The sequence below is a fragment of the Brevibacillus brevis genome (assembly GCF_022026395.1).
Taxonomy (GTDB): domain Bacteria; phylum Bacillota; class Bacilli; order Brevibacillales; family Brevibacillaceae; genus Brevibacillus.
Map to the genome: position 1 here is coordinate 3,643,240 of NZ_CP041767.1, position 115,343 is coordinate 3,758,582.

Here is a 115,343-nt window from a genome sequence, read left to right on the forward strand (position 1 = left end):
CGTCTGCGGATGCTCATTTTGGATAAAGTTTAGGATTTGACCTGGGTCAGCCTTTCTAGCAAAGTCAAACGGTCGAACTTGAAGGTTTGCCGTCAAGCGATTGATAATATCCATCGCTTTGGTCTCACCCAAAGCTTTTTGCAAGATTTCTTTGGCGTATGTAATCCCGCCTTGTGCAATTACCTCTTTGGCAACTGCTATCTGGTGAAATTCAGATAAAATTTTATCTTTTTCATCCGTATCCACTTTTCGCACATTGGCGATTTCTAATGTCAGTTGCTCGATCTCATCCTCACGCAAATGCTTGAACACTTGGGCAGAAACTTCCGGCCCGAGTGAGATGAGGAGGATAGCTGCTTTTTGTCGTCCTGACAACTCTTTAGCGCCGCGAGCCATACCATTCACTCCTTAATCTTCTGCTAACCATGTACGAAGCAGAACAACAAACTCATCTGGTTTGCTTCGCGCCAATTTTTCAAGTTGCTTTCTAACCACTACCTGGTCTCCATCTTCTTGGTAAATCAAGTCTGGTATTTCGGCCGCGTTTAACGGTGTCAGCAAGTCTGGCAATTCCTCTTCTTCTTGTTGTTGCTTCGCTTGACTGCGTCTGCGATAAACGAGGAAGGCAACAGCAGCAAGTGCCAAGACTGCAATACCACCAACTGTCCAAAGAACAGCAGGACTTAGTGCACTGGAATCCTCAATCTCAGCTTTTCCTGAGAACTGACGAGGGAGTACAGAAATATGCTTGTCCAACTCAGTATCCGTCAAATCAGAAGCCTGCTCACTTAATGTGACACGAACAACATTGCGCAACACTTGTTTAATGCTCTCGAGTGTAGCAGCATCCAGTGTTCCACCAGCTGGCGGTTCTACCCCAACGTTGATTGTGATGTCTTCGATCTTGTACGGGCTTGATGTAACATTTCGTGTGATGCGATTTACTTCACGGTTAATCGTATCATTCAACTCTTCGTATTGACTGTTACTTCCTTGTGGGTTAGCTCCCGGGTAGTTCGGAACTGCATTGTTATTGGTTCCTGCAATTCCCCCTGGAGGTTGACCTTGTCCAGAAAAGGCTTTTGATAATTTTTGAGAAGAAATGATAAGTCCTTCGTTATTCTCTTTGTCAGGTGCCTCGACGATGTTCTCTACGCGATTTTCTTTGTCAAAGTTCATTTTGATGAACGTATGTACGATGACTTTATCGCGTCCCATGATTGTACCCAACAAGTTGTACAGGTTTTGTTGAATTTTCTTTTCAACATCTGCTTTGATTGTTTCCTGTTGCTTAAAGCTACTCAATGTTCCTTCGTTTTCATTGCCTTCGGAACGTTCCAGTGGATTGGAATACTGGTCTGTAATCGCAATCGCTTCCATCGGCAATTTGGGAACGCTTCGGGAAACAAGCAGATAAAGCGAGTTAATTTGCTTTTGATCAAGCGTTGTTCCAGGTTCTACATCGACGATAACGGAAGCCGTCGCTGTATCCGGAGTCTCCGTTACCCAAACGCTTTCCTGCGGCAACGTAATCATCACTTGTGCGGAGCGTACACCTTTTACACGTTCCAGCATCTTGCGTAGCTCTTGTTGTAAAGCCTCTTTCTTCATGACATCAAATTGGCGATCTGTAACTCCTAGAGTACTGGAGAATATTTCCGCATTAATTCCTGCTTGGCTCGGAATACCTTGTGCAGCCAAATCGACAATGACATCTTGTGCCATTTTTTCTGGAACCTCGATACTTGTACCATTCCCCGTGATACGGTATGGGATTTGTGAAGCTTCCAACTCTTGCTTGATAGTCCCGATTTCCTGTTCACTTAATCTTTGGTTGTAAAGTGGTTTGTACACCGGCTGAGAAGCGATGTATATGTATAGACCTAGAGAAATCAAGAGGAAGAGCGAAATACCGAGAATCATCCATTTTTGTTTCTTGGAAAATTGGTTCCATTTTGACGTAATCTGGTCTTTGTATACTGCTAAACGTTCGTTCATGTTTCACCTCTCAAAGGATACCAACAACGATCAAATCGACATGCGCATGATTTCTTGATAAGACTCAATCATCTTGTTCCTGACCTGCATGGTCATTTGTAGCATCACGGAAGCTTTTTGACCTGCAACAGTCAATTGGTGCAAGTCGGTAATTTCTCCCGCTGCAAACCTGTCGGCAAGATTCGACGATTCTACTTGCGCCTGATTCACTTTATTCATGGCATCCGATAGAAACGATGAGAATTCTTGGGAAACTTCAGCTGGGGTTGGCTTGTTCACACTCGGTGTACGAATTGGCGTTAGTTGGGAGATTGCACTCATTTCCATTCCTTACTGTCACCCGCCTTACTTGATTTCCAATGCTTTTAGCATCATCGATTTGGAAGCATTCAATGCTGTCACGTTGGCTTCGTATGATCTTGATGCGGAGATCATGTCCACCATCTCTTTCATCGGGTCGACATTCGGCATCAAGAGATACCCGTCTTGATCTGCATCTGGATGAGATGGATCAAATACTCGCTTAAACGGAGTATTGTCTTCTTGAATCGCTGTGACCTTCACACCTTGTCCACCCCGACTTCCTGAGACCGTCCCTACCGCAGCTTGCAGGAAGTTATCAAATGTTCCATTTGTTTGAGGTGACAACTCCACCATTTTCCTCCTATATGGCTGCCAGGCGCCATCTACGAAGTTCGCTCGAGTGGTTTCCGCATTCGCAATATTGGAAGCAATCGTATCCAATCGCAAGCGGTTAGCTGTTAAGGCAGAAGCACTTGTGTTAATTCCCTGAAACAAGCTCATCTTTATTTACCTCCACCCTCAATTACACTGCGTAGTTTTTGAAAATGTCCTGCTGTCAATTGCGTTAAACCGCTGTACCAAATTTGGTTTTTGGCCAATTCTGTTGTTTCTGATTCCAAGTCAACATCATTGCCACTGTTCTGAATGAAGTTATTCGGATTGGACACAACCTGTGGGACTGCAACACCTGCATTTCCAAACGGGAGGTGTCTTTGATTGGTCCGATACGCTTCTAACTTGCCATTTCCCGCTCTTGCGTTCAACTCATCTTGCAAAAAGCTCTCGAAGATGACTTGTTGACTTTTGAATTGAGGGGTGTCTATGTTGGCAAGGTTGTTTGCGATCGTTCTATGTCGCAATGTTGCAGCGTCCAGTGATCTCTCCAAGACCTGCAGATGGTAACTATCCAGCATTTTTCCTTCTCCCCCAATATGAGTCAATTCTTTTCCCTAAAACCACCTATATTTCCTGTATTTTCGACACCCTAATACGATTCAATCATAGCAAAATCAATTTGGACAAAAAAGCCCCTTTTCATGACGTTTTTCAAAATGATTCAATGGGACTAAATCCCTTATCTTTCCTGTTTTTTTACTGCATTTTACAAGGAAACCATATTCAAACCATTGCAAATGTCGAGGCATGCATAAAAAATCAATATATATTTTATGGTAATAATGTGTCGTTTTTTACTACAACTAGGACCAAAGTCCCATGAGAAAAGGTGCAGCAACTTGAGTTGCTACACCTTTTTGTTTACTTTCTTGTAACTTTTGACAAGGTAAATTACGAAGTTTTGAGCTTCTCAAGCTCAGGCAACAGCTTTTCATTCAGCACTTTAATGAAGGTACCTTTCATCCCCAGGGAACGGGATTCGATAACACCCGCACTCTCCAGCTTACGGAGCGCGTTTACAATAACAGAGCGAGTAATTCCTACGCGATCCGCGATTTTGGAGGCTACGAGCAAGCCTTCTTTGCCTTCGAGTTCTTCAAAAATATGTTCAACTGCTTCCAACTCACTATAGGAGAGGGAACCAATTGCCATTTGTACAACCGCTTTGCTGCGTGCTTCTTCTTCGATTGCTTCAGAACGCTCACGCAAGATTTCCATGCCTACTACCGTTGCCCCTACTTCTGCAAGAATCAGGTCGTCATCGACAAATTGATCGTTAATACGACCCAAAATCAACGTACCGAGACGATCTCCTCCACCCATAATTGGAACAAGCGTCGTCCAACCTGTGCGGAATACTTCTTTCATTTCAACAGGGAAAATCGTGTATGGGCTATCTACATCCAGGTTCGCAGATGTTTCGTCTACTTTTAGCAACCCCATGCTGTATTCTTCTGGAAAACGGCGCTCTTCCAGCATTTTGCGCATACGGCTGTTATCCATTTCTTGATGAATCGCAAAGCCGAGAAGTTTTCCTTTGCGGCTTACCACATAAGTGTTTGCTTCAATCACGTCACTCAAAACTTGGGACATTTCATTGAAGTTCACGGCATGACCCGCGGATTTTTGCAACATGCGGTTAATTCTTCTTGTTTTTGACAGTAGATCCATCTGTATTTCCTCCTAATTATATGTGCTGCCTATCCAATGTTTATAAAATATATTGACTCAAGTCTTTGTTCCCCGCGATTGTACCTAATTTCTGATTAACGTAATCGGGGGTAATCTGTACAACTTCTAGGTGAATTTCTGGGGCTTCAAAAGAGAGATCCTCCAGTAGCTTCTCCAATATGGTGTGCAATCGTCTAGCACCAATGTTATCTGTGCTCTGATTGACCTCAGCAGCGAGGCGAGCGAGTTCCTGAATGGCTTCCGGGGTAAAGTCAACACGCACACCTTCTGTTTCCAATAGGGCCACGTACTGCTTAAGCAACGCATTTTTAGGCTCTGTCAGAATTCGGACAAAATCTTCAACGCGCAAGCTAGTCAACTCCACCCGAATCGGAAAACGACCTTGCAATTCAGGAATTAAATCTGATGGTTTTGCCATGTGAAAAGCACCAGCTGCAATAAACAGAACATAATCTGTTTTGACAGGACCATACTTGGTCATGACGGTTGAGCCTTCCACAATCGGTAAAATATCACGCTGGACCCCTTCACGGGATACATCCGGGCCACGCCCATCCTTACCCGCAATCTTATCAATTTCGTCAATGAAGATAATCCCGTGTTGTTCAGCTCGACGAATTGACTCCTGCGTGACTTCGTCCATATCCACCAGTTTTTGCGCTTCCTGCTGAATTAATACCTTTCGCGCATCTTTTATTCGCAATTTTCGTTTCTTCATCCGCTTAGGCATCAGGCTACCGAGCATATCTTGCATTTGCATCCCCATTTGTTCTGTACCCGGAACCTGGAACATGTCAAACATCGAAGGTGATTGATCTTCGACTTCAATCTCAATCATTTGCTCTTCCAACTGGCCATTCGTCAATTGCCACATAACTTGCCGGCGTTGCTGCTGAATCGACACTTCTTCTTGATCAGAGGTATCCTGCTGCTGTTGCTGCTGTCCACCGAAGAACATCTCCAACGGATTTTTGAATGAGTTCGCCTGCTTGCGAGATGGAACAAGTACGTTCACAATCGCTTCATTCGCAAGCTTCTCGGCTTTCTCTTTCACCGACTCTACTTTTTCTTGTTTGACCGTACGGATAGAAGCTTCCACTAGATCACGGACCATCGATTCTACGTCTCGTCCTACATAACCGACTTCCGTAAACTTCGTTGCTTCTACTTTAATAAAAGGAGCACCAGTCAGTTTTGCAATCCGACGTGCAATTTCCGTTTTTCCAACACCAGTAGGTCCGATCATCAAGATGTTTTTTGGAACAACCTCTTCAATCATTTGCTCTGGCAAACGACTGCGACGATAGCGGTTGCGAAGCGCCACAGCAATGGCTTTCTTGGCTTGTGCCTGCCCGACAATGTATTTATCCAAATGCTCTACGATCTTACGCGGGGTTAATTGCTCAAGATTCAGCACAGTAGGTTCCTCCCTTTCGCTCAATTCAACTCATCCACAACAAGATTGTTGTTTGTGAACACGCAAATTTCAGCAGCGGTACGAAGCGATGCTTCCGCAATTTCACGTGCGCCGAGGTGAGGCGCATATGTTTTCAATGCACGACCTGCTGCAAGGGCAAAGCTACCGCCAGAACCAATTGCAAGAATCCCGTCATCAGGCTCAATGATTTCACCATTTCCGGAAATAAGCAGCAAATGCTCCTTATTGGCAACAATCATCATTGCTTCCAAACGACGCAAAATTTTATCCATGCGCCACTCTTTCGCCAGCTCTACAGCAGCTCGCTGCAGATTGCCGTGGTACTCCTCCAGCTTTCCTTCAAACTTCTCAAAAAGCGTAATGGCATCAGCAACAGAGCCAGCGAATCCTGCTAAAACTTCGCCGCGATATAGACGTCTTACTTTTTTGGCACCGTGCTTCATTACCATGCTGTTGCCAAAAGTAACCTGACCATCTCCGGCCATCGCTACAGACCCATTGTGCTGTACAGCAAATATGGTTGTTGCGTGAAACTGTTCCATCACTGATTCCTCCCGTTATGTCCGATTGGCGGAACCTGTATTGCCCGGGTTTGCTCGTGGGTGAGCGGTGTCATATACATGCCGAAGTCGCTCTTTGGTCACATGCGTGTACACCTGTGTCGTCGATACATTAACGTGTCCCAATAATTCTTGCACGGTACGCAGATCAGCACCGCCATTCAACATATGGGTCGCAAACGTATGACGAAAGGTATGTGGTGAAACCCGCAATTGAAGAGCGTACGTTTCTACGTATTTGTCTACAATCCGCCGAACACTGCGGTCGGATAACGGTTCTCCCCGATAGTTAACCAGCAAATTGCCGTGTTCTACTTTTCCAGCCAACAGTTTTTCTCTTCCATATTCTAGGTATTGCCGAAGAACGTCGCAGGCATAACTTCCAACCGGCACATATCGTTCTTTCGCTCCTTTTCCATAAACCAAGGCGACTCCCATGCTCGGATTCACATCACTCACAGATAAAGTGGTGAGCTCCGTAACGCGCATGCCGCTAGCATACAACAGTTCAAAAATCAGCCGATCACGAATTCCCAATGGAGTGGTTGTATCAGGCAGATCGAAAAAAGCTTGAACTTCTTGCGGATATAAAAAGGAAGGAAGTTTCTTCTCCATTTTGGGAGTGGAGACTAGTTGAAATGGGTTCTGTTCCAGTTGACCTTCACGCAACAGAAATCGGTACAAGCTACGCAAGCTGGATAGCTTGCGGGCAATACTTCGCCGGGAAAGCCCCCTGCCAGCCAATTGCGCGAGAAAGGAGCGACCATGCAAATAAGAAACAGCAGCAAATACGGTGATTTGGTGCTGTTCCATAAAGGAGACAAATTCGCTGATATCTGCCACATACTGCTTCACCGTATGAGGAGAGGCGTTTTTTTCAACTCGCAAATAGCGGGTAAACATCTCAATATCCGCAGAATTTTGTTGCGAAATGTCCATACGGGATGCACCCTCCTCGAAGCACCTATATAGTAACACAGACGAAAATCGGATATCAATGTTAATTGTGTCGTTCTTGTGTAAAATTCTGAATTGTATCTAGCGCCCGCTCAGCGAGCTTTTCATTTTTCAACCGCTTGTCTCGGATTCGTTCTGGCCATTCCGGTACAAGCCCGAAGTTTGCGTTCATCGGTTGGAAATGCTTTGGATCTGCCGTTGTAATATAACGAGCCATACTACCCATAATTGTTTCTGGTGGGAGCTCGATTAATTCTTCCCCTTTTGCGAGTCGTGCTGCATTTATCCCCGCAAGCAAACCAGATGCTGCTGACTCTACATATCCTTCGACACCAGTCATTTGACCAGCAAAGAAAAGTGTTTCCCGGTCTTTATACTGATACGTAGGCTTCAACAGTTTTGGCGAGTTGATAAAGGTGTTGCGATGCATCACACCATAACGAACGATTTCGCAGTTTTCCAACCCAGGAATGAGTGAAAAGACTCTTTTTTGATCCGGCCATTTCAGATGGGTCTGGAAACCTACGATGTTATACAATGTGGCAGCACTATTGTCCTGACGAAGCTGTACAACAGCATAAGACTTTTTGCCCGTCCGCGGATCAACCAAACCTACTGGCTTCATGGGACCAAATGTCATGGTCTTGTGACCACGTTTTGCCAATACTTCAATCGGCATGCAGCCTTCAAAGAAGATTTCCTTTTCAAATTCCTTCAATGGAACTGTTTCCGCAGAGATCAGCGCATCATAGAAACGATTGAACTCCTCTTCAGTCATCGGGCAGTTCAGATAAGCTGCTTCACCCTTATCATATCTGGAGGCAACGAATACCTTGTTCATATCAATCGAGTCTTTTTCTATAATGGGCGCTGCTGCATCATAGAAGTACAGATACTCTTCACCCGTCAGCTCTTTTAACTTTGTAGACAAAGCTGGAGAAGTAAGTGGCCCCGTCGCAATTACGACAATCCCATCCGGAATTTCGGTAATTTCATCCGAAATGACCTCAACCAATGGATGATTTCGAACGGCATCTGTAACATGAGCCGCGAACTCGTGTCTGTCTACGGCAAGCGCGCCTCCAGCTGGAACCGCGCAACGATCTGCCGCATCGATAATGACAGAGTTCAGTCGACGCATTTCTTCTTTTAATACACCCACTGCATTCGTTAACGTGTTAGCACGCAATGAATTACTGCATACCAACTCTGCAAATTTATCGGTATGGTGTGCAGGCGTTTGTGTCTTCGGTCTCATCTCATACAGCTTTACTTTTACACCCGCCTGCGCGATTTGCCATGCTGCCTCACTACCAGCGAGACCAGCGCCCACTACTGTAATTGTTGGTTGTGACATGCTGTTAATCCTCCAAACTACAAAATCGAATCAGGCTGTCTAGGAGTCTGCTTCTTCTTGATAATCACACTTGGTGCAAACAATGCTAACTCCTTGCTTTTTGCGCTTTTTCTCCACGAGCATGCTGGAGCATTTTGGACAAGGTCTGGCAATCGGTTTGTCCCACGATACAAAATCGCATTCCGGATATTGATTGCAGCCGTAAAAAATACGACTCTTCTTAGATTTACGTTCAATAATCTCTCCGGTTTCACACTGCGGACATTTTACGCCGATTTCTTTTACAATCGGCTTCGTATTACGGCAATCCGGGAATCCGGAACAAGCTAAAAACTTGCCAAATCGACCAAGCTTATAAACCATCACACGGCCGCAAAGCTCACATGATTCATCCGATTCTTCGACTTTCAGCTCTACTTCTTTCATTTCTTCTTCTGCAACAACTACGCGCTTTGCAAAGTCTTGATAAAAATTGTCCAGCACTTGCACCCAATTGGTGGTTCCTGCTTCGATGTTATCCAAGCCCGATTCCATATGGGCAGTGAATTCTACGTTGAGAATTTCCGGGAAGAACTCTTCGACAAGCGTGATCACAATCTCGCCCAACTCGGTCGGGACAAACCTTTTCTCCTCTAATGACACGTAGCCACGCTTTTGAATGGTTTCTAATGTAGGCGCATAGGTAGACGGGCGTCCAATCCCCATCTCTTCCATCGTTTTAAGCATGCGTGCTTCGGAGAATCGAGGTGGTGGCTGTGTAAAGTGCTGACTCGGCTCGATTTCTTTTTGTTCCAGGATTTGTCCTTCTTCAATAGGTGGAAGAAAGCTCTCTTCTTCTGCACCATCATCGTTTCCTTCAATATATACCTTCATAAATCCAGGGAACTTCACTTTTGATCCTGTTGCTCTGAAGGTAACTCCACCTGCGTCAATATCTACGCTCATCGTATCAAGAACAGCAGATGACATTTGACTGGCAAGGAAACGCTCCCAGATTAATCGATACAAGCGCAACTGATCTCTCGACAAGTATTCCTTGATTTCATCCGGTGTACGCATCACACCTGTTGGACGAATCGCTTCGTGAGCATCTTGAGCATTCTCGTTTTTCACTTGATTGCGTGGCTCAGTTAACACATAGTCTGGACCATATTTCTCAAGTATGTATTCCCTTGCTTCGTTCTGCGCCGTTACAGATAGGCGAGTAGAGTCTGTACGCATATAGGTGATCAAACCAACTGCGCCTTCTTTATTGCCAACGTCGATCCCCTCATAGAGCTCTTGAGCAATCCGCATGGTCTTAGACGTGCGGAAGTTCAGCTTACGCGCTGCCTCTTGCTGTAAAGAGCTCGTGATAAAAGGAGGTGCAGGGTTGCGCTTACGCTCACGTTTCGTTACCTTTTGTACCACGTATGGTTTGTTCTTCATTCGTTTTAATACCGCTGCTACATCATCTTCCGAATGAAGTTCCACCTTTTCATCGCCATAACCATAGAATTTCGCGTTAATTACTTTACCGTCGCTAATCAATGTACTTGCAATCGTCCAATACTCTTCCGGGATAAACTCTTGGATCTCACGCTCACGATCCATGATAAGCTTTACCGCAACAGATTGTACACGTCCGGCACTCAAGCCTTTTCGAACCTTTTTCCATAAAATTGGACTGATATTGTACCCCACGAGTCTGTCGAGAATGCGACGTGCCTGTTGAGCATTTACCAAGTCCATATTTATGTGTCGTGGATGCTTGAACGCTTCTTTGATAGCATCTTTGGTAATCTCATTAAACACCACACGAAGTGGCTGATTCAAATCGAGCCCCAAGTATTGTGCCAAATGCCAAGCAATTGCCTCCCCTTCGCGATCCGGGTCGGCTGCGAGATATACTTTTTTTACTTTTTTAGCGGCATCTTTTAAGCCCTTCAATACATCGCCTTTGCCGCGAATGGTTATGTATTTGGGTTCAAAATTATGTGCAACGTCTACACCCATTTGACTTTTCGGCAAATCGCGCACATGCCCGATAGACGCTTTCACGATATATTTACTACCCAGGTATTTTCCAATGGTTTTGGCCTTCGTAGGGGATTCTACGATTACTAGCGTATCAGCCATTTTTTTCCTCCCCTTTTAGTAAGGAATCTTCCCTATTATTAAATACCCTCATCCGGTTTGTCAAACACTTGTGCCTCTAGGCATTGCCAAAAAGCTAGCGGATATGCTATCGCCGTGCAAAATAACCGCCAGGAAGTGCCACGATGGCTCCTTTTGCTTCCAAACGAATGACCAGCTGATGGAGCATCCTGCGTTGGTCTTTTTCTAAGCTGCTCATTAACTCATCCAGATGAATCCCATCATAGGTTACGGCTTCCACAATCGCTTTTTCTTCATTAGATAAGGGAACATCATCGGTTGCCTTGCTTTTTTCCACCTGCTGCATCTGCTCTGCTTCGGGAAGATGATGCTTGATTTCCTCCCATATATCGCTACTGCACGTTACTAACTTTGCTCCTTGTTTGATCAAGTTATGCGGCCCCGCACTCATCAATGAAAAAATCGGTCCAGGAATTGCAAAAACTTCCTTGCCCTGCTCAAGTGCACAGTCTGCCGTAATCAACGATCCGCTTTTTTCTGCTGCTTCCACCACTAATACACCGATAGAAAGTCCACTTATGATGCGATTTCTCTCTGGAAATAATCCAGAAACAGGGGGAATATGTGGAGGATATTCGCTGAGGAGTAGGCCAAAAGATTCAATTTCACGATAAAGCTCTCGATGTCGAGAAGGATAAACATGATTCATTCCGCAACCGAGTACGCCTATAGTCTTACCACCTGCTTTCAAGGTAGCTTGGTGAGCCTCTGCATCAATTCCATATGCTACCCCAGAGACAATGACAAGACCTGCTTGTACCAGCTCTCGGACAAAAAAGCTACAGCTCGCTCTTCCATATGGTGTCGGATTGCGCGAACCAACAACGCCAATCGACAATTTATCCAATAATGTGTGATCGCCACGATAAAACAACATCAACGGAGAATCGGGAATATTGCGGAGCGAAACAGGATAAGCATCGTCCAAAGGACATAAAAAGCGCGTTCCCTCTTCCTCACGCTTTTCCAATAATGCCATAGCTGAAGCTTCATTGCTTTGCTTGTCAACCTGCCCAGTGATCAAAGGAGTCAATCTGAGCTCACGAGCCAGTTCCTGCCAATTTTCGATGGCAATCTGAAAAGAACCTGTGATTTCAAACATCTCTCGGATTTTCTTTCTTCCCAAACCCGAGATCATCGTTAACACATACAACCAGTCTCTCTCGTCGAGCTTCGCCTTTTCCACACCAAAATCCTCCTTCATCCCGACCACAATTGTCACAGCGGATAGCATTTGAAAGTTATTCTATCGAAAGAAAGAGGCTGCTTCAAAAATAAAAAAGTGGACAAGCCTAAGCCTGTCCACTTCTGTCTTATCTGATTACTTGCCCATTACTTTCTCGAGCATACCGCGCTCTTTCAGCAATTCAACAAGTGTTTCACCGATAACAGCAGGTGTTTTCGCTACGCGAATACCGCATTCTTCGAGCTTCGCGATTTTCTCAGCAGCTGTACCTTTACCGCCAGAGATGATCGCACCAGCGTGGCCCATACGTTTTCCTTCAGGAGCAGTTTGTCCGCCGATGAAGCCTACAACTGGTTTTTTCATGTTAGCAGCGATCCACTCTGCTGCTTCCTCTTCCGCAGTACCACCGATTTCTCCCAGCATGATAACTGCTTCAGTGTCTGGATCTTCGTTGAACATTTTCAGTACATCGATGAACTCCATACCTTTTACTGGGTCTCCACCGATACCTACAGCTGTGGATTGACCAAGGCCGCGAGTAGAAGTTTGGTGAACTGCTTCATAAGTCAAGGTACCGGAGCGAGAAACAATACCCACTTTACCTGGAACGTGGATGTAACCAGGCATGATACCGATTTTGCACTCACCTGGAGTGATTACGCCAGGGCAGTTAGGACCTACGAGAAGGGTTTTCTTGCCTTCCATGTAACGCTTAACTTTCACCATGTCCAGAACTGGGATACCTTCTGTAATGCAGATTACCAGATCCAGTTCAGCGTCAACTGCTTCCATGATCGCGTCAGCAGCGAAAGGAGGAGCAACGTAGATAACGGATGCAGTTGCACCAGTTGCTTCAACCGCTTCTTTAACTGTGTTGAAAATTGGAATACCGTCAACTTCGGTTCCACCTTTACCAGGTGTTACACCGCCCACCATTTGTGTACCGTATTCAACGGCTCCGCGAGTGTGGAACAGACCAGTTGCACCCGTAATCCCTTGCGTAATTACTTTTGTATTTTTATTAACGAGAATACTCATCGCGTAATTTTCCCACCTTTTTTTACGTATCTACTCGAAATATCTTACTTCACCAAGGATACGATTTTCTCAGCGCCATCCGCCATAGATTCTGCAGCTACGATGTTCAAACCGGACTCATTGAGGATTTTCTTACCCAAATCTACGTTTGTACCTTCGAGACGTACAACGAGAGGTTTGTCCAATTTGATTTGTTTTGCTGCATTCACTACGCCGTTTGCGATAACGTCGCATTTCATAATGCCGCCGAAAATGTTGACGAAAATACCTTTTACTTTTTCGTCACGGAGAATAATTTTAAACGCTTCCGTTACTTTCTCTTCAGTAGCTCCGCCACCAACGTCAAGGAAGTTAGCTGGGTCTCCACCGTAGAATTTCACGATGTCCATTGTTGCCATCGCCAGACCTGCACCGTTTACCATGCAACCGATGTTACCATCAAGTGCGATGTAGGACAGATCGAACTTGGAAGCTTCGATTTCTTTCTCATCTTCTTCATCCAGATCGCGCAGAGCTACGATGTCAGGGTGACGATAGAGAGCGTTGCTGTCGAAGTTCAGTTTCGCATCCAGTGCCATTACTTCACCGTCGCCAGTAACAACCAGTGGGTTGATTTCAGCGATAGAAGCATCTTTATCAACAAAAGCTTGGTACAAGCTCATCATGAACTTGGCAGCTTTGTTAATCAATTCTTTTGGAATGTTGATTGCGTAAGCCAGGCGACGAGCTTGGAAGCCATTCAGACCTGTTACTGGATCAACTACTTCTTTGAAGATTTTTTCTGGAGTGTTTGCTGCTACTTCCTCGATGTCCATACCGCCCTCTTCGGAAGCCATCATTACAACACTTCCAGTAGCACGGTCAACAACTACACCAACGTAGTATTCTTTCTTGATGTCGCAGCCTTGCTCGATCAGAAGGCGCTTAACTTCTTTACCTTCTGGACCTGTTTGATGAGTAACCAGTACTTTGCCAAGAATTTCGCTGGCATATGTACGAACTTCATCAAGATTTTTTGCAACCTTTACACCGCCAGCCTTACCACGGCCACCAGCGTGAATTTGCGCTTTTACTACGTTTACTTGGGTGCCCAGTTCTTTTGCTGCTTCTACAGCTTCTTCCACTGTGAAAGCTACGCGTCCTTCAGGAACTTTTACACCGTACTGCTTAAGTATCTCTTTACCTTGATACTCATGAATGTTCATTCTCCATCCTCCTATGGCAGATAAAGATCGGCAGGCTTTTAGACCGGTTCAAAGACGTCTGTCTTTTTCCGGTCATAACCTCCACTATCAGTGCAACGTAACTATTCTACGACAAAAACTGCAAAAGTGGTAGTAATATGTTCTTTTTATCGTGACCAGAAATGCGAAACTTCATGAGGAAATCCCTCATTTTCGTAGAGATTGAAACAATTTCCACACGTTTTCAGCGAGTTCATCCTGAATATACCAAGTTTGGTCATACTTAAAGTAACGTGGATATACTTCCATTCTCTGATCGATATCATTCACCAAAAAATGAAGTTCGTATTGTTTTTGTCCCGGATTTTTGGGTGGAACATTTAGTGGATCGGCATTTTTTAGCAATCGGACAGATTGATGGGCAATTCCTTGCTCGATTGTCGTTTGGGTGACATCCAACTTTGTGTCTTGGACATTCATTTCGCCATTTGCTGTGACGCGAATCCGTGTAGATTTAAATAACGGGTCAATCTTGTCGTCCTTACGATTGCTTGGCGGCATCCATTCCGTTAACCGCGAAAAGAGACTACCTTCCACGTGAAAGAAAAACGTTTCTCTCCCAAAAGGAACCGCAATCAGCGTCGGCGTTAAAATGGCCACTTCAACTGGCCTGTCAGCAGAATTCATTCTCATCTGATAGTTCGGGTAGAGTGGATACTGCTTGCTGCGCGTGTCCACCTCCGGGACTGCCGATCCCATTACTTTCCTGATGTATTCTGCTTCTGATTCGTTCAACACGCGCGCCTGCCCAAGGTCCTCTGCCGATAAACGCACGCTCTGAATTTTTTGTGAGAGCACTCCTTTTCCAGTTAACTTGTTTACCCACTGATAAAAATAGCTGGCCCCCGCTCCACGATACGTGTGTCCCCCAAACTCACTTGCCGACTCACCCACTGTCACGACGAGTGGCGCCTGCTGTGTTCGATAAAGGACGAGCGTGAAACGTACATCTTCTTGCTTTAAAGCCTCCGATGATACTTGTAAATCTTGTCCTTGTCCGGACAGTTCTTGCAAAAACAAGCGCAAGTCCAATAATACTTCCTGTCCATCCGTTGACATCACCGTTACTTTTTCAACCGCACCAAGCTCTTTCTCGATATGATCTTTCATGTCGTCAGAAACCTTGCCTGACTGTGCACAGCCAGTGACGAACAAACTACTCACCATCATAACCAGTAGACACGTACGTAAAGACGCTATCACGCAGTAACCCTCCTCGTGTATTCCTGTAAGATAACGCTACAGAAGTCCCAATCGACGGCTGATCTCACTGCCTAGCTTTCGTTTCACGTAAATTTCACCAATTTGGTGCGGATCTTTCACGACAACGGAGCGATTGTTCGTACGAATCACCACATACTTTTCATTGTTTTTGTCCAAACCACAGATCAAATCAGACGAGGCTTCGACAAAGATAGCTACCACTGTTTTCCCATCTATTTTTTTCAACGAAATTTTTGGAAATGGGGTTACAAACGGTGACGTCTTATCTTGGATGTATTGCGTAATGGCCAGGATGTATTTGTCCGGGTCTCCGTACTGCTCGATCTCATGATCAATCCCGCACACTGTCCCCTCATCTGTAATGCCTAAAAATAAATTTCCGTTGTTTGAATTCGCAAACGCCACAATAGACTTAATAATCCCCGTCTTTGAATAAAGAAAGTCGCGTTTGAATTCAATCATGTCGTTCTCACCAAGTTTTGTTGCTGTTACAGGATCGTCAATTCGGCCTAAATAGCGAAAACGACTGATGGCGCCTAAGCGATAGACATATTCTTCAAATATATCAGCAGGTAGGGAAAGGTCTTCTATGCTTGCATCTGTGTTTTGCCACAATTTATATGTTTGCGGAGCAAAGCACATGTCAAACAATACGTTTCCACCGAGCGAGCGTATGTTCATACCAATGGAAGCAGGCATAGTCTTCCCCGGCTGATATGGGGCATCTGTTTCCACTTCCAATACTCCTGAATGAATTAAATAATCGAAATAATGACGCGGTAATTGTACATGATGCTTTAATAACTGACGTTCTGGCTTGGGTCGTCTGATTTCTTGATAAAAATCAAAACGCACAGATTGTTCTTCCAGTTGGCTTACCATCGCAATCAATGAACAAATATGGCGCATGTTTCCCCTCGTTTTGTGTTAGAGTAGGTGTCATTGTTTGGTCATATTTTAACGCAACCTTTTAAGAATTGACTAGTTTTTTCGTTATTTTCGTGATTGATAGTGATGCAAGATTGTTTGCAATTTAAACGAAAGTCCCATTTCTCCGCTAATTTTTAGCTTACCCGTTACAAAAGCAACGGTGGGATTCAAGCGTCCCTCTACGAGCTTAACAAAATCTTGGTCAGACAACTCCAGTTTGCAGCCCGCTTCCCTTGTCACACCCATTGAATAGTCCGCTTGATTATCGGATAAAACCACCTCGTAGGTGCCACCCTCTTCTCCACTTAGGACAAAATGGTACACAGCATGTAATCCAGTGATCCCTTGTGGTTGGGTGTTTATTCTATTCGATAAATCCTGAAGAGTTTTTTGTACCTGCATGCTCACTGCTCCTTGCTTGCTATGTATGTGGACCGCTTTTCCGTAAAAAAAGAAAGCCGGGTGTTTACCGGCTTACTTTGCACGGACAGCTGTGCCTGTGGCAATAACCATCATCATACCTTCCCGCAATGTTTCGAAGTCGAGATCAACCCCAATCACTGCGTTTGCACCCAATGCCCGTGCTTTTTCTTTCATTTCACGCAAGGCCAGTTCACGCCCTTCTGAGAGCTTGCTCTCATACGAGCCACTTCTGCCTCCGATGATGTCCGTAATTCCTGCAAGAAAGTCACGGACTACGTTTGCGCCCATGATTACCTCTCCGCTGACGATATCCAAATACTCCACCACTTCTTTTCCTTGGATCATGCTGGTAGTAGTTACGATCATGTCATTTCCTCCTCATATCGATCTTTTCACAATATATATTACGTACCATAAAATAATCGGTTGCAAAGAAGGATCTAAACCTGTCCAAAAGTGTATGCGCATTGCTAACAAACTATACTTTTCCTATCCTACTGTGGAAGTAATTGTTTTGGATAATTTGGCAGCTGAGGAGCCTAAACTTGCTTCAGCGATTAATTCCCGCCAAGATTTATCGAAAAAGTCTGGGGTTTGAAACCCGTTTACATGCCCAACAGCTGCAGATACAAAGATCTCAAGAACGTTTGTTGGACGTGTAATAAGCGAAATGTATTCCTGAATCTGTTCATCGGAAATCGTAGAGATCAAAACAAACTCGTCCCCTGCATAACGACATAAGTAATCCCCCTGTTCTTCAGCCAGAGAAGAAAGAACCGATGAATAGGTGCGGATGACATCATCCCCGAATGGATGGCCATGCAGCTTATTAATTCGGCCAAAGTCGTTCAAATCGATAAAAAGCAAATGGAACGGTTTACGCTCCTTTAAAAAATTTTCCCCAATAAACTGAATGTAGGGAGCGCGATACAAACCCGATAATGGGTCTCGATATTCTGCTATTTTCATCTCTACGATTTCTTTTGTGATGAATCCGATTAGTTGATCCTCTTCCTTGATCAAAGCCAGACCACTTTGTTCTTGATGAAGCGCGTGATAAGCCTCCCAAACATTGTGGTTGGCAGACAGGTAGAACGGGTGACTGCTCATGGCATCGGCAACGATTCGGTTAGGATGAGCGGACAGCACGTCTCTTGTCGTAACCATTCCCAGCACCTCTCCGTGATCCATGACAACTAACGAATCAACATGAGATTCGTTCATTCGCTCCGCCGCATAAGAGACACTTTTGTCAGAGGTGATGGTACAAATCGTCGTCGTCATGATGTCGGAGATGTTCATAATAGATCCACCTCTCGTTGGACAGACAGTGCTATTTTCAATTCAGATCGCAGAACCATAGAGTCGCTAATCATACGCTCTGCCTCTTCCAGAATAATTTTCATCAATAATTTTTCATCAATCATTTGCAAAAGAGTATTTCTTAACAAGACTGCCTCAATCTTCGGATGATTCATCTTTAGTAATGTAAATTGCTCTGGAGAAAGTGCATCCGCCATTCTCCTTACAGCCTCAGGACCAATTGGTGCTTTCCGTCCGATGATCAACAAATCCTGCATCGGAGGGACTTCAAACTCGGATATTTTTAAGGAAAGCGTTGCTTTCCGAGAATATACGTTGTTATCACTAGCCATAAAAATTCCTCCAATTCTGCATTGCCTTCTTATTCGTCCGGCAAACTGCCTGGTTTACCAAACAAGTATCCCTGGCCGATTGCAACGCCCAATAAAGAAGCACAAGCAAAATCCTCTTCTTCTTCAACTCCTTCGAGAATGAGTTGAGGTGCATCTTTGCAAAAATCGACAAACAGTTTTACAGTCTTTTGCTTTTCTAATGAACTCGAGAGCTTTTGCGAAAAAAAACGATCAATCTTGATGTAATCTGGCGAGATATCTTCAATTTTACTGAATATGTTTGCGCCATCTCCGACATCATCCAACGCAATTAAGAAACCCAGCTTTTTCAATTCAGCTATGCGTCGCGTAAAAATGGGTTCGCTCCAGCATTCCCCTTCCATAATCGATTCGTTGATCTCCAATACGATTTGGGTTAAATAGGGACGGAAGGTACGAGCGATCTTTTGAATGAACCCAGGAAATGTGTCTTCTATTATGGTAGAAGGAAAAATATTCACAAATAAAAGCTCGTTTTTGTGTTCAGTCGACGAATGAAAAAAAGTCAAGAGCGCATAATGCAGGGAATGGGAGTCGAGTTCTGGCAGCATTTTGTTTTCCTTCGCCAAAGAAAACAATGCCTCTGGATGGATCCCCGCTTTACTGCGAAGTAATACTTCATACCCTATCCTACTTTTCTCAGGAAGTTGACATATTGGCTGAAATGCGTGGTAGTATTCTTTTTTCTTAAATAATTCTGCAATGCTCTCCATCAATTTTCCTTTCCCTTTCCTAGCAAGTATGAACACAAAGAAAAAGCTTCTTCCATGCGAGATATTCTGAACCATGGAAGTGCCGGGAAATGTACCTACATGCACGAGCAAAAGAAATTCTACTCTCTGTGGATATTTCTAGTCATAACAATAACTAGGTAATAAAGATTACAAATATCAGCAGACATTTCGACAATTTATGTCTTTGTCCCTACTTATTCGCCAGCATCTTGCATATTCCTTTCCAGATCATACTAATTGTTTCAAATTAATTAGGAACATTGTATGTACAATGCCTATTTTCTATCGTTATATTTCCGTAAAATGATAGATGTATCAAGTAATTCCACAACTTGTAAACTGTTCTGAATCGCGTTACGCGTTATATAAATAAAAAATTAAAATTTTACTGCTTGTTCCGTCGTTAGCAGCTATAGAGCTTTTTTCATATCGTATGAAAAATGGGTATCGTCCTCATCCAAAGGGAGGAAGGTAGGCAGTGGTCAAGATTTCAACGTTTACACTGCAAGTGCAGGAAGGCCACTTGTTCACGATTACGCTAGCGGCAAATCCCTCAACCGGTTACCAGTGGGACTTGTCTAATCCAGTGGATGCTCGCTTTTTATCGTTGCATGCGAATCATTTTGTTCCCCCATCTTCGCCTGCTCGTATTGGGCAAGAGGGGCATCAGGTGATATCTTTTCAAGCTTTGCGGCGTGGAATGACGTCGATATCAGTGAAGTATTGTCGGCCTTGGGATAGTGGTGAATGCGGGGAGTTTGCGTTTTATGTAGTTACGATTGTGTAGGGTTATGTTTCAAAATTACTTACTGTTACTGAATTGAAAGTGAAGCGGTTAGTCTGTATGTGTTAGGTTTTCATTTATGAGGCACATACAGACTAAACGATTCTGTTCTAAAACTTGACTATTTACATTTGGACAGGCGTTGACATCTTTGCAGACGTGACCATGCAGCAAAGCAAACTGTGTGCATCAAAGGCAAAATAGTCGAGGAACAAAGAAGGAGCATGATCTGGATACTGATTTAAACTGCATATATTGATAATCATCCAGCGGGATATGGTATAATTTGGATGAGGTGAATAATATGGGATTCATTGTTTTAACTGCTTTGTACCTTAACCCTATTCTGGCTATTTTGTTCTTTGTTAACTTTACATTTATTATGAAGAAAATTGTCAATAACAAGGATTATAGGCGAAATGCCGTTATTGGATCATTGCTGATCGTATGGATCTTTTTTTCTTATGGATTGCTCGCTATCGCAAGGTAGTTACTGCTAAAGGAATTGGATTTTCCATTCTATCTAGCATTTTAAAATCCCTCACGTTTAAAAAAGTAGCCCTCGATCCAAGGCTCTGTAGCCAATTGCTTCTGCTACATGTGCAGCATCTCTTGTCCTTCCTTATCTAGTAGGGCAAATTGACGGAGCTCTTCACCATTCATCACACTTATAAAAGGACATCCCGGAGGATAGTGGTATCTTTCGCATTGGACAGCCCTCGCTTGTCCTACTCGCTGCTGAATGTCTTTTGAGGACTCCTCTGCTTTTCTTTGTGAAGAAGTTGAACGGGTACTTTCGGCACCTCGATGTGCAGATCGATGCGGTCTAGCAAAGGACCTGAGAGTTTTGAGCGGTATTTGTAGATTTGTTGAGGAAAGCATGGGCAGGTTTGCTTCTCTCGAGTACCGAAGAATCCAGAAGGACAAGGTTGAAGATAACACCCTTGAAATATCACTCAAAAAGGAAAACTATTCTCCCCTTTTATGGACATGAAAGATGATAGTCCTGGTGGCCGTCTTAGAGCAGCACGTACAGCAAAACAGATGTACTTGGTCGATCTTGAATCAACTTTAAGGGAACGTATTATTAAAGCGCGCTTGTACAATGGGTACACAAAGAGAGAATTTGCTGCGCTTTTAGGAATAAGTGAGCGCACTCTATACGAATGGGAACATGGGCGCAGGATCCCACCCGAAGAACAAAGAGTCATTATCGAGAGATACTTAGATACATTAATGTAGAGATTTTTTAGAGTACACTTACAAAAGGGAAATTTTGATTTCGAATTTTCAGCCTGAATAATTGTTACTTCTATAAAATCGTTTGAAGTTTAAAAAGAAAATATCCCTTACTTTTGAAGGGACATTTTACTATTTGTTATAAAACCATAAATTATTCCAATATTTTAAAGGAGTTTGTCACTTTATCGATTGTCGAAGCGTATTTGGCAAGATCTCCATCCTGGCATGCAAATCCTATTGCAAAGCCCGTTTTACTTTTCACCAAAAAAGTTAGTCTATAGGCTATATTTACATTATCTCGTTTTCCTTTAAATAGGATCTCAAGAGCTGAAAGTTCATTAATAGTTAGATTAGAAGTATTTTGAACTTCAAACCCAGGAGACTGTTTCTTCATCTTCTCAATAATTCCATTTTTATAGTTTTCCATAGGCGACCGAGCTTCAACAGGCAATGTGGTCGACATCACCATAATATTTTCTGTATGTAAATCTTCATTGCTCTCCTTTGGGGATTTAAACGCAACACTGCCGTCCTTTGGATTCTCAACAACCGCCCAATCTACTGGGTAAGATATCGAAAACTTATTATTTTTATATTCTTTGAATTCAGTTGCCTCAACTGATTCGTTAGTTTGGGAGCAACCTAACAGAAAACTCACCACAAAAAAACATTGAATCATGATTCTTAGATGATGTGGCATTTTCATTTAATATCCTCCAGAAAGTCAGTATTCGTTTACTATGATAATTATATTAACAACTTCACTTGAAATGAAAGCTGGCAATTACCATTCATTTATTTTAAAGTACCACCTTGGGTTCTATATGCGTTAGCTCGTTCATGCGCTTCGTCTTGAGTCTTTTCTCGTTTTGCTTTGTCTTTGATTTTTTCTGCCTCTCTATATTTTTCTTTTTCTTTTTGTATTTTTTCATTCAATTCTTTAATACGATCTATACTTGTCTCTCTACTTAACATACCGCCTTTTTCTCGTGCATCTTTAGCAACTGCTTTTGCTTTTTCCTTTCCATCTTTATCACCTATTCGGTTAGCGGCTTCCCAATCTACCTTTGCTTTTAGTATACGATCATTTTGATACGTTACATTATTCATATACTTATCAATCGCTTGTTTTTCCTTATATGTAAAGTCACGATAAGTTTTTTTATTACTTTGAGTTATATATTCATTAATTTTTTTACCTGACTCTTTAACTCGGCCTTTCTCTCTCTCAACAAACTCGGCTACTCCTGGTGATACTCCAATCTTTGAATCTGCAAGCGAAAGTACATGTATGCCGGATTATTTTGTATAATGGGGATGATATGGCTCGATCGCACTATCCATACTTATCGTAAAGCGAGGATTTTCACCATGAAGAAAAAACTTGTACTGGTTCTAGATGTTGAAATAGCAGACAAAGCTGATATGCAGCAACTGGCCGATTCGATGTCCACAGCAATTCAATCCGTGGAAGGGATTGCCTTGCAGGATCTGGTTATGTTTGATAACGATGAAAACAACGCTGACAAGCTAATTGCGAACATAAAAAAAGAAATGGCCTAAAAAGGAGAACAGTCTGGTGTTTCTCGTTTATGTTCTGGCTTACTTGATCGTTGCTCTCCTTTATGGATTTTGGACGATGAAAAGCCAACAGCTCTGGATTCGACTAACAGGAAATTTCATCGTTCACCTATTTATTGCTTCAATCGTGAGTCTTGGTTACTTTTTTGTGTAAAGAAGTGGCTATGACCTGTAATGGGAGATGAGTGTATGGATTATCAAAAATTGAGTAAAGAACTGTCCTATGCGCTTCGTCATGCCCCACATGAATATGAACTTGAATTAGACGAACAAGGATGGGTACCTATCAAGCAATTGCTTATGGCCCTTCATGAACAGCGCAAGTGGCGAGCGGTTACCGAAGAAGATCTACATACGATGATTGCGTTATCAGAAAAAAAGCGCCATGAGATCAATCAAGGTAAAATTCGCGCACTCTATGGGCATTCAGTGCCGCAAAAGGTTCAAAAGGAAGAAAAAGAACCGCCTGAATATCTTTTTCACGGCACGCCACAAAGATTCCTTGATTCTATTTTGGCAAGCGGACTTGTTCCCAAAGGAAGACAGTATGTGCATCTGTCTGAAGACGTCCAAACAGCACAGCAGGTTGGGAAAAGACGAGACGATCATCCCGTACTTTTACGAATCGATGCGAGGCAAGCTTGGCAAGATGGTGTGAGGTTTTACCATGGAAATGAGCTCGTTTGGTTAGCAGATCATGTGCAAAAAGAGTATATCTCTGTCTATCAGAAGTAGCTCGACTTGCTCGAGAGGAAGCACACAGCATGGGAAAGACTCGCAGTCGAACGCGGGTCTTTTTTGTACCAATGAGCATAGTAAGGAGGTGAAAGTGGTATGGATTTGTTGTTTGCTTTTCTACTGTTGACAGGACTTTTTGCAATCTACGACGCGATTCGGAGGCTGAACCAGAACATCGTAACGCAAGTGGATCAAAACCAACGGATCATTGAACTCCTGAATGAATTGAAGAGAAAGCAGTGAGGTAAAGGGTGAATGAGAGTGAGTGCGTAGTTGTCACGATGGAGGTATCCATGGTAAGGCGGCTAGATATTTTGGAATCAGGACGGAGATAACAAAAACCGTATTGTATTTGTCTTGTTCGTAGTCAATATGTGGTCTTGATCATAAGTTATCGTTTTCCCCATCGTATTCAAAGGGTTTCAGCAATCATACCCGTTCTAAATCGTTGGATAAAGTGATAAGGTCCAGGTCGCTGTAAAAGGAAATGCGTTCAAAAATTTTCAATCCAGTTCACCTTCGATTTTACGCTTTTTCATAAAGATAAAGAATACCGTCGTCGATCGACCAACTACATAATGAATGCCTCCAATCGCTTGTTTGCGAAGGTAAGTATTTTTCGAGGTCATTTACGATTTTTTCCCAATTTTTATCACTATCATTAATCTCGATGAACTCGCCGAATACCAAGTCAAAAACGAGATAACCCATTTCATACTCAATGCAATCGATTTTATAGTAAGAGACACTGTACACTTCGTCCCAGTCGATATGAACAGGCTCAGCATGTTCGTAGTGGATGGAAATTTGATGGGGATCAACCTTGAAATTCAAATAGAATCAACTCCTTAGCTGTTTAATTGAAGTATAACTGCTGGAGTGAAAGTTTTCCAGAAAGGTGTGGGGAGCTGGTGGAACTAAGTTATTAAGTGGTGAGTGTCTAGTGGGCTTTTTAATAATGTTCAATAAAATCGGCAGTTCATTAGAAAAGGGGAAGTGTTGATGAGTACGTTAGAAAAAGCGATTGTAATTGCAACCAATGCACATACTGGACAACTTGATAAAGGTGGAAATCCTTACATACTTCATCCATTAAGGATAATGATGAAGATGCCAAGCAAGGAATCGATGATCGTTGCTGTCCTCCATGATGTACTGGAAGACACAGAGGTAACGAAAGAAGATTTATTTCAAGCGGGGTTTTCAAATGAGATTGTCGAGGCTGTATTAGCTGTTACCAGAGATGAAGACGAAACTTATATGGAATTTGTCAAAAGAGCAAAACGTAACCCGATAGCAAGGCTTGTTAAATTGGCAGATCTGGAAGATAATTGTGACTTGAGCCGTATTCCAGATCCAAAACCAAAAGACCATGAGCGGTTGTTGCTTTACAAAGAAGCCATTAAAGAATTGCTCTCGACATAAACGTTTAGGCAAAAGCTCCAAATTACTTGCCCACCCCCTCTATCTTTTCCTACCCTATAACCAGAGGGGGAGAGAACATGTACGCATGCAGTTATTCAGGCACGGTGCTCGGCATAGACGGAATGGTCGTCACTGTAGAAACAGACATAGCAAATGGTTTGCCTCAATTCGATTTGGTCGGACTGGGCGGTTCAGCAGTAAAAGAAGCGAGAGATCGTGTTCGTGCTGCCTTGCGCAACGCAGGCTACGACTACCCAATGCAGCGGATCACCGTCAACCTGGCACCAGCAGACCAGCGCAAGGAAGGTTCAGGCTTTGACCTTGCTATTGCCTTTGGAATTTTACTAGCCTCGAAGCAAATGCTCCCTAGACCAGAGAGAATCCTTGTTCTAGGAGAGTTGGCATTAGATGGTTCTCTTCGCCCTGTAACGGGTGTACTCCCCATCCTGCTAGAAGCTAAAAATGCAGGATTTACTCACGTGATTCTCCCCAAACAAAATGCAGCTGAAGCACGGCTCGTCGACATTACCGTATTGGCTGCGAGTAATCTGGAAGAGGCCGTGAACTATTGGAAAAAAGGACTTCATAGTAAAAACTCAAACTTGATTTTTCTCGAATCAGAGATAGGCAAGACAACGGCAAACCAGCTGCCTCCGGACTTTGCCAATGTTTACGGACAGCAATTTGTAAAACGTGGCTTGGAGATTGCAGCAGCTGGGTTTCATAATGTGATATTGGTGGGGCCCCCAGGTTCAGGGAAAACTCTTTTAGCCACTTGCCTACCTGGTATCATGCCGAACATGACTATTCATGAATCATACGAAGTGACGAAAATATACAGTATTGCTGGTCAATTAAAGCGGGAGAGTGGGCTTGTCGAGGAGAGACCTTTTCGTTCCCCGCACCATACGATTACAGCTACTGCCCTAATTGGCGGCGGTGCGCAAATCCCGCGTCCCGGAGAGTGTAGCTTGTCTCACGGTGGGATTCTCTTTCTGGATGAGATGCCAGAGTTTTCTCGGCATGTATTAGAGGTACTGCGTCAGCCGCTTGAATCAGGAGTTGTTACAATTGGACGATCTAAGCAGGTTTTTACCTTTCCTGCTCGGTTTCTGTTAATCGGTTCGTGCAATCCTTGTCCTTGTGGATTCTTCGGTACTCGAGAGAAGCAAACCTGCTCATGCTCCCCCCAGCAAATCTACAAATACCGCTCAAAGCTCTCAGGTCCCTTGCTAGACCGCATCGATCTGCACATCGAGGTGCCGAGAGTACCCGTTCAACTTCTTCACAACAGAACAGCAGAGGAGTCCTCAAAAGACATTCAGCAGCGAGTAGAACAAGCGAGGGCTGTCCAATGTGAAAGATACCACTATCGTCCGGGATGTCCTTTTAATAGTGTGATGAATGGTGAAGAGCTCCGTCAATTTGCTCAACTAGATAAGGAAGGACAGGAGATGCTGCAGTTAGCTTTCGAGACTCTCGGTTTAAGTGCCCGAGCTTACGACAGGATAGTCAAAGTAGCAAGAACTATCGCTGATTTAGATGGAGCTTCCAACGTAGAGGTAGCACATGTAGCTGAAGCGATTCGTTACCGAGCATTGGATCGTGGATTACTTTTTTGACGCTAAATAAATTATGAATGTTGAACACAATGTTCATCTAGGCGTGGACGCTACAGTAAGAGACTCTCTAATTGACAAAATAGTTAAAGAAAATCCCTTTATATTTTCTAGCCTTAGAATTTAACTAACCCGTCTCTTTTAAAGAGACTGGTATTCAACTATTATCTGCTTAAGTAACGATAGCATATCTGGTCTCTTTACTAAAAAAACAAGATGAAAAATTCACGAAAATAGTATATCTGTCACATAGTTTTCGTAATTTGAAATACCATTTTACATGTTTTGTCGAATCGTGCGAGTGAGTAAATGTCAAATGAAATAGTAATACTAGGAAACGCATTGTCAAAAAAGTGAAAAAATGTCGAAACATTAAACTTTATCAAGATATAAGGTTGATAGTAATATATTGAAGCTAAATTGTAAGTATTTGGAGTAGTATTTATGGGGTTATCTCGAAGCGAACGTAATGAGGACAGAAGAGATGCAAGATTAGAACGCCGTCAAGCTTTAGAGGCAAAAGCCCAAGCAGAAGCAAAAAAATCGTCTATAGCTTCTAGCCGCGCTCAACAAAGCAATACAAACTTATCGAAATCATCCGTCCAAAAAGCTAGTGTAGATAGAGTTGACATTAGCGAAGCGGCAAGAAATTTAGCAGCTACGGTGCCTAAACAAGCTCAAACATCAAATAACACAGGAGTAATGCACGGTCCACCGATCCCACCGAAAACTAGTAGTACCCAAACATCAAATAACACGGGAGCAATGCATGGTCCACCAATTCCTGCTAAAACGGAAAAGACATGGGGTGAGGCAAGTAGTGAAGCCTCAGTTAGTGCTTCGCTTTCAACACTTACAAATAATGCAGCTGAAAAAATGTTAAGCAGCATTATTTGTGATTCAACTCTTCCAGGAACAGCGGGGAAAATCGTTGCAGTAGGTACGTCAACTGCAGATGTTTATTACGATGCCGCAGCTAATCTCTCTAAAGGTGATACCAAGTTTGAGAGTAATAAATCGATTTCGCAATCTTTTACAGAGGCTGTTACAGGGGCTATAATCTCTGAACTAGGTTCATCGGCATTGGTGAATGCAATCGCAGTATCACCAGCTTATATGAAACTAACACCACAGAAAGATAAAACTATTGCATTAATGGCTTCATTAGGTACCGGTTAAGTACCTGCTGATCTAACTTCATATTCATTGATCCCGTGAAAAATCTTTTCTGCCGTCAAGCTCCATTTATTTCTGCTACAAATAAACAATAGCTTCATTCTTCCTCCTCATCGAAATCTTCAAACTGCCATTCCTCTGGTACCGGAAAATAAGCGTCATACTCATTCCTAGCATCCACACTCATTTCCTCTAGCCACGGCCAATAATGCATGACATAGTCCTCACCAAATCCCATCCGCCAAAACAAACTATATGGATGCTCTTCTGGAAACTCAATCCATGGCGGCAAATAGAAATGCGGTTGATACCCATCTAAGCTTTCACGTACTTCCATCCACAATTTTCCGAGTAAGTTTGGATCGTTACTCGAACGATCGATTAAGGCTGCATCCCCGGTAGAGAGCAGAATTTCACGAATGACAGGATACTGTTCCACTTTTGCTTGTAATGCCTTGCGCATGATTTCTTTTTCTAGGGCAGTCCCTAAAACTTTTTTGGCTTGCAGATAGTGTTCCAAGGTTGTCCATATTTCCCCTTCCAACTCTATTGGATGATAGGAGAAGTTGGAGAAGCAGCCGTAAGGTTTGTCTGGCTGGTCAAAATGAATTTCGAGAGGTTGCTGTATATGTTTTCGGATATGATCCTGCATGAAAATTTGTACCTCCCTATATATCGTAACGTTTCCATCATGACTAACTGATAATCCACGCCTTCTGTAAATAATTCCGAAATATCTCATCCAGCTTGTCAGTTGGGTCCTCCAAATCATTTGTATATTGGCTCGCCAGTGCAGTCAGACGCCCTATTTGTTCCTCAATAAAACGGTGAAGCTCTTCGATTCTTGGCTCCAAATTCAACTCATTCCCAGCCATTTTTCTTTGGAGCAGCTCAGAAATTTTACTTTTTAGTATAGAATCTGTTACTAGCTCTCCAACTAGCTGATCAAATCCAATGGGAGGATTCGTATGATACGTTTCGATCCAGATGCATGCGAGGATCGGGCGTAACACATAAAAGTATTTTTTGATTTTGACTTGCTCACCTTGCAGATAGTCCCGAAAATTCCCTTTGGCCATACTGAGGTAATGATGCAAGGAAGCCTTTGGCGAGAATACTTCCCCTTGCAACCTTAGCAGCTCATTCCGAAAGCCAAGTGTATCGAGATAAACAATGTCTGATACAAGCCATTCTTGTAGGGGCGGATTCGATTTTCGAAATAGCTTGAGTGCTTTTCGAATATCCCAGCCGTTTATATCTAATAGGTCGTTGATCGGTACTTCCACAACATCCCGTTTGTCGTCAATGGACAAATACCATTCCGGCTTCTTCACATAGACAAAACGTACATCATAATCGCTATCTTTGGACGGAAATCCCCATGCCCGGCTTCCTGATTCAACAGCGAACAATATTTTCAACTCGTGCGCTTGCTCGATTTCTTTTAACTTTTCCAAGATGATCTCTCTCAAGATTCATTCCTCCTCCTACAACAAATAACAAGGTACCCCTTCTCTGGGAAAAAAACTCGCTGAACCAATAACGATTCAGCGAGTTTCTTGTCAACTATTATTTTACCGTTACTTCGATTTCCACTTCATAGCCTTTATATTCAGCAGTAATAGTGGCCTTACCTTTCTTTTTACCTTTTACCGAACCGCTGCTGGATACTGATGCTACGGACGACTTGGAGGACTTCCATTTTGCTTTAGAGCTGCTGATGTCATCGCCATCATAGGTGAGTTTGATTTTTTCGGAGTCACCCTTTTTAATGGTAATGCTTGTGTCATCTGCTTCCAGCTTGCCTGAGCTTTTGCTGTCTACTTTTACTTCAATTTCTACTTTTTCGCCTTTATACGTAGCTGTAATGGTTGCTGTACCTTTACCTTTTGCTGTAATCGTACCACTGCTGGTAACGGTTGCTACAGAAGATTTAGAGGTTTTCCATGATGCTTTTGAATTGCTAATTGTGTCGCCATCATATCTCAGTTTTACAGTTTCTCTCTCGCCTTTTTTCAAGGTGATGCTCGTATCGTCTGCTTCCAGGCTTCCTGAGGAGGAGCCATCAACAGTCACTTCAATTTCTACTTTTTCGCCTTTGTATTGAGCAGTAATGGTCGCTGTACCTTTACCTGTTGCTGTAATCGTACCAGAGCTGCTTACTGTTGCAACTGAGGATCGGGATGTGGACCAAGATGCATTCGAGTTGCTAATGGTGGAACCATCATATTTCAATGTTAATGTTTCTCTTTCCCCTTTTTTCAAGGAGATAGTGCTGTCGTTTACTTCCAGTTTACCAGAGTTGTTGTAATCGACCTTTACACGAATTTCAACCTTATCGCCTTTATATGATGCTGTAATAGTAGCTGTTCCTTGGCCTTTTGCCGTAACGACACCATCGTCAACTGTTGCCACGCTGGAGTTGGATGTTTTCCAGGTTGCTTTTGATCCAGACAATTTTTCATCATCATATCTTAGCTGAATCGTGTCTCTGTCGCCTTTTTTCAGGGAGATGCTGGTTTCATCTGCTTCCAGTTTACCGGAACTGTCAGTATCTACATAAACATCAACTTCTACTTCGTAGCCTTTGTATTTTGCAGTGATCGTTGCTGTACCTTTGCCTTTTGCCGTAACGACACCATCATCATTTACAGTTGCTACAGAGGACTTCGAAGTTTTCCAGGTTGCTTTTGATCCAGAAAGTTTATCGTCGTCATACGTCAACTTAATTGTTTCTTTATCGCCTTTTTCCATTTTCAGTTTGGTAACATCTGCTTCTAGCTTACCGTCTGAATTTCCGCCGCCTTCAACATCAACGCGGATTTCTACCTCTTGGTCTTTGTAGCTCGCAGTAATGACTGTGCTTCCTTCGCCTACACCTTTAATTTCACCATCATCAACAGTTGCGACATATTTATCTGCGGTTTTCCAAGTTGCTCTTGATCCAGGGAGACTGCTGCCCGCAAATTTCAAACTAACGTTTGTTTTTTTACCTTTTTTAACAGAAACCTCTGTTTTCGTAGCTTCGAGAGTCTGTGCTCTATCAACAGTCACTCTAACGGTAGCACGATAACCGTTGTATCTAGCAGTAACAACAGTCGTTCCTACTTTCTTACCGTAAACAACCCCATTGCTGACAGAAGCGATGCTGGAGCTGCCAATTTCCCAATCAACCAATGCGTTATCGATAGGGCTGCCATTATAAGTAAGGCGAATGGTTTCTGTATCCCCAATCGTAACATTCACTGAGCCTACGTTTGCTTTCAGGCCTGTAGTGCTTGCTACCATACTATAAGCAATAGGTTGTGGTGTCGTGACTTGGGCAGAAGCAATGCCTGCAACTGAAAACTGAACAGTACAAATAGTTGCTACCGCTAAGGAGACGTTTTTCATTAAACTGTTCTTAATCTTTTTCATGTTTTTTACCTCCAAATTATTTCCTATACTTCTATTGACGAATGAGATGGAAAAATGTCACACCAAATTGGATATTTTTTTGAAAAACATTTGTTTTTCTTTTAAATAATTGTTGGTATCCCGGGATTCAAAAGCAACAGTGATACTAGTGATGGGCTTGTCCGTGCGAATCAATCCGTTTCATCAAAAAAAATGCTTCCCAGCTTTTGAGCCGGAAAGCGGATATTGATGCTTGGAGGAGTTTCATCGCGTCGAGTACAGTACATAGTACGCTGGCTCTGCGACTGATGCTGTAGACGTATCCCCAATATATCCGCGGTCAAGAGCCCGTTTTTCTTAGAAAGCACTCTCATAATGCTCAATGACTGGGTTCGTGAAGTCTCCACCTTGCGTTGATGTACCGGTGTAAATCGCAATGACATCAAAACGAAAGACCGGGATTGGCTGTGAGGCTTTTTGCAAGTATTCGATGGCAAGCTCACGCAGCTTCTGTTTCTTCTTCCACGTAATGGACTCGCCCGCTGTTCCAAAAAATTGGCTGCTTCTCGTTCGAACCTCAATGAAAACCAAGCAATTACCGTCTCGAGCAATCAAATCCATTTCCCCACGTTTTGTTCGAACATTTCGATCAACAATGAGGAAACCCTTGTTCACTAAATATCCTTCAGCAAGCTGTTCTCCTCTTTGACCAAGAAGACGGCGGCGATCACTCATGATTTGGTTCCTCCGCCTTTATCGATGCGATAGACAAAAGCAAGGATTTCTGCCACAACTTGATACAGCTCCGGGGGTATTTGTTGATCCAAATCCAGCTTGCCCAAAACCTCTACAAGTGATGGATCCTCCTGTACCGGTATATCATGCTCCTTCGCTGTCTTCAGGATATTATCAGCCACGTACCCCTTGCCTTTTGCCACAACCTTTGGCGCTTCCATGGTACCCGCCTGATATTTTAGTGCAACTGCCTGTTTTCGTTTTTGCTCTGATGAGGATGGCGGCTTCATACGCGAAGGTCCACCCCTTTATAGTCAGCCAGAATGGGGCCTTTGGTTTGGATCGGACTTGTCGACTTCCCGCGATCGGCCGGGACTGGCTGCACACGCATAGCCGATAGATGGTAACCAACATCCTGTAATTGATCAGCAAAACGATCCTTGGACCCTTGAATGAGTGCTTCCACCCATGGCGTATCGTTAAATATTTGCAAGTTAACGATTCGATTCACGATACTTACATCAATCATGGTTGTCCCCATACTTTGGAGTTCCAAATGAAAGAAAAGACGGCAGTTCTCCGGATCAAGCTGTCCAGAGCCTTTCTTTTTCGATTCAATTTGGACGAAAGCGGTCTCATCCCCCTCATCTTTGCGAATCGGAATTTGCATAACGATTTGAGACAAAGCCAGGTTAGAGGGTTGTACCATCATCAACTGTTGTCCGGTCACTTGTTGCAGCAGTTGATCTGCTGCTTCACGCAAGGCGGTTGGGATTGCCTGAGCTGGCGCTTGACTGATTTGCAGCAAGAGGGATTTGACTGTATCCATCTGCTTTAATGAATGCGAATCGTTTGCCCCTTGTGAAAATGCCTGTCCCATCAATTCTCTCTCGTGGGTTACGCCTAAATGACGAAACAATTCAGCAATCGGGTTAGCAGCTGTGGCGCCATTCACTGCACCAGATGCTTGCGACACCATTTGTGGCATGACTTTTTGCCCCGCGTCGTTCACTACTGCCCTTTGCTCCGCCATCTGCTTGTTTTGGACCGGCTCCTGATTCATCTGTATTGACTGAGGAGTAGGCAATGGCTCGTTTCGAGCAATCTTTGAATCGATGCTTGGACTACTGGTCTGGTTAGACATCAATTGATTACTCTTTCCGGTCATAGCGTTTTGCAACGAGTCTACCTGTTTACCGGCGGTGTTTGGTGCAGGTACTGTCCCTGTAGCAGTAGAAGCATTAGGCGAAACAGGTTGTGATGGCGTTGGCGTGTTACTGGAAACCACCGTTGATGGTTGGGGAGATGTCTGCATTTGCGATGAAGGCTGACCGCTCTGCGCAAGCAGGGGCTGTGTCTGGTTTCCTCCAGTCGCATTCTGCGAAGCACCTTGATTGGGCTGATTTCCTTGTGGCATTTGTTTGACCGCCAGTCCCTCGTCTGCACCATCGTTGCCCGCGATAAGTATAGAGAGTCCCGTCAACTTATCTTTTAACTGACTAACAAGCTGTTTGACATCTCCCGTTGCCGCATTAGCTTGTCCGGGGACTTGCTGTGATTGGCTTTGAGGAACTTGACCCGTCATCTGCGAAGGCTGGCCCTCTCCTTCTAAAAAGAGCGAGGCTTGCTGCAGCAGGTTCTGAATGAGTTGACCCATTGGCTTGTCCGATAAAAAAGCTTTGAGCCCTGCGATTGTATCGGGAGACAGTGGCAAATTTCGTTTCATGGCAGTCATGAATGCCTCAATAGTGGCATTGTCTACACCTAATCGCTGCGCAACAGCTGAAAAAGCTTGTATTGTCTCCTTATTCACAGGCAGATTGGCACCAAGCAGCGCTTGCACGATCGCTTTGTTCTCTTTTGTATCGGCAATCCCCAGTGAGCGCATTAGCCCTTCTAGAGATGCTTCTTTGCCTGCTCCTTCCCCGACGCTTTCCAAAACCTTCAGCGTGACGACACCTGTTGATGGCTGGACTTGCAGCCAAGCTTTTTGGCCCGCTTCCAAACTTGCTTCCATTTTAGCCTGAACCTGCATTCCCCCGACTTGTACGAGCGCCATATTGTCCGGGTAATGCTTGATTACCGTGCCTTTAAACACTTGTCCGGGAGTAAGCTCAACCGGCTTCGGAGCGGATATGGGTGCTTTTTGCACGAATGATTGAATAAGTTGCGACGGGGAAAACATGCAGATCCTCCTCCTGTGGGCGGTATGTTACTAGCCCTTTTTATGCGTGTTCTTTTACACCAGTAAATGTCTTGCGATGAATCGGCGTAGGTCCAAATCGGGCGATTGCTGCCAGATGCTCAGGAGTGCCGTAGCCTGCGTGTTTGTCAAAGCCATAGGCTGGATATTGTTCGGCATACTGGGCCATCAATCGATCACGGGTGACCTTCGCTACAATCGATGCGGCCGCAATCGAGACACTCTTGGCATCTCCACCGATAATCGGAACCTGCTCGCAATCCATTCCGGTTAGCTGTACGGCGTCAATCAGTAATGCATCTGGAGATTTCCCTGCCTGCTGGATTGCCAGCTTCATCGCCTCTTTTGTAGCAGCTAATATATTGATCGCATCGATTCTTGCTGCATCGACAATTCCGATACCCACAGCAAGTGCATCTCTTTGAATGATTTCGCAAAAAGCCTCTCGAGTGGATACAGGTATCTTCTTCGAGTCATTCAGGCCTGGCAAGTAAAAATCCTTGGGCAGGCACACGGCACACGCGACAACTGGTCCAGCCAATGGTCCTCGTCCGACCTCATCTACCCCGAATATGTATTGATGGCCTTTATCAAACATCGCTTTTTCATAGACGGTCATGTCAGCCCACATCTGCGCGAGCTTTTCTTGGCGTGCAAGCGCTGCTTCTGCCTGCTTCGCCAGAGCCTGTACACCCGCTCTTTTATCTTCTTTCAGCAATTGTAAAAAATCTTTGGGTACCTCGTCCAACTTTTCCATCGTCACTCGTATTTCTTTTATCGACATATCCGCTAGATTCATTGACTCATTTCTCCTTATCGATCCTCATAGTAAAAAACCTGCCTACCGTATATGTCGATAGACAGGTTTTTGATGGCTGGGAAGCTTATTCTGGAAAAGACACTGGCTTACCAATCGGTTCGTCCATTTCCCAGTCAATCGGGCGCTCGACAGAGATCGTTCCCAGCTTACCGGAACGCAGCTCACGCAGGAAAATTTCCGCTGCCTTGTCGTAATCGATATTTCCGCCAGAAACGAGACATCCGCGCTTCTTCCCGATTTCTTCGAGCATCTCTACTCGATCCTCAGGCAATTCTTTTAGCTTGAAGCGTTCGATCAGGCGTTCCGGATAGTAATGCATCATGTAGCTGATGACAAATAATGCTACCTCCGTAAAATCGATGAGCTCATCTTTAATTGCCCCACTTGCCGCCAATCGCAGGCCTACCATCTGATCTTCAAATTTCGGCCAAAGAATACCAGGCGTATCGAGAAGCTCCAGTGTATCGCCCATTTTTACCCATTGTTGCGCCTTGGTTACCGCTGGTCGATCACCAGTGGCTGCTACCGAGCGCTTGGACAAGCGGTTAATGAGGGAAGACTTGCCGACATTCGGGATACCCAAGATCATGATACGGATGGCACGACCTTGCATCCCACGCTCACTGCGCTTTGCCAGCATGTCAGCTGCTAGCTCCTTACACATTTCTGGCAGCTTGCTGACACCTTTTCCACTCAGGGCATCAATCGGCAACGTACGAATGCCTTGCTTGCGAAAATAAGCAATCCACTCATCTGTTGCCCGTTCATCTGCCAAATCTGCTTTGTTTAGTAATATCAAACGTGGTTTATCACTGACAATCTCGTCAATCATCGGATTTCGGCTGGAAAGCGGCAGACGTGCATCGAGAAGCTCGATGACTACATCGATTAATTTCAGCTTTTCCGTTACTTGACGACGTGCTTTAGCCATATGGCCAGGAAACCATTGGATCGTCATGATGTCTCACCTACCTTGAAGCTTTGCGTTATCTTGTCAAGCGAATTCCCGCAACCGGCCAAAAAGTAAATTCAGCTCTGCCAACAACCGTACTGACGGCAACAGGACCGATCGCTCTGCTGTCATGACTGTTCAACCTGTTGTCGCCCATCACAAAGATATGGTCTGCTGGTATTTGGACCGGGGGAAAATCGTGGGTAAAGAACGGCTCTCCCTGCTGCTTCGCTTGTTCTTTCGATTGTGCAAGATACGGTTCCTCTACCACTTTGCCATTGACAAGCAGCTGATCGTTTTTGACCTCTACTGTATCACCCTCAACAGCAATGACTCTTTTGATGTAATCTCGCTCCTTTTCAGCATGGAACACGATGATTTCACCAGGTTTCGGATCTTGCAAAAAGTAAAGCGCCTTGTTCACCACTAATTTTTCGCTGTTATGTAATGTACTTTCCATGGATTCGCCTTCTACAATAAACGGGGCGAACAAAAAGGTACGAATGAGAAACGCCAAGATTAAGGCGATCCCAAGTGCCTTTATCCATTCCCATAGTTCATTTTTCTTCTTATGACTGGAGGTAATTTCTTCGCTCATGACTTACGATCCTCCCATGAAAGCTCGTCCAACCTTAGCTGTAACATATGTCAAGATGAACTATTTTATTTCAAGATCGCTAAATGGAAAAAAGAGGCCTGGCAAGCAGGCCAGTCCTCTTTCTAAGCGTTACGCTTATCGACGAATTTCTTTAATACGAGCTGCTTTACCTACGCGATCGCGCAGATAGTACAGTTTCGCACGACGTACTTTACCATGACGCACGATTTCGATCTTGTCGATCTTAGGCGTGTGTACTGGGAATGTACGCTCAACACCTACGCCGTAAGAAATCTTACGAGCTGTAAATGTTTCGCTGATACCTGTACCGCGACGGCGAATGCATACGCCTTCGAACAGCTGGATACGCTCACGCTGACCCTCGATAACCTTAACGTGTACACGAACAGTGTCACCAGGTCGGAACGCAGGAATGTCCTGTTTCAATTGCGCTTTTTCCAGTTCACGGATAATTTGGTTCATTTGAATTTCCTCCTTCCGATAGACGTTCTTACTCGTCTAACCCATAGGTCCAGCCGCTTGGGCTGCGTTACGAGTAGCGGACCGCCTTAGTCAGCGGGCAAAATTGCCACAAGAAGTATATTAACATAGCGGGCACAAAACTACAAGACTCTTCCCCTATTTGTTCCCTACTTTTTTTCCTGCTCTAATTCAGCCAATAGCTTTTTCATTTCATCTGTCAGCGCGAGCTTCTCCAACAAATCTGGACGCCGTGCTTTTGTTCGACGCAGCGATTCTTTTAACCGCCAGCTTTCAATATTGGCGTGATGGCCTGACAACAGTACGTCTGGCACTTTCCAGCCGCGAAACTCAGCCGGTCGTGTGTAATGTGGGTATTCGAGCAGTCCCGTTGAAAAGGAGTCCTCAACGGCTGACGTTTGGTTTCCCAACGCTCCTGGTTGCAGACGAACGACACTGTCAATGACCACCATCGCCGCAAGCTCTCCCCCGGTCAGAACGTAATCGCCAATCGAGATTTCATCCGTGACGAGATGCTCCCGAATTCGCTCGTCGTACCCTTCATAATGACCGCAGATGAAGACAAGATGCTCTTCTTGCGCTAACTCTTCTGCCAGCTTCTGATGATAAGGCACACCCTGTGGACACATCAGAATCACTCGTGGTTTTTTCTCTCCAGTCAAGGCTTCTACAGCCCGGAACAACGGCTCGGGCTTCAGGACCATTCCTCCGCCACCGCCATAAGGGGTGTCATCTACCGTACCGTGCTTGCTCTCAGAGAAATCGCGAAAATTGGTGACGTGAAAATCAACCAGTTCTTTTTCGCTTGCCTTGCCCAAAATGCTGCTGGATAAAACACCTGTAAACATTTCGGGAAAGAGCGTAAAAATATCGATCCGCATCTGAAGTTCCTCCTACAGCAAGCCTTCCATTAGATGGCAGACCACACGTTTGTTCGCGATATCCACTTCCTTGATGCATTCGTCGATATACGGCAACAGGATTTCTCCGCGTTTTCCCTTCACTACCCACACATCGTTTGCTCCTGGCTGCATAACATCCACGATTTTGCCCAGTTCTTCGCCCTCGTCGGTTACTACAACGCAGCCGACGAGCTGATGAATGTAGAACTCGTCCTCTTCTAATTCCATCAGGGCTTCCTCTGGAATTTTCAATTCTCCGCCCTTGTACTTTTCGATATCGTTAATATGCTCATAGCCTTGAAAGCTCACAATCTCAAAATTTTTATGCGGGCGACGAGAAGCGATTTTCAATTTTAGCGGCTCACTAAGTGTCGGGTGGAACAAGTACAGCTCATTTCCTTTGCGAAAACGCTGATCTGGAAAGTCAGTCGTTGGTGTTACGCGCACTTCACCACGCAGGCCATGCGTATTAACCAGTTTGCCTACTCCGTAAAAACTATTTTGGCTCAACGTGTTCATTCCTCCTTTTCCTTGTTCCCATTTTTTGTTTGTAGCCGAATCTCATGTACCAGGCCATCTTTTATCATGATTTCCGTTCCGGACATCATTTCATCCCAGACATCGCCCTCTTGAATCGAGACAGGGCTTTGAACTGTCTGGTAATCGACCTCGCTTCCCTCTGGAAGATTTTCTACCTGCTGGAGGGTATATGTCAGGTGATCTATCTTTTCCTTGCGTCGACGCTCTTCCTGCGCGATTTTTTCTTGGGCCAACGCATATGTATCCGCAGACTTTTTCTTCGCCTCGGTTAATAACTTTTTGGATTGAAACTGCCACTGCTCCCATTCTTTACGCTGCAAACGAAGTCGCTGGCTATACTGATCAATGAGAGCAGCCCGTGATGCTTCCGTAATGATCAGTTTAACCTGTACCGTCCGAAATATAGTAAGCACCTTCGCCACTCCTTTCGGAAAAATCATCATGGTCTATGAGCATCTTGGATACTAGAAAAAAGACTGGGAAAGCTCCCAGTCTTTTTTCATACAATTTCAACCGTGACACGCTTGTCCGTTTCCACGGATGCGGCGATCACGACCGTGCGCAGGGCTTTCGCGATTCGACCTTGCTTGCCAATAATCTTCCCCATATCATCAGGGTGTACCGACAATTCAAAGACGAGAGTTCGCTCTTTGTCCACTGCGTTAACACGAACCTCATTCGGATGATCGACGAGAGCTTTAGCGATCGTTTCGACCAGCGCTTTCATCATCAAACCTCCAGAAGACCGACTTATTTGCCGTATTTGGTTTCGTGTACTTTTGCGAGTACGCCTTCTTTGGAGAGAAGGTTACGAACGGTGTCAGTTGGAGCTGCACCATTCAGGATCCATTGTACCGCTTTGTCGGTATCAATTTTCACCACTGCCGGTTGTGCAACCGGATTGTAGTAACCGATTTCTTCAATGAAACGGCCATCGCGTGGGGAACGGGAGTCAGCTACTACTACACGGTAGAAAGGAGCTTTCTTGGAACCCATACGCTTCAGACGGATTTTTACTGCCATGTTGTGTCACCTCCTGTATTAATCAACGCTAGAAGAGCATCTGCGTTGGTGCTACTATATCTGAACCATCGCGGCCAGCTGACAAGTCAGTGTCGCGAAGAGATCATGCCTACTTACTTGAACGGCGGCTTGAAGTTAAAGGGGAAGTTCATCCCGCCCTGGTTGTTGCCTCCGCCTTTTCCCATGAAAGGTAATCCGAAGCCTTTTTTCTTCGACTTCTTGACCATTTTGTCAGCAGCGCCTGAGAATTGCTTCATCATCTTTTTCATTTCCTCGAACTGCTTGAGGAAACGATTGACTTCTTGAATACTCGTTCCGCTTCCGCTTGCGATGCGCTTGCGACGGCTGGCATTCAATAAATCAGGATTCGCGCGCTCTTGTTTGGTCATGGATTTGGCGATCGCTTCAACGCGGGCAATCTGCTTTTCATCCACGTTCATCTTGCCCTTCATCTTGTTCATTCCTGGCAGCATGCCGAGAATGTCTTCAAAAGGACCCAGGTTGCGAAGCTGCTGCATGGAATCCAGGAACATGTCGAAGGTAAACTCACCTTGGCGCATTTGGCGTTCCATATCGCGTGCTTTGTCTTCATCCACGGATGCCTGTGCTTTTTCAATCAGGCTGAGTACGTCCCCCATACCCAAAATACGAGAAGCCATACGATCCGGATGGAACGGTTCGAGCGCATCTAGCTTTTCACCCATCGCCGCGAATTTGATCGGCTTGCCAGTGACAGCCTTGACGGACAGTGCCGCACCGCCTCGAGTATCACCATCGAGCTTCGTGAGAACCACACCAGTCAGTTCGAGCTGGCTATTGAAGCTCTCTGCTACATTGACGGCATCTTGACCTGTCATCGCGTCCACGACGAGTAAAATCTCATCGGGCTTGGTTACCTCGCGAATCTGCTTCAACTCGTCCATCAGCGCTTCGTCAATATGCAGGCGACCTGCAGTATCGATGAGGACTACGTCGAGATGATTCGTCTTCGCGTGTTCAATCGCTTGGCGAGCGATATCGACAGGACTGACTTGATCACCGAGAGTGAAGACGGGAACATTGAGTTGGTCCCCTAAAACCTGAAGCTGCTTGATCGCAGCAGGACGGTAAATGTCGCCCGCTACCAGAAGCGGCTTGCGGTTTTGCTTTTGCAAATACTTGGCCAGCTTACCGGTTGTGGTTGTTTTACCTGCCCCTTGCAGACCTGCCATCATAATGACGGTCGGCGGGCGGTGAGCCATCGTGAGCTGAGCGACGTTGCCACCCATCAGAGCGACCAGTTCTTCATTCACGATCTTTATCACCATTTGACCAGGCGTCAAGCTTTTCATGACTTCCTGACCGACTGCGCGCTCCTTGACACGAGCAACGAAGTCTTTTACTACTTTAAAGTTAACGTCTGCTTCCAGCAAGGCCAGACGAACTTCACGCATCGCTTCATTCACGATGGTCTCGTCTATTTTCCCTCTGCCGCGCAGTTTGTCAAACGCGTTTTGCAGCCGATTGGCTAAGCTCTCAAACGCCATGCGAGCCCTCCTAATCCATCTCTGACAGTTGGTGGAGCAAAGTGTTCAGCTCGTCTCTTGTCTCGCTCTCCGAAAGCTCATTTACAAGTTCATTCATGCGATTCAACACGTCCATGCGTTTTTCATGACGCTCAGCGAGGCGAAGCTTCTGATCGTATTCAAACAGTTGCTTCTCTGCTCGCTTGATATGATCATAAACAGCTTGGCGGCTGACCTCATGCATCTCGGCAATTTCTCCGAGCGATAAATCGTCCAGATAATACAGCTCAAGATATTCTCGCTGCTTGCCCTTGAGTAGCGGCGCGTAAAAGTCAAACAAGAGATTGACTTGATTGGTCTTTTCTAACATGAAACCAATCCTTTGCTATGAGGTACTCGTTTCAAACTGTAAAGACTTTTTCTTTACAGCACGTAGATTATAGTACCTAATTCCACACCTAGTGTCAAGGTTTTTTATTGACATCATTTTTTTATCTTTGAAACACTATGTTTTTACGCATTTTCCTGCTCTTCTGTTTCATCTTTTTGGATCAATCCAGCAAATAGCGCATGAACAAATTGCTCAGGATCAAACTGCTGCAAGTCATCCATTCTTTCACCCAACCCGACGTATTTCACCGGAATGTTCAGCTCGTTGCGAATCGCAATGACGATACCACCCTTTGCTGTACCATCCAGCTTGGTCAGGACTAAACCTGTTACTCCAGCAGACTGTCCAAACGTTTTCGCCTGTGAAAGCGCATTTTGCCCAGTCGTAGCGTCCAAAACAAGCAAAACCTCGTGCGGAGCTCCTGGCAATTCGCGCTGCAATACGCGGTGTACCTTCGCCAGCTCTTCCATCAGATTGACTTTGTTTTGCAAGCGGCCTGCGGTATCGCACAACAGCACATCAACCTGTCGGGATTTCGCTGCCTGAATCGCATCGTAAATCACTGCAGCCGGATCAGAGCCTTGTTGCTGCTTGATTACATCAACTCCTACACGCTCTCCCCAAACCTCCAGCTGTTCAATCGCTGCTGCGCGGAACGTGTCACCTGCTGCCAGCAGCACTTTTTTGTTTTGCTGCTTGAACATATGCGCCATTTTACCGATCGTAGTCGTTTTCCCTACTCCATTTACCCCTACGAACAAAATGACGTTCAGACGACCGTCCTCTACATTCAGAGACGTATCCGCCGCATCATCATTTTTCAAAAGGGCAACCAGTTTTTCTGAGAGAATGGGCTGCAGGTCGATCGCATTCTCGATTTTTTGCTTGCGCACTTCTGTCCGCAGGTCGTCAATGAGCTCCATGACGGTATTGACGCCCACATCGGACGTAATCAAAATTTCTTCTAATTCATCGAAAAAGTCATCGTCGATCTTTTTGTAGCGACGTACCAGATCCTCGACTTTTTCTACTAGCAGGTCTCTCGTCTTAGCCAAACCATCCGTAAACTTCTGGGTGACCTCTTCGGACTTTTGGACAATAGCATCACGAAGGCGCTTGAAAAAACTCATGTTCATCTTCCTTTGCGGGTAATATCGATTGAATAGCAGATCCCTTTAAGAGGCAGATTCAACAAACTTGTCACTGTCCTCTAGCTTGACGGAGACGAGTTTGGACACGCCGCCCTCCTGCATCGTGATACCGTATAGCACGTCTGCGCTCTCCATGGTGCCTTTTCTGTGTGTGACGCAAATAAACTGCGTCTGGTTGCTGAAATGGTGCATGTACTCGGCGAAACGGTTAACGTTCGCCTCATCCAAAGCGGCTTCTACCTCATCCAATACACAGAATGGCACTGGCTTCACACGCAGGATGGCAAATAGCAAGGCCATCGCAGTCAAAGCACGTTCGCCCCCGGACAAGAGCGCAAGATTTTGCAGCTTCTTGCCAGGTGGCTGCGCCACGATATCGATGCCCGTCTCAAGCAGGTTATCTGGGTTGGAGAGTACAAGATCTGCGCGTCCTCCTCCAAACAGTTGGACAAACACGTCGCGGAACTGCTCCGAGATCGCATCAAATGTTTCTTTGAAACGGCGCGACATCTCTGCGTCCATTTCTTGGATCACTTGATAGAGCATATCTTTTGCTTCATTCAAATCAGCTTCCTGCGAGCTTAAGAACTGCTGACGCTCGGCCAAGCGCTCATATTCCTCAATCGCACCAAGGTTCACAGTGCCAAGTGCCCCAATTTGCTTTTTGAGACGATTGACCACTTGTGTCTCTTCCTGAATCTCGCCACGTGCCGGGTATTTTTGCTTCGCAAGGTCGTAGCTCATTTCGTATTCTTCGGAGAGTTTATTCAACAGATGGTCGAGCTCTACCTCGTTGCGGTTGACTTTTACTTCTTCCTGATGAAGCTTTTCCTCGAGCGATTTAACCTCGCGGCGGATTTCTTTCACCTGCTGTTCTACTTGCTCCTGTTTGTAAAAGAGAGTCGCCCGCTCACTTCTCCGCTCTTGAATCAAACCAGCTACACGGTCTTTATCCTGGCGCAATTCGCTAATGCGCTGATCCAGCTCTAGCCCGGACGATTCGTTCGTACGCTCCAGCTCATCAAGAGATGCCAAATTCGCGTTTTGTTCTTCCCATTCTCGCTGCAATTGGCTTTTTTGCTCCAGCAATCGTTCTGTTTGCTCCAAGCGTGATTGATACTCTTGCTTGACCTGCGCATTCAATACTTTGAGACTTGTTATTTTTTGATTCATTTCTTCTTTGGATTCGAGCTGCTCTTGACGTTTCGCCTCTGCTTCTGCGATCTGTGCACTGAGCTCTTTTTCCTCTTGCTCCATGGCAGTCAAAGAGGCTTGCAGCTGCTCTTGCTTGCGTTTGGCTTCTTCCATCTCGCGGCGATAGCTCTCAATATCTTGTTCAACAAGCTTTGCTCGCTCGCCTAAGGATCTGCCTTCCGATTCCTTTTGCTGCAAGAGTCCTTTTACTTCCTGTTCTTTCAGTCGCAGACTTTCGCCCTCTGTCCGCAGAGCTTCTTGCTCCTGCTGCATTTGCGCCAGTTCTTTCGTCAGCTGCTCCATAAGGGTAGTATGCCCAGAAATTGCCTGGTCGATTTCTACCAGCTGCGCTTCCAGCTCTTCTGATTGACGGTTGCGCCCAAGCAGGTTCGTGCTGTTCTTTTTCAATGCCCCCCCTGTCATGGAACCGCCAGCATTTACGATATCACCTTCCAGCGTCACGACGCGATAGCGGTAGCCAAGCGTACGGGCTACACGGTTTGCCTGCTCCAGCTTTTCCGTAATAATGACATTCCCCAAAAGACTTTCGAGGATGGGTCGGTACGCTTCTTCAAAAGTCACGAGCTCACTCGCGATTCCGACGACTCCACTCTCCTCCTCAAGCTGGCGCTTATCGCTTGCCTGCAAGGTACGAGGACGGATGACATCGAGCGGTAGAAATGTTGCCCTACCTGCATTGTGTTGCTTCAAGTGAGCAATGGCTGCACGACCAGATGCTTCGTTGTCCACGACGACGTTTTGCAGTGCGCCACCCAATGCGACCTCCATCGCTGTCTCATATTGCTGTGGCACAACAACGAGCTCAGCGACCGCTCCATGGATCCCTTTGAAGCCCCGCTCGCGTGCTTTCAAAATTTCTTTTACCCCTTGCTGAAACCCTGCGAATTCCGACTGCATTTCTTTTAACAGGTCAAAACGAGACTTCGCTGCTTCCCGCTTTTGTTCCCAGTTGCGCAGCTCCCGACGGGCTGTTTCAAGACGGGCTTGTCCTTCACGCATACCCTCGACCAGCTCTTTGTATCTGACGCCAGTTTCTTGAATGGTAGAAACGATGTTCTCCAGCTGATCTTGGAGTTGGCTCAACTGAGCTAATCGCTGCTCTTCTTCTTCATCAAGCTGTTTTTTTCCAGACAATTGACGTTCGACTCTGGCCTCGCTTGTCTTGAGTAGCTGCTCTTGATGACGATTTTCGTTGCGCAGATTCGCCATTTCGTTGAGCTTTTCGAAGTAATCACTCTTCAAACGCTCCACGTCATCTGTCAGTGATTGCACCATGGAAAAAAATTGACCTTCTGCTTCTTGCAGCGAAGCGTGGGCTTCGGTCATGCGGCGATCCGCTTCCTTGGCCCGCTCTTGTTCTTCTGCCAATTCTGCCTCAAGCCCGTGCTGCTTCTCGGTAATCCGATGCATCTGCTCCATCGTCTGCTGGCGATTGGCATTGAGATTGCGCATACGCTCTCGCAATACCTCACGTTGTCCTTCGACTTTTTCCGTCTCTTCACTGACTGTCAAAAGTACTTGTTGCAGTTCTTCGATAGATTGGTCGATCTGGGTGACATGAAAACGCGCTTGCTCCAGATCAGCTTCTTGTTTGGATGCTTCGGTCGTTTGTCCGATTAACAGGTGCTTGAGTTCCTCTACCCGTCCGGTGGCTGCTTCCCACTTCGTATGAGCTGCTTCAATTTGCTGCACGTAAAGAGCAACTTCATGCTCAACCAGCTGGCGATGAAGCTCCTTGTACGTCTTGGCTGTCTCTGCCTGCTCCTGCAAAGGCCCGATCTGCTCCGTAATTTCACTGACGATATCGTGAATACGCACCAGATTTTGCTCGGTGTCATCGAGCTTTTTCTCCGCCTCGCGCTTGCGTGTTTTGTATTTGACGATTCCGGCCGCTTCTTCAAATATTCCACGGCGATCCTCGGACTTGGTACTGAGAATTTCCTCAATTTTTCCTTGACCGATAATGGAATACGCTTCTTTACCCAGCCCCGTATCCATGAACAGCTCCATAATGTCTTTTAGACGGCAGGATCTGTTGTTTATGTAATACTCACTGTCACCAGAACGATACACTCTGCGGGTAACGGATACCTCCGAATATTCCACATCGAGCGAACGATCTGTATTGTCCAAGGTGAGTGTCACTTCTGCGAAATTCACTGGCTTGCGCTTGTCACTGCCCGCAAAAATAATGTCTTCCATTTTCGCTCCACGCAACGACTTCGCGCTCTGTTCCCCCAGCACCCAGCGGATCGAATCAGAAACGTTACTTTTCCCACTTCCATTCGGTCCCACTACGGCTGTTACCCCTGGTACAAATTCCAATTCCGTGCGATCGGCAAAGGATTTGAATCCAGCCAGCTCCAGGCGTTTCAAATACATACGTACGGTCCTCCTTAAGAAACCATCCAAGACTGCCTGTCAAATTGACAGACTTACAAACATGCAAGGAACGGATGGTACCCGAAAAGAAGCCCCTGCATCGAACAGGAGCTACCTACTACGAGCCTACATGGTCATCTGTAGGTAAGTGTATCATAGATAGCGGTCATCTCGCAGTATTTTCCCTATGTTTCCCACCCGAAAGAAAAAAGCTGCACCATCTTGTAGCAGATGATGCAGCCCTTCTCGCTGACGAGTGATTATTTATCCCCCAGCTTGACCAACGCTCGTGCAGCAGCTTGCTGTTCCGCTTCTTTTTTGGAGCGGCCAGAGCCGATGCCAAGCGAACGATTGTTCAAAAGCACCTCAGATACGAATTCTCGATTATGAGCTGGTCCTTTTTCTTCTACAATTCGGTAATGGATGTCTCCCAGATTGTCTTGTTGAACAAATTCCTGCAACTGGCTCTTGAAGTCGGTTACCTGGGCAAACTCTCCCTTGTCGATGCGCGGGTACACGTATTTTTCCATAAAGGAAAAGACTGCGTCCAACCCCTGGTCCAAGTAAAGCGCACCTACAAACGCCTCAAAAACGTCCGCTAGCAAGGCTGGTCGCTGACGTCCACCTGTCAGCTCTTCCCCTTTTCCCAGCAATACGAGATCGCCAAAATTCAACAGTTCAGCAAACTTGACGAGAGAAGGTTCACAGACAATGGCTGCACGCAGCTTCGTCATTTCCCCTTCACTCATCTTCGGAAAAGTTTTATACAAAAACTGGGAGACGGTCAACTCCAGCACAGCATCCCCCAAAAACTCTAGCCGCTCATTGTCTGATATTCGTTTGCCGCGTTGCTCGTTCACGTAGGAAGAATGGGTGAATGCCTGCCGCAAAACGCTTTCATCGCGAAAGCGAAAGCCTATCGTTTCTTGCAGCTGTGCAAAATTCATCACCCTCACCACCATTCCAGGAGACTGCCTACTATTTCTATCAGTAGGGCTCATTTATGCTTCGTATCGCTTCAGGACAATCGTTGCGTTGTGACCGCCGAATCCAAATGTATTGGAAACAGCCACATGGACGGTCGCCTTGCGCGCATGGTTCGGAACATAATCCAGATCACATTCTGGATCCGGGTTTTCCAAGTTGATTGTTGGAGGCAGTACTTGATCACGCAGCGCATATGCCGTCGCGATTGCCTCGACTCCACCAGTAGCACCCAGCAAATGGCCTGTCATCGATTTGGTCGAGCTGACAGCCAATTTGTATGCGTGCTCGCCAAACACACGCTTGATCGCTTGTGTTTCTGCGATATCTCCTTGGTCAGTAGAAGTACCATGTGCATTAATATATTGGACTTCTGTTGGATCAACGCCAGCGTCTTTCAGTGCGCTCGCCATGCAACGCGCTGCCCCTTCGCCACCAGGAGATGGAGAAGTAATATGGTGAGCATCTGCACTCATCCCGTAGCCAATGACTTCCGCGATGATCGTTGCTCCACGTTTTTTCGCATGCTCAAGCTCTTCCAGAATCAGAACACCAGCACCTTCGCCCATTACGAAGCCATCGCGATCTTGGTCAAACGGACGGCTCGCTTTTTGCGGCTCATCGTTTCTGGTGGACATCGCTTTTGCCGAGCAAAAGCCTGCAAATGCCATTGGACGCACCGTTGCTTCTGCTCCACCTGCGATCATGACATCTGCGTGATCGAACTGGATCAGACGCAGTGCATCACCGATCGCATTTGTACCTGTCGCACAAGCGGTAATCGCACTGGATGTTGGTCCTTTTGCACCGTATTGAATAGATACTGCACCAGACGCCATGTTCGCAATCAGCATCGGTATGAAGAATGGACTCACACGACGCGGTCCTTTTTCCAACAAGACGGAATGCTGTTCTTCCCATGTAGTCAGACCACCGATTCCGGACCCGATGTATACACCCACTCGTTCCGCATTTTCTGGCGTGATCTCCAGTTTTGCATCTTCTACAGCCATTTTGGCAGCAGCTAATCCAAACTGAACGAATCGGTCTGTACGTCGGATATCTTTCTTGTCCATATACTGCTCAGGATCGAAGTTTTTCACTTCGCCTGCAATTTGTGTTGGATAATCAGAAGCGTCAAAGGCAGCCACACGGTCAATGCCTGATTTTCCTTCCAGCAAGCTGTTCCAGAAAGTCTGCGCGTCATTCCCTACTGGAGAAACGACACCAACGCCAGTAATCACCACTCTGCGTTTCATTACAATCACCTCTATATGAAAGTCAGCAGTCAGCTTCTTACATTCACTGCATGCAAAACGTGTATTTATTTGAATTATGTACAGGTGGCTATTGAAGGAGAAGTCCCGTATGGTACGGGACTTCCAACAGATCAACCTACTTGTGAGATTCTATGTATTTAACAACCTCACCAACAGAAGTGATCTTTTCAGCATCTTCGTCGGAAATCTCTAAATCAAACTCATCTTCGAGTTCCATTACGAGTTCAACCACATCCAGGGAGTCAGCGCCCAGGTCTTCTTTGAAAGAAGCTTCCAAAGTAATTTTGGACTCATCTACACCCAGACGATCGACGATGATTTTCTTCACACGCTCCAAAGTATCTGCCATCTTGCTTCACCCCCTCTCCCGTATTATAGTGGATGAGCTTTCAAAAAACCAGTTTTCAGAAAACGCGCGATGGTTTTCTTCCTACATGTACATTCCGCCGTCTACGTGCAGGGTCTGCCCTGTCATGTAGTTGGCTGCGTCGGATGCCAGGAACAACACGACAGATGCGATATCATCTGTTTGTCCCAAGCGGGCAAGCGGAATTTGGCTTGTGAGTCCTGCTTTGACATCCTCCGGCAATACAGCAGTCATTTCTGTATCAATAAATCCTGGGGCAACAGCATTCACCGTGATATTGCGACTTGCGAGCTCACGAGCAGCTGTCTTCGTCAAGCCAATAACCCCAGCTTTTGCAGCTACGTAGTTAGCTTGTCCAGCGTTCCCCAAAACACCTACCACAGAAGTGATGTTGATGATTTTGCCTGAACGCTGCTTCATCATTGGGCGGGTCGCTGCCTTTACGCAGTTGAATACACCCTTCAGATTCGTCGCAATGACATCATCCCACTCGTCTTCTTTCATGCGCATAATCAAGTTGTCGCGAGTGATTCCCGCATTGTTCACGAGAATATCAATTGCACCAAAATGATCCAAAGCAGCTTTGAACATGTCGTTGACATCTTCTGTAGAAGAAACGTTCGCACGAATCATGATGGCATCGCGGCCCATTTCTTTAATAAGGGAAACAGTCTCACTCGCTGCCGCTTCACTACCTGCGTAATTGACAACTACATTCGCGCCAGCTTCTGCCAGCTTCAATGCAATTGCACGCCCAATACCACGGGAAGCCCCTGTGACCAGTGCTGTTTTTCCTGTTAACATAGTACCCCTCCGTTCAAAAGCTCAGTAAGCGAATCCATGTCCTGCACAGAGATAATCGTCGTATCCGCTGGTGCGATTTTCTTGATTAAACCGGCCAAAACTTTTCCTGGACCGATTTCCACAAAGGTTGTCACCCCTGCTTCGACCATCCATTGTACAGAATCCTCCCACAAAACTGGAGCGGAAACTTGTTGAACCAATTGATCTACAATGATTGTAGCCTCAGATACTGGTCTAGCCGTTACGTTTGCCACAACAGGCACGGTCGCTTCTTGTACCGTAACGCCAGCCAAGACAGCTTGCAGCTTCTCTGCTGCCGGCTGCATCAAGCTCGAGTGGAACGGACCGCTTACATTCAATGGAAGGACACGCTTTGCGCCCGCTTCCTTCGCTTTTTCACCGGCCAACTTCACACCTTCAGCAGAACCAGAGATGACAATTTGCCCTGGGCAGTTCATGTTCGCTAATTGAACAGGATGTCCAGCTGCTGTTACCTCTTCGCAAACCGCATGCAGTGCCGCGCGATCCATGTTCAAGACAGCAGCCATAGCACCTTGTCCCGCTGGCACCGCTTCTTCCATGAACTGACCACGAGCTCGCACAGTTTTGACTGCATCTGCAAAGGACAAAGCCCCTGCCGCGACCAAAGCAGAATACTCACCCAAGCTATGACCTGCTACGAACGCAGGCTTATAGTCAGGCAACTTTTCTTTCAATGCTGCGAAAACAGTGATGCTTGCTGTCAAAATAGCTGGCTGTGTGTTTGCTGTCAGCTTCAATTCCTCTTCTGGTCCTGCAAAACACAGTCCCGACAAGGAAAAGCCGAGTGCTTCATCAGCCTGCTCAAATATATGACGGGCCGCTTCCGATTGTTCGGAGAGAGCTTGCCCCATTCCTACAAATTGTGAACCTTGCCCCGGAAAAACAAAGGCTACTTTTCCCATTCCTACTTGCTCCCTTCTGCCGGAGTCGTGCACCACTTCAAGAGCGTCGCTCCCCAAGTCAAGCCGCCACCAAACCCAACCAGGATCAGGTTATCGCCTTCTTTTACACGACCAGCCTTTACTGCTTCATCCAACGCTACAGGAATAGACGCAGAGGACATGTTTCCATAACGATCCAGGTTGATCGCTACTTTATCCTCAGACAAACCAAAGCGCTGTACGGCAGAGTCGATGATTCGTTTGTTTGCCTGATGCGGTACCAACAGGTCGATCTCATCCTTCGATACGCCCGCTTTGGACAAGACAGCCTCTGTTGCAGAATTCATGACGCGAACGGCGAATTTGAAAACTTCTCCGCCTGCCATGTAGAGATAATGCAGGCCTTGTTCGACAGACTCAGCAGATGCAGGCGTTCTGGAACCACCTGCTGGCAAGCACAAGAGGGACCCGCCTGATCCATCTGCACCGAGCTCAAAGGACTGGAAGCCGTATCCCTCAGTAACTTCACCGATAACAGCCGCACCTGCACCGTCTCCGAACAAGACGCATGTATTTCGATCTTTGTAATTCGTAATTTTGGACAAGGTCTCAACGCCTACGACCAATACTTTTTTATACAAACCGTTTTGGATGAACTGAGTCGCTGTTGTAATTCCGTACAAAAAGCCTGTGCAAGCCGCGGAAAGATCCATGGCAGCCGCACGTGTAGCACCCAGCTTTTCTTGCAGCAAGCAAGCAGTAGACGGGAACGACATGTCAGGCGTTACAGTTGCGACAATGATCATATCCAGCTGTTCCGCGCTGATGTTTGCTTTCTCGAGCGCTTCTTTGGCAGCCTCGTAAGCCAAGTCGGAGGAAGCTTGCTCCGGTGAGCTAATGCGGCGTTCTCTGATTCCGGTACGGGAAACAATCCACTCATCAGAGGTTTCCACCATTTTCTCCAGATCAAAGTTCGTCAACACCCGCTCCGGGGTATAAGAGCCTGTAGACAAAATTCCTACTGAACGCTTTGTACTCATCTGCTTCACTCGCTTTCTCCCAAAGTATTTTTCTGTAATGATTGCTGGATAATCTCGTTCACGTCCTGCTGAATAAACCGCGTTGCACTGACAATCGCGTTTTTCATCGCACGCTCATTTGAGGAACCGTGGGCCTTGATCACAGGGGATTTCAGTCCCAGCAAGGGAGCACCACCGTATTCCGCATAATCCATTTTCTTTTTAAAGCGTACCAATCCTGGTTTCAGAATGGCAGCTCCTAGCTTATTAATCAGGCTGGAAGTAAACTCCTGCTTTAACTGCGAAAAGATTGTGGAGGCAGCACCCTCTACGGCCTTTAACAAAACATTTCCTACAAAGCCGTCGCATACGAGCACATCACAGGCTCCTTGCATAACATCGCGTGCTTCCACATTTCCTACAAAGTTCAAGTCAGCTTCTTGAAGGAGAGGAAAAACGGCTTTCGTCAATTCATTCCCTTTTCCTTCTTCCGTTCCGACATTCAGCAAGCCTACTGTCGGCTGCTTGAAGCCCAACACTTTTTCAGCGTACAAGCTCCCCATCAGCGCGTACTGGACAAGCTGATGCGGCTTGGCATCCATATTGGCTCCGACGTCCAGCGTCAGTGTTACACGGCCTTTTGTATTCGGGATATAGGCACAAAGCGCCGGGCGCTCGATTCCATCCATGCGACCTGCGTACAGCAAGCCCGCTGTCATTAAAGCACCCGTATTCCCAGCCGAGATCATCGCGTCAACTTTTTTCTCGCGCGCCATCTCAACAGCTACAACCAGCGAAGAATTTTTCTTACGCCGAACTGCTCGAACCGGTTCATCATCTGGCAAAATCACTTCCGCTGCAGGAACAATTTCAATATTTGCCGGAATATCCTGCGGCAAGTGGTTCCGAATAGCCTGTTCATCTCCCACCAATACAACTGTAATGGCCGGGTTTTCCTTGATGGCAGCAAGCGCCCCTAATACTGTACTCTTCGGTGCGTGATCGCCGCCCATCGCATCCACTGCAATTCGCAACCGTGACTCCTCCTTACTCCTCATCCATGCTGTTATGGTAGCTCGACATTTCTACTACACGGAAGGTTGCCGTAAAGACCAATTCACCCTGAACCTTCGTCTCTACACGCACCTTGCATTCGTCGCCGTTACGGCTCCTCACCACTGCTTTTGCAACCAGCTTTTCCCCTGCTCGTACAGGACGGACAAAGCGGATTCTCGCTGTAGCTGTCAACGCTACCTCTGCGTTGATTACGGCAACTGCCAATGAGTTGGCCTGAGCAAATATATAATGCCCTCGGGCAATTTGTGTTTTCGAAAAAACATGCTCTTCTTTAATTTCCAATACGGAAATGGCCTGTGAATCGAGCTGTAGATCAATAATCTCACCGATGATTTCATCGATGCCCAATGATTTTACAGGATCAAGACTTTTCTCTGCGACTGTCTTGATTCGTTCACGCAGCTCCGGTATGCCTAATTCCAGTCTGTCTAAGCGTATGGTTTGAATACTGACACGAAATAACTCAGCCAGATCTTCGTCCGTCGCAAATGGGTTATCCGCCAGATACTGCACTAAGCGGGACTGGCGATCTTTTTTTGGCAAGCGGGCGATGCTGAACACCCCCTTAAGCAGGATTCAGTTGTACTATGTATGATTGCGATCTGTTTTTAATACCTGGTACCAAAACACAGTATACGGGAGAAGATGTGGAATTACAAGTATCGATCACGAAATTAGGTAGCCATCCCTAACGGTAAATGAGACGAATGATCTCCTCAATCCCCGGTTCTTTCATCTGGATGTCCAAAGGCTCACCCCAACTCGCCACCTCGGCAAGGATTCGCGGCGAAGAAATTTTTCCTTTGTCGAAGTAAATCGAAAGCACATTCTCAGATAGCTCCATCCGCTCAATTCCCTCTAGCTCGTAAAGCTTTTCAGGCGGTTGTCGAAATTCGATTCGTATGAGGCTTGGCAGCCCTATCTGGTGTCGCAAATCAGCCAAGCTCGTATCCATCATCTTTTTGCCATGATTGATCACGATAATCCGGTTGCAGAGTTGTTCAATATCATCCATATCATGAGTCGTCAAAAGAATCGTCTTCTTCTGGGTCTGATTCACTTCTTTCAAAAAAGCTCTGATGCGAGTCTTCGCGACCACATCCAACCCAATCGTAGGCTCGTCCAAAAACAGGACAGGCGGATCATGCAGCAGCGCCGCCGCCAAATCAGCTCTCATCCGTTGTCCTAACGACAATTTACGCACTGGCGTATCAAGGAATTCATGGAGGTCCAGCAGTTCCTGATACACCTCCATCGATCGCCGATACGCGCTGTCGTCAATTTTGTACATCGCTTGCAAAATTTCGAAGGAATCTCTGACTGGCAAATCCCACCATAGCTGTGTTCGCTGCCCGAATACTACTCCGATCTGCGAGGCTACTTGAATTCTTTCCCGCTGCGGACTATATCCACCTATTCGTATTTCCCCCTGACTGGGATGAAGAATTCCCGCCAGCATTTTGATTGTCGTCGATTTTCCAGCGCCATTCGGCCCGATATATCCCACGAACTCGCCTCTGTCAATGGAAAAGGAGATATCGTGGACGGCTTTGACTTCCCTTCGTTCACGAGAAAAGAGTGTTCGTAGAGAAGCAAAGCGCCCCTCCTTCGCTTGATTCAGGAAAAATGATTTTTCGATGTGCTCTGCTTCTATCATGTTACCCCTCCTTAGCTCCCTGTACTATGGTAGTGTCGAATCCCGACATTCCACAGCATACGAGCGAAATAAAAAGCACTCGCTGCAGCTACTGGGGTGAGTATCGGATAAAACCATTCGCCCCCTTTGCCCAACAGCGTCAACATTGGCAAATAATTCATATACGCAATCGGAATCGCTGAGAAAAAGAGCCATTTGAGCCAGTTTGGATATAGCCCGATCGGATAATTGGAAGCATTGGCTGGTGCATAAATGGTAAAGGTCAGCATGTCTTTCATCTGATGCGTCCAAAAGGCGACCCCAGCCGTAGCAAGACCAATGGAGAAATAGATCACTCCGCCAGACAAAATGGCAACCGGTGAGAATAGCACCAACCCCATGATCGATTGCCCTTCCGCCGCAAGACCCGACAAGGAGATGACCAAAACAGACACCCCTTGCACCAACCCTCCCACTCTCGATAAATCAAGATTACGTGTCAATAGCAGAAGCAAAGGTGAAACAGGCCGGATGAGCAATTGATCGAGCTCCCCTTGTACGATGTACTTCTCAAAGTCGTTAATTTCCGGAGCAAACAGTCGATACAAGGAGACAGATGCCGAGGAAATCCCGTAAAGCATCCCAACCTCGTAAATATTCCACCCGACCACATCGTGAAATCGGTACAAAATCGCAGAGAGAATAATAAAATCAAGCACCATAATCATTCCGGTCGTGGCAGCGCTCGTGACAAAATTTATCTTGTATTGCATTTGCGAGCGAATGCTGGCCGCAATCAGTTTGCGATAGAGGGCAAACATATGGTTATCCTCCTTGAATTTCTAGCTTTCTTCTTGCCATGTTCGTCACCAATAAAGCAACTACCGTTAAAGCGAGCGCCCATCCAGCTTGGACTAGCATGCCATAAGGAGGAGCAAGCTCTAGCAAGGTCATGACTGGATAATAAATCATCGCGGAAAAGGGCAAATAAGGCGCTACCTTTCCAATCATCCCGGGCATCAAGTCGATCGGAATCATTTGTCCACCTAACCCAAAGATCAACGACAAAAGAATGAGATGTACCCAGCGGATTTCTGTGGTCCAGAAGGAAGAAATGCCCGCGAGATAAAAGAGTAACATGCCTACGTACGTTCCTAGCAGAAGCGAGAGGATAAACCAGAAGTAAGTGAACAGATGGGAGGGAAAAAAGAAGCCTACCGCTAATCCTAGCAGCAAGCCAATCGGAACACTTCGGTAACAAGCATTGTACAAAAGTCGTCCAAACTCCTGACTGAGCATGTACCAGAGATAATGAACAGGCTTGATCATATCCAGACTGACAGCCCCGCTCCTTACCGCTATTTGCACATTCAGACCTGGGGACAGAAAAGTTGTCATCCAGAGAACGCTTTGGCAAATCGCGATGTAATACCCCATCGTTTTGACATCATACGGGCCATATACTTGTTTTCCAGAAAGGACACCCGTCCAAATGGCAATAAAAACAAGCCCAAAAATCGAGCTTGCGACATTGTTGACGACATGCGATAAACGATACTGAAGATTTCGACGATAGCTCTTGCGAATAATCCGCCAATAGACCATAGAACCCTCCTCTTGGAAAAGTCAGGATTACCAGAATAGCAGGGGCGGTACACAAATGCAAGAAAAAAAGAAAGAGTCCTTCCCATTTGAAGGACTCTTTCTGATAAATCCATTTGCTGTCACGCTGGTCACCCATTCACGCCAGCCAAATGGAACTTATCCTCTTTTTTATGGATCAATAGCTTCATGTGGAAGCTACAATCACCTCTACATCGTTAGCGTGCAAAGCCTCAGCTATTTCCTTTTCAGGCAGCTTATCAGTCACGATAATATCGATCTGGTCAAAACCTGCAACGCGATACAACATGCTTTTTCCAAACTTGGTATGGTCAGTGAGGATGATGGCTTGATCGGCCCGCTTGATCATTTCTTTGATCAGAAAGCCGTGATCCTCCTGCGTGGACATGAGCCCTTCCTTTGTAAGACCGCATGCACCAACCAGCACTTTATCAACATGAAAATCAGCGAGGTTTTGAATCACGCGTGTACCGAGCACACATTGATCCTCTGCATGTACGTCTCCGCCCAAAAGCTTGACAAGAACGCCATCTTTTCGGGACATACTGGCGGCAGTCGCTAATGAATTCGTGATGATGACATGATCGCGGGTCTGCAACGATTCCACCGTAAGCTGAACAGTTGTGGACGCATCGAGCAGCAAATAATCGCCATCTTTGATCAGACGGGCCGCCGCTGTCGCAATACTGCGCTTTCCTGTCAAATCAAGCTGCATTCGTTCCTGATGGGAGTAGTTCTTTTTGTTGAGGCTGGGCAGTACTGCTCCTCCCCTGGTCCGCAGGATTTGTCCCTGCTCCTCCAGCTTGACGATATCACGCCTCGCTGTGTCACGGGAAACCCCAAACTGCTCAACTACTTCTTGCACACTGATTCGCTGGTGCTCCTGCAGATACGCAAGAATTGCAGCCAACCTCTCCTCTTGAAACACGAAGCCTCAACCCCATCCTTATCTTGACTACATTATAAGTCATTTAAGTTATTTACACAAGTGATAATAAGCATTTGTAAGTAATGATAAGCAATAGGAAGGAACAAAAAAAGCAAGGCGATTTCTCACCTTGCTTTCTTAGCAGCGAATATTACTTCGCTACTTTCACGCCTTTGTAGTGACCGCAGCTTGGGCAAACACGATGCGCAAGCTTGTATTCGCTGCAATTATCGCATTTGATCATGCCTGGAATCTCTAATTTGAAGTGCGTACGACGCATTCTTTTACGGGTTTTGGAAGTTCTCCGTTGAGGTACTGCCATCTTCCTTACACCTCCTTCAACTGACAAATGCTAAGAAGCTCTATTGGGTGGACAGTATAGGCAAAATGCTTATGCCATCCTTCAAAAATGAGACGCTGCCACGAATGGTCGGCGAATCATCTTGAATACAGTAAGAATACTTATTTGCTGTCTTTGAAAAAGTCAGCCAACCCAGCCAAACGCGGGTCAACACGCTCATTCTTGCAGCTGCATGCCACTTCGTTACGGTTCACACCGCAAGTCGGGCACAGACCTTTGCAATCCTCCTCGCAAAGCGGGAAGGTCGGCATTGCCAGTAAGAAGTCCTCTTGCAACAGCGAGTCCAGCTCGATTTCATCGCCTTCCAAAGGAAGGATATCGCTGTCCTCGTCATCTTGCAGGATTGGATCATCCGCAAGCGCAAATGTCTCAGAGAAATCTACTGTTGCCTGATCGACAAAAGGATTCAAGCATCTCGCGCAGACAAAATTCACGTCTGCCTTCATGCTTCCTTTTACGTAATAGAGATTGCCCAGCTGAACGGCTTCACCACTCGCAGTCACAGGACTAATCCCGCGAATCTCATGATGACGCTTCTTTAGCTCATCTGCTTCCAAGGTTACCTGGAATGGCAACGGCTCTCCTTTTCGGTGCTCTAACTCTGCTAACTTAATGTTCATAGCATTTTCACCTCATGCACAACAAAGATGATTATAGACCCTGCCCAAAGCTTTGTCAACCATTTTTGCTTGACAGCTAGTTTGCTCAGGTAGATTTCGGTTTTTGTCCATTCAAGTACGTAATCGCTTCTTCCACCGTCTTGACCGGAACCACTTTCATTGAAGTTCCAATCCGCTTGGCAGTCGCTAACGCCTCCTCGTAATTGGAGGTCGTATCTGGCGTATCCTGTGGAGCAAAGAAGATCTCTGCGCCCGCTTTGTCCGCTGCGATTACCTTTTGATTAATGCCACCGATCCTGCCTACTTTTCCGTCTAACGAAATCGTGCCTGTTCCTGCAATTTTATAGCCTTTTGTCAAATCCGTCTTCGTATTTAACTGGTCATAAATCTCCAGGGTCATCATTAACCCAGCAGAAGGACCACCAATCCCTTGAGAGGCAATGGTAACTTCTTTTGGAATGATGATTTCCTGTTTGTTGTCAGGGCGTACACCAATTCCAACTGACTTGGACTCAGGCAGTGGTTCCAAGGTTAACATCGTTTTGGCCTCTTGTCCATCTCTTGTGTACGTAATCTCGACTTGGTCGCCTGCTTTTTTTGCAGAGAGGGCTGTCAGCAAATCTTTTGCCTCAGATGTGCGAACCCCGTCTACATACGTAATGACATCTCCGATTTGCAATGCTTTATGGGCAGGAAACCCTTCCAAGGTACCCATCACCCACACACCCTGCTTCTCGATTTTCACTTCGAAGCCGGCAAGACGGAATGCGACTGCCTCCGCAATTTTTTGTGAATTGTCCATGACCGCTTGTTCTCGACGGATAAAATCTTCGCTGTCTTCTCCCTTGCTGACAACCAACTCCTTGGGCAATAGCTCAACATCCTGCGTCATTTTTGCATACCAATACCACGGCAAATTCGCTTCGCCCATTCGTACCGTCGTGAGCATGAAGGAGCCGGTCTCGTCTTTCTTGCCGCCTTCCACTTGAATCATCGGCCCCAACTCAATCGCTGACCCTGGACGACTCACGTAATAATTCGTCGGTACAAAAAAGGAAATGCCCAACAAGACAAAGACCAAGGCAAGTATCCAGCTAAAGCCTCTGGTTCCTGTAGATCTGCGTCTGTTGGCATAAAGCTGTTCCTCACTCATTCTTGTGCCTCCCAATTTGCAATTAGTTCCTGTATGCGTTCGATATGTTCAGTACCCGCACGTTCGCCTAGCTCGATAATTTGTTCGACACCCGTGTACGCGATACTGCTATAGTGTCCAACATCAGGCCTGATTACGATGTCTGCCGCAATGATTCGATGTCGCAGAATTTCCCTTTCCATGACATCAATCGTTTGGGCGATCACATCAAAAATACTTTTGACTTCCATCCGAGTGTCGAATTGGGCGACATCTACCGCAATCACGATATCGGCACCCATTTCACGCAGCACCGTCACCGGCACGCGATCAATTACTCCTCCGTCGACCAACAGCCGCCCCCCTACTTTTTCAGGGACGAAGATGCCTGGAATGGATATGCTCGCCCTCACCGCTTGATCAATCGGTCCTTCACGAAATACGACGCGCTCCCCTGATTCAATATCCGTCGCTACAATGGCAAGCGGCTTGTTCAGCTCTTCCAAGCGCTTTCCGTGCGTTAACAGACGAATCAATTGTTTGATCTTTTCCCCCGTAACAAAGCCCATGCTGGGTACGGTCAAATCGAGCCAATGCTTGCGTTTTAAATTCAAGGCAAGCTTTCCCATCATGTGCGGTTCAATTCCGTTGGCATAGACAGCTCCAATCAAACTGCCCATACTGGAGCCAGCGAGCATGTCAATCTGAATACCATGTGTTTCTAGCGCATTCAATACACCAATATGCGCAAAACCGCGAGCGCCTCCTGAACCCAGGGCTACACCCACGATTGGTTTACGTCTTGTCTGCATGGAAAAACCCCTCCCTGTAACCAGCCTATGTGGTAAATCGCTGTTCCTTTCACACTTGGGAGATATTCGTCGACCAAGCTTACGCATAGTTCTCCCGCTTGCCACGTAGACATGTACTACTACTTTTCTTCGATTCAGGAGGAATCCATGTCACGCCACTCACCCGTACTTACATTGTTGCTCGCCATTTCGACAGTTTTCATTGTTATTTCGTTGATCGCATACTCACAGATTTCTTTTGAAGCTGCCGTACGCGGTCTGAAAATATGGTGGGAGGTAGTTTTTCCCTCTACTCTTCCCTTTATTGTGCTGTCTGAGGTGTTGATGGGTCTGGGCGTCGTTCATTTCGTCGGCGTGTTACTGGAGCCATTCATGCGCCCACTGTTTAACGTTCCGGGAACTGGCGGGTTCGTGCTGGCAATGGGCTTCTCGTCCGGCTATCCGGTAGCAGCAAAGCTGACAACACGCCTGCGTCTGCAAGGCAATGTGACGAAGGCTGAGGGTGAACGACTCGTCTCTTTTACAACGACGGGAGACCCTTTATTCGTCATGGGAGCAGTGGCAATCGGCTTTTTCCACAGTGAGCAAATGGGCATCATTCTAGCTCTAACTCATTATTTGTCAGCTGTACTCATGGGTGTGGTCTATCGTTTTCATGCGCCTTTTGCCATAACTTCAGCCCCATTGGAGAAAAATTCATTGCCTCTTCCTTTACGCGCCTTGCAAGCGATGCATCGGGCACGTGTCCGTGATGGACGTCCGTTCGGAAAATTAATGGGAGAAGCAGTTCAATCCGCTCTGAATACCTTGCTGATGATCGGTGGTTTCATCATTGTTTTTTCGGTATTAATCCAACTTTTCTCCACGATTCATCTGACACAAATCATCAGTACGCTTCTCTCGATTTTTCTCGGTCCCTTTGGTTTTCCGCCAGCCTTTTCCCAAGCAATTGTGGCAGGATTGTTCGAAGTAACCCTCGGCGCACAGGCAGCGAGCATTGTCCCTGATGAAGTTTCCTTGGTCTGGAAAGCAGCCATTGCCAGTGCGATATTGTCTTGGGGCGGTTTGAGTGTTCACGCGCAGGTCGCAAGTATCTTGAGTGAAACGGATATTCGTGTCGCCCCTTACTTGATTGCCAGATCCCTGCATGCTTTGCTAGCTGCGATTTTGACCTTCGTCTTTTGGGGGCCACTTGCCACAGTCAGCTCCTGGTTCGTGGAGCAAGCCGTCCCTGTATTTGTGCATGCGAAACCTGAGGTCCCTGCGACGAGTTGGTGGGAGACCTTGCTATTATCAGGGGGACTCGCCATAGGCGTTGGTGCAATTCTTTTGTGTACCAGCCTGGCTCTTTCGCGCATGAACCGCAGTAAGACGTGATAATCTACTCGGCCATTTTTCGCTTCAGTGCCTCTTCTACGATTGGCGGCACCAAATCTGCGACACTCGCCTTGTATTTCGCAACTTCCTTCACAATACTTGAACTCAAGTACGAATATTGATTGTTCGTCATCATGAAAAACGTTTCGATATTTTCATCGAGCTTTTTATTAATCGAGGCGACTTGCATCTCATATTCAAAATCAGAAACAGCACGAAGGCCACGAATGATCACCTGTGCGCCCTTTTTGTTCATATAGTCAATTAATAAGCCGTCAAATGAGTCCACTTCTACATTTTTCATGTCAGCCGTTGCCTGACGAAGCAATTCGACACGCTCTTCTACGCTGAATAATGAGTTTTTCTTTGAATTGATCAAGACGGCGACAATGACCTTATCAAAAACGTTGGCACCCCGCGCAATAATGTCGAGATGCCCATAAGTAACAGGGTCGAAGCTTCCTGAACATACGGCGATTGCCATAGCGGGTTATCCTCCCTTGATGCTCTTTACGCACCTTAATTTGAAAGTTAGGCTTGTGGTTCCAAATCGTAATAATAAACGGTAATGGCCGTATCCCCATACTTCGCTGCTCGATCCTTCACACAATGACCAATCGCATCCGGAAAGGAGTCTGCGATATCATGCTCAGCCACGATCCAAGCTCCGTCCGCCAACATTCCCAGCTCTTGTAACATCGCAATTTCTTCAACAATCTTTTGCTGGGCGTATGGCGGGTCCAAAAAGACAAGATCAAATTTTTGATGGCGGGTACTCAGCGTGCGAATGGCGCGCTCCGCATCCATGCGATATAGCTCGGCATAATCGTCCAGCCTGCAAGTGCTGACGTTTTGTTTTACCACGGCAAACGCTTTCGGATCTCGCTCCACAAAAACAGCTCGATCCACTCCCCTACTCAATGCCTCGATCCCGAGACCACCTGTTCCTGCGTATAGGTCCAATGCCCAACCACCATCGAAATAGGGGCCAATCATATTAAAAATCGATTCTTTGACTTTATCGGTTGTCGGTCTGGTTCCTTTGCCCGGAACTGCTGCCAACCGTCTTCCTCTGTGTTCTCCAGCGATGACTCGCATACTCATTTCACCTGTCTGCTTTCCTGATATGTATGTTTTAAGACGCGATTTTCTAAGACTGAGAATGATATCATACTATCACAACTGCATACACCCGTAAAATTAGCAACTGGAAAAATTTATGCGCAAGAAGGTATACAACCCCACTCTATTGGAAAAGATGATGAATAGCGACGCAACGGTGTCGCTGACAACCGCGGAGAAGACTTACGTTTCCCCATAAGCTCTTCCTCCGGTTTCTCCTCTCCCATAATTGAAAGGCTGTTCACTTTGGCGCACGACGTGTCTGATAGGAGCATTTCGTGCCATCGCTCCCTTCATCGGGAGGAGTTGAACGGCTGCCCCTCGTCATTTGGCGATGGGGTATTTTTTTGTGTCCAGCGCATACTACATGTACCTGCAAAACCCTCTACATGTAGATTGCCTGAAGGGAGTGAGTCAATCATGGCAGAAAAGCGACCGTCCGCACAAAAGCTGAAGGCGTCCAAAGCCCAGTCCATTGCAGACCGCACAGGCAAAGACGTCGAACTGGCGCGTGACATGCAATCGCGTGCAGATCAATCGGACATCGTCAAACATGGACAATAGTTGCATATGTAGCCAGCCGCATCGAATCGGCTGGCTTTTTACTTTTCCACCTTCAATTCCCTCGGCACTTCTTCTAAGCGGATACAGATACTATACAAAAATGACTGTGAAGGAGGTATCCGCATGCATACGGTGTGGAAGGGTTCAATCAGCTTCGGCCTCGTCAATATACCTGTTCGCATGTTTACTGCAACGGAAGAGCGCGATATTCGCTTTCGCCAACTGCATAAAGAGTGCAATACCCCGATCAAGTACACGAAAATGTGCCCACACTGCCAGCGCGAGGTCGATACGAATGAAATCGTCCGTGGCTTCGAATACGAAAAAGGACATTTTGTCATGATCGACGATGATGATCTGGAAGCCATTACGCCAGAAACACGCAGAGCCATTGAAATTATCGACTTCGTAGACTTGTCGGAGATTGATCCTGTTTATTTTCACAAGAGCTATTTCCTATCTCCACAAGACACCGGCGAAAAAGCATACGCCTTGCTGCGATCGGCTATGGAACAAACAGGAAAGATCGGCGTTGCACAGGTAACGATGCGCAATCGGCAAAGCCTGGCCGTTATCCGACTGTATGAACATTGCATCATGCTGGAGACGATCTTCTATCCGGATGAGGTACGCCCCGTCAATCAAGTGCCCGCCTTGCCTGAGGCCAATGTAACGTTGGCCGAAAACGAACTGAAAATGGCAACTGAGCTCATTAGCAATATGACGCTCCCTTTTGATCCGGCAAAATATACGGATGAATATCGATCCGACCTGCAAAAACTGATTGAGAAAAAATTGGAGGGTCAGGAAATCGCCACTGCACCTACTGTGGCAAGAACCAATGTTATTGATCTCATGCAAGCCCTAAAAGAAAGCTTGGAGTCTACAGCCGGTCAAGCCGCAGTACCCATCAAAATCGAGCCGGAACCGACTCCTTCAAAGCCTGCGCGAAAACGCACCACTGCTGCCTCCTCGTCCGAAAAAGAGCAAGCATCAAAAAAGCCGACCGCAGCCGATCCCCAAAAAACTACGACTACTTCTACAACCAAAACACTGCGCAAAAAGAAGGCTACCTCTGGTTAGCAGCACATAACAAAAAAACCTGCCCACATTGGACAGGTTTTTTGTATTCCCATGATGGAATCTAACTAGGCGCCATCTTCCTGCACGGTTCAATATGGATATGAACGGCGTTAATGCGGTGAATCTTGCGCATCTGTTCTTCAATTTTTTCGGTGATGGTGTGGCTCTCCACCACATTCAGCCCTGGATCTACATGGATCACAACATCAACCAGCACGCTGCTTCCATGGTAGCGGGCTTTGATGTCACTGATATCCTTTACTCCTGAAATCGAGGAAATCGTTGCCCGCAGGTCCGCAAGCTCGCTTTCGTCGAAGCCATCTGTTAAACGGTGGGTTGCTTCTCTGAAAATGTCCCACGCAGTCTTCAAGATGATGAGACCAACAACAAAAGCAGCTAATGGATCGAGCCAATGCAATTGAAACTGTGCGCCAGCTACCCCGATAAACGTCCCGATACTGACGAATGCATCTGAACGGTTGTCAGCGGCCGCTGCATCCAGTGCTTGGCTGTTTGTTTTGATGGCGAGCTTTTTATTGTAGCGATAGACGAAAAGCATAATAACGGCAGTTGCAAGTGCTGTCCACCCTGCTAACAGGTCAGGAGCCGAATGTTGTGGATCAAACAAGGATGGTACAGCATTCGTAATGACCTGAACTCCGACAAATAGCATAATAAATGATGCGACAAGTGCTGAAATCGTCTCTGCCCGGAAATGGCCATACGGGTGATCTTTGTCAGGTGGTTTCCTTGCAATACGCAGCCCAATCAAAACAGCAATTGATGCGACCACATCTGTTGAGTTGTTAAGACCGTCGGCCATTAAAGCTTCCGACGCTGTGACATACGCAACTCCTATTTTTAATACAGAGCAGAAAATGTAGGCGAAAATACTCACCCACGCTCCACGTTCTCCTTGTTTTAGATCCGAATAAACATCCATACCTCATCACCTCAAAATACTTCTCCATCTGCTTCGACAACGCGGAAAATCAAAGCGCTGGAAGCAGTTGCTTTTTTTCGAACTTCATCGTAACAGATAGGAATCATGTGGGTCTACAGAAACAGTTTTAGTCCGATTCATGAGAATAGGGGGGAGGAAAATGTGTTGCACACCTGCAATTTTTCACTAGAAAATTATCCTTGAAATTAACTTGACTTCCCGTTATCCTATTGTTGCAATCCAAAAATAAAAAAGCACGGGAGCTTGGAATTCACCAGGCTGAGAGGATGGTACTGTGCCATCGACCGTTGAACCTGAACTGGGTAATGCCAGCGGAGGAATGTCATATACGACACGAAAAGATACGTGTATTTTTAGGATACCCGTTTCTTCTCTACTCTCGCGTTGGCGTCGCATGTTGTTTATGCGGCGCTTTTTCGCGGGATGTTTCTTTCGCCTCCCTAAACGGTTCTCGCTTTCGTGCAACCAAAACAAGGAGGTTTTTCTTATGTCATTGGTGTCATCTTTTCCAGGTAGTCGCAAAGTATACGAGACAGGTAGTCGTGCGGACATCCGTGTCCCGATGCGCGAGATTTCTCTTCATCCTACCGAAGGATTGTCCGGCTCCACACCCAATCCTCCCATTCGCGTGTATGATACGAGTGGCGAGTATACTGCATCCGGTTATGTCCCTGACATTCAAGCAGGACTCCCCTCCATTCGCCACCAATGGATTGATGAGCGAAATGATGTGGAAACGTATGTCGGTCGCGAACCACAACTAGTCGACGACGGCATCCGAAACGAAGAGAAGGCTGTCACCCTCCCCACTTTCCCTCGAGAGGGCTACAAACCAAAACGGGCAAAGCCAGGCAAAAATGTTACCCAGCTTCATTATGCCCGAAAAAATATCATCACACCGGAAATGGAATACGTTGCCATTCGCGAGGGGGTCTCTCCTGAATTTGTACGGGCAGAAATCGCCGCTGGACGTGCGATCCTCCCTTCTAACATCAATCATCCTGAGAGCGAGCCGATGATCATTGGCCGCAACTTTCATGTCAAAATCAATGCCAACATCGGAACATCAGCCGTCAGCTCTTCCATGGAAGAAGAGGTCGAAAAAATGATTTGGTCTGTCCGTTGGGGTGCCGACACCATTATGGACCTCTCGACGGGAAAACATATACACACCACGCGGGAGTGGATTATCCGCAACAGTCCCGTTCCAGTTGGTACTGTCCCGATTTATCAAGCACTTGAAAAAGTAAATGGGAAAGCCGAGGATTTGACATGGGAGGTTTACCGAGACACCTTGATTGAGCAAGCGGAGCAAGGCGTCGATTACTTCACGATTCATGCTGGTGTTCTTTTGCGCTACATCCCCATGACAGCTAACCGCGTTACCGGTATCGTCTCTCGCGGCGGATCGATTTTGGCGGCATGGTGCCTGGCCCATCACGAGGAAAACTTTCTGTATACGCATTTCGCTGAAATTTGCGAAATTCTGAAGGCCTATGACATTTGTGTATCCCTTGGAGATGGACTACGTCCTGGCTCTATCGCGGATGCGAATGACGAGGCACAGTTCGCGGAGCTTGAAACATTGGGGGAACTCACAAAAATTGCGTGGGAACACGACGTACAAGTCATGATAGAAGGCCCCGGTCACGTCCCCATGCATCTCATTCGCGAAAATATGGATAAACAGCTATCCATTTGCCATGAGGCTCCTTTTTACACACTCGGGCCGCTCACGACAGACATTGCCCCCGGCTATGATCACATTACTTCAGCGATTGGCGCTGCCATGATTGGATGGTTCGGAACAGCGATGCTCTGCTACGTAACGCCCAAGGAACATCTCGGCCTTCCGAATAAAGAGGATGTCCGCAACGGTTTAATCGCATACAAAATCGCTGCGCATGCCGCTGATCTCGCAAAAGGACATCCGCGGGCAAAACAGCGAGACGATGCCTTATCCAAAGCTCGTTTTGATTTTCGCTGGAACGATCAATTCAATTTGTCGCTGGACCCGGAGCGCGCCCGCGAATATCACGATGAAACGTTGCCAGCAGAAGCCGCCAAATCTGCCCATTTTTGTTCCATGTGCGGTCCTAAATTTTGCAGCATGAAAATATCGCACGACATTCGTCACATCGCCAATGAACAAGGGGGTGCGCAAGATCCCGCCATTCTTGCAGGGATGCAGGAAAAATCGCGTGAGTTCCGCGAACAGGGAAGCCGTTTGTATCAGTCGTAATGAAGGGGGATTCATATGGAGGAAGCCAGTCGTTTACGCGAAAAAATCCTTCGACTAGAGGCTGAGCTAGAGCACTCTAAACAACAATTGCGACTCATTCAACAGGATTGCAGTCACGTCTATATCGAAACGCCACTTACGCGTACATGCTCCAAGTGCCTGCAATCCGAAAGCCTCTATTATTAAATAGAAAAAGGTCGAAATCCTTTTGGAGGATCTCGACCTTTTTTTCTTGCTTATTTCGCCATTCCGACTTGCAACGGAAGTCCTTCTTTATAATAGAGAGTGGGCGATAACAGGATGAAGAAAATATGGACTTGCAAAAAGCCTTGCTTCTTCAAAATGCCGTGGACGGCGTTTGCAATCGCATCATGTTGCTTTTGTTCACGGGGAAACATCATGATCTCTACAGACAAAGGACTGTTCGTTAGTTGCTCTACCTGAAGCAGCTCCAATTTCACCTTTTCTTGAGCTACCTCAGCAATTTTGGAAAACTCTTCTATAAGAATCTGAGAAATGGGCTCTATGTCTTGCTTCGCAAAGCCTTTAAACCGAAGAAACGGCAAGTCAATTCCTTCTTTCGTAAATGAGTTCGCACAGTCATTATAAACAAGTCTCTAATTGTATATCAACGAAAAAAGGATTAAAGAAAGTGAACAACAAACATTCCCAACTGGGGCGAGGGACACAAAGAGGGCCATATCAGAGAGCAGCTCCCTTCCATGAGGTGTGGTGGACGTACCACGGAAGGAGGAAGCAGCTCAACCAGATACAGCCCAACCCGCTAACCCAGTTACTTTATACAGGTAGTATAGCTCGAATTTAATACTTAATCAATAAAAAAGTTTCGTAAAATTCTAACAGGAATGCATCCCCCAGTTCCACATACATAGGATGATAAACACAAAGAAGCAATATTAAAAACATCCCACTATTTATGGGATGTTCAGACTGAAGAGAAACCCCCATTTTGGGGATTTCTTTTTGGTATTGTTCCAGCACGAAGTGCTGAAAAAGAGGATAGCCTGCACCTAACTTGCTTTCGCTAGGTGTAGTGCTATCTTTTTAATGTTTTGAACTGTTGCTGTCATCAATACCTGCTCTTGGACATTTTCACGTCCGCGTAACCTACAATAGCGAAGCCCATGCAGTTCTTTAGCATCTGCAAAGCTTCGCTCTATGGTTTGGTATCTTAATCTATACAAATATTTCCCTGATTTACTTAAACGGTTCTGTCGAACCCATTCCTTACTCTCTTCCCAAACGTGCCTGCTTATCACCTTTTGGTGATTTTTAGATCGGGTACACTCAGTAAGCCTTGGACAAGTTTTACAAATTTCTTTATTGGACTTATACATCCTGTATCCGTTTCGATCAGTAGTCGAATAAGTAAGCTTATGTTTTTGAGGGCATATGTACACATCGGACTCCAGAGCATATTTAAAACGCCATTTAGCAAAAAGGCCTTTAACAGGTGTAAAGGCACGATGACCGATGACAGCAAATACATTTATATCGTGAAGTGCCTTGCAGATTGGAGTAGTTAAGTAACCAGCATCTAATGCAATTGCTTCAATTGTATCCTTAAACCCAAACTTCTCGATTTGGAGATTCAGCCTATCTATGTAAGGAACGGAATCATGGACATTGCCAGCAGTGACATGGACATCGGTAATAATATTGTACTTATGATCGACGGTCCGGTGATCGAGATAGAAAAAGCCTTCGGGCTTGCTGTCTCGAACCATGTAGCCACTTTCTGGATCAGTAGTACTCACCTTGATTTCCTTTTCTTCCTTCACACCCTCTCTAGGCTTTAATCCTTTTTTCCATGTACTTCGCGGTCTTCATTAATTGCTGCCTCTAAATCTTTGAGATAGGCACGACTCGTTTTCTCGATGACATGCTTCTTAAATTTTCGTTTATTCGCATTTGCTTTAAGATGCGTGGAATCACTTATCAATACACGTCCAGCGACCATTCGATGCTGAATCGCCAAACGCACAATTTCATCAAAAATCTCCTGAAAAACATTTGTATTTTTAAAACGGGTTCGACGATTCCAACTGATTGTTGTGTGATCTGGAACTCGATCTGTTAAAGAAAGGCCAAGAAACCAACGGTAGGCGATATTAGTCTGGATTTCTTTTTCGAGCTGCCTCTCTGAGCGGATACCGTAAAGGTATCCAATGAAAATCATTTTAAATAAAACAATAGGATCAATGGAAGGTCTACCGTTATCCTCGCAATAATATTGACGTACTTTTTCTCGGATGAAAGAGAAATCTATATGTTTTTGGATGACCCTTAATAAATGGTCCTCTGGGACCAATTCATCGAGGCACACAAATTCGTAATGCATTTGCGGATTTTTATCATTGGAGGAAAGCACAATTATCACCTACTGTTAAATGTAATTATAAGAATTATAACAAATTAACGCGGTGTCGCTTTAAAATTAAGTGAAACAAAAATGGCTGTCGACTTTCTCGACAGCCTGAACATCCCACTATTTATGGGATGTTTTTTGTTCTGTGTTGCACCAAGAGACTCTACTCCAATACACAGTAATCAACAGGTACATCAACAACTGCTTGAATACTCGGTTGCCGCAACGTATAGCCTTCTGTCCATTCCGCGAATTGTACCTTAACCGTGACAGTTGGTCTTAACCACACAGCACTCTTGAACCTTGCTGGGGTATTTACAAATGGCATATCATTTTGTATCAAAGGTACAATCTTTTCCGTCAAGGCCATCCAGTCATTTCGAGTTAATTTGCCTGTTCCTGCGTGGCCTATATAAAATAGGCGCCCTTCCAGATCATACAGCCCTAACAAGAGGGAATTCACAACGTTATCACGCAGCGTAACCCCCCCAACGACAGCTATGGTGTCACGATAGTATTTTTTCTTTTGCCATTGCTTCTCTTTCCCACCAATGACATATTTGCTGTTTAGATTCTTCATAACTATGCCTTCCATACCGTGCTGCTTAATGATCTCATACATAGCATTTCCATTATCATGACCATCAACCAATTGTACATGGTCATTGGGAATAATGATTTCTTGTAATAAGTTGATACGTTCGCTCAATGTAAGATCGATTTTCCACTCATTATTTGTAAATATGACATCAAAGATCATATAGGTAATAGGGACAGCCTTCTGTGCCTGGCTGACTTTCTCCAATCGTCTAATCCCATCCCGCCGCATCACTTCATGAAATGACGGTTTTCCGTCAGTTCCTAATGCAATCACTTCTCCATCTAAGATCACCGAGCGAGCATTGCAATATGTCTGTATGTGAGCTAACTCTGGGTATTGGTGGGTCCGCTCATTTATTCTCCGATTGTATAAACGAGTTCCCTGTCCATCAAAGTAAGTCAGGATTCGAACCCCATCCCATTTAACTTGGGCAATCCACTCGTCCCCTTGGGGTATATTCTCACAGCTTATTGGCTCCATAGGTATAATTGGATTCATCTTTCACCTCAGAAAAGGGAAATGTAGTATGGATCTTATACTCTTCTTTATGGGAGTTTTTGTTGTGCTTCATACCAAATTCAATTGTTGCAAATAACAAAAAAGCGTGCAACATCATTACATAGGCACGCTTTTTCTCAAATATTTTTAGCTGGTTTACTCTATTTTTACTTTGCTTCCGTCGTTTATAAGCGTTTGTCCCTTACATAATGCTTGCCAATAGCACGATAACCGTGGTAAATACTTTCATTTTTATATGAAGGCTGGCGCGCTTTCACGGAAAGAATCCAGCCCCTCGTCAGTGTGTTTTGGAGTAAGGAACCCCTTGACTTTTGACCTCATTGTCGAAACGACCCAGCCTGTTTTGTTCTCCCCAGCCTTTGCTTGCCATGATTAAGGGCCTGCATTTCCCCGTAGCTTGTCAACAGCGCTATCAGTAAGAGGACAATGTAGACAACAGCGGTCGCTCCCCCACCTATCGCTGATTTATCCTTAAAAAAGTCCCCAACCAATATCACGATCACACAACCACTTAAACAGACTGTCGTGGTCCATACCATGGACCTGTAAAATCGATAAAGCTTCGTTCCTTCGGGAATGAGGCTTTGCTCTCTTCCTTTATTCTTTCGCCTTACATGAACAAGCAAAAAGAGCGCCAGCGGCAATTGAAAGACGAGCACGATCAACGGCAAGCTATAGCTAATAAATTGATCGATATGTGCTATATTTGGAAACGCGAATATGGACGATACAACGATAAACCATCCACACGGTGCATTGAGTGTATTGTAATGCCTCTGTCCCCCAAACGATCCCACCCCCACTAAAAACGCCAAGTAAGCGACTATGACTTTAATTGTGAAAGCAGGAAACCAAACACTAAAGAGGATCATTTCGACCCTGTCCAGAAAATCTGTGATGTGAATTTGCTGGACGAGAATATAGATAGGGAAATTCAGTCGACCGGCGATAATGTAGCCCATCACCCCGAGCAAAACGAGCAACATAATCGTCGTTCCAAAACCAACAATAATGACCCCGTGCTTCATCGCAGCATAAAATAGCCGCGGCTCTACAATGGCATGTAAGAATGCCCCAATGAGAAATACATCACCATATACACCCACTGGAAAAAAGTTGCTGATCACGATCCGATCCAATCTATTCGTTAAAATTGGTTCCAATCGCTCTACGTTGTATTCATTCATTAGCAGGAAATATAACGAAATGCACATGAGGAAATAAAGAGGAAAATAAAGCTCATTTACTCGCGCCGCCACCTCAAGGCTCGTTTTACCATAGTACATTATCAGTAGGACGAAGACGAGTAAGATGACCTCCAATGGCGTGTTTGGCAATAACGAGATATGTAAAAAATCAGCAGCCCCTTTAATATCGATCGCCAGGATGATCCAAATATAAAACAAAATGAGTAGATTGACAGCTCCACCAATCCACTTCCCGCCAATAATAAATAAAATTTCAAAGATATTCTTCCCAGGGTAGGCCTCCACCAGCCCACTCAAAACGTAGGCGACAAAAATCGCATAAAAGATGGGGAAAATTTGAGAGAACCAACCATCCATCCTCGCTACCTGAACGACAGACCGCAAGAAACCGATCATCATCCCTGTCATCAAGACACTGCCGACGAGCCAGGCAATTTGCCGATGATTGACAACTTGCTTGTGAATCATACTTGGTCCTCCTTATACGAACTGATCCACCCACCACTTCACATGGGGAGAGAAAATGTTCATGATGTTACTCGTGGGTAGGATTTGATAATACTGGAATTGCAAAGCGATCAGATAAACAATGGTTAGGGTGTAAAAAATAACAATGACTCGTTGCTGTCTTCCATCTATGCCTTTTCGCTTCAGGATGAATTCTCCAATGGAATGTAACAGCATGAAGACAAAAAAAACCAGAAATATTCTATTCATGATCATCTTCACCTTTGGTTATATTCTTCGTTGTCTGTCCGAAATTGACCACGTTCACTTTGGATCGTATTTCGTATGTGATTTTCGGAAGTTCCTTATACCACCTGTTCCGATATCGGTCCCGCCACTCTCGCGGATAATTCCTTGACAACGCGATTCCTAACCCGATGAAGTCTGATTGTTTCTTTTGGATCGTTTGCATCATGTGGTTCACACCGTTATTGATTTGCTCGACGAGCTTCGCTTCCAGCATTCGAATATTTTTCTCTTCCTCGAGATCGAGGTTTGACTGATTCTCCACCACAACGGCAGAAGTGTATAAGTCAATTTTGAAATGGATGTGGTCCTTCCTAATCACAGGCTTGATATTCGCCCTTCCTTTCGAAAGAGTTATCGTAAGCCGTTCATGCTTGGTAAGGGGCAGCACAATAGAAAACGGTGTAAATTCGCGTTGGAACAATCGCAAGCCGAGCAGCTCTTTGGGCTTCGCGATGGTTACGAGCTTGTCTTGTCGAAATAACCCTACCCCCGTCGCCTCTATTTCTTTTGACTTTCCTTTCGGATGGGAATCCACAGCCGCTAGAACGGGTAAGATGGCATCAACCCCTGGTGTACCGAGCATCTGGGCCACATCCTTCAACGTTACACTAATGCCCCCCATCTTGACCAACTCACGCATCGCTTCTCCTGAAAAACGTTCAAATTGCGGCTGTGCGGTTAGTAATTCGATTGCTTTGCCTTTTGTCATGACAATGTATGCTGTCAGTCTGTTTTCCGGAAAGCGTGCCACAATATCGAGCACATCCGACATTCCGTCCTTCGCCAGTTCTTCGCCTATCACGATCATCCGGTGATGGGAGTAGTAAATTCTCCGAGACATTCTTGCTTGGATCAAGCCATTTGCTTCCCGAATTGTCCTGCCCACTGCGGAATCAACGTAATAACTCTTATCACCACTCGTCCCCCCACCCCCTCCAGACTGTGCGCCTAGGCTGCTGACCAGGGGGACCTGAATGGAGAACCGATACCTTCCGTCTGGTTCCTTATCCATCGCCATTGCAATGACGATAGCCATGTCATTTACTTCGCGCCGATCCCAACAACCAGAAATCAGGAACATGCAGAGCGACACCACCAATATGCGGGTCACAGCCTTCACGATTGTCCCTCCTCGTTTGGATGACGGTTTCCTGTCATCCCTGATTGCCCTCCTCTTTGCTGCATAGAATTAGCAAAACCATCGTTCATACGCCTTGCGTTTTGAACTCCCAAAAAGCTCGGGCGTTTTTCCATCATCGACCATGGCGTTCTTATCAGGACGTCTTTGAGATCGCCGATTGACATCGGTGCCAGCGGAGATAAATATGGGACACCAAAAGAACGTAGGTTGGCCATATGTCCGAGGACTAGCAATAACGCTACCAGCATTCCATAGATGCCGAGGATCGAAGCCGCAATCATGATCGGAAAGCGCAGCATTCGCAATGAAATCGATGCATTAAAATGCGGGATGGTAAATGAGGCTATCCCTGTGAGCGATACAACGATAACCATGGGGGCAGAAACAATCCCTGCCTGCACAGCTGCTTGACCTACGACCAGCGCGCCTAAAATACTGACGGCTTGCCCGACCGTTTTCGGGAGACGAATCCCCGCTTCTCGCAAGGCTTCAAAAGAAATTTCCATGATAAAAGCCTCTACAATAGCAGGAAAAGGAATGGACTCGCGCGCAGCCGCAATACTTAAAAGGAGCGTGGTTGGCAGCATCTGTTGGTGATAAGTCGTTATGGCCACATATAAGGCAGGGGTAATGAGTGAAATGATGAGAAATACATAACGCAGTAGTCGTACAAGCGTAGCCATTTGAAATCGCTCGTAGTAATCCTCGCTGGCCTGCATCATCATCCAAAACGTAACAGGCACGATTAAAACCATCGGTGTCCCATCCACAAATATCGCGACACGTCCCTCCAGCAATGCCGCAGCGACCGTGTCTGGGCGCTCGGAATACATAACCTGAGGGAAAGGCGAGTATGTATTATCCTGGATCATCTCTTCGATATATCCGCTTTCCAGCACAGCATCTAAATTGATCTTACTGATTCGAGCAGTGACCTCCTGAACGATCTCTGGATCAGCAATCCCATCCAGAAAAGCAACCACCAGGTTGGTGTTTGTCTCACGTCCAACTACCAAGGACTTCATTTTCAATCGAGGTGTTCGCAATTTTCGCCGTAGCATCGACGTGTTCGTGCGAATATTTTCGATAAAACCCTCACGCGGCCCCCGTACGACCGCTTCTCCTTCCGGTTCGTTTACGGAGCGTTTTTCTGCTCCACGAATGCCGAGCGTAAGTGCTTCTGTATTTCCCTCTACAAGAATGCCTGTATCACCTGAAAGCACAGCCTGTAATAGCTTTTTATAATCGTCTACTCTTCCCATCTGGGAAACAGGCAAAAGTGACTCTTCTATCACTTTTATATCGTCATCGCCATCTTCAAGCACCATTAACGATTTCAGTGCGGAATTGACCTCTTTGGTATCAATCAGCCCATCGACAAAGACAGCAATTGCACGGACACTGTTTTTTTGGCGGAATTCCCGTATGACAAAATCGGAGCAATCAGCGAACATTTTTTTCAACAGATCAATGTTCTCTCCCAATTGAGGCGAAATCGGTATACCCTCCAGATCAATCAAGCTGCAGGCATTCATCGTCTCAATCAGGTCCTTCATTTTATCTTTCTTCTTGAATTTCATTTCATCACCAACCACTGGAAAGCTACCCGTATTATGGTTGATTGGCAGGAAATATATGCAAAGAGGAATTCTCAATACATAGAGAATCGTGGGTGGGAGATAGTAGGAACACCTATACCGTTTCAAAAGAAGGTGAAAACGTCATTGCGTCCTGCAACAAAAGAGTACGAGCTGACGATCGACAATCACGTATTGTCCATCACAAATCCTGACAAGCCTCTATGGCCAGAGGCCGAGGTAACCAAGCTAGATTACTTGCGCTATTTGCTGATTGTTGCAGACCCACTGCTCAGGTATAGCAAGGATCGGCTCTTAACCGTCATTCGCTACCCGCACGGAATCGGTGACAAGCACTTCTATCAAAAAAATGCCCCAGACTATGCACCCGACTGGATACAAACGCATACATGGGAAAACGTACGTTACGTACTGTGCAATAACCGAGCGACACTCGTATGGATGGCGAATCAAGCAGCATTGGAGTGGCACGTCTCTTTTCATCTCGCCAAGGATGAGACTCCGACTGAGCTCGTGTTTGACCTCGATCCTTCCACAGATGATTTTGGTGTTGTGATAGAGTCTGCCCTCTTATTGAAAGAGCTGCTCGATGAATTACAGTTGCCTTCATGGGTCAAGACATCTGGTTCGAGCGGCTTGCAAGTTTATGTTCCGATCGAACTTTGCTATACGTTTGAACAGACCCGCCAAGTCGGACATTTCATCGCATCCTATTTAGTCAGCAAGCATCCCTCACTTTTAACCATCGAGCGTTTCGTGAAGAATCGGGGAAATAAGCTATACATTGATTATTTGCAACACTGGCGCGGTAAGACACTGCCAGCCCCTTATTCAACCCGCGCAAAACCACAGGCTACCGTATCAACGCCACTTCTGTGGAAAGAGGTTCCCCATTGTCATCCCACAGACTTCACCGTTTATACGGTACCCAAACGCCTGGAAACAATCGGAGATTTATTCTCATCCATTTCTGCTCCGACAAAGCGGTCCTCTCTTGATGGCATCCTCGGCTTTTTGCAGTCCCGGTAAGCCATTAGTTGGAATCCTGCAGTCTATTTGTGCTATACTTGGCACAGATGTTTTAAGGCAAGGAGGCACATTCATGATCGATCCGATCGCAATTGCAATCGGCCCCTTAAAGATTCACTGGTATGGCATTATTATGGGGCTGGCATTTTTCTTGGGTACTTATCTCGCGCGCTACAATTCCAAACGTTCTGGCATTGATCCTGATCACGTCTTGAACATGGTGGTTCTGATCATTCCAGCAGCCATCGTTTGTGCAAGATTGTATTATGTTACGTTTGAATGGCAGCAGTACAAAGACAACCCACTGGACATCTTCGCAGTTTGGCAAGGCGGCTTGGCTATTCACGGCGGATTAATCGGTGGTGTTCTGGCAGGAACCTGGTATATTCGAAAGCATAATCTGCCGTTCCTTCGCTTGGCTGACATTTTTATGCCGAGTGTCATTTTGGGTCAAGCCATCGGGCGTTGGGGAAACTTTATCAACCAGGAAGCTCATGGTGGTCCAGTCTCTGCCGAGTTTATGGAAAAGTTCCCCGCATTCATCCGCGAGCAAATGTTTATCGGCGGACAGTACTACCATCCTACATTCTTGTATGAATCGATATGGAACCTTATCGTGTTTGGCATTCTCGTGCTCATACTGTACCGATTCAAAAAATTCGATGGACAGGTCTTGTTCAGCTACATGATCCTGTATTCGATTGGACGCTTCTTCATTGAGGGCATGCGTACAGACAGTTTGTTGATAGCCGATACCCTGCGTGTCGCTCAATTAGTCAGTCTGTGCTTGATTGCTGCCGGTGTCATCTTGCTGCTCGTGTTTGCACGAAAAAGCAAGCAGGCCGGACATTCCCAAAACTCGATCGAATAACATCAACATGCCATATCCATTGCCACTCAGGTCAGTCCGACTGGGTGGTTTTTTCTTTGCCTTGTCTGAATTGTCGCAATGCAGGCAATAACTAGGAGAAAGAATAAAAAAGGATGGGAATAAGATGGATGATGGAATTTTGGAAGAGTATCTCGATCGTTATGTACGTATTCATTTCGCTCCTGATATGGTCGGCCAAGGATTATCTGCATATGCAGAAGGTAAATTGTATGATTACAGCCCCAATGGCATATTAATTGAAGAACGGGACGGCTCGCTGGACTATATCCCATTCTCTGCCATTCGCCTCGTGCAAATTAAACCTAAGCCTGGCTTATGGGAGCGTTTAACTGGATCAAGCTAATGAAAAAGACACCTCCCCGCGTACTCTACACGGAAAGGTGTCTGTTATCTATTGGATAAAGATGTAGCTCTACAAGAATACGTCAAACACGACGTAGCAGGCAGCAGCCAAAAGTCCGGTAATCGGAAGGGTAATGACCCAAGTGACCAAAATCCGGCCAGCCAAGCCCCATTTTACTGCGTTCAGCTTTTGCGATGCCCCTACCCCCAAGATGGCGGATGTGATCACATGCGTTGTGCTCACTGGCAGTTTCAAAGCTGTAAAGATTGTGATAATCAAGGCAGAAGACAGGTCTGCTGAGAAACCGGAAATTGGCTTGATTTTCATAATCTTACCACCCAAGGTCTTGATGATCCGCCATCCACCAAAGGCTGTACCTAAAGCCATTGCAAGAGCAGCTGAAAGTTTTACCCACAGTGGAATAACGAATTCGCCCGGTGCTTGTACCAAGAATCCTCCAGAAATCAAAGCAAGGGTGATTACGCCCATTGTTTTTTGCGCATCGTTGGCTCCATGGCTGAAAGCCTGCCAAGACGCTGACAATACTTGCATCGAACGGAAACCTTTATTGGTTTTGTGATACGCGGAGTTACGAACGAACCAAGACACCAGCTTGATCACCACAAAACCAACAGCGAAGGCAACAAGCGGCGATACGATCAACGCTTGGATAATGCTAATGAAGCCCGACCAGTTAATGGCACCACTTCCTGCGGCACCAAAAGCGGCACCTGCAACGCCGCCGATAATCGCGTGCGAGGACGAGCTAGGAATTCCGAACCACCAGGTGATTAGGTTCCACAAAATCGCAGATGTCAACGCGGCCAAAACGACGACCAATCCATTTTCCAGCTTGAATGGATCAGTAATGCCTCCCCCGATTGTCTTCGCTACCCCCGTATACGAGAGTGCACCAATCAGGTTACACAAGGATGCAATAATAATCGCCGTTTTTGGACTTAATGCGCGCGTGGAAACAGAAGTCGCAATCGCGTTCGCCGTATCGTGAAAACCATTAATAAAGTCAAATGCTAACGCCATGATGACGACGAGTACGAGAATAATCACCTCTGGCGAAAGATCAAGCATTCTTTAACACGATCCCTTCTACCAGGTTGGAGACGTCCTCAGCGAAGTCAGCACAGTCTTCGAGCTTATCGTAAATCTCTTTGAGTTTGATCGCTTCCATTGGGTTGGTATCAGGAGAATTCAACAAATCAGATACCATTTTACGGTAGTTGGAGTCAGATTCATGCTCCAAATCTTTAATTTCCCCAGCGATTTGTGTAACGACTTTATGATCCAGTTTGCGCAGTGTGCGAATCAGCTCGATCAGCTTAGCCGAGCATTTCACCAAAATATTGGCTTGTGCCAATACACGTGGATCTGGTTGAGTCACTTGGTACAAATACATACGATCAGCAACACCGTCAATGTAGTCGATCATCGAGTCCATCGTATGAGCGAGTTGGTGAATGTCTTCACGCTCAAGCGGAGTGATAAAAGTAGAGTTCAACTCGTTCATGATGCGACGAACGATTTCGTCTCCTTCTTTCTCGACAGCCTTGATTGCCTTAACCTTTGTTTCCAGATCATGATAATTTCCTATCATTTCATAGAAAAGATGAGTTCCTTTGTGTACCGTGGCAATCTGCTGTTCGAACAGATCAAAGAAGATATACTTGTTTGATTTCAACATATGGGACTTCTTCACTCCTTTGAATAAATCACACCTAACAGATTATATCGAATGTTAATGTTTCCGTAAATTTAAAATCAAGGTCAAATGTGTATATTTTTCTTTAAGGAATTATTAAGTTTTTGTAAATGCTCTTTACAATAAAAAAAAACACCCATGTCAAGAGAGATGACGAGTGTTAGTCTTGCCAATATTTATCATTTCATTCGAAGCGACCATCATGCAATCTTTCCTTTTTTTCGCTTCATACATAAGCATATCTGCTTTTTTCGCTAACTCTTCCGCTGTTGCAGCATGGTGTGGATACGAGGCTACTCCGATACTGACCGTGACACCTGCCGCCTTCCAAATGGCCAAATGAATCATTGAATATTTTGAAATTATCCAAATCAATAAACAATAAAGTAACAGATTGATGATTGCTTTTTGCCAACTCTACTTCTTCAACCAATTTGTCCAGAAATCTGCGATTGACGAGAACGCCTGTAAGTGAATCATGATAAGCCATCTGCCGCAACCGCTCTACATATTTCCCTATTTGATAGGCAGCAACCGACTGAATGACACCCACAAGTAAAAGAAAGACAATCATGCTCTCATCCCTCGGCAATCCGTAACCGATCAGCCAAACCGAGATGATCACACAGGACACACCCAAGCTGATCCAGCGTGATCCCAAAGTACACTACCCCCGATCCATCCGATGTAACCTTCTTTCTATTCGTACATTAGACCTATCAAGCAAAACCACGAAACTGCCACTTATTCAATCAAGCGAATCATCGAAAGCTCCTGACAATCAGCCTGTGGTCTATGCACATGGTGCTGCATGAATTGGAACCAATTGGAAGGGATAAGCTAATGCCTAATAAAAATAGACGGGAGTGAATGAATGTATGCCCCGTATAGAAGCCGTGGCTACAGCAGTACCTTCCCATGAGATTACACAAGAGGACTCCATCAAGCTGGCGCGCCTATTTTTTCAAGATGCCTTTCCCGATATAGACCGTTTGTTACACGTGTTTGCACACAGTCGCATTCAAAAACGACATTTTAGTATGCCAATGGATTGGTTTTTGGAAGACCGGCCATTTGCAGAGAAAAATCAATTGTATATCGAACATGCGGAAGCTTTGGCAGAGGAAGCAGCCCGAAAGTGTTTTACGAAAGCTGGAGTTGAGCCGGCATCCATCGATTGTTTGATGTTTGTATCAAGCACTGGCATTGCGACCCCAAGCCTTGATTCCCGCTTGCTCCACCGCTTGGGACTCCGATCGCAAGCAACCCGTGTTCCGTTGTGGGGTCTTGGCTGTGCCGGTGGAGCGATGGGATTGTCTCGCGCATGTGAGTACACCCAGGCTTATCCCTCCCGGCGAGTATTGCTTGTGAGCGTAGAACTATGCGGCTTGACCTTTATCCGACAAGATTTGTCTAAAAGCAATTTGGTCGCAACGTGCCTCTTTGGAGATGGAGCTGCAGCCGTATTAATTGAAGGAGACCAAGTCTCGTCCTCTTCGGACACACCTAAGGTTCAATTTTGTGATGCGCGAACGACAACATGGCCGGACACCGTAGATGTCATGGGATGGGAATTGACCGATCCTGGGTTAAAAGTGATTTTCTCTCGCGATATCCCTACTCTCATCCGGTCTTCGATGCGAGAAAACGTGGAGAGTTTTTTGTCACCGCATGGGATGTCTATTGACCATCTACGTCACTTCATTTTCCATCCAGGTGGAGCCAAGGTATTAACGGCTTACCAGCGTTCTCTGGGCATTGGTACCGAAGCCACTCGTTTTTCTGAAGATGTCCTAACCAATTTTGGAAACATGTCTTCCCCTACGGTTCTCTTCGTCTTGGAAAAAAGCATGGAGAAGGCGTGGGAGCCAGGAGATCGCGGATTGGTCGCTGCGCTTGGACCTGGATTTAGCTCCGAGCTCTTACTTCTGGAGGCGAGATAGTCATGTTGCTCTTCTTTGGATTTGTCATGGCTGGAGTCGTGTTGCAGCGACTGGTGGAGCTACTCGTTGCCGTGAGGAATGCCCGCTATATCCGCTCAAAAGGGGGCTACGAAGTTGGGGCGAGTCATTACAAATACATCGTCCTTCTTCATTTTCTCTTTTTTCTCTCGCTTATTTTCGAAGTGGTGGGAAAAGGCAGTTCCATGGTTCTGCCCTCTTGGTGGGCGGTTCCGTTCAGCCTGTTTTTGATCGCCCAAGGACTACGTTATTGGTGTATTCGCAGCTTGGGCAAACGGTGGAATACACGCATCTTCATACTCCCGGGCGAGGCTCCGATCAAGCGAGGTCCTTATCGGTTCATTCGTCACCCCAACTACTTGGTCGTATCGCTTGAGCTACTCCTACTGCCCTTGACATTTTCCGCTGTGGCTACTGCTCTGACTTTTTCTCTCTTGAATGCCTGGCTGCTCCTGCGCATACGGATTCCAATGGAAGAAGCAAGCGTCTACGATGGTCATCGTGAGTCATAAAAACAAAAAGTCTTTGGCACACGCACATGCCAAAGACTTTTTATCAGACAAAAGGTTTATTCCTTGTCATTCAGCGGGAAAAGAAAAGAAGCTGTTACTCTTTCCCGTGAGGTGGATCTAGTGAATCGCACAACCATAGTGGAGCCTCAAGAGACGAAACGTATCATCGTCCGAGACTTTTTCGCTTTGATTGAAACGGTACCGAACAAGGATGACCAGGCTAGTATTCAAACATTTCTCCGCTATTTGCAAAGCCTGCTAAGAATCAAGCAAGTCGTTCCTCCCGTTGTGGAAATCATGACGGTTATCAAACAAAACAAGCCACTTCTCTACCACGCGGCACGCAGAATTACCCTTCCTTCAAGCAATTTGCACATGCTATTTCAGCTAGAAATGGATATTATGCTTGCCCACGAAAGGCTCCGTCAGTACGACAAATGATTTGGGTAGGCTTTGCCTTACCCTTTCAAGTTTTCTGGATTCAGACATTCAAGCTCTGCAATGACAAAACGACCATCTTTGCGAATCAGGACGTCATCAAACCAGATTTCCCCTCCGCCCCATTCTGGACGCTGGATGGAAACCATGTCCCAGTGCACAGACGATTTGTTGCCATTGTAAGCTTCGTCATAGCATTGACCAGGCGTGAAGTGGAAGCTTCCGTCTATTTTTTCGTCAAACAAGATATCTTTCATCGGGTTGCGAATGTAAGGATTCACACCGATAGCGAATTCCCCAACGAAACGCGCTCCCTCGTCCGTATCCAAAATTTGATTCAAGCGTTCGGTATCGTTCGCTGTTGCTTCCACAATTTTGCCGTCCTTGAAGGTCAGGCGGACATTTTCGAATGTGAAGCCGTGGTATGGTGTTGGCGCATTATGAGTGATAACGCCATTTACGGAATCCTTTACAGGTGCTGTATACACTTCACCATCCGGTATATTGCGCAGGCCAGCACATTTTACAGCAGGAATGTCCTTAATTGAGAAGGTGAGATCCGTTTCAGGTCCTACCAAGCGTACCTTGTCTGTGCGATTCATCAAGTCAACCAGACTGTCCATTGCTTTGTCCATTTTCGCGTAATCCAGGTTACATACCTGGAAGTAAAAATCTTCAAAAGCTGCTGTAGACATGTTCGCAAGCTGTGCCATGGAAGGATTCGGATAACGAAGAACAACCCACTTCGTTTTAGGCACGCGCACATTCATCACGGGCAGCTCATACAGGCGAGAATAGATGCCGAGCTTGTCACTTGGAACATCAGCCATCTCATTGATGTTGTTCGCTGCACGAATGCCGATATAACCTTGCATTTTCTCCATGAGTTCAACTTCATGTTGAGCCATGGTCTTTAACTGATCTTCATTGCAATTCATTGCGATTTCTCGGCTTACGGCGGGATCAATCAATTGAACATAAGGACTGCCGCCTGCTTTGTAAATCTCACGCACGAGGGCTTGCACCAAATCCGGTGTGTCCCCTTTCGCGTTGATCAAAATGTTTTCCCCTGGCTGTACTCGTACAGAATAGTTAACCAGATTGTACGCTAATTGATCTAATCGTGAGTCTCTCATTCGTGGCACACCCTTTTTAAATTTTCTGATTCCTCTTGTATTTTTACCGATACAATCTACTAAGTCAATAAAAAATTTTTTATCAACGAAACAAAAAGCGGCCAGCCTTCTTACATCCAGGCTGGCCTTGCTCTTTTCTTCCGTTTTTACATCGTCTGTTTCCTGTCCTCAATGGTTCCCATCTTGTACATGTCACTGACCAGCTCCCGTGTCGTTGCCAGTCCAGCCGTATATTCGTCTGCCGCTTGATAGTAGACGGCTCCGCCTGCATCCTCCATGCCCAACTCTCTCGCCCTGGATCGAGCCTGATCCTTATCATAACCTGCCATTTTCATTCCTCCTTCCCTTTGGTTGAATCCGCTTTAGTTTGTACGGGAATCTCCAGCTTTAGCCAAAAAGGCGCCTTGCCCAATTCGAGGGACAAAGCGCCTTTATTATCAGCTATGCTTATTTTTCGTTATCGGATTCTGGAGCGATCATTGCCCAACCAGCTGCTGGAGCACTCACAGGAGTTACGCCACCAGTTGTAACAAATTGATCTACTCCTGGCATCATTGCCCAACCAGCTACGTTAGAGATGACTGGAACATATTGACCACTTACCCATACATACTCATCTTTACCTGGCATGATAACCCAGCCACCTTGTTGAGTCAAACCTTGAATTGGAGTAACGGTTTGTGGAGTCGCAGGTTTTACTTCAGGTTTAGTTGCTGGTGCAGTTGTTGTTGCATCAGTTGCCGGCTTTTCTTCAGTAGTTGCTGGTTTTTCTTCAGTAGTCGCTGGTTTTTCTTCAGTTGCAGTTGTTTTTGCTTCTGTTGCAGTAGTCGTTTCAGTAGCTTTTACTGCCTCTTCAGCAAATGCAGCTTGTGTGAAGAGAGCTGCTCCTAAGATACAAGAACTCATGATCAGTGTGCTTTTCTTTTTCATATGTGTACACTCCCATTCCGCGGTACACACTTTTGTCTTACACGAATGTCCCCAAACCCGAACTTGAAGGTATGCTATATGCACTGCTGCATTTTCCTGAGAAAATACGTAAACTGCTCTAATTCGTCGTCAGTCAGATTCTCCAGCAGCTTTCCCACTAGTGCTCTCCTGTGGCACAGAAGTCCTTCCAGAGTTGGAACGGCTTGTTGTGACAAAGTGACCCACACGACACGTCGATCCTGTTCGTCTCGAACCCGGTCAATAAAACCGGCCTTAACCAACCGATTGAGTGCGATTGTGGTGGCACTATTGGATAACTTCAAAATAGTCGCCAGCTCAGAAACTGTGCTTCGTCCTTTTTGATGTAGCACACGCAACAAGATAAACTGCTTCGGACTGATTGACTCTTCCTCTAGCCAATTGTTAATAAAGAAACGAGCAATCTCGACAAAAACTCGATCCAGTTCCTCAAGTTTACTGGCACGGGACATATTGCTCACGACATCACCTATTTTCGGAAAATTAATAATATAAGTACTTTTACTATAAAACTATATAGCCTAAGTACCGGAAGATCAATAGCACTCCCGAAATTATTTCTTTTCACGAAAGATATGTATGAGCCAGACAAAGTGTTTACCACTTAATATTTTTATTGTAAAACTTATTTCAAGAACATCTTAACTCAAACAGGAAAAACTGACAATAGATATGCTTGTAAAATAATGTTACGACTTTCTCCGTTTTATCCACGAAGCCAATTATTTCCTTGAATCATCTTTCGTATCTATTCGTAAAGCATGTATAATGGGAAGACAGCCTTACACACACGAGGCATTTGACTCAGGCATGTTTGCCAAAGAAATCACATACATAGGAGAATTTCAATGGAACAAACCAACCCTACACCAAAATGGAAAGTGGAATTGCTTGATTGGTTAAAATCGTTTGTCTTGATTGGCGGATTGACTGCCTTCATCTACGTATTTGTCATGGCTCCCTACGTCGTCCAAGGGCGTTCCATGGAAAGTACGTTGCATGACCGCGAACGTGTCATCGTAAACAAAGCGATTTACTACCTCAAAGAACCGCAACCTGGCGATATCGTCATCATTCACCCGGATGCAACTGGTGACAACTGGATCAAGCGCGTGGTCGCAGTAGCTGGCGACACCGTTGAAGCCAAAAATGATCAAGTGTATGTCAATGGCCAACCCCTCAGCGAAGAGTATTTGGTCGAAAACAAGCTAAAAACCTCTACAGCAGGTGTAACGTTAACCGAAGATTTTGATCCTGTAAAGATTCCAGAAGGCAGTGTATTTGTCATGGGGGATAATCGCAACAATAGTATGGACAGCCGCGTTATTGGCCCTGTTCAACTGGATCATGTAGTCGGACGAGCAGAGGTTGTATACTGGCCGCTGTCCCAGATTCGCCTCCCACGTTAACATTTATTCAGGCAGCAAAAAGCCGCTCCTTATCGGGGCGGCTCTTTTCGTTTTCGATGGCGTTATTTGTGGGCAATGGTCGCTTCCGAAAAATAATCCTCCAAAGTAAGACCACTTGCCATAATTTCTTTCGCCATTTCCTTCCCTACATAACGCAAATGCCAAGGCTCATACGCATATCCAGTCGTATCTTCCTTGCCTTTCAAATAACGAATAACAAACCCATAGTCTGCACAGTTGGCTGCCAGCCATATACCTTCTGGTGTCTCAGCAAATGATTCTTCCAAGCGTGTGCTTGCATCATATCCGGACACATCCATAGCCAAGCCAGTCTGATGCTCGCTCTTTCCAGGTACCGCACTGTAAGCAGCAGCATGTTCAGCACCTTGCGTCCTTACATACGTTTCGTACAGCGATTTTTGGGTCTTATACGAGCGGTAGCCAGAAACGGCATACAGTTCAATGCCTTCTGTCTTTGCTTTGGCAAACAGTTCTTCTAAAGCTTGTGCGGCTTCTGCTCTCAGCAATCGCTTCTCCACTTTTTCATCAAAAGGAAATGGAACATTCGGCTCTACCAAATCCGGTGGAATATAATCGCCAGGCAATGCCCGCTGTTTATTTACGACAACCGAGAGATCTGTAGCATTCGTAACGGTTGGCACTCCATCCACATCTTTTATCGTCTCTGCAAGAGATGCCCGTTGGGGACGTGCTTTCTCCTCTTTATTTGGCTCAACTGTCGTTGATTGTGTTCCCTCAGCTGCCGGCTGTCCATTCGATTCACTGGATAGCAATCCGCCTAATGAGGGAGGTTCACATCCACTGAGTAGTGCTACTGATAATGCTGCGACGATCGCAAGGCTGCTGGTGCGATTTTTGTTCATGATCGATCCTCCTGGTTCCTTACAGACACATATGTCTGCTCTACCTTACCACGGAGTACTACGAAAGAAAAGGTAGATAGGTCACGCTTTTTCAAAAGGTATATTCCTCGTTTAGGCTTTGGATAAGCGCCGGTAACCATTCATCCAGCGACCAAAATGGAAAGCCCGCTGCCTTAGCCTTACCGTTATTCATGTAAAAGGAAGCTGCAAATCCAAAGGGAGACGCATCAGAAGCATCTGTCGTTTTCTCGATTCGGACAGGTTTTCCGACTGTTTGCGCAATTGTCTCCATCAGCTCAGCAAGCGAAACAGTCCCATCCGAGCACGCATTCACTGGCCCTGTGATGGACGCTGTCGCCACCCATTCCAAAAATTGAGCTGCTTCCTGTGCATGTATAAAGCACATCTGGGTAGCGGGATTCGTGATCCCAATCGGCCGCTCCTCTTGCACATGCTCAATATGAAACCATAGCCGCCGTGTGTAATCATCTTCCGCCAGTACGATTGGAAAACGAACAGCTACGACAGGGAAGGCTTTTTCTTGAAAAAAGACGGCTTCTGCTTGACGCTTCCCCTCTTGATAAGTTATCTCGTCTCTCGTTTTCCGGTTGATTGCATACGTGTATGGATCAAATGCTTCTTCCTGTAGCGGTTCCTCGGCATAATCGTAGACGGACAAGGTTGAGGTCAAAACGTACTTTCCCACTTTCCCCCGAAAAACCTTACACGCATCCATTGCATTTTGAGAGGAATAACAGATATTATCGTACACCACGTCCCACTGCTCTTCCCCTGCAGCCATTAATGAGTGGATGTCATCGCGATCAAGCGTTATTCTTTTGACAGCGGCAGGTAACTCCACTTGGGTAAGTCCCCTCGTTGCCACCGTAACATCTGCCCCCGTTTCAACGAGAAGCTGGACCAATCGCTTTCCAAAAAATCGCGTTCCGCCGAGTACAAGTACTTTCTTCATTTTTGCTACATCCTTTCCTTGATCAGCCTACTTTTTGCTTTTCAACTCGATGGTTCGCTCTCCTTCCTTCCACACGACTGTATAGCCCAGCTTCTCGCCAACTTTTTTGACAGGCAAGTAAGGGATTCCCTTCACCATGACCACATCAGACTGGAAGGACGTCACTTTTTGTCCCAACCCTAACAGCAGCTTTTTGGCGTGAACATGTGCTACTCCATCTATCATCACTTTTTGCTCTGCTGTGTATGGGTAAACATGGCCGTTTACTTGTAAATCAAAAGGGCCATCTTTTTCTTTTGGAGACTGGATTGGCTGAGCAGCCGTATACGCGATGGCATCGACCCCGAGTACAGTGCCCTCGCGTGTGTTATCCGCCCCGCCGTACATTTTGCCTGTTTCAAAATCGTACACAATCGCTTGGACGTTGCCAATGTTCGTCGGTTCCTCAGCAAAGACGTGACCTTTTGCCATCAATTGCAGGATGACATCTTGGTCAATGCCCGCTTCCCACGTCACATTCGGATAGCTGCTCGAAAAAATGCGTGGCGCACGGATCGCATCCTCAATTTCCATTCCATGATCGATCACATTGAGAATCGTCTGCGATACAGAGGCGATAATCGTGGAACCACCAGGTGAGCCAATCGCTAAAAAAGGCTTCCCGTCTTTTAGCACCATGGTTGGCGTCATACTGGAACGCGGACGCTTTCCGGGCTCGACCTGATTGACTCCGCCAGGAATCGCGTCAAAATCTGTCAGCTCGTTATTGAGCATGAAGCCGTATCCCGGAACCATCACACCGCTTCCAAAAATATCTTCAATGGTGGTCGTATACGCCACGATATTCCCCCATCTGTCCATCACAGAGAAATGCGTAGTCTGCTTGACCGGAGATTGATCTCTCAGTTTTATCGACACCTCTGGCTTTTTTCCGGGATCGTACTTCCAAGGATCGCCTTCCACTATATCGGCATTCGCGGTCTCTTCATGAATGAGCTGACGCCGTTCCTTGATGTATTTGTCCGCAATCAGCCCCTTTCTTGGTACTGGATAAACATCCTCGTCCGCCATAAAAGCCGCCCGATCTGCGTAAGCGAGGTGGTTGGCTTCGATCAGATGATGCAAATAGGCTACCGACCCGATTCCGTCCTTTTTGTTATCGTAGCCTTCCATCAGCTTCAAAATCTGAATGAGTGTCAAGCCGCCAGAGCTGGGTGGTGCCATCGAAATCACTTCATATCCGCGATACATGCCGCGGACTGGTTCACGCTCCTTTACTTGATACGCCCGCAAATCATCGAGACTCATAGAGCCACCCGTTCTTTGTACTTCCTCAACGAGAGCCTTGCCAATTTCCCCTTCATACAAGGCATCTGCCCCTTTGTCGCGGATGATCTTCAACGTTTTCGCCAATTGGGGCTGAACCAGCATCTCGCCTTCTTTGAGTGGAACTCCGTTTGGCGCAAACACCTGTGCAGCCGTCTCGTGCTTCTTCAGCTTTTCCATGGAATTGGCAATAAATTGAGCGGACACCCAATTGACGCGAACTCCTTTTTCCGCTAATTCAATCGACGGTTCTATCACTTTTTCCAAGTCCCATGTCCCATACGATTTCAACGCCTGCTCTACGCCAAGCAATGTACCTGGGACACCTACGGCCTGACCGCTCATATGTCTCTCCTCAAATGGGATCGGCTTACCATCTGCCTGTAAAAACATATCGGGAGTCACCTTGGCAGGAGCCACTTCTCGACTATCTATTACCGTCACTTTGTTTTGATCCTTGACATAAATCATCATAAAACCACCGCCGCCGATGCCGGACATATACGGTTCGGCCACATTCAACGCAAATTGGATTCCAGCCGCAGCGTCAATCGCATTGCCGCCCTTTGCCAGGATATCTCTACCGACCTGCGCCGCTGCTGGATGAGAGACCGCGACAATTCCTTTTGTAGCTCCTTGCACTCCTGCTGGCACACCTGGGACTTTTCCCACAGCAAAATGCGGAAACGAAAGCACGGAAACAATCGTGAGGGCAACCAACATCCCTTTTTTCATGCGATCCCTCCTATTCCATTTCGTTAACTTCTTCTATTATTATAATTTTCAGCATTTTTTAAGGTCAACCCACAATGACAGTTGCCTAGGCAAACTTTTCTCTACAGAAAAAAACACTCTTCTGCAGCAAGACTTGTCGTCTTCACAGAAGAGTGTTGCGATTTTTGCTTATGGCATGATGACCAAATTGCTCACCACGCGCCGTTCTTTGCCGCCTGAAGGCTTGTTCAACAGCTTGCCATTGTAATAAAACGCACTGGAGCCACCGCCGTCGAGATTATACGCATCCACGACATGCCACTCTTGCAGCTTTCTTTGCGCTTCCTCCAACGTAACCCCATTACTCCAGCCGTCTCGTCTTCCGTCAATGACAATCAGCAACAAATCGCCGTTGTCGAAATGGCCGATCAATGTTCGCGGTTGACGTGCATTCGCCCATTCGCGAGGAATAGGCAATCGCTTGCCGTCCTGCAAGAGACGCGGCAAGAAGCTCGCGCCCTGCAATATCCCTTGTTGCGTAATTTGTGCCTGCGTCTTGATGCTTGTTCCGACCAGATGACCTTTGTTGTTGAAACCGACAAAGCTCAGCTTCGCATTATTGGAAAAGGTTCGAATCTTGCCGTCAACAACCGTAATGCCTAATGGAGTCAGATTGCCCTGCTTGTCCGACATAAAGCCGCCTGCATTAATCGCAAGAATGGCTCCAGTACGCTTACCAGCTTGACTCGTCGTTTCCCCTTTACTTTTCACAGAGTTGTTGGCCAGCACCATTTTCAGCGCTTTCGGATCATTGAGGCGAACTTTGGCCATATAACCGCGGTATCCGCCTTCTTGCAGGGAATAAACTTTCACGGTCGCGTTTTTCCCGAAGTGTTGACCGATCGGCTTGCCAAGCATGTTGGACAAAATCGTGTCCAATACATCCGCAGATTTTTGTGTCTGGGATTTACTCGCTTCCAGTGCGCTACTGATCTTCTTGTTTTGTTGCTCGTATTCCTTCTGTTCCTTTTTCGAGCGATCCCGGATGTCTTCGATGACGAATTCCACGTTTCGAAGCTGCACCTTGGTGTCGTTGAGCCGTTCCCCCAGCTCATCTGCTTGGCTCTTCGCTACGGCAGAAGAGAGCTTCAAGCCTTCTGTCTGGAGCTTGTCCACTGGATTGTCCAGCGCAAAAGCGACCAAGAAACCGAGAGCAGGCGCCAACAGAAAGAGAAAGAAACGGTTTATCTTACCAAGCACGGGCAGCATCCTCCAATTTTTTCAGAGATGCTTTCAAATCAACCAGCTGTTTGTTGAGCTGGTCAACCCGATCCTGCAGGGCTTCTTTTGTCTTGTTGGTGCCACCAATGGTTTCACCCGTCAATGCCAAATCTTCTTCCAGATTTCCCAAACCCTTCTGGACATTTTGCATTTCTTCCTGCACCAGAGTCAGTTGATCTCCCAATGCCTTCATCTGCTTTTGATTGTCTTCCTGAATTTGATCAATTCGTTGGTTCACAAATTGTTGTTGCTTGTCCAACGTATAAACAGCAAAGGCATATCCAGCATAGGCAAGTCCTACCCAGACCAGAACGGCCAAAACGATGGGTAGTAAAGGACGCTTACCTTCTGTCTGGGAGGGAATCAATGCCTGAAAAAGACTGCCTCTTCTGCGTCTTCCTTTCTGCTTCCCGTTTGCCGGAAGTGGCAGTGTCGGTGACGAAGTCGAAGACGCTCCCATGTATTTGTCGTCCATCGGCTCCCTCCTCCTTTCTGTGACATAGAGTGAGGTTTCATTATAACATAGAAAGATTTTGAAGCAGCCTTTTGCGGAATAATGGAAAAATACGTCCAGAAAAGAAAATACCGCCAACATTTTTGGCGGTACTTCACTTTATTTTCGAAGCTGAAATTCGCTTTGCAGCTGATTGTGCAGTCTTTGCAAAAACAGGATCGGGTCTTCCTTGGCGTTCTGTTCTTCGACAAGCTCTAATTTTTTGCGCATGATGCTGGCAATTTGATTCCCGAGTTCATATTTTTTCGCTTGAGATAAAGAAGATAATCTGCTGATGAAGGAGGAAAGCAGCTGCCAGTCCTCTCGGGTAATCGCCTGTTTTTGGCGTTCATCAAGCACGAGTAGCGCATGATTCAAATCAAAGCCGTTTGGCTGTTTGTCTTTCTTTTTCTGAAAAAGAGTCGAGCGCTGTCCTGACTCCATCACGACAATCGTCCCCGCCACCATATCGCCAAGTCGCTTATCACGGGGGTGGAAAAAGCAGACGAGCGCCCCCAGAAAATAACCAGTTGGCATTGCGTCAATGATGCGAAACAGATTCCGGATCGTCGAGGAAACAAACGTCGCAGGCTGTCCATTATCACGGATGACCCGGATTCCCACCAGCCTTTTGCCAACGGTCTGTCCACCCCAGAACGCTTCCAGTAACCAATAGTAGCCAAAATTCACCACGAAGATAGCCAGGATGACGATGGCCAACGCATAGTTGCCAGAATCCAGGAAAAGATCATCTTCATTTCCAAATAAAACTATACCAAACAATAGAAATACAGTAAGATTAACCAGGAGCAAGATTCCTGTATCAATCAGCATCGCAGTGGCGCGGCTGCCTAGACCTGCCGTCTGAAATCGCAGCATCACATGCTCGGGTGTCACGACAGACGCTTCTCGATTTGACCCACTGACGTATGTCGGTTCATTCATGATAGTTTTCTTCCCCCCTCGAAACTTTGAGGTTTTTTCGAGTTTATTACACACGCGCTAATGAAGGAGGCATTATACATGGATATTACCTCGTTTTGGCACAAGCATAAAGCCTCTTGGGCCGAACTGGAACAATTAGTGGAGCGTTTTACCCGACAACCTCGGCACATCAGTGCTACCGATATTGATCGCCTGACACAACTATATAAGAAAACATCTGCTCATTTGGCCTATGTACGCTCCTACCATCCTGCAGACGAGATCACCCTCTACTTAAACCAACTCGTCTTACGTGCACATAATTTGGCTTACAAGCAGCGAATAGGCAGTTGGCAGCAGCTCAAGCATTTCTTTGGCAGCTACTTGATGGGTCTCGTACATAAGCGAATGGGCTTCATTGGTGTCGCAGCCGTTCTTTTCATCATCGGTGGTATTTCTGGCTTTGCCGCCGTCATGGTCGATCCACTCAACCTGTATTATGTATTGCCACAAGGGATGGCTGAGCAGATCGATCCATCCAGGCTGGGAGAAGGGCACGACTCACTAGACAGTCCGGTCATCTCCACGATGATTATGACCAACAACATCAAAGTCGCGATGCTGGCCTTTGTCAGTGGAATTACATTTGGAATCGTCCCCATCTACCTTCTCTTATTCAATGGCCTTCTGGTTGGAGCTTTGGCTGCCGTGTACTATCAAGCAGATAGCAGCTATGCTTTTTGGGCCTACATTTTGCCACACGGCGTAATCGAGCTGACTGCCATCTTCATTGCTGGCGGAGCAGGTCTTCACATGGGCTACCGCCTGCTTGTGCCTGGCCGCTACGCAAGAAGACATCAATTTTTGGAGGCGGCAAAAGAGTCTGCGCATTTGCTGTTGGCTACCATTCCACTTTTGTTTATCGCGGGAATCATCGAGGGCTATATTACTCCATCGAGTCTCTCGCTCGAAGCCAAGTACATCGTAGCTATTGGCACATTGCTTTTGCTGATTGCCTGGTACTTACTCGGATACAGACCGGATTCTCACAAAGCTTCTCTTGATTTGATGTCCAAGTAAGTATTGATAACCGTCAGCGTTAATTGATCGGCCGGAATGTCCAGTACCTGGATACCCGCGCCGATCATTTTTTGTTGAAACGCCCTGCGATCGAGCTGGAACCGTTGAGCTACCGCCTTCGTAAACGCCAAGCTACTGTTGCTCGTGTCTATATGACTCCATTCATGCAGCAACGGATCTGCCAAAGACAGCAGCAAGAGCAAATGCGAACGGCGCATCCGCCACAAATAATTGCTCAACTGATCTTCGACGAGGTAGTTTTCCATATCAGAAAAAAGAACGATCAAGCTCCTTCTCTTCTGCTGGCGATTCAAAAATTCAAGTGCCTTCGCCGGATCAGCCTCTACAAAATCACTCGTCAGGTTGTAGGTCGCCTCCAACAGAGTGTGCAAGTGGCGCAGCCCTCTGCCTGGAGGTATGTACGTCTTGATCTCATGCGAATAGGCTAGTAACGCCACCTGATCTCCTTGACGCAATGCCACAGCCGCTAATGTGAGCGCAGATTCCAGTGATCGATCCAGTCTTGTCTGGTTATCCAGCTCGACCCCCATCAACCTGCCACAATCGATCAGAATGGTTATTACCTTGCCATGCTCTGGTCGATATTGATTCGTCATCAGACGTCGGGAGCGTGCTGAAGCGGACCAGTTAATCATCCGAGGATCATCGTCAGGCACGTAATCGCGGATCGCATGGAATTCCGTACCCGCTTTCGCCCTGCGCATGATTTTTTTCCCGTCGACGATCAAACTCTCCTGCAACGAAGCCAAATAGCCTCGAACGGCTGAAAGGTCGGGGTATACCTTGATCGTTTGTTCGCACACAAAGCGGCTTTGGCGATACCACAAGCCGAACTTGCCATGCCACCGCATGTAAAGCCAGCGGAACACGTACTCTCCGCGTTCTTTTCCTCTTGTTTCAAAACTGATGTTGGTTAAGGGTTGTTCCATCACACCCGTGACTGGTCCTGCTTCTTCAAATGACAGCGGAAGATCATCCACGATGGCGTACGATACGGATTGTCCGCTTCTATTGGCAAGCTCAAGCTCGATCGAAAACGATTGTCCGATATCCGTCTGCTCAGGCAAGATTCTTTGGATCGACAAGTCCCGGCGTTTGGGGATAGTAACCCAATCCAAGACGCTAGCAATCAGGAGCAAGCCGTTGTACAAAAAGAAGAGCGAATAGCCAATTTCCAGTAGGAATCCGACGATCGCGATGGGCGTGCCCAGCAAAACTGCCACGAGCAGTCGCTTGGATGGCAAGACAAAACGGTCTGCCAAAAAATCAGCGAGGAACTGGAATAGCCGCCAGCGTCTCTTCGATGATGTGGTCACTGGTACCCCCCTCCAATTCTACCTGCGGTGACAGAATGAGTCGGTGCCGCAATGCAGGGCGGGCAACCATCTTCACGTCATCCGGCGTCACAAACTTGCGATTGTCCAAAAGCGCCCAGGCTTTGCTCGCCATCAACACGGCAATTCCAGCACGAGAGCTAGCACCTAAGAGCAATCGTTTCGTTTCGCGTGTGTTGCGAATCAATGTCGTAATGTACTCCAGAATCGAATCATCCACAACCACTTCTTCTAATTCGCGTCGCTTCTCCAAAATTGCCTCCCATGTAAAGAGCGGCTCTTGATTACGTTCGTGGCTGCGCTTGTTGGGAATATGTTTGGCGAGAATTTGCTTTTCATTTTCATGGGAAGGATACGACATCGTTAGCTTGAACAAAAAGCGATCGAGCTGAGCCTCCGGCAATACATACGTTCCTTCATACTCCACCGGATTTTGCGTAGCGACGACAAAAAACGGATCTGGCAAAAGATAGGTGACACCATGAATCGTCACTTGCCCCTCCTCCATGGCTTCTAAAAGGGCCGCTTGGGTTTTCGGGGGAGTCCGGTTGATCTCGTCCGCCAGCAGCAAGTTGGCGAAAACAGGACCTTTGATTGTCTCAAACTGGTTCTGCTGCATATTGAACACCACATGACCAATTATGTCCGATGGCATCATGTCAGGCGTAAACTGGACGCGCTTACTCGCGCCCCCCATCAACTCCGACAAGGTCTTTACCATTTTCGTCTTTCCGATACCGGGTACACCTTCTAGCAAAACGTGTCCACCGGCAACCAAAGCGGTTAGCAGCAACCGAATATTTTGCCTTTGACCAACCAGCTCTTTTTCCATTTGTTGCAACAATTGCTCCACGGTAGTTGTCACTCCTTCTCCAGACGCTTCGTAATCTCATCCAACAAAAGACTGTCTGCAAGCAAGCTCTTCGGCGAGTATCGCCCTTCGTTTTTTGCCTGCTCCAGTCGCTCCAGCAGATGAGCGAATTTCTCTACCTCTTGATTTGTCCATCTTGTTTTGGCATATCGCACGATTTCCACACGATCAGCTCGCAGGTGCACTCCCCATCGATCGTACAACAGCTGTCGCATGTACGTTTCTCGATGTCGCAACGCATCCTTTGCCAGCCCTCTTCGCTCATACCAGCTAGACACGGCAAGCAACGTCTCATCACCACGTCGCACCGTCCATTCCCTAAGCGTATAGACTGGTCCGAATCGTTTTCCTCTCCACCACACATACAGCAAAAGCAGGATACCGAGTTGGATGCAAGCGGCTATGAGCCACCCCGGGTAGATCGCCAAAAAACCTGGTTTTTCCTGCAAGCCGTGATGGTATTCATCTACCCAAAGAACTGACCAATCCCCTTGTACATACGGCCAGATCGCTTCAAAGTGGGACAGTCGATCAATTTTTTGATTGGTTAGCCATTCCGGTACGAGAAAAAACGTGACACTGCCATCTCCCACTTCTGTTCTTCCTCCGAGTATCCCTTGATCGTCGTAGAGAAGTGGCTCCATGTCGTCCTCTTCTAAAAATCTCAATGAGGTCTCCGCTTTGCCCATGAAGCTGCCCTGAACGAGAGGTCCCTGAATGTTCCGCTCCTGCTTTTCTTTACCTCGGATGTACTCCGTATCAAAGGGAAGATCTTCCCACTCTGGTCTCGAGTGAAAGAGAATCAGGTCATTGCCTTCACTGACCCAGTCCAGAATATCTATCTGTTCCTCTGGCATCAGCCTTTCCGGCTCTACCACGAGCATGGCCTGCCCAGTTGCTGTCGGTAAAAAACGCATCGGCTGACGCCATTCCTTTACCTGCTTGCCTTTTTCCTCCAGTAGTACTAGCACCGCCTTAATTCCACTCGGCTGTGCAGATGAAGCCAAGTACGGTGGGAGAGGCTCAGCTGCAGGCTTGACGATCAACCAGCCCACGATAACGAGCAACAAGGTAGCCACAACGATTCCGACGCGATAAGTGCGCAAACTATCCATGCTGTCCCTCCTCGCGCCAGATGCCTTCCAGTTCGTTCACACGCTGCCAGAATGACCCTTCATCAACAAGTGCCTGCCCGTACCAAACAGCGTCGAATTCTCGTGCGAAACTGCCGAACACATCGCGTAAGCTCGGCTGATTTGCCTCAATTTCTTCTGCGTATTCCCAATTCGTTTTCCATTTCTCCACACGAACCCACGACTTCATTTGCAAATAAACCAACAACGCCAAAAACAACGAGCGTTCTCCTTCCCGCCATTCTCCTCGCGCTGCTTTTTCCTTCGCATCACGCAAATAATCTGCATGAGAACGTATTTTTTCACCGTCCATAAACAGCGGTCGATGCTTCTTCTGTTCCCAAATCATCCTGCGGAACAACCAGTAAATGATGCCGACCAGTCCCAGTACTGCCAGGATGAGCACGAGTGTCGATACGGTATTTGCCGCACCAGTTGGAATATAGGTCCACTCAAAAAGATCGGCGATCAACTCGATCAAAAACTCCATGGCTCTTTGAATCCAGTTCTCTCCACTGCCTTGGGGCAAATTAAACTCGTCTCTGGCTAGAATCTCTTGTAAATGCTCCTTGTCATCTACCCAAGGACTCGTGCTAATCATGTGTAACTCCCGGCTCTTGTGCAGGGGTAGGAGCTGCTGGTTCTACTGGTGCAGATGTGGCAAGCTGACGGCTTACGAGCTCTTGTAAATCTGTCCCGTCTTTTCTCACACGAAGATCAAAGTAAGCCAAGGCGTAAACAATGGCCATCCAAGGACTCAAGAGGCAGGTAAGTGCAACCAGAATCATTTGCGCCAGAATAGATGTGCCTAAGACGCCCGTGAGTACTAATTGTATGCCGCTAGAGAACATCGAGTAGATCACACTCAAAACAACAAAAATACCGAATAAACGCCAAAAGTTTCCTTTTGTCAAATTCCAGCTCTCACCGATTCCGATACCATCGCGTTCGAACAGAACGAGCGGCATATAAAAACCCCAACGAATTAAGAAAAAGCCCGGTACGAGCATCATCCCGGCAATTAAGAATAAATAGCCAAATAAAACCAGAACGATCATAAGCACAATACTGCCTTCGTCTGACGGATCAAACATAGTTTCCAATGTCATTCCACCAGCGAAGGCGATCATAACGAAAATCAATCCATATACGATGACAAATGCTGTCGACACTGCAAATGCGATTACTCCATATAGGAAAGTACTGCCCGCGAGCGGCCAAAATCGGCGAAGTGCCCCCTTCAAGGCATCTTTTAAGCTCAAGGTCTCTCCCTCGAGAGCAGCCTTCGTCAGTAAAATCGAACCGGAAATCATTTGCGGATAGGCGATGATCAAAAGAATCGGTCCGACAAGGAATATGAATATGAGCAACATAGGCAAGCTTTGTGTCATAAATTCTTCTTGTCCGGCAAATCTTGCGCCTAACGATTCTGCAAAGTCCATACCTTCTGTATCTTGTGCGAGCAAAGGCACTCTGGTAAGGTCAACCAGAAGCAGTTGCTGCAGGAGTAATAATGGACCGAACCAAATTAAAGCCAACAAAAAGAATGCTCCAAAATGCTGGCGATACACTGAAAAGCTCTTGTCCAACAGCTTCCCCACTCCCATGGGGGCAATCGGCGTACGATTCATGAGAAACCTCCATCTTTCTTTTTGAGAGTACCTGATAAGTATACACGATTTTCCTGTTTTTTTAAAAAAATCATCTAATTTTGCTAATGTTTTCCTGCCTGATTTTGTCAAATCAGGTGTTAGTCCAATGCGGTCGCCACCCTGTTGAATATGATATTGCATGCATAGTTAGGAGGGTGTTGCCTTTGAAAGCATTGAGAAAGAAGCAGCTAAAAGCAAAGCAAGCCCGCTGCCGCTGCAAGAAGCGATCTACCAAACGCAAATCCAATAGTCTGCTCAGGCAGTTACGTCGTTTTGTGCGTATCCACGTTCGCGCACCTCAAGTGAATGTGACCACCCCCACCCCTCAAGTAGAAGCGCCTGTTGTGCAAGTAGATGCTCCCGTTGTACAAGTAGAACCGCCTGTTGTACAAGTAGAGGCACCTTATGTACAAGTAGAAGCTCCAAAGCCAATCGTCATCCCGGCACCGTTAGTGAAGGTAGATGTCGAGAGGGAAGAATCAGCGGATCAAGCATGTATAGAAGGGCTTCGTCAGGAACTTGGCAAATGCATGAGAAACGATCAACTTGTGGAGGTCTTACTTACGACGGATTGGGGACCTGAGGGTCGATCTTATCGAGTCGGCAAGCTTCTGAGAGTGGACGAAGGAATCATTGAATTACAGACCTTACCCTCCTCACGTACCAACGGAGCCTCTATTCTTATTCCTATCACCCACATCGTCGCGATTATTCCAAATGTACAACCCAATTGAACAAGCTGATATTCTGCGAGGCTTTAGGAGGGACTAAAGATGAGGGGAGTCTGTGCGTAGTAGATTCCCCTCATCTTACCCCATTTCGTACAATACGCATGTGGGACAAGCCCTTTTGTTCAACGGGCCTGTCCACTTTGGCGCAAGACATTGCATGATTCTTTCGTCTCGAAGATATGAATAAACGCCCACTTCTCCGATCTTACTTTAGGGAAGTGGGCCACTAGCATTCACTTTTTGGTTTTACATACCCCTGTTATTCCATACGTCTAGCACATCTCTTGCGACCCGATCCCATGTAAATCTTTGTTCGGCAAGCTGGCGTCCACTTCTCCCCATTTGACGTTGGAGGTCGCGGCTGGACAATAGTTGTTTTAGCTGTACAGCAAACGCTTGAGGGTCCTCCGGCTGCTCGACCAACAGTCCATTGCCTCCGATGATCACCTCAGCATTTCCACCCCGTTTTGTCGTGACAAAAGGCAGACCGGCAGCCATCGCTTCATAATGGACACGAGCCAGTGGTTCCTCCCATTGTGAAGGACAGACAAAAATGTCCCCCGCCCAGAACCAGTGGTGAATCTGATCTGCCGGAACAAAACCCGTTGTAATAACCGGAACAGGCGAACGATTCGCTAATGAGCGTACATATGCTGCATAGTCACTGATTTTATTTTCACCGTACCAGGACCCTCCAACCAAAACGAGAGCAATGTTGGAATGGTAGGAGCGGAGTTCATTCATCGCACGAACCAGAATATCGGCCCCTTTTTTCGGCGTCAATCGCCCAACAAACAAGATCACTTGTTTGTTGCCCAGATTGTGGGTAGCCCGAAGTTCCTGACGAATCTTTTGCGCCGTTTTGGATCCTTCTACCGGAACGAATGTATCCAGGTTTACACCGGAATAAATCGTACGAAGCTTGTTTGCGGCTTCGGGATACAACGAGGCAATGACCCGGCCGACATAATCACTGATGGTGATGATCCGTTCTGTTTCAGCAACCGCTCTAGCAGCTTCTGCCTGCCCTATTTTTACCGGATCAAACATATCATTGTGCATACTTAGAATAATACGTGCGTTCGGGCATACTTCACGAATGATGGGAACCATCCGCGGTCGGTTAAAAACATGGATGACATCATAGGTGTTCGCACTCAGAAAAGCAGCTACTTCGCGTGCATAAATCTCGAACACACCTTGACCATCTACTCGCACATAACGCGCATTGTGAACTTTTTCATCCTTTGGTAGCGTGGGATCCGACGTTCCCAGGATAGTCAGTTCGTGATGCCTCCCTAGAATATCTGCAATCCCTGCAATATAAGTCTGAATCGCTCCCCCTCGTATAGGAGGGACTGGCAATTTTTCTGTACAGACCATGATAACTTTCATCCGTATTCTCCTTTCCCGTTCCGACTTCTTACATTAGTTGCCTCTCGTCTTCTTTGAATTTGGACGTTGCTTCTTCAACTGATTGTTGATGAGTTTACGGCTTAGTTTCGCCGCCTTGGCAACCTTCTTGTTCTTGTTGGAAGTGACGGTACGGGACTGCTGTTTAGATGTCCACACAGTTCCTTTTTTGTTTTTCTCTGCTTGACTTGCAGGTTTTGCTTGTGGTGATTTGGCCTTTACATTGATAGGGACCTTTACTTTACTTTGAAGCTTACTCGACTTTTTGCTGCTGTTTTTTGACACAGCGGAGATCATGCCCCGCTTTTTGTTTCGACGAACGAGTTTTTGTGGTTCACTTGCAACGAATGGCGCTGATGGCGTAAAAGGAACATTTCCCGAAAATGCAATTCGAGTTCTGCGGGTAGTGCTACTTTGTTCTGCCTCTGCCCCTTTTTGCTGGCTTTCTTCCCGTGTTACTGGCGTCTTCCGGGAAGTCGGAAGTGAAGTGGCTACTTTATCGCTTGCAGCCTCCTTGACTTTGGACTCTTTGACTTTAGACTCTTTGTCTTTGGATTCCTTCACCTTAGACACTTTTTCCTTGGATACCTTGACCTTGGACTCTTTATCCTTAGACACCTTGAGCTTAGTAGATTTTTTGTCTTTCGGTTCCTCGACCAAAGACTCTGTTGTTGGAGTGGATACCGCAACAGGTATGAATTCCTTGATACCGGATGCTAACCTTTGCGGTTCCACCACTTCCGTTATTTGGTCATAGTTGCCCGGTTCGTATTTGCTGATGTCTTTTGCGAGCTCTGCCAATGCCGCATCTTTCGTCTTATCCCCCGTCAAAACTCGCTGCAGAATGCCTTCCGCTTCCGTAGACAGAAAGATTTCGGGATCATAAAACATCTCTTTGAGGTGCTTATAAAATTCGTTTGGCACTGCCATATCATTCAAGAGCACCTCAAACGATTCGCGATCCAGCGGGTTTGCCTTATGATAGGCTTCGATCATACCGCGCATCCAGGTAACATCCCAGACGCCCATATCATCCATCGTACTGGTGATGAGCTTGCGCAAATCCCGAAACGGCAAATCATACGACACGCCATCCAGGTCGATGACCCAAAGCCCTCCCGGACCATTTTGACCATTTGACCAGCCATAATCTTGGTGCACCAATCCCCAGTGAGCCTCTCCCATTTTGATCATTTTCGGATAGGCAGATGCTTTTAATTTCTCTAAGGCTGCCCATGCTTGCTGTTCATAGTGATCGACGACGGCCAAAATGGATTTACTTGCCGGTGTTTCACTGTAGGCTTTTGCTACTTCCCGCATCCACCCGATTTTTTTGGCAATCTTTTGATAATGATTGGGCCAACGATATAAACGGGAAGAATTTTTGGCTCCTGCGGGCGGAACATAGCCTTTCGAATGCCGATGGAATTCACCAAGGCCGTAGCAGAGCTCTTGCGCGCCTACCAAATCTACTTTTGTTGCCGGTTGCAAAGCAATCCAATCGGTAACAATCCATAGTTTCCCGCCTTTTTCCACATAAAGACTTCCATTTCGGGCAGGAATCAGTGCTGGTACCCTTGCCCCCTGTTTGACAACGTATTCTTGGAAAGCCACACTATAGAGACTCCGTTCAGGTGTACGGTGCAGTACCTTTAGGCTGCGCGGACCTTTATCTGTTTCGATGCGCCAAATAGCCCCGCCTTTGTCTGGCTTGGAAGTAATGAGTGTACGACTCTTTACCGACATGTCATACTCCTTGATCACTTGTTCTGCGATCGCATCTACTTCCGGTGGCACCGTCATATCCCAGTTAGCCGGCGTTTCCGCATTCCCTTCTCGGGTATCCCATGGCTTAATCACATATTGTTCCATTCCATTCCCCCCACACTTCTGTGGTGATGCCTTCGTCCTTCTCCATAAGCTATTCGCTATGTCCTTTTCTCGAACCGGACAAATATCATTGGGAGTCTGCCAATTCGTTATTCGCACAGAGATAAAGTCTCGCAAAAAAACAGCTTGACTCCTCGCATGGTTGCGACAGTCAAGCTGTTCATGTTAAATCATCAGTAATTCACGTATTTCCTGCTCGGTTAAAGAAGAGATTGCCTCTTGTCCCGGTGTAATGATTTCTTCAATCAAGTTTTTCTTTTTTTGTTGCAGCTCGTACATCTTCTCTTCGACCGTTCCCTCTGCAACAAGCCTGATCACTTGGACGACGTTCTTTTGCCCGATACGATGGGCACGATCCGCCGCCTGTTGTTCGACGGCGGGATTCCACCACAGATCATACAAGATTACGGTGTCCGCGCCCGTCACATTCAATCCTGTTCCACCAGCTTTCAGAGACATGAGAAACAAATCCCGCTCTCCCTCGTTAAATCGGTTACACAAATCTAGTCTCTCTGCTACTGGTGTCTGTCCATCCAGATAGAAAAACGGGATACCATGATACCCCAGCTCGCGTCCGATTATTCCCAGCATCTCTGTAAATTGAGAAAAGAGCAAAACGCGCTTCCCTGCGTTTTTGCATTCACCGATGATCTCGAATAGCTGTTCGAGCTTGGCTGACCCTCCGTCATACTCTTTGACGAACAACGCAGGATGACAACATATTTGGCGAAGTCTCGTCAAGCCTGCGAGAATTTTGATCCGATTTTTTTGAAAGCCTTTATTGTACAGGTGCTTCACTGTTTCCTGTTGGAGCTGCGCCAAATAGGCGACATACAGCTTTTTCTGCTCTGGCAACAGTCTCGCGCTTTGCAGTGTTTCAATTTTGGCTGGTAATTCCTTCAGTACCTCCGTCTTGAGCCTGCGCAATAAAAACGGACGCGTCCGCTTCGCAATCGTATCTCGCGACAAGTCGAGAAATTCCTTTCGTGCCGGAAAAAGCTCCGGGAAAACAGCATCGTAGATGGACCACAGCTCCTCTACCCTGTTTTCCACAGGTGTTCCCGTAAGCGCAAAGCGATGCTTGGCTTTTATCCGTTTGACTGTCTGGGCTGTTTGGGTCACATAGTTTTTGAAGGTCTGTGCTTCATCCAAGATCAAGGTGTGAAAGGAATGCTCCTCGAACTGGGCAGTATCTCGACGCAAGAGCGGATACGAAGTAATGAGCACATCGATTTCTGAAAGCTCATTCACGATTTGATTCCGCTCTTCCTTCGTGCCATCCACAATAACGCTACGGATATTTGGCGCGAACTTTTTGATTTCATTGTGCCAGTTGTATAAAAGCGAGGCAGGAGCCACGATAATCGCTGGGAGCCTCTGTTCTCGGATTTCGGGCAGAACTGAGAGCAGAAAAGTAATACTTTGCAAAGTCTTCCCCAGACCCATATCGTCTGCGAGAATTCCCCCAAAGCCGTAGTGTGCCAGTGTTTTCATCCATTGATAGCCATATTTCTGATAATCGCGAAGTGTCCCTTGCAAAGATTGGGGTACGGGAAAATCAAGATTATCTGGATTACGCATATTCTCCAAAAACTGGCGCAACAATTTGCCTAGCTGAACAGGCTGTCCCTGCATGGGGATATCAAGCAAACGCAGCCCGCGAAATGCAGGCAGTTGAAAACCACTCCCCATTTGCTCAGCATATTGCATGCCCATCTCGTCCAAAAAACGATTAATTTGCTCAAATTCTTTTGTCTCCAGCGGCAAAAGTGCTCCATTCGACAGCCGATGATATCTGCGCTTTTCTTCTACCGATTGAATAACACTTCGGATTTCAGACTCGGGTATGCCATCCATATCAAAACGAAAATCCAGCCAATTGGTTCGCTCATCGACATCCACTTTTACTTTTGGTGGTAGGTGGAGAGGCTGAATCCTGATTTTCACGGAAGTGGTCGCGTATACCTTTAACAGCTTTTCCAGCTTAGGGACGGTGTGGTAAAGAAAGTCGTACTCAGCTTCTTCGTCATCCAGAAAATAGCCTCCTTCTGTGCGGGTAAAGGCACTTTCCTCCATCAGCTCTAAAATCTGCCGCTCCTTCTCCCCGTCACGCATCAGAATCAGCTCACTGCCACGTTGCCCTCCGCCTTCATAGCCTTCCAGCGGATTGATGATGATATCGCCATATTGAAACTCAAGCCCCGCCAGTAGCCGGTCTCTTACCCTGTCCAAATACAGCTTGGCTTTTAACTGGAATTGCACGACTCGTTCGGAGACGGCCTTTGCAATTTGTACGTTGCCCAGTTTCATCAAGGCCGGAACAATTTGCACCATGAATGGCTCGATTTTTTCTGGGGGAATGTGAATCCGCTCACTGCTATGAGATTCTAACAAGTGCTTCAACTCAGCCAAACTGTGGCATTGTTCCTTTGGCAGTTTGTGCCATTTGCCATCCACGAGTAACAATCCGTAAGCTTCCAAGACAGTGATTTGCTTGAATCCTTGGACTTCCAGCTGATATTGATCGGTTTTTGTCTGGTCAAATTCGAAGTGGAGTGGCGGCGGCTCATCTATACAGACAAATGTTGGATACACTTGGTCATGATGCTGGATGTGTACAGACGGTGCGGTAAGTAGCAAAGCAAATAATCGCTCCCACGTAAATGGTGGAACCAGAAGAACCCGTTCCCCACCCACATGCTTCTGTTCCTGATACTGGTAGCTGGCTGTCTCTCGATATATTTTTTCCGTGCGGTAAATTTGCAGGAGTTCGCGGAGGATGGCTTCATGCTCTGGCAAAAAGCGTTGCAAATTCGGGTCATAAGTAAATTGGTTAGAGAATCGATACACTTGCTGCTTATCCACCCGTTCCAAAAACGCGCGAATGTCCTTTACAATGTACAGCCTCTTTGGCCCTAGCCTCAGCTCTATTCCGATCATACTCTTGCGAAAGCCGTACGGTACGATTTTACATATGATTTCCAAGGCAAGCGTTGTTCGGGAATCCAGCAACACGCGATTATGGCTTGTCCGAATCGGTCGGTCCACGAACAAGCCGAACAGTCCCTCTGTCAGTTGGGAATCAGCCTGTGTTGCCATACCTGCTTGTCTCGTTGTAACGGAAGTGGAATAGCTGCCAGGATGCTCGTCTACTTGCAGTTCACGCATGATTAGCAACGAGGCTGCGATATGTTGACAGTAGTGATCGTACGACGTCAAAGTAGGACAACTGCACACGGCTGCCATACCAGACTCGTCCAGTTCAATGGTTACTTGATAGTTATTTTTCCCTGCATTCACTCTCGTTCTGATCCAAGCAGGTTCCGGTTGAAAATCCTCCACGAGCACGTTCCCAGAACGGTAAAAAGCCTTTCCTCTCTCATAAGAAAGGCGACCACACCATTCTTTTATCATTTGATGGCTCACTTGAAAGCTCATTTTCTGTTCCATCCTCATCTTGAAATATGTTTAATATTACAGAATGCAACTGAAAAAAGATACGCATGAAAGCGTATCTTTTCCCACACTTATAAAAATCAATTAGGCTTCGTCGTCAGGATCTTCGTCCTCGGAATCTTCGTCCTCGGAATCTTCATCCTCGGAATCTTCTCCAGCATAGTCTTCATCTTCTTCATCATCTTCATCGTCGTCATTATTGCCAAAGTATAATTTTTTCGTAGTGCCATCTTCGTATTCAATTTTTACTTCCATTTCTTCTGCACCTTCACCGAGTGCCTGTCGTAATTGCTCCAACCATTCGTCCATATTACCACACCTCCTGGGTATAGATGATCTCTTGGCAGCATTTGCCAACAGCTTTACTGTCGACATTGATACTATATGAAGAGTTTCTTTTTCATGTTTGGACAGCTGTCCCCGTCCTCACAGTAGACTTTTACACAACTTGCCCTCGCAAGTAATGCGTCTCCCAAGAAGCACCTATTGCCTACGTATCGTTTACATATTTGGAAGTAGACTGGACAAACTTTTGATGGAATCGACTTAAATACACCATGACTTCGCCACAGAAGGGAGAGCTCATTATTGAACAGACGATGGATCAAAAGCTTGTTGGTCGGGATTAGCTTGTTGCTTACAAGTGCCTTGCCGGTTGACTCGATTATGGCCTCACCAGATCATCCTTACCATTTTGGATTTAAAAAGAGCAAGAATGGTCAATTACCCTCGATCAATGAGGAAGGCTTTAAAAGCATTGTGGATCGCCACGGTGCGGTTTTTTTAGGGGATACCACGAAAAAAGAGCTTTACTTGACGTTTGATAACGGGTATGAAAATGGCTTTACACCAAAGATTTTAGACACACTTCTCTCAAAAAAAGTCCCTGCCATTTTCTTTGTGACAGGGCACTTTGTGAAGGAACAGCCCGAGTTGTTAAAGCGGATGGCACAGGAGGGACATCTGATCGGCAATCATTCTTGGAGCCATCCCGATATGACAACCGTACCGAATCAAAAAATCAAAGACGAACTGACAAAGGTAAGCAATGCCGTCCAGCAAGTGACCGGGCAGGCTAACATGCGTTACTTGCGGCCTCCCAGGGGAATTTTCAGCGATCGCACACTTGCTGTAACCAAAGATTTGGGCTATACCAATGTCTTTTGGTCGGTCGCGTACAAGGATTGGGATACCAAAGCCCAGCGGGGAGCAAAATATGCCTATGATAGCGTGATGGCCCAATTGCATCCCGGCGCTGTTATTCTGCTGCATTCTGTCTCCAAAGACAATGCAGAGGCTCTCGGGATGATGATCGATGAAGCACGCAAGCAAGGCTATGAATTCAAGAGCTTGGATCAGCTTCCGAAAAAGTAGCGCAAGCCTTCCCTTTTGCAAGCAAAAACTCCCGCTGCTTCGCATGTGCAAAGCGCGGGAGTTTTTGGGTTTAGTCGCGATCCAGCAAGGATGCTCCAGCAATACCTGGATGCGTCATTTCAAATGGATCGAGAATCAGATCCAGCTCTTCTTCTGTCAGTACATTGTGTTGCAAGCACAGCTCACGTACAGACTTTCCTGTCAATATAGCTTCGCGGGCAATGCGTGCAGCAGTCTCATAACCGAGATGAGGATTCACCGCGGTGATGACGCCTACGCTTTTTTCCACGTATTCTTTCATGCGCTCGCGGTTTGCTTCGATTCCTTCCAAGCAGTGACGCGTAAAGACATCGAATGCATTGTCCATAATGCTGATCGATTGCAGCAAGTTGAAGACAAGCACAGGCTCCATAACGTTCAGTTCTAGCTGACCTGCCTCAGATGCCAAACAAATCGTATGGTCATTTCCGATGACCTGAAACGCTACTTGGTTGATGAGCTCTGCCATAACAGGATTGACTTTTCCTGGCATGATCGAGGAACCTGGCTGACGTGCTGGCAAGGAGATTTCTCCCAGTCCAGCTCGAGGTCCTGATGCCATCAAACGTAAGTCATTCGCGATTTTAGACATGTTCATCATGCAAACTTTCAGTGCTGCTGATACTTCTGTATATGCATCTGTGTTTTGTGTAGCATCCACGAGATGCTCTGCACCTGTCAGCGGGAAGCCCGTGATATCGGCAAGATGCTTGACTACTGTTGTAATGTAACTCGGGTCAGCATTCAATCCCGTTCCTACCGCAGTTGCTCCCATATTCACTTCGTACAAATGCTGACGTGATTGCTTGATACGCTTGATGTCGCGCTCAAGTACTCGACGGTATGCTTCGAATTCTTGGCCCAAACGAATCGGAACCGCATCCTGCAAATGCGTTCTGCCCATTTTAATGACATCATCGAATTCTTTTGCTTTTTGGCCAAATGCATCATGCATCTTATCCATCGTCACGAGCAGCTTTTCCATCAGGGTGAGTGTTGCAATATGAATCGCTGTTGGGAAAGCATCATTGGTAGACTGAGACATGTTGACATGTGTATTTGGGCTCAAGTGGAAATAATCCCCTTTTTTCTCACCAAGCATTTCAAGACCGCGGTTCGCGATTACTTCGTTGGCATTCATATTAATCGAAGTACCTGCTCCGCCCTGGATCGGATCGACGATAAATTGATCATGCCATTTTCCTTGCATGATTTCTTCCGCCGCAGCGACAATCGCATTTCCTAAACGCGGATTCAATCTGGAAACTTCCATGTTTGCCATCGCAGCTGCTTTCTTTACCATTGCCATTGCATTGATGAGGGAAAAATGAAGACGATACCCGGTGATTGGGAAGTTTTCCGTTGCTCGCATCGTTTGCACGCCATAATAAGCATCTACTGGAATTTGCTTCTCACCAAGAAAGTCTTTTTCCACTCGAAACGTCTGTTGTTCCATTCTTATCAGACCAGCCTTCTAGGAATAATGGTTGCTACTTCCCCATTCTACCACAGTTTATGCAGGAAGACTCATCCACCTGAAACACTATTATTTGTTTTTACGTCTTATTATTTGTAGGTACCATTTCATACCAGACAGAATCGAGGGATACCATGAAAAAAATGCTTTTGCTGCTGTTGACGATCGGCTTGCTGCAAGGATGCACGAGTGGCACAGATAGCCCTTCCACTCCAACAGAACAACAGAAGCCACCCGTTACAGCCCAGCCCGAGACACCTGCTTCTGAGCCACCCGCAACCACACAACCACCTACAACGTCTGAGAAGCCACCAACGGAACAACCAGCTCAACAGGAGGCTGTCTATGGCAATGACATTTTCCGCAATGTCACTGTGAAGAAAACTGGTCAGGACACGTTTGAAATCAAAGGACAGGCGCGCGTGTTCGAAGCTGTACTCAATTATGTCGTAGAAGATGGACATAACGAGCTTACGCAAGGTTCCGTGCAGGCTTCGACCGCTGCTCCTGATTGGGGAGATTTTACCCATACACTGAAAGTGAAAAAAGCGGAGCAGAACAGCACACTAACACTGATCTTGTTTGAAACAAGCATGAAAGACGGCAGCCGAAGAATGGAGCTCATCATTCCACTCCCGGAGTAAAGCCTGCAAAAAAATCAGACCCTCTCTATTAAAAAGAGAGGGCCTGATTGAAAGGGTCTATTATTAGATAGCAGTAGACAGTCAGTTGCCGTATGCCTTGCTTTTACTTTTACTCGCCTTGTTCTTCCTTGAAGCATTCCATGCAGAGTGCACCATTGTTCTCGATTTCATACTCGGTCAAGCGAGCCTGGCAAGACTTGCATTGTTTTTCCGTGAGCACTAAGTTCAAGACTATATCTCCTCTCAATGATGTAACGTAGTCTATTTATATTATAACCAAAGATTTATATCAGACAAACAGCTATCTGTTAAAATTTCGTGAATTTTCAAATATAAAAAATAATAAACAAAGAGGAGATCATCATGACCTCACCCTATTTTTCACTTTTCCTAGCAGGGGAGCCGTTTCGGCTGTTTTCCCCTTCTCACATTATCACTTTGATTCTTGTGCTCTGTCTGGTCATGCTCACCTATTTATTTCGGCAAAAACTCCAAGCCCCGACAAACCGACTCACCACCCGTTCCGTACTTGCGGGTGTCTTGCTTTTGTCAGAGGTTTGTTATCAGCTTTGGCATGTTTATACCGAGAGCTGGACGGCTGCTTACACATTGCCCTTGCAGCTGTGTAGCGTAACCCTCATTCTTTCTACTGTGATGCTTATGACGAGAAGCTACGGTCTGTATGAGATTACGTTTTTTGCCGGGATTGGCGGCGCCATGCAGGCATTGCTTACACCTGAGTTGTTTTATCCATTTCCACATTTCCGCTTTGTGCATTTTTTTGTAGCCCATGCGGGAATTGTCCTTGCTTGCCTGTACATGACGTGGGTAGAAGGCTACCGTCCGACCGTCCGTTCGATATGGAAAACGATGGGCTTTTTAAACCTGCTTTTGCTCGTTGCACTTTTCGTCAACCAATTGACGGGCGGAAATTACTTATTTGTCTCACGCAAACCGGACAATCCCAGTCTGATTGACTTTTTGGGCCCGTATCCGTGGTACATCGTTTCATTGGAAGGAGTAGCGCTCGCTTTGTTTTTCTTGTTGTACCTGCCCTTTGTCCGAAAGCAGCCGATGGCGAAGGAAGTCAGGAGCGATTTGTCTGTCTGAATTACGCTTGCTGCTCGTTTACCCAATCTGTGACACACTGCAAAAAGCGTTTGGCAGCCGGTGACTGCTTGGAAAAAGAGGTTGCTGCCACCCCCAGCGAACGGTAATGCTCCCCTTCGAGCGGGATCATCCGGATATTGGCTGGCAAGCGGAACAAGATCATTTCCGGAAGGATGCTGATCCCGAGCCCATTTTGCACCATGGCAATAATCGCGTGATCATCTCCCACTTCATATTTGATTCGCGGCTCGATCTGATACTGGGTCAGCAAACGCTGTATATCATTGTCACAGCCCGTCTTCGGCATGATAAATGTCTCTTCTGCCAATCGGCTCACATGCACCCGCTCCTCTTTGTAGAGCGGGTGTTCCTCTGTCACCAGCAAATACATCTGATCCTTTTTCAAAGGAATCCATTCCAAATCCTCTGTTGTCGGTAAGGAGACGAAACCAAAATCAATCTCTCCACTTTGAATCCAACTCTCAATTCCATCGTAATACCCTTCCATCAGCTTAATCTCGATCGCCGGATACTGGTCTTGGAACCGCTTGAGGATTCCCGGAAGCCACTGTGTGGATACACTCGTGAACGTTCCAATTCTCACCGTCCCGACCTCCAACCCATTGATGGCAAACACCTCTTGTTTCATCCTCACATGACAGCGCAAGGTCTCGCGCATGAATGGAAGCAGTCGCTCCCCATTACTCGTGAGGCTAATGCCCGATCGTCCCCTTGTCAAAAGCGAAAACCCATATTCCCGCTCGAGACTCGCAATCGCATGACTAATCGCTGATTGTGTCAAACCCAGTATTTCTCCAGCTTTGGTTAAGCTCCCCGACTCAATAACGGTGATCACTACCTCAAACTTGTTCAAACTCACCCTTCTTCGCCTCCTTTTTCATGAATTCGATTCATGAAAACCATCACAAACATTCATTTTTCTTATTCAAACGATACTCGTATACTGTTTATGGCGCAACACGGATTAGGACCCGATTTTCTCGGGCAAGGAGGCTTATCTCATCATGAAACCGCAAGTGAAAGCCGATTTGGCTATGATTTTGGTCACCCTGTTTTGGGGAACCTCGTATGTGTTTATGCAAATGGGATTGAAGGATTTGGAGACCTTCAATTTGATCGGAATCCGCTTTGGCATTGCTTTTCTACTAGCTGCCGCCTTGTTCCATAAACGCTTGCGTGGCACGAATCGAAAAACATTGCTCCATGCGTTCGTACTCGGTGCGCTCCTCTTCGGGGTTTTTGCCACCGTCACGAACGGAGTGAAATCGACGACAGCTTCCCAGGCAGGCTTTCTCGTTAGCTTGACTGTTATCTTTGTTCCGCTCTTATCTATTCTTTTGCGCAACCGCCCGGAAAAAAGAGTCTTCGTGGGCGCTGGACTGGCCATGATCGGCATCGGTCTTCTCACACTAAGCGCTGAATTTCGAATCAGCCAAGGAGACCTTTTGTGCATCGCTGGCGCCCTCTTTTATGCTACACATATTACCGTAACGGGCAGATGGGCCAACCAGTCGGATACGATTCAGTTGGGGATTTACCAGCTTGGCTTTACGGCGCTGCTCGGCATTGTTTTTTCATTTGCACTGGAGACTCCTGCATTGCCGCAGACTACAGAGGCTTGGATCGCCGTCCTCGCCCTTAGCGTATTGTGCAGCGCAATCGGCTTTGTCGTTCAAACGGTGGCTCAAAAATATACGACCGCCACGCACACGGGTGTTATTTTTTCCTTGGAGCCAGTCTTCGCTGCCCTGTTTGCCTTCTTGGTCACAGGCGAAACACTGTCTGTTCGCGGGTACATAGGCGCAGGTCTCGTTTTGATCAGTGTGCTGATTGCGGAAATCGATGTGAAGAGCTTGCTGCGCGGAAAGCAGCTGACAAAAAACCCGACTCATCTATCCTGAGTCGGGTTTCGCGTATGGGTTAGGCAAGAGCGCAATCTGAAGCAAATCGACGCCATAAACCAGCGGAAGTCCAGGACTTCCTTTCTTGTCCAGGGCGCCGCTGCTCTGATTTTCGGGTTATTTTTTCAAGACGTGTAGCAAACTTTTCCACCAATGATGGTCATCATGACCTTTGTCGAGAGCAACTCGTCTGGATCGATAGTAAACAGGTCTTTGGAATATACAGTCATATCCGCATATTTTCCACGAGACAGCGTGCCTTTTACATGATCTTCGTTCGTCACCTGTGCACTGCCCAATGTAAACAGATGAATCGCTTCCTCCATCGTCAGCTTTTCTTGTGGGAAGTATCCATCGTGGGTTTCCCCCGGTGCCTTGCGTGTGACGGCTGCGTGTATCCCCAACAGAGGATCGATGGGTTCTACTGGTGTATCCGAGCCCGCAGCGCAAATGATTCCATAGTCCATCATCGTTTTCCAGATGTACGAGTGTTGAATCCGCTCCTGTCCTACGCGATCCATTACCCACGGGAAGTCTCCTGCGAGAAAACGCGGTTGGATATCTGCAATCCGATGAGGATGCTTCAAGCGGTCCAGCAGGTCCGGCCGCAAGATTTGTGTGTGTATGAGGCGGTCCCGGTAGGCCACTGCCGGAAACTGATCCAAGCTATCCAGCACCATCTCCAGTGCTTTGTCGCCAATGGTGTGTACAGCAATGGGCATCCCGAGTCCACGTGCTTGTCGTACCAGCTCTGTCAGCTCGTCTTGCTCATGCACAGGATAACCGCTGGTGCTCGGATCATCAGCATACGGAGCTGACAGGTAAGCCGTCCTGCGTCCTAATGCCCCATCTGCAAAAATTTTCACCGCACCGATTCGCACATGAGCGTTGCCGTAACCAGCCGTCATCTTTAAGTCGCGCAGCTCATGCATATGCGGGTAGTAGACAAGCAGGTTGCTGCGCAGCGCAAGCTCTTCGCCATTGATGAGCTCATCATAGAGTCGATACGTTTGCGCAAGTCCGCCCAATTCACGCAAATCCTCCGTATGCGCCCCTGTCAATCCATGCGCCATTGCATAGTGGATCGAGTTGCGCAGGCTTTGCTTCAACTGATCGTAGTCAGGTCTTGGAATATGCTTCGTAATCAGGTTGGAGGCAGTTTCCAACAACATGCCTGTTGGCTTTCCGCTTATAGGATCATGTACGATGACTCCCCCCGCAGGCACCTCCATGTCACGATGATAGCCACTTAGCTCCAATGCCTTGCTGTTGACCAAATTCGCATGTCCACATATTCGCGCCAGAAGAATCGGGCAATGTGGTGCAGCTTGATCAAGTTCTTCGATGGTAGGAATGCCGCCACCATCCGCGAACAAATTCTCATCCCAGCCATAACCTTGTATCCACGCATTTTCAGGTGTGACTTGCGCTTTTTCTTTTAAGAGAAACAGCAGCTCATCCTTGGAGCGAGCTTTGCTCAAATCCAGTTGCAAAAAGGTCAGACCGAGCCATCCCAAATGCAAGTGGCTGTCAATCAATCCCGGGGTAGCGGTACAACCTTGCAGATCAATGACCGTTGCATCACTGCCTCCGTATTGAAGAAGCATGTCTGCATCGCTGCCCAGGTCATGCACAATTCCATCTCGAACGACTAATGCTTGTACGAACAAATGCCGGGAATCTCCTGTGTAAATGCGTCCATTTCTGAAAATGGTTGTCGCCATCTCGTGACCTCTTTTCTGTTCGCTTCTGTATTTTTCGTATGCCTCCCCTCTTAATTTGTTTGCTTGTAGTCGTTTTCCTCCCTGAAATGAAATAACGTTCAAAAAATTACGACCTTCTTTTTCATTTGGGAAAACATGGTGTTTACTCACTTTCCTGTTGAAAGCAGCAGCGGTAGGGCACGTTATGTTCATGTCCTATTTTTGCGCGGAGGGAACGTATGCAACAAAAAACAAAAAAACGCCTTCCACCCTTCCTTCCCATACAGGAGTCCACTGGTCTGAAAATGTCGCACCATGAGCCTTCTCACCAAAAGTCATCAGGCCGTCTGGACAATCAAGCCAAGCTGCTGCTCCTGGTCAACGCTGTGTTTATTGCCGCTGGCGCCCTTTCTGGCACGTTTGTAAACGTCTATTTGTGGAAGGTAAAAAGTCAATTTGCCCCGATCGCTTGGTTTACTTTTTCCGCTCATCTCGCGGGTGCGCTTACCTTTTGGCTTGCGGGCTGGTACGTGAAGCGTCTGAACAAAATGAATGTCCTGCGCGCTGGCATGGCCGTTTCTGCCCTTTTTTATTTGCTCGTTCTTCTGGCAGGTCCCAAAGCTGTCTCTTATGCTGTACCGCTTGGGCTCGTTCAGGGTATGGCGAATGGATTTTTTTGGCTGTCCTTCAACGTGGTGTACTTCGAAATCACGAATGCGGATAACCGCGACCTATTCAACGGTACGGCAGGGCTGCTCGCTTCACTTGGCGGCATGCTCGCTCCATGGATATCGGGCTTGCTCATTACACGGCTTCCGGGCAACAGCGGCTACTCCCTTATTTTCGGGATTTCTCTTGCGCTATTTGTCATCGGCGTGTTCATCAGCTTTTTTCTGAAAAAACGCCAATCGGAAGGGACGTATTCCTGGAGCTTTTCCTTACGTTGTTTGCGAGAGGAGCGCGAGTGGCGCTGGGCAGCAGGGGCTTTAGCTGGTCAAGGACTGCGTGAAGGTGTATTCGGCTTTGTGATCGGTCTACTCGTCTACATTGCCACGAAAAGCGAGATGACTCTCGGCAACTACTGGCTGACTACATCTGCCGTCGGACTTGTGAGCTACTTCCTGATCTCCAAATGGTTCACTCCCCGCTTTC

125 protein-coding genes, 1 pseudogene and 1 riboswitch (2 of these 127 only partly in view) are annotated in these 115,343 nt (G+C 46.4%); of the genes and pseudogenes, 28 read left to right on the plus strand and 98 right to left on the minus strand.

All coding sequences use genetic code 11. From position 1 onward, the window contains the following. The 21 genes from fliG to FO446_RS17400 form a co-directional block, all read right to left on the minus strand. On the minus strand, positions 1-396 hold the 5' end (the start) of the coding sequence (gene fliG, locus FO446_RS17300) for a flagellar motor switch protein FliG (protein WP_007719331.1). It extends 618 nt beyond the left edge of the window; the window shows 396 of its 1,014 coding nt (coding positions 1-396); its start codon is at positions 394-396; its stop codon lies beyond the left edge, outside the window. 12 nt (positions 397-408) lie between these two features. Beyond that, entirely contained in the window at positions 409-1,998 is a 1,590-nt protein-coding gene (gene fliF, locus FO446_RS17305; protein ID WP_173608020.1) for a flagellar basal-body MS-ring/collar protein FliF, read from the minus strand. 30 nt (positions 1,999-2,028) lie between these two features. Beyond that, positions 2,029-2,325, minus strand: coding sequence for a flagellar hook-basal body complex protein FliE (gene fliE / locus FO446_RS17310; protein ID WP_088908111.1), 297 nt, complete (start codon positions 2,323-2,325; stop codon positions 2,029-2,031). Between the two features lie 18 nt (positions 2,326-2,343). Then, positions 2,344-2,802, minus strand: coding sequence for a flagellar basal body rod protein FlgC (gene flgC / locus FO446_RS17315; protein WP_106653452.1), 459 nt, complete (start codon positions 2,800-2,802; stop codon positions 2,344-2,346). Positions 2,803-2,804: 2 nt separating this feature from the next. Next, complete coding sequence (gene flgB, locus FO446_RS17320) at positions 2,805-3,215, minus strand: flagellar basal body rod protein FlgB (protein ID WP_173608021.1); 411 nt, start codon at positions 3,213-3,215, stop codon at positions 2,805-2,807. A 373-nt stretch (positions 3,216-3,588) separates the two neighbouring features. Further along, positions 3,589-4,368 carry a GTP-sensing pleiotropic transcriptional regulator CodY gene (gene codY, locus FO446_RS17325; RefSeq protein ID WP_016743316.1) on the minus strand — a complete coding sequence of 260 codons (780 nt, stop codon included), beginning with the start codon at positions 4,366-4,368 and terminating at the stop codon, positions 3,589-3,591. A gap of 40 nt (positions 4,369-4,408) precedes the next feature. Next, positions 4,409-5,806 carry an ATP-dependent protease ATPase subunit HslU gene (hslU, locus tag FO446_RS17330; RefSeq protein WP_304502563.1) on the minus strand — a complete coding sequence of 466 codons (1,398 nt, stop codon included), beginning with the start codon at positions 5,804-5,806 and terminating at the stop codon, positions 4,409-4,411. A gap of 20 nt (positions 5,807-5,826) precedes the next feature. Further along, positions 5,827-6,369, minus strand: coding sequence for an ATP-dependent protease subunit HslV (gene hslV, locus FO446_RS17335; protein ID WP_015891764.1), 543 nt, complete (start codon positions 6,367-6,369; stop codon positions 5,827-5,829). Positions 6,370-6,384: 15 nt separating this feature from the next. Further along, a complete protein-coding gene (gene xerC, locus FO446_RS17340; RefSeq protein ID WP_173608022.1) occupies positions 6,385-7,326 on the minus strand; it encodes a tyrosine recombinase XerC in 942 nt (313 codons plus the stop codon). 61 nt (positions 7,327-7,387) lie between these two features. Further along, positions 7,388-8,701: an FADH(2)-oxidizing methylenetetrahydrofolate--tRNA-(uracil(54)-C(5))-methyltransferase TrmFO gene (trmFO, locus tag FO446_RS17345; protein WP_056488428.1), complete on the minus strand. Its 1,314-nt coding sequence runs from the start codon at positions 8,699-8,701 to the stop codon at positions 7,388-7,390. A 39-nt stretch (positions 8,702-8,740) separates the two neighbouring features. Next, positions 8,741-10,819 (minus strand): type I DNA topoisomerase, encoded by a 2,079-nt coding sequence (gene topA / locus FO446_RS17350; protein WP_221869167.1) that lies wholly within the window; start codon positions 10,817-10,819, stop codon positions 8,741-8,743. Between the two features lie 106 nt (positions 10,820-10,925). Continuing rightward, positions 10,926-12,044 carry a DNA-processing protein DprA gene (gene dprA, locus FO446_RS17355; RefSeq protein ID WP_237898602.1) on the minus strand — a complete coding sequence of 373 codons (1,119 nt, stop codon included), beginning with the start codon at positions 12,042-12,044 and terminating at the stop codon, positions 10,926-10,928. Between the two features lie 135 nt (positions 12,045-12,179). Next, complete coding sequence (gene sucD, locus FO446_RS17360) at positions 12,180-13,082, minus strand: succinate--CoA ligase subunit alpha (protein WP_015891769.1); 903 nt, start codon at positions 13,080-13,082, stop codon at positions 12,180-12,182. 44 nt (positions 13,083-13,126) lie between these two features. Next, positions 13,127-14,287, minus strand: a complete 1,161-nt coding sequence (gene sucC / locus FO446_RS17365; RefSeq protein WP_016743310.1) for an ADP-forming succinate--CoA ligase subunit beta — start codon at positions 14,285-14,287, stop codon at positions 13,127-13,129. A 186-nt stretch (positions 14,288-14,473) separates the two neighbouring features. Beyond that, on the minus strand, positions 14,474-15,529 hold the full coding sequence (locus FO446_RS17370) for a hypothetical protein (protein ID WP_232773274.1): 1,056 nt from the start codon (positions 15,527-15,529) through the stop codon (positions 14,474-14,476). Between the two features lie 36 nt (positions 15,530-15,565). Continuing rightward, positions 15,566-16,459: an AlbA family DNA-binding domain-containing protein gene (locus FO446_RS17375; protein WP_221869170.1), complete on the minus strand. Its 894-nt coding sequence runs from the start codon at positions 16,457-16,459 to the stop codon at positions 15,566-15,568. Positions 16,460-16,543: 84 nt separating this feature from the next. Further along, the gene (locus FO446_RS17380; protein WP_221869171.1) at positions 16,544-16,882 is read right to left on the minus strand and encodes an SCP2 sterol-binding domain-containing protein; all 339 of its coding nucleotides are present in this window, start codon (positions 16,880-16,882) and stop codon (positions 16,544-16,546) included. Between the two features lie 72 nt (positions 16,883-16,954). After that, positions 16,955-17,269: a YbjQ family protein gene (locus FO446_RS17385; protein ID WP_237898603.1), complete on the minus strand. Its 315-nt coding sequence runs from the start codon at positions 17,267-17,269 to the stop codon at positions 16,955-16,957. Between the two features lie 123 nt (positions 17,270-17,392). After that, positions 17,393-18,205: a CBS domain-containing protein gene (locus tag FO446_RS17390; protein ID WP_237898607.1), complete on the minus strand. Its 813-nt coding sequence runs from the start codon at positions 18,203-18,205 to the stop codon at positions 17,393-17,395. Further along, a complete protein-coding gene (locus FO446_RS17395; RefSeq protein WP_017249346.1) occupies positions 18,202-18,558 on the minus strand; it encodes a hypothetical protein in 357 nt (118 codons plus the stop codon). Before FO446_RS17395 ends, FO446_RS17390 begins: the two co-directional genes overlap by 4 nt. 29 nt (positions 18,559-18,587) lie before the next feature. Next, positions 18,588-19,310: an EAL domain-containing protein gene (locus FO446_RS17400; RefSeq protein ID WP_221869172.1), complete on the minus strand. Its 723-nt coding sequence runs from the start codon at positions 19,308-19,310 to the stop codon at positions 18,588-18,590. 499 nt (positions 19,311-19,809) lie between these two features. On the opposite strand from FO446_RS17400, the gene FO446_RS17405 reads away from it, so the two are divergent. Continuing rightward, entirely contained in the window at positions 19,810-20,118 is a 309-nt protein-coding gene (locus tag FO446_RS17405) for a protease inhibitor I42 family protein (protein ID WP_173608031.1), read from the plus strand. A gap of 591 nt (positions 20,119-20,709) precedes the next feature. On the opposite strand, the gene FO446_RS17410 is transcribed toward FO446_RS17405, so the two are convergent. Both FO446_RS17410 and FO446_RS17415 read right to left on the minus strand, forming a co-directional pair. Next, a complete protein-coding gene (locus FO446_RS17410; protein WP_229088237.1) occupies positions 20,710-20,859 on the minus strand; it encodes a hypothetical protein in 150 nt (49 codons plus the stop codon). Then, positions 20,844-21,071, minus strand: coding sequence for an ATP-binding protein (locus FO446_RS17415; protein WP_229088086.1), 228 nt, complete (start codon positions 21,069-21,071; stop codon positions 20,844-20,846). Before FO446_RS17415 ends, FO446_RS17410 begins: the two co-directional genes overlap by 16 nt. Positions 21,072-21,105: 34 nt before the next feature. Here FO446_RS17415 and FO446_RS17420 point away from each other — a divergent pair, with 34 nt between their 5' ends. Then, positions 21,106-21,357, plus strand: a complete 252-nt coding sequence (locus tag FO446_RS17420) for a helix-turn-helix domain-containing protein (protein WP_260507185.1) — start codon at positions 21,106-21,108, stop codon at positions 21,355-21,357. 151 nt (positions 21,358-21,508) lie between these two features. On the opposite strand, the gene FO446_RS17425 is transcribed toward FO446_RS17420, so the two are convergent. Together FO446_RS17425 and FO446_RS17430 are read right to left on the minus strand one after the other, a co-directional pair. Beyond that, positions 21,509-22,063, minus strand: coding sequence for a PsbP-related protein (locus FO446_RS17425; protein ID WP_237898608.1), 555 nt, complete (start codon positions 22,061-22,063; stop codon positions 21,509-21,511). Positions 22,064-22,152: 89 nt separating this feature from the next. Then, positions 22,153-22,467 (minus strand): hypothetical protein, encoded by a 315-nt coding sequence (locus tag FO446_RS17430; protein WP_237898609.1) that lies wholly within the window; start codon positions 22,465-22,467, stop codon positions 22,153-22,155. Between the two features lie 261 nt (positions 22,468-22,728). Between FO446_RS17430 and FO446_RS17435 the strand changes: the two genes are divergently transcribed. The 4 genes from FO446_RS17435 (at position 22,729) to FO446_RS17450 (ending at position 23,919) form a co-directional block, all read left to right on the plus strand. Next, positions 22,729-22,920 (plus strand): hypothetical protein, encoded by a 192-nt coding sequence (locus tag FO446_RS17435; protein ID WP_173608040.1) that lies wholly within the window; start codon positions 22,729-22,731, stop codon positions 22,918-22,920. A gap of 16 nt (positions 22,921-22,936) precedes the next feature. Further along, positions 22,937-23,092, plus strand: a complete 156-nt coding sequence (locus tag FO446_RS17440) for a hypothetical protein (protein WP_173608039.1) — start codon at positions 22,937-22,939, stop codon at positions 23,090-23,092. A 35-nt stretch (positions 23,093-23,127) separates the two neighbouring features. After that, entirely contained in the window at positions 23,128-23,673 is a 546-nt protein-coding gene (locus tag FO446_RS17445; RefSeq protein WP_237898610.1) for an RNA 2'-phosphotransferase, read from the plus strand. Positions 23,674-23,772: 99 nt separating this feature from the next. Next, positions 23,773-23,919 (plus strand): hypothetical protein, encoded by a 147-nt coding sequence (locus FO446_RS17450; protein WP_237898611.1) that lies wholly within the window; start codon positions 23,773-23,775, stop codon positions 23,917-23,919. Between the two features lie 282 nt (positions 23,920-24,201). Here FO446_RS17450 and FO446_RS17455 read toward each other — a convergent pair whose 3' ends face one another. Beyond that, complete coding sequence (locus tag FO446_RS17455) at positions 24,202-24,510, minus strand: hypothetical protein (RefSeq protein WP_237898613.1); 309 nt, start codon at positions 24,508-24,510, stop codon at positions 24,202-24,204. Positions 24,511-24,678: 168 nt separating this feature from the next. On the opposite strand from FO446_RS17455, the gene FO446_RS17460 reads away from it, so the two are divergent. The 3 genes from FO446_RS17460 to FO446_RS17470 all read left to right on the plus strand — a co-directional run bounded on the left by FO446_RS17460 (position 24,679) and on the right by FO446_RS17470 (position 27,899). After that, positions 24,679-25,101, plus strand: coding sequence for an HD domain-containing protein (locus FO446_RS17460; RefSeq protein ID WP_237898615.1), 423 nt, complete (start codon positions 24,679-24,681; stop codon positions 25,099-25,101). Between the two features lie 77 nt (positions 25,102-25,178). Further along, the gene (locus FO446_RS17465) at positions 25,179-26,723 is read left to right on the plus strand and encodes a YifB family Mg chelatase-like AAA ATPase (RefSeq protein ID WP_237898623.1); all 1,545 of its coding nucleotides are present in this window, start codon (positions 25,179-25,181) and stop codon (positions 26,721-26,723) included. 441 nt (positions 26,724-27,164) lie between these two features. After that, complete coding sequence (locus FO446_RS17470) at positions 27,165-27,899, plus strand: hypothetical protein (RefSeq protein WP_237898625.1); 735 nt, start codon at positions 27,165-27,167, stop codon at positions 27,897-27,899. Here the strand turns inward: FO446_RS17470 and FO446_RS17475 are convergent. From FO446_RS17475 to FO446_RS17650, 36 genes and pseudogenes are all read right to left on the minus strand, one after another. Further along, positions 27,899-27,997, minus strand: a pseudogene (locus tag FO446_RS17475) (protein tyrosine phosphatase); the annotation flags it as partial. The gene FO446_RS17470 and the pseudogene FO446_RS17475 sit on opposite strands and share 1 nt — an antisense overlap. Then, the gene (locus FO446_RS17480) at positions 27,994-28,548 is read right to left on the minus strand and encodes an NADAR family protein (RefSeq protein WP_237898627.1); all 555 of its coding nucleotides are present in this window, start codon (positions 28,546-28,548) and stop codon (positions 27,994-27,996) included. The gene FO446_RS17480 and the pseudogene FO446_RS17475, both read right to left, overlap by 4 nt. A 43-nt stretch (positions 28,549-28,591) precedes the next feature. After that, positions 28,592-29,368: a nucleotidyltransferase domain-containing protein gene (locus FO446_RS17485; RefSeq protein ID WP_237898628.1), complete on the minus strand. Its 777-nt coding sequence runs from the start codon at positions 29,366-29,368 to the stop codon at positions 28,592-28,594. Positions 29,369-29,465: 97 nt separating this feature from the next. Then, complete coding sequence (locus tag FO446_RS17490; protein ID WP_237898631.1) at positions 29,466-31,313, minus strand: Ig-like domain-containing protein; 1,848 nt, start codon at positions 31,311-31,313, stop codon at positions 29,466-29,468. Positions 31,314-31,649: 336 nt separating this feature from the next. Further along, positions 31,650-32,027, minus strand: a complete 378-nt coding sequence (locus FO446_RS17495) for a YraN family protein (RefSeq protein WP_221868381.1) — start codon at positions 32,025-32,027, stop codon at positions 31,650-31,652. Continuing rightward, positions 32,024-32,317: an EscU/YscU/HrcU family type III secretion system export apparatus switch protein gene (locus FO446_RS17500; RefSeq protein WP_173608045.1), complete on the minus strand. Its 294-nt coding sequence runs from the start codon at positions 32,315-32,317 to the stop codon at positions 32,024-32,026. Before FO446_RS17500 ends, FO446_RS17495 begins: the two co-directional genes overlap by 4 nt. Further along, positions 32,314-34,212, minus strand: coding sequence for a polyadenylate binding domain-containing protein (locus tag FO446_RS17505; protein WP_237898633.1), 1,899 nt, complete (start codon positions 34,210-34,212; stop codon positions 32,314-32,316). Before FO446_RS17505 ends, FO446_RS17500 begins: the two co-directional genes overlap by 4 nt. Before the next feature lie 40 nt (positions 34,213-34,252). After that, positions 34,253-35,029, minus strand: coding sequence for a ribonuclease HII (locus FO446_RS17510; protein ID WP_173608047.1), 777 nt, complete (start codon positions 35,027-35,029; stop codon positions 34,253-34,255). An 85-nt stretch (positions 35,030-35,114) separates the two neighbouring features. Next, positions 35,115-36,008 carry a ribosome biogenesis GTPase YlqF gene (gene ylqF / locus FO446_RS17515; RefSeq protein WP_007719698.1) on the minus strand — a complete coding sequence of 298 codons (894 nt, stop codon included), beginning with the start codon at positions 36,006-36,008 and terminating at the stop codon, positions 35,115-35,117. A gap of 28 nt (positions 36,009-36,036) precedes the next feature. After that, positions 36,037-36,600, minus strand: coding sequence for a signal peptidase I (lepB, locus tag FO446_RS17520; RefSeq protein ID WP_221868383.1), 564 nt, complete (start codon positions 36,598-36,600; stop codon positions 36,037-36,039). Between the two features lie 135 nt (positions 36,601-36,735). After that, positions 36,736-37,083, minus strand: coding sequence for a 50S ribosomal protein L19 (gene rplS, locus FO446_RS17525; RefSeq protein ID WP_015891886.1), 348 nt, complete (start codon positions 37,081-37,083; stop codon positions 36,736-36,738). Positions 37,084-37,250: 167 nt separating this feature from the next. Continuing rightward, entirely contained in the window at positions 37,251-37,982 is a 732-nt protein-coding gene (trmD, locus tag FO446_RS17530; protein ID WP_056486459.1) for a tRNA (guanosine(37)-N1)-methyltransferase TrmD, read from the minus strand. A 12-nt stretch (positions 37,983-37,994) separates the two neighbouring features. Beyond that, the gene (gene rimM, locus FO446_RS17535) at positions 37,995-38,522 is read right to left on the minus strand and encodes a ribosome maturation factor RimM (RefSeq protein ID WP_173608049.1); all 528 of its coding nucleotides are present in this window, start codon (positions 38,520-38,522) and stop codon (positions 37,995-37,997) included. Next, complete coding sequence (locus tag FO446_RS17540; protein WP_173608050.1) at positions 38,519-38,956, minus strand: YlqD family protein; 438 nt, start codon at positions 38,954-38,956, stop codon at positions 38,519-38,521. The genes rimM and FO446_RS17540 overlap by 4 nt, the downstream gene beginning before the upstream one ends. Before the next feature lie 86 nt (positions 38,957-39,042). Next, the gene (locus FO446_RS17545) at positions 39,043-39,270 is read right to left on the minus strand and encodes a KH domain-containing protein (RefSeq protein ID WP_007719711.1); all 228 of its coding nucleotides are present in this window, start codon (positions 39,268-39,270) and stop codon (positions 39,043-39,045) included. A gap of 23 nt (positions 39,271-39,293) precedes the next feature. After that, complete coding sequence (rpsP, locus tag FO446_RS17550; RefSeq protein ID WP_047067992.1) at positions 39,294-39,566, minus strand: 30S ribosomal protein S16; 273 nt, start codon at positions 39,564-39,566, stop codon at positions 39,294-39,296. A 113-nt stretch (positions 39,567-39,679) separates the two neighbouring features. Continuing rightward, on the minus strand, positions 39,680-41,092 hold the full coding sequence (gene ffh, locus FO446_RS17555; protein ID WP_047067995.1) for a signal recognition particle protein: 1,413 nt from the start codon (positions 41,090-41,092) through the stop codon (positions 39,680-39,682). A gap of 10 nt (positions 41,093-41,102) precedes the next feature. Then, on the minus strand, positions 41,103-41,441 hold the full coding sequence (locus FO446_RS17560) for a putative DNA-binding protein (RefSeq protein ID WP_016743283.1): 339 nt from the start codon (positions 41,439-41,441) through the stop codon (positions 41,103-41,105). 143 nt (positions 41,442-41,584) lie between these two features. After that, entirely contained in the window at positions 41,585-42,592 is a 1,008-nt protein-coding gene (gene ftsY, locus FO446_RS17565; protein WP_144614433.1) for a signal recognition particle-docking protein FtsY, read from the minus strand. 45 nt (positions 42,593-42,637) lie between these two features. Continuing rightward, positions 42,638-46,210: a chromosome segregation protein SMC gene (gene smc, locus FO446_RS17570; RefSeq protein ID WP_173608051.1), complete on the minus strand. Its 3,573-nt coding sequence runs from the start codon at positions 46,208-46,210 to the stop codon at positions 42,638-42,640. A 260-nt stretch (positions 46,211-46,470) separates the two neighbouring features. Next, complete coding sequence (rnc, locus tag FO446_RS17575; protein ID WP_026043146.1) at positions 46,471-47,157, minus strand: ribonuclease III; 687 nt, start codon at positions 47,155-47,157, stop codon at positions 46,471-46,473. A gap of 54 nt (positions 47,158-47,211) precedes the next feature. After that, entirely contained in the window at positions 47,212-48,453 is a 1,242-nt protein-coding gene (gene fabF, locus FO446_RS17580) for a beta-ketoacyl-ACP synthase II (protein ID WP_173608053.1), read from the minus strand. Positions 48,454-48,589: 136 nt separating this feature from the next. Next, positions 48,590-48,823 carry an acyl carrier protein gene (gene acpP, locus FO446_RS17585; RefSeq protein WP_005834336.1) on the minus strand — a complete coding sequence of 78 codons (234 nt, stop codon included), beginning with the start codon at positions 48,821-48,823 and terminating at the stop codon, positions 48,590-48,592. Positions 48,824-48,904: 81 nt separating this feature from the next. Continuing rightward, entirely contained in the window at positions 48,905-49,645 is a 741-nt protein-coding gene (gene fabG, locus FO446_RS17590) for a 3-oxoacyl-[acyl-carrier-protein] reductase (protein WP_173608054.1), read from the minus strand. Beyond that, the gene (gene fabD, locus FO446_RS17595) at positions 49,639-50,589 is read right to left on the minus strand and encodes an ACP S-malonyltransferase (protein WP_237898634.1); all 951 of its coding nucleotides are present in this window, start codon (positions 50,587-50,589) and stop codon (positions 49,639-49,641) included. The genes fabG and fabD overlap by 7 nt, the downstream gene beginning before the upstream one ends. A 2-nt stretch (positions 50,590-50,591) precedes the next feature. Beyond that, positions 50,592-51,608 carry a beta-ketoacyl-ACP synthase III gene (locus FO446_RS17600; protein ID WP_173608378.1) on the minus strand — a complete coding sequence of 339 codons (1,017 nt, stop codon included), beginning with the start codon at positions 51,606-51,608 and terminating at the stop codon, positions 50,592-50,594. Positions 51,609-51,613: 5 nt separating this feature from the next. After that, positions 51,614-52,621, minus strand: a complete 1,008-nt coding sequence (gene plsX / locus FO446_RS17605; protein WP_173608056.1) for a phosphate acyltransferase PlsX — start codon at positions 52,619-52,621, stop codon at positions 51,614-51,616. A 13-nt stretch (positions 52,622-52,634) separates the two neighbouring features. Next, a complete protein-coding gene (gene fapR, locus FO446_RS17610) occupies positions 52,635-53,225 on the minus strand; it encodes a transcription factor FapR (RefSeq protein ID WP_088908224.1) in 591 nt (196 codons plus the stop codon). Positions 53,226-53,352: 127 nt separating this feature from the next. Continuing rightward, positions 53,353-54,321: an ABC transporter ATP-binding protein gene (locus FO446_RS17615; RefSeq protein ID WP_173608057.1), complete on the minus strand. Its 969-nt coding sequence runs from the start codon at positions 54,319-54,321 to the stop codon at positions 53,353-53,355. A gap of 11 nt (positions 54,322-54,332) precedes the next feature. Next, a complete protein-coding gene (locus tag FO446_RS17620; protein ID WP_237898636.1) occupies positions 54,333-55,121 on the minus strand; it encodes an ABC transporter permease in 789 nt (262 codons plus the stop codon). Positions 55,122-55,125: 4 nt separating this feature from the next. Continuing rightward, positions 55,126-55,905 carry an ABC transporter permease gene (locus FO446_RS17625; protein ID WP_173608059.1) on the minus strand — a complete coding sequence of 260 codons (780 nt, stop codon included), beginning with the start codon at positions 55,903-55,905 and terminating at the stop codon, positions 55,126-55,128. Between the two features lie 184 nt (positions 55,906-56,089). Continuing rightward, a complete protein-coding gene (locus tag FO446_RS17630; protein ID WP_221868387.1) occupies positions 56,090-56,851 on the minus strand; it encodes a DeoR/GlpR family DNA-binding transcription regulator in 762 nt (253 codons plus the stop codon). Positions 56,852-57,002: 151 nt separating this feature from the next. Then, a complete protein-coding gene (gene rpmF, locus FO446_RS17635) occupies positions 57,003-57,173 on the minus strand; it encodes a 50S ribosomal protein L32 (protein ID WP_005834357.1) in 171 nt (56 codons plus the stop codon). A 140-nt stretch (positions 57,174-57,313) separates the two neighbouring features. After that, positions 57,314-57,832, minus strand: coding sequence for a YceD family protein (locus FO446_RS17640; RefSeq protein ID WP_221868388.1), 519 nt, complete (start codon positions 57,830-57,832; stop codon positions 57,314-57,316). Positions 57,833-57,917: 85 nt separating this feature from the next. Next, positions 57,918-58,985, minus strand: coding sequence for a SepM family pheromone-processing serine protease (locus FO446_RS17645; protein WP_221868389.1), 1,068 nt, complete (start codon positions 58,983-58,985; stop codon positions 57,918-57,920). Beyond that, positions 58,982-59,776 (minus strand): patatin-like phospholipase family protein, encoded by a 795-nt coding sequence (locus FO446_RS17650; protein WP_237898639.1) that lies wholly within the window; start codon positions 59,774-59,776, stop codon positions 58,982-58,984. The genes FO446_RS17645 and FO446_RS17650 overlap by 4 nt, the downstream gene beginning before the upstream one ends. Positions 59,777-59,923: 147 nt before the next feature. On the opposite strand from FO446_RS17650, the gene ylbJ reads away from it, so the two are divergent. Beyond that, positions 59,924-61,153: a sporulation integral membrane protein YlbJ gene (gene ylbJ, locus FO446_RS17655; RefSeq protein WP_173608064.1), complete on the plus strand. Its 1,230-nt coding sequence runs from the start codon at positions 59,924-59,926 to the stop codon at positions 61,151-61,153. Positions 61,154-61,157: 4 nt separating this feature from the next. On the opposite strand, the gene coaD is transcribed toward ylbJ, so the two are convergent. Together coaD and rsmD are read right to left on the minus strand one after the other, a co-directional pair. Then, complete coding sequence (coaD, locus tag FO446_RS17660; protein ID WP_137028288.1) at positions 61,158-61,637, minus strand: pantetheine-phosphate adenylyltransferase; 480 nt, start codon at positions 61,635-61,637, stop codon at positions 61,158-61,160. Positions 61,638-61,684: 47 nt separating this feature from the next. Further along, positions 61,685-62,251, minus strand: coding sequence for a 16S rRNA (guanine(966)-N(2))-methyltransferase RsmD (gene rsmD, locus FO446_RS17665; protein ID WP_221868390.1), 567 nt, complete (start codon positions 62,249-62,251; stop codon positions 61,685-61,687). A 444-nt stretch (positions 62,252-62,695) separates the two neighbouring features. Between rsmD and FO446_RS17670 the strand changes: the two genes are divergently transcribed. Together FO446_RS17670 and FO446_RS17675 are read left to right on the plus strand one after the other, a co-directional pair. Continuing rightward, positions 62,696-62,839, plus strand: a complete 144-nt coding sequence (locus FO446_RS17670) for a hypothetical protein (protein ID WP_016743266.1) — start codon at positions 62,696-62,698, stop codon at positions 62,837-62,839. A gap of 123 nt (positions 62,840-62,962) precedes the next feature. Beyond that, positions 62,963-63,922, plus strand: a complete 960-nt coding sequence (locus FO446_RS17675; protein ID WP_232773283.1) for a non-homologous end joining protein Ku — start codon at positions 62,963-62,965, stop codon at positions 63,920-63,922. 61 nt (positions 63,923-63,983) lie between these two features. On the opposite strand, the gene FO446_RS17680 is transcribed toward FO446_RS17675, so the two are convergent. Beyond that, complete coding sequence (locus tag FO446_RS17680) at positions 63,984-64,865, minus strand: cation diffusion facilitator family transporter (RefSeq protein WP_221868391.1); 882 nt, start codon at positions 64,863-64,865, stop codon at positions 63,984-63,986. 246 nt (positions 64,866-65,111) lie between these two features. Further along, positions 65,112-65,224: riboswitch (TPP riboswitch) on the plus strand. 149 nt (positions 65,225-65,373) lie between these two features. Here FO446_RS17680 and thiC point away from each other — a divergent pair. Both thiC and FO446_RS17690 read left to right on the plus strand, forming a co-directional pair. After that, on the plus strand, positions 65,374-67,128 hold the full coding sequence (gene thiC, locus FO446_RS17685) for a phosphomethylpyrimidine synthase ThiC (RefSeq protein ID WP_173608068.1): 1,755 nt from the start codon (positions 65,374-65,376) through the stop codon (positions 67,126-67,128). Between the two features lie 15 nt (positions 67,129-67,143). Next, a complete protein-coding gene (locus FO446_RS17690; protein ID WP_173608069.1) occupies positions 67,144-67,314 on the plus strand; it encodes a hypothetical protein in 171 nt (56 codons plus the stop codon). 50 nt (positions 67,315-67,364) lie between these two features. Here the strand turns inward: FO446_RS17690 and FO446_RS17695 are convergent, their stop codons facing one another. The 7 genes from FO446_RS17695 to FO446_RS17725 all read right to left on the minus strand — a co-directional run bounded on the left by FO446_RS17695 (position 67,365) and on the right by FO446_RS17725 (position 75,298). Continuing rightward, complete coding sequence (locus FO446_RS17695) at positions 67,365-67,694, minus strand: DUF1904 family protein (protein WP_173608070.1); 330 nt, start codon at positions 67,692-67,694, stop codon at positions 67,365-67,367. A gap of 465 nt (positions 67,695-68,159) precedes the next feature. Continuing rightward, a protein-coding gene (locus tag FO446_RS17700) for an IS1182 family transposase (RefSeq protein WP_237901043.1) occupies positions 68,160-69,490 on the minus strand; the annotation gives its coding sequence in 2 pieces (ribosomal slippage) (positions 68,160-68,950 and positions 68,950-69,490; 1,332 coding nt in all). A 190-nt stretch (positions 69,491-69,680) separates the two neighbouring features. Further along, complete coding sequence (locus tag FO446_RS17705; RefSeq protein ID WP_237898641.1) at positions 69,681-70,616, minus strand: ATP-dependent DNA ligase; 936 nt, start codon at positions 70,614-70,616, stop codon at positions 69,681-69,683. A 338-nt stretch (positions 70,617-70,954) separates the two neighbouring features. Next, the gene (locus tag FO446_RS17710) at positions 70,955-72,313 is read right to left on the minus strand and encodes a GerAB/ArcD/ProY family transporter (RefSeq protein WP_237898642.1); all 1,359 of its coding nucleotides are present in this window, start codon (positions 72,311-72,313) and stop codon (positions 70,955-70,957) included. Between the two features lie 12 nt (positions 72,314-72,325). Then, positions 72,326-72,562, minus strand: a complete 237-nt coding sequence (locus tag FO446_RS17715) for a hypothetical protein (RefSeq protein ID WP_173608074.1) — start codon at positions 72,560-72,562, stop codon at positions 72,326-72,328. Continuing rightward, positions 72,555-73,721 (minus strand): Ger(x)C family spore germination protein, encoded by a 1,167-nt coding sequence (locus FO446_RS17720; protein ID WP_173608075.1) that lies wholly within the window; start codon positions 73,719-73,721, stop codon positions 72,555-72,557. Before FO446_RS17720 ends, FO446_RS17715 begins: the two co-directional genes overlap by 8 nt. Then, complete coding sequence (locus FO446_RS17725) at positions 73,718-75,298, minus strand: spore germination protein (RefSeq protein WP_370646657.1); 1,581 nt, start codon at positions 75,296-75,298, stop codon at positions 73,718-73,720. Before FO446_RS17725 ends, FO446_RS17720 begins: the two co-directional genes overlap by 4 nt. 168 nt (positions 75,299-75,466) lie before the next feature. Between FO446_RS17725 and ligD the strand changes: the two genes are divergently transcribed. The 3 genes from ligD (at position 75,467) to FO446_RS17740 (ending at position 77,604) form a co-directional block, all read left to right on the plus strand. Beyond that, complete coding sequence (gene ligD, locus FO446_RS17730; protein WP_221868395.1) at positions 75,467-76,369, plus strand: non-homologous end-joining DNA ligase; 903 nt, start codon at positions 75,467-75,469, stop codon at positions 76,367-76,369. 73 nt (positions 76,370-76,442) lie between these two features. After that, entirely contained in the window at positions 76,443-77,240 is a 798-nt protein-coding gene (lgt, locus tag FO446_RS17735; RefSeq protein WP_173608078.1) for a prolipoprotein diacylglyceryl transferase, read from the plus strand. A gap of 124 nt (positions 77,241-77,364) precedes the next feature. Next, positions 77,365-77,604, plus strand: coding sequence for a hypothetical protein (locus tag FO446_RS17740; protein ID WP_237898643.1), 240 nt, complete (start codon positions 77,365-77,367; stop codon positions 77,602-77,604). 69 nt (positions 77,605-77,673) lie between these two features. Here FO446_RS17740 and FO446_RS17745 read toward each other — a convergent pair whose 3' ends face one another. The 4 genes from FO446_RS17745 to FO446_RS17755 all read right to left on the minus strand — a co-directional run bounded on the left by FO446_RS17745 (position 77,674) and on the right by FO446_RS17755 (position 79,982). After that, the gene (locus tag FO446_RS17745) at positions 77,674-78,693 is read right to left on the minus strand and encodes an inorganic phosphate transporter (RefSeq protein ID WP_173608080.1); all 1,020 of its coding nucleotides are present in this window, start codon (positions 78,691-78,693) and stop codon (positions 77,674-77,676) included. Then, positions 78,686-79,303: a DUF47 domain-containing protein gene (locus FO446_RS17750; RefSeq protein ID WP_173608081.1), complete on the minus strand. Its 618-nt coding sequence runs from the start codon at positions 79,301-79,303 to the stop codon at positions 78,686-78,688. The genes FO446_RS17745 and FO446_RS17750 overlap by 8 nt, the downstream gene beginning before the upstream one ends. A gap of 159 nt (positions 79,304-79,462) precedes the next feature. After that, positions 79,463-79,624: a hypothetical protein gene (locus FO446_RS29110; protein ID WP_232773361.1), complete on the minus strand. Its 162-nt coding sequence runs from the start codon at positions 79,622-79,624 to the stop codon at positions 79,463-79,465. Beyond that, positions 79,548-79,982 (minus strand): GGDEF domain-containing protein, encoded by a 435-nt coding sequence (locus tag FO446_RS17755; RefSeq protein WP_370648027.1) that lies wholly within the window; start codon positions 79,980-79,982, stop codon positions 79,548-79,550. The genes FO446_RS29110 and FO446_RS17755 overlap by 77 nt, the downstream gene beginning before the upstream one ends. A 217-nt stretch (positions 79,983-80,199) precedes the next feature. Here FO446_RS17755 and FO446_RS17760 point away from each other — a divergent pair, with 217 nt between their 5' ends. From FO446_RS17760 to FO446_RS17770, 3 genes are all read left to right on the plus strand, one after another. After that, entirely contained in the window at positions 80,200-81,264 is a 1,065-nt protein-coding gene (locus FO446_RS17760; protein WP_221868396.1) for a type III polyketide synthase, read from the plus strand. Between the two features lie 2 nt (positions 81,265-81,266). Beyond that, positions 81,267-81,794, plus strand: a complete 528-nt coding sequence (locus FO446_RS17765) for an isoprenylcysteine carboxyl methyltransferase family protein (protein WP_173608083.1) — start codon at positions 81,267-81,269, stop codon at positions 81,792-81,794. Positions 81,795-81,914: 120 nt separating this feature from the next. Continuing rightward, entirely contained in the window at positions 81,915-82,235 is a 321-nt protein-coding gene (locus FO446_RS17770) for a hypothetical protein (protein WP_026043151.1), read from the plus strand. Between the two features lie 17 nt (positions 82,236-82,252). On the opposite strand, the gene FO446_RS17775 is transcribed toward FO446_RS17770, so the two are convergent. The 4 genes from FO446_RS17775 to FO446_RS17790 all read right to left on the minus strand — a co-directional run bounded on the left by FO446_RS17775 (position 82,253) and on the right by FO446_RS17790 (position 84,798). Beyond that, complete coding sequence (locus FO446_RS17775) at positions 82,253-83,368, minus strand: aminopeptidase (protein WP_173608084.1); 1,116 nt, start codon at positions 83,366-83,368, stop codon at positions 82,253-82,255. Positions 83,369-83,514: 146 nt separating this feature from the next. After that, on the minus strand, positions 83,515-83,697 hold the full coding sequence (locus tag FO446_RS17780) for a YozQ family protein (RefSeq protein ID WP_173608085.1): 183 nt from the start codon (positions 83,695-83,697) through the stop codon (positions 83,515-83,517). A gap of 118 nt (positions 83,698-83,815) precedes the next feature. Next, a complete protein-coding gene (locus FO446_RS17785; RefSeq protein ID WP_232773288.1) occupies positions 83,816-84,298 on the minus strand; it encodes a hypothetical protein in 483 nt (160 codons plus the stop codon). Between the two features lie 74 nt (positions 84,299-84,372). Next, positions 84,373-84,798 carry a MarR family winged helix-turn-helix transcriptional regulator gene (locus FO446_RS17790; RefSeq protein WP_015891940.1) on the minus strand — a complete coding sequence of 142 codons (426 nt, stop codon included), beginning with the start codon at positions 84,796-84,798 and terminating at the stop codon, positions 84,373-84,375. Between the two features lie 387 nt (positions 84,799-85,185). Here FO446_RS17790 and lepB (FO446_RS17795) point away from each other — a divergent pair, with 387 nt between their 5' ends. Then, a complete protein-coding gene (gene lepB / locus FO446_RS17795; RefSeq protein ID WP_173608087.1) occupies positions 85,186-85,746 on the plus strand; it encodes a signal peptidase I in 561 nt (186 codons plus the stop codon). A gap of 62 nt (positions 85,747-85,808) precedes the next feature. Here lepB (FO446_RS17795) and FO446_RS17800 read toward each other — a convergent pair whose 3' ends face one another. From FO446_RS17800 to FO446_RS17825, 6 genes are all read right to left on the minus strand, one after another. After that, positions 85,809-86,630 carry a M15 family metallopeptidase gene (locus FO446_RS17800; RefSeq protein WP_173608088.1) on the minus strand — a complete coding sequence of 274 codons (822 nt, stop codon included), beginning with the start codon at positions 86,628-86,630 and terminating at the stop codon, positions 85,809-85,811. A 91-nt stretch (positions 86,631-86,721) separates the two neighbouring features. Further along, a complete protein-coding gene (locus tag FO446_RS17805; RefSeq protein ID WP_173608089.1) occupies positions 86,722-87,603 on the minus strand; it encodes an NAD-dependent epimerase/dehydratase family protein in 882 nt (293 codons plus the stop codon). Between the two features lie 27 nt (positions 87,604-87,630). Then, on the minus strand, positions 87,631-89,664 hold the full coding sequence (gene ggt / locus FO446_RS17810) for a gamma-glutamyltransferase (RefSeq protein WP_237898647.1): 2,034 nt from the start codon (positions 89,662-89,664) through the stop codon (positions 87,631-87,633). Between the two features lie 168 nt (positions 89,665-89,832). Then, positions 89,833-90,912: a phosphodiester glycosidase family protein gene (locus FO446_RS17815; RefSeq protein ID WP_237898649.1), complete on the minus strand. Its 1,080-nt coding sequence runs from the start codon at positions 90,910-90,912 to the stop codon at positions 89,833-89,835. Further along, positions 90,893-91,399, minus strand: coding sequence for a coiled-coil domain-containing protein (locus FO446_RS17820; RefSeq protein ID WP_173608092.1), 507 nt, complete (start codon positions 91,397-91,399; stop codon positions 90,893-90,895). The genes FO446_RS17815 and FO446_RS17820 overlap by 20 nt, the downstream gene beginning before the upstream one ends. Before the next feature lie 138 nt (positions 91,400-91,537). Beyond that, on the minus strand, positions 91,538-92,362 hold the full coding sequence (locus FO446_RS17825; protein ID WP_237898651.1) for an RDD family protein: 825 nt from the start codon (positions 92,360-92,362) through the stop codon (positions 91,538-91,540). Positions 92,363-92,440: 78 nt separating this feature from the next. On the opposite strand from FO446_RS17825, the gene FO446_RS17830 reads away from it, so the two are divergent. After that, positions 92,441-93,421 carry a stage II sporulation protein M gene (locus tag FO446_RS17830; RefSeq protein WP_237898653.1) on the plus strand — a complete coding sequence of 327 codons (981 nt, stop codon included), beginning with the start codon at positions 92,441-92,443 and terminating at the stop codon, positions 93,419-93,421. Here FO446_RS17830 and FO446_RS17835 read toward each other — a convergent pair. The 5 genes from FO446_RS17835 to FO446_RS17855 are packed head-to-tail and all read right to left on the minus strand — an operon-like array spanning position 93,388 to position 98,411. Next, positions 93,388-94,758 (minus strand): DUF58 domain-containing protein, encoded by a 1,371-nt coding sequence (locus tag FO446_RS17835; RefSeq protein ID WP_237898655.1) that lies wholly within the window; start codon positions 94,756-94,758, stop codon positions 93,388-93,390. The genes FO446_RS17830 and FO446_RS17835 overlap by 34 nt on opposite strands. Further along, on the minus strand, positions 94,709-95,629 hold the full coding sequence (locus tag FO446_RS17840) for an AAA family ATPase (protein WP_237898656.1): 921 nt from the start codon (positions 95,627-95,629) through the stop codon (positions 94,709-94,711). Before FO446_RS17840 ends, FO446_RS17835 begins: the two co-directional genes overlap by 50 nt. A gap of 8 nt (positions 95,630-95,637) precedes the next feature. Beyond that, positions 95,638-96,762, minus strand: coding sequence for a DUF4350 domain-containing protein (locus tag FO446_RS17845; protein ID WP_237898657.1), 1,125 nt, complete (start codon positions 96,760-96,762; stop codon positions 95,638-95,640). Continuing rightward, positions 96,755-97,381: a DUF4129 domain-containing protein gene (locus tag FO446_RS17850; RefSeq protein ID WP_221868401.1), complete on the minus strand. Its 627-nt coding sequence runs from the start codon at positions 97,379-97,381 to the stop codon at positions 96,755-96,757. Before FO446_RS17850 ends, FO446_RS17845 begins: the two co-directional genes overlap by 8 nt. Next, positions 97,374-98,411 carry a DUF7847 domain-containing protein gene (locus tag FO446_RS17855; RefSeq protein ID WP_173608099.1) on the minus strand — a complete coding sequence of 346 codons (1,038 nt, stop codon included), beginning with the start codon at positions 98,409-98,411 and terminating at the stop codon, positions 97,374-97,376. The genes FO446_RS17850 and FO446_RS17855 overlap by 8 nt, the downstream gene beginning before the upstream one ends. Positions 98,412-98,587: 176 nt before the next feature. Here FO446_RS17855 and FO446_RS17860 point away from each other — a divergent pair, with 176 nt between their 5' ends. Continuing rightward, positions 98,588-99,166 carry a hypothetical protein gene (locus tag FO446_RS17860; protein WP_229088087.1) on the plus strand — a complete coding sequence of 193 codons (579 nt, stop codon included), beginning with the start codon at positions 98,588-98,590 and terminating at the stop codon, positions 99,164-99,166. 243 nt (positions 99,167-99,409) lie between these two features. On the opposite strand, the gene FO446_RS17865 is transcribed toward FO446_RS17860, so the two are convergent. From FO446_RS17865 to FO446_RS17880, 4 genes are all read right to left on the minus strand, one after another. Continuing rightward, positions 99,410-100,558 (minus strand): glycosyltransferase family 4 protein, encoded by a 1,149-nt coding sequence (locus FO446_RS17865; protein ID WP_173608101.1) that lies wholly within the window; start codon positions 100,556-100,558, stop codon positions 99,410-99,412. Between the two features lie 33 nt (positions 100,559-100,591). Next, the gene (locus FO446_RS17870) at positions 100,592-102,448 is read right to left on the minus strand and encodes a CotS family spore coat protein (protein WP_221868403.1); all 1,857 of its coding nucleotides are present in this window, start codon (positions 102,446-102,448) and stop codon (positions 100,592-100,594) included. Positions 102,449-102,631: 183 nt separating this feature from the next. Continuing rightward, positions 102,632-105,904, minus strand: coding sequence for a DEAD/DEAH box helicase (locus tag FO446_RS17875; RefSeq protein ID WP_237898658.1), 3,273 nt, complete (start codon positions 105,902-105,904; stop codon positions 102,632-102,634). 102 nt (positions 105,905-106,006) lie between these two features. Beyond that, on the minus strand, positions 106,007-106,231 hold the full coding sequence (locus tag FO446_RS17880; protein WP_232773300.1) for a DNA primase: 225 nt from the start codon (positions 106,229-106,231) through the stop codon (positions 106,007-106,009). 279 nt (positions 106,232-106,510) lie between these two features. On the opposite strand from FO446_RS17880, the gene pdaA reads away from it, so the two are divergent. Continuing rightward, positions 106,511-107,296: a delta-lactam-biosynthetic de-N-acetylase gene (pdaA, locus tag FO446_RS17885; RefSeq protein WP_237898664.1), complete on the plus strand. Its 786-nt coding sequence runs from the start codon at positions 106,511-106,513 to the stop codon at positions 107,294-107,296. Positions 107,297-107,366: 70 nt separating this feature from the next. On the opposite strand, the gene aspA is transcribed toward pdaA, so the two are convergent. Then, positions 107,367-108,791 (minus strand): aspartate ammonia-lyase, encoded by a 1,425-nt coding sequence (gene aspA, locus FO446_RS17890; protein ID WP_419466132.1) that lies wholly within the window; start codon positions 108,789-108,791, stop codon positions 107,367-107,369. A gap of 155 nt (positions 108,792-108,946) precedes the next feature. On the opposite strand from aspA, the gene FO446_RS17895 reads away from it, so the two are divergent. Both FO446_RS17895 and FO446_RS17900 read left to right on the plus strand, forming a co-directional pair. Continuing rightward, a complete protein-coding gene (locus FO446_RS17895; RefSeq protein ID WP_221868407.1) occupies positions 108,947-109,456 on the plus strand; it encodes a Gmad2 immunoglobulin-like domain-containing protein in 510 nt (169 codons plus the stop codon). 363 nt (positions 109,457-109,819) lie between these two features. Beyond that, entirely contained in the window at positions 109,820-110,566 is a 747-nt protein-coding gene (locus tag FO446_RS17900) for a YwaF family protein (RefSeq protein WP_237898665.1), read from the plus strand. 1 nt (position 110,567) lies between these two features. On the opposite strand, the gene FO446_RS17905 is transcribed toward FO446_RS17900, so the two are convergent. Next, complete coding sequence (locus tag FO446_RS17905; protein ID WP_173608108.1) at positions 110,568-111,446, minus strand: LysR family transcriptional regulator; 879 nt, start codon at positions 111,444-111,446, stop codon at positions 110,568-110,570. Positions 111,447-111,591: 145 nt separating this feature from the next. On the opposite strand from FO446_RS17905, the gene FO446_RS17910 reads away from it, so the two are divergent. Then, positions 111,592-112,488, plus strand: coding sequence for a DMT family transporter (locus tag FO446_RS17910; RefSeq protein ID WP_221868408.1), 897 nt, complete (start codon positions 111,592-111,594; stop codon positions 112,486-112,488). Between the two features lie 125 nt (positions 112,489-112,613). On the opposite strand, the gene FO446_RS17915 is transcribed toward FO446_RS17910, so the two are convergent. Continuing rightward, on the minus strand, positions 112,614-114,212 hold the full coding sequence (locus FO446_RS17915) for an amidohydrolase (RefSeq protein WP_173608110.1): 1,599 nt from the start codon (positions 114,210-114,212) through the stop codon (positions 112,614-112,616). Between the two features lie 218 nt (positions 114,213-114,430). Between FO446_RS17915 and FO446_RS17920 the strand changes: the two genes are divergently transcribed. Beyond that, on the plus strand, positions 114,431-115,343 hold the 5' portion of the coding sequence (locus tag FO446_RS17920) for an MFS transporter (protein ID WP_173608111.1). It continues 398 nt past the right edge of the window; only the first 913 of its 1,311 coding nucleotides appear in the window; the start codon lies at positions 114,431-114,433; its stop codon lies beyond the right edge, outside the window.

Excerpts from the sequence above, each read along its gene's own strand:
- fliF (WP_173608020.1), bottom strand. The coding sequence starts at position 1,998 with ATGAACGAACGTTTAGCAGTATACAAAGACCAGATTACGTCAAAATGG.
- fliE (WP_088908111.1), bottom strand. The coding sequence starts at position 2,325 with ATGGAAATGAGTGCAATCTCCCAACTAACGCCAATTCGTACACCGAGT.
- flgC (WP_106653452.1), bottom strand. The coding sequence starts at position 2,802 with ATGAGCTTGTTTCAGGGAATTAACACAAGTGCTTCTGCCTTAACAGCT.
- flgB (WP_173608021.1), bottom strand. The coding sequence starts at position 3,215 with ATGCTGGATAGTTACCATCTGCAGGTCTTGGAGAGATCACTGGACGCT.
- codY (WP_016743316.1), bottom strand. The coding sequence starts at position 4,368 with ATGGATCTACTGTCAAAAACAAGAAGAATTAACCGCATGTTGCAAAAA.
- hslV (WP_015891764.1), bottom strand. The coding sequence starts at position 6,369 with ATGGAACAGTTTCACGCAACAACCATATTTGCTGTACAGCACAATGGG.
- xerC (WP_173608022.1), bottom strand. The coding sequence starts at position 7,326 with ATGGACATTTCGCAACAAAATTCTGCGGATATTGAGATGTTTACCCGC.
- trmFO (WP_056488428.1), bottom strand. The coding sequence starts at position 8,701 with ATGTCACAACCAACAATTACAGTAGTGGGCGCTGGTCTCGCTGGTAGT.
- topA (WP_221869167.1), bottom strand. The coding sequence starts at position 10,819 with ATGGCTGATACGCTAGTAATCGTAGAATCCCCTACGAAGGCCAAAACC.
- sucD (WP_015891769.1), bottom strand. The coding sequence starts at position 13,082 with ATGAGTATTCTCGTTAATAAAAATACAAAAGTAATTACGCAAGGGATT.
- sucC (WP_016743310.1), bottom strand. The coding sequence starts at position 14,287 with ATGAACATTCATGAGTATCAAGGTAAAGAGATACTTAAGCAGTACGGT.
- FO446_RS17375 (WP_221869170.1), bottom strand. The coding sequence starts at position 16,459 with ATGCGCCATATTTGTTCATTGATTGCGATGGTAAGCCAACTGGAAGAA.
- FO446_RS17380 (WP_221869171.1), bottom strand. The coding sequence starts at position 16,882 with ATGCAGGTACAAAAAACTCTTCAGGATTTATCGAATAGAATAAACACC.
- FO446_RS17385 (WP_237898603.1), bottom strand. The coding sequence starts at position 17,269 with ATGATCGTAACTACTACCAGCATGATCCAAGGAAAAGAAGTGGTGGAG.
- FO446_RS17390 (WP_237898607.1), bottom strand. The coding sequence starts at position 18,205 with ATGAACATCTCCGACATCATGACGACGACGATTTGTACCATCACCTCT.
- FO446_RS17395 (WP_017249346.1), bottom strand. The coding sequence starts at position 18,558 with ATGGCTAGTGATAACAACGTATATTCTCGGAAAGCAACGCTTTCCTTA.
- FO446_RS17400 (WP_221869172.1), bottom strand. The coding sequence starts at position 19,310 with ATGGAGAGCATTGCAGAATTATTTAAGAAAAAAGAATACTACCACGCA.
- FO446_RS17420 (WP_260507185.1), top strand. The coding sequence starts at position 21,106 with ATGAAAGATGATAGTCCTGGTGGCCGTCTTAGAGCAGCACGTACAGCA.
- FO446_RS17425 (WP_237898608.1), bottom strand. The coding sequence starts at position 22,063 with ATGAAAATGCCACATCATCTAAGAATCATGATTCAATGTTTTTTTGTG.
- FO446_RS17430 (WP_237898609.1), bottom strand. The coding sequence starts at position 22,467 with ATGAATAATGTAACGTATCAAAATGATCGTATACTAAAAGCAAAGGTA.
- FO446_RS17435 (WP_173608040.1), top strand. The coding sequence starts at position 22,729 with ATGAAGAAAAAACTTGTACTGGTTCTAGATGTTGAAATAGCAGACAAA.
- FO446_RS17445 (WP_237898610.1), top strand. The coding sequence starts at position 23,128 with ATGGATTATCAAAAATTGAGTAAAGAACTGTCCTATGCGCTTCGTCAT.
- FO446_RS17450 (WP_237898611.1), top strand. The coding sequence starts at position 23,773 with ATGGATTTGTTGTTTGCTTTTCTACTGTTGACAGGACTTTTTGCAATC.
- FO446_RS17460 (WP_237898615.1), top strand. The coding sequence starts at position 24,679 with ATGAGTACGTTAGAAAAAGCGATTGTAATTGCAACCAATGCACATACT.
- FO446_RS17465 (WP_237898623.1), top strand. The coding sequence starts at position 25,179 with ATGTACGCATGCAGTTATTCAGGCACGGTGCTCGGCATAGACGGAATG.
- FO446_RS17470 (WP_237898625.1), top strand. The coding sequence starts at position 27,165 with ATGGGGTTATCTCGAAGCGAACGTAATGAGGACAGAAGAGATGCAAGA.
- FO446_RS17480 (WP_237898627.1), bottom strand. The coding sequence starts at position 28,548 with ATGCAGGATCATATCCGAAAACATATACAGCAACCTCTCGAAATTCAT.
- FO446_RS17490 (WP_237898631.1), bottom strand. The coding sequence starts at position 31,313 with ATGAAAAAGATTAAGAACAGTTTAATGAAAAACGTCTCCTTAGCGGTA.
- FO446_RS17495 (WP_221868381.1), bottom strand. The coding sequence starts at position 32,027 with ATGAGTGATCGCCGCCGTCTTCTTGGTCAAAGAGGAGAACAGCTTGCT.
- FO446_RS17500 (WP_173608045.1), bottom strand. The coding sequence starts at position 32,317 with ATGAAGCCGCCATCCTCATCAGAGCAAAAACGAAAACAGGCAGTTGCA.
- FO446_RS17505 (WP_237898633.1), bottom strand. The coding sequence starts at position 34,212 with ATGTTTTCCCCGTCGCAACTTATTCAATCATTCGTGCAAAAAGCACCC.
- FO446_RS17510 (WP_173608047.1), bottom strand. The coding sequence starts at position 35,029 with ATGAATCTAGCGGATATGTCGATAAAAGAAATACGAGTGACGATGGAA.
- ylqF (WP_007719698.1), bottom strand. The coding sequence starts at position 36,008 with ATGACGATCCAATGGTTTCCTGGCCATATGGCTAAAGCACGTCGTCAA.
- lepB (WP_221868383.1), bottom strand. The coding sequence starts at position 36,600 with ATGAGCGAAGAAATTACCTCCAGTCATAAGAAGAAAAATGAACTATGG.
- rplS (WP_015891886.1), bottom strand. The coding sequence starts at position 37,083 with ATGAACCAAATTATCCGTGAACTGGAAAAAGCGCAATTGAAACAGGAC.
- trmD (WP_056486459.1), bottom strand. The coding sequence starts at position 37,982 with ATGCGGATCGATATTTTTACGCTCTTTCCCGAAATGTTTACAGGTGTT.
- rimM (WP_173608049.1), bottom strand. The coding sequence starts at position 38,522 with ATGAACACGTTGAGCCAAAATAGTTTTTACGGAGTAGGCAAACTGGTT.
- FO446_RS17545 (WP_007719711.1), bottom strand. The coding sequence starts at position 39,270 with ATGAAAGCGCTGGTCGAAACGATCGCTAAAGCTCTCGTCGATCATCCG.
- rpsP (WP_047067992.1), bottom strand. The coding sequence starts at position 39,566 with ATGGCAGTAAAAATCCGTCTGAAGCGTATGGGTTCCAAGAAAGCTCCT.
- ffh (WP_047067995.1), bottom strand. The coding sequence starts at position 41,092 with ATGGCGTTTGAGAGCTTAGCCAATCGGCTGCAAAACGCGTTTGACAAA.
- FO446_RS17560 (WP_016743283.1), bottom strand. The coding sequence starts at position 41,441 with ATGTTAGAAAAGACCAATCAAGTCAATCTCTTGTTTGACTTTTACGCG.
- ftsY (WP_144614433.1), bottom strand. The coding sequence starts at position 42,592 with ATGAGTTTTTTCAAGCGCCTTCGTGATGCTATTGTCCAAAAGTCCGAA.
- smc (WP_173608051.1), bottom strand. The coding sequence starts at position 46,210 with ATGTATTTGAAACGCCTGGAGCTGGCTGGATTCAAATCCTTTGCCGAT.
- rnc (WP_026043146.1), bottom strand. The coding sequence starts at position 47,157 with ATGAATTTTGCACAGCTGCAAGAAACGATAGGCTTTCGCTTTCGCGAT.
- fabF (WP_173608053.1), bottom strand. The coding sequence starts at position 48,453 with ATGAAACGCAGAGTGGTGATTACTGGCGTTGGTGTCGTTTCTCCAGTA.
- acpP (WP_005834336.1), bottom strand. The coding sequence starts at position 48,823 with ATGGCAGATACTTTGGAGCGTGTGAAGAAAATCATCGTCGATCGTCTG.
- fabG (WP_173608054.1), bottom strand. The coding sequence starts at position 49,645 with ATGTTAACAGGAAAAACAGCACTGGTCACAGGGGCTTCCCGTGGTATT.
- fabD (WP_237898634.1), bottom strand. The coding sequence starts at position 50,589 with ATGGGAAAAGTAGCCTTTGTTTTTCCGGGGCAAGGTTCACAATTTGTA.
- FO446_RS17600 (WP_173608378.1), bottom strand. The coding sequence starts at position 51,608 with ATGAGTACAAAGCGTTCAGTAGGAATTTTGTCTACAGGCTCTTATACC.
- FO446_RS17615 (WP_173608057.1), bottom strand. The coding sequence starts at position 54,321 with ATGATAGAAGCAGAGCACATCGAAAAATCATTTTTCCTGAATCAAGCG.
- FO446_RS17620 (WP_237898636.1), bottom strand. The coding sequence starts at position 55,121 with ATGTTTGCCCTCTATCGCAAACTGATTGCGGCCAGCATTCGCTCGCAA.
- FO446_RS17625 (WP_173608059.1), bottom strand. The coding sequence starts at position 55,905 with ATGGTCTATTGGCGGATTATTCGCAAGAGCTATCGTCGAAATCTTCAG.
- rpmF (WP_005834357.1), bottom strand. The coding sequence starts at position 57,173 with ATGGCAGTACCTCAACGGAGAACTTCCAAAACCCGTAAAAGAATGCGT.
- FO446_RS17640 (WP_221868388.1), bottom strand. The coding sequence starts at position 57,832 with ATGAACATTAAGTTAGCAGAGTTAGAGCACCGAAAAGGAGAGCCGTTG.
- FO446_RS17645 (WP_221868389.1), bottom strand. The coding sequence starts at position 58,985 with ATGAGTGAGGAACAGCTTTATGCCAACAGACGCAGATCTACAGGAACC.
- FO446_RS17650 (WP_237898639.1), bottom strand. The coding sequence starts at position 59,776 with ATGCAGACAAGACGTAAACCAATCGTGGGTGTAGCCCTGGGTTCAGGA.
- ylbJ (WP_173608064.1), top strand. The coding sequence starts at position 59,924 with ATGTCACGCCACTCACCCGTACTTACATTGTTGCTCGCCATTTCGACA.
- coaD (WP_137028288.1), bottom strand. The coding sequence starts at position 61,637 with ATGGCAATCGCCGTATGTTCAGGAAGCTTCGACCCTGTTACTTATGGG.
- rsmD (WP_221868390.1), bottom strand. The coding sequence starts at position 62,251 with ATGCGAGTCATCGCTGGAGAACACAGAGGAAGACGGTTGGCAGCAGTT.
- FO446_RS17670 (WP_016743266.1), top strand. The coding sequence starts at position 62,696 with ATGGCAGAAAAGCGACCGTCCGCACAAAAGCTGAAGGCGTCCAAAGCC.
- FO446_RS17675 (WP_232773283.1), top strand. The coding sequence starts at position 62,963 with ATGCATACGGTGTGGAAGGGTTCAATCAGCTTCGGCCTCGTCAATATA.
- FO446_RS17680 (WP_221868391.1), bottom strand. The coding sequence starts at position 64,865 with ATGGATGTTTATTCGGATCTAAAACAAGGAGAACGTGGAGCGTGGGTG.
- thiC (WP_173608068.1), top strand. The coding sequence starts at position 65,374 with ATGTCATTGGTGTCATCTTTTCCAGGTAGTCGCAAAGTATACGAGACA.
- FO446_RS17690 (WP_173608069.1), top strand. The coding sequence starts at position 67,144 with ATGGAGGAAGCCAGTCGTTTACGCGAAAAAATCCTTCGACTAGAGGCT.
- FO446_RS17705 (WP_237898641.1), bottom strand. The coding sequence starts at position 70,616 with ATGAATCCAATTATACCTATGGAGCCAATAAGCTGTGAGAATATACCC.
- FO446_RS17710 (WP_237898642.1), bottom strand. The coding sequence starts at position 72,313 with ATGATTCACAAGCAAGTTGTCAATCATCGGCAAATTGCCTGGCTCGTC.
- FO446_RS17715 (WP_173608074.1), bottom strand. The coding sequence starts at position 72,562 with ATGAATAGAATATTTCTGGTTTTTTTTGTCTTCATGCTGTTACATTCC.
- FO446_RS17725 (WP_370646657.1), bottom strand. The coding sequence starts at position 75,298 with ATGAAGGACCTGATTGAGACGATGAATGCCTGCAGCTTGATTGATCTG.
- lgt (WP_173608078.1), top strand. The coding sequence starts at position 76,443 with ATGATCGATCCGATCGCAATTGCAATCGGCCCCTTAAAGATTCACTGG.
- FO446_RS17740 (WP_237898643.1), top strand. The coding sequence starts at position 77,365 with ATGGATGATGGAATTTTGGAAGAGTATCTCGATCGTTATGTACGTATT.
- FO446_RS17745 (WP_173608080.1), bottom strand. The coding sequence starts at position 78,693 with ATGCTTGATCTTTCGCCAGAGGTGATTATTCTCGTACTCGTCGTCATC.
- FO446_RS17750 (WP_173608081.1), bottom strand. The coding sequence starts at position 79,303 with ATGTTGAAATCAAACAAGTATATCTTCTTTGATCTGTTCGAACAGCAG.
- FO446_RS17760 (WP_221868396.1), top strand. The coding sequence starts at position 80,200 with ATGCCCCGTATAGAAGCCGTGGCTACAGCAGTACCTTCCCATGAGATT.
- FO446_RS17765 (WP_173608083.1), top strand. The coding sequence starts at position 81,267 with ATGTTGCTCTTCTTTGGATTTGTCATGGCTGGAGTCGTGTTGCAGCGA.
- FO446_RS17775 (WP_173608084.1), bottom strand. The coding sequence starts at position 83,368 with ATGAGAGACTCACGATTAGATCAATTAGCGTACAATCTGGTTAACTAT.
- FO446_RS17780 (WP_173608085.1), bottom strand. The coding sequence starts at position 83,697 with ATGGCAGGTTATGATAAGGATCAGGCTCGATCCAGGGCGAGAGAGTTG.
- FO446_RS17785 (WP_232773288.1), bottom strand. The coding sequence starts at position 84,298 with ATGAAAAAGAAAAGCACACTGATCATGAGTTCTTGTATCTTAGGAGCA.
- lepB (WP_173608087.1), top strand. The coding sequence starts at position 85,186 with ATGGAACAAACCAACCCTACACCAAAATGGAAAGTGGAATTGCTTGAT.
- FO446_RS17800 (WP_173608088.1), bottom strand. The coding sequence starts at position 86,630 with ATGAACAAAAATCGCACCAGCAGCCTTGCGATCGTCGCAGCATTATCA.
- FO446_RS17805 (WP_173608089.1), bottom strand. The coding sequence starts at position 87,603 with ATGAAGAAAGTACTTGTACTCGGCGGAACGCGATTTTTTGGAAAGCGA.
- ggt (WP_237898647.1), bottom strand. The coding sequence starts at position 89,664 with ATGAAAAAAGGGATGTTGGTTGCCCTCACGATTGTTTCCGTGCTTTCG.
- FO446_RS17815 (WP_237898649.1), bottom strand. The coding sequence starts at position 90,912 with ATGCTGCCCGTGCTTGGTAAGATAAACCGTTTCTTTCTCTTTCTGTTG.
- FO446_RS17820 (WP_173608092.1), bottom strand. The coding sequence starts at position 91,399 with ATGGACGACAAATACATGGGAGCGTCTTCGACTTCGTCACCGACACTG.
- FO446_RS17825 (WP_237898651.1), bottom strand. The coding sequence starts at position 92,362 with ATGAATGAACCGACATACGTCAGTGGGTCAAATCGAGAAGCGTCTGTC.
- FO446_RS17830 (WP_237898653.1), top strand. The coding sequence starts at position 92,441 with ATGGATATTACCTCGTTTTGGCACAAGCATAAAGCCTCTTGGGCCGAA.
- FO446_RS17845 (WP_237898657.1), bottom strand. The coding sequence starts at position 96,762 with ATGGATAGTTTGCGCACTTATCGCGTCGGAATCGTTGTGGCTACCTTG.
- FO446_RS17850 (WP_221868401.1), bottom strand. The coding sequence starts at position 97,381 with ATGATTAGCACGAGTCCTTGGGTAGATGACAAGGAGCATTTACAAGAG.
- FO446_RS17855 (WP_173608099.1), bottom strand. The coding sequence starts at position 98,411 with ATGAATCGTACGCCGATTGCCCCCATGGGAGTGGGGAAGCTGTTGGAC.
- FO446_RS17865 (WP_173608101.1), bottom strand. The coding sequence starts at position 100,558 with ATGAAAGTTATCATGGTCTGTACAGAAAAATTGCCAGTCCCTCCTATA.
- FO446_RS17870 (WP_221868403.1), bottom strand. The coding sequence starts at position 102,448 with ATGGAACAATATGTGATTAAGCCATGGGATACCCGAGAAGGGAATGCG.
- FO446_RS17875 (WP_237898658.1), bottom strand. The coding sequence starts at position 105,904 with ATGAGCTTTCAAGTGAGCCATCAAATGATAAAAGAATGGTGTGGTCGC.
- FO446_RS17880 (WP_232773300.1), bottom strand. The coding sequence starts at position 106,231 with ATGGACGAATGGTTGGAGCAATTACGACAGGCACTCGGTGAAGGTGCA.
- aspA (WP_419466132.1), bottom strand. The coding sequence starts at position 108,791 with ATGGAACAACAGACGTTTCGAGTGGAAAAAGACTTTCTTGGTGAGAAG.
- FO446_RS17895 (WP_221868407.1), top strand. The coding sequence starts at position 108,947 with ATGAAAAAAATGCTTTTGCTGCTGTTGACGATCGGCTTGCTGCAAGGA.
- FO446_RS17900 (WP_237898665.1), top strand. The coding sequence starts at position 109,820 with ATGACCTCACCCTATTTTTCACTTTTCCTAGCAGGGGAGCCGTTTCGG.
- FO446_RS17910 (WP_221868408.1), top strand. The coding sequence starts at position 111,592 with ATGAAACCGCAAGTGAAAGCCGATTTGGCTATGATTTTGGTCACCCTG.
- FO446_RS17915 (WP_173608110.1), bottom strand. The coding sequence starts at position 114,212 with ATGGCGACAACCATTTTCAGAAATGGACGCATTTACACAGGAGATTCC.